The 113126-nt window shown below is 54.3% G+C and carries 115 protein-coding genes, 1 tRNA gene and 2 riboswitches (1 of these 118 running past the window's edge); of the genes, 71 read left to right on the forward strand and 45 right to left on the reverse strand.

Features of this window, described 5'->3' with window-relative positions; genetic code table 11:
- Nucleotides 1–56: 56 nt before the first annotated feature.
- Entirely contained in the window at nt 57–878 is an 822-nt protein-coding gene (locus FD38_RS06860; RefSeq protein ID WP_057732632.1) for an SDR family NAD(P)-dependent oxidoreductase, read from the reverse strand.
- A 249-nt stretch (nt 879–1127) separates the two neighbouring features.
- On the opposite strand from FD38_RS06860, the gene FD38_RS06865 reads away from it, so the two are divergent.
- From FD38_RS06865 to FD38_RS06915, 11 genes are all read left to right on the forward strand, one after another.
- Nucleotides 1128–2849, forward strand: coding sequence for a phosphoenolpyruvate carboxykinase (ATP) (locus tag FD38_RS06865; RefSeq protein ID WP_057732634.1), 1722 nt, complete (start codon nt 1128–1130; stop codon nt 2847–2849).
- A gap of 18 nt (nt 2850–2867) precedes the next feature.
- On the forward strand, nt 2868–3089 hold the full coding sequence (locus FD38_RS06870) for a hypothetical protein (RefSeq protein WP_057732636.1): 222 nt from the start codon (nt 2868–2870) through the stop codon (nt 3087–3089).
- A gap of 244 nt (nt 3090–3333) precedes the next feature.
- Complete coding sequence (locus tag FD38_RS06875; protein WP_057732638.1) at nt 3334–4353, forward strand: aldose epimerase family protein; 1020 nt, start codon at nt 3334–3336, stop codon at nt 4351–4353.
- Between the two features lie 77 nt (nt 4354–4430).
- On the forward strand, nt 4431–6161 hold the full coding sequence (locus tag FD38_RS06880; RefSeq protein WP_057732640.1) for a phospho-sugar mutase: 1731 nt from the start codon (nt 4431–4433) through the stop codon (nt 6159–6161).
- 201 nt (nt 6162–6362) lie between these two features.
- The gene (locus tag FD38_RS06885; RefSeq protein WP_057732642.1) at nt 6363–6602 is read left to right on the forward strand and encodes a hypothetical protein; all 240 of its coding nucleotides are present in this window, start codon (nt 6363–6365) and stop codon (nt 6600–6602) included.
- A gap of 284 nt (nt 6603–6886) precedes the next feature.
- Nucleotides 6887–7126 (forward strand): hypothetical protein, encoded by a 240-nt coding sequence (locus FD38_RS06890; RefSeq protein ID WP_057732644.1) that lies wholly within the window; start codon nt 6887–6889, stop codon nt 7124–7126.
- Nucleotides 7127–7178: 52 nt separating this feature from the next.
- On the forward strand, nt 7179–8612 hold the full coding sequence (locus FD38_RS06895) for a glycoside-pentoside-hexuronide (GPH):cation symporter (protein ID WP_057732646.1): 1434 nt from the start codon (nt 7179–7181) through the stop codon (nt 8610–8612).
- Between the two features lie 150 nt (nt 8613–8762).
- Nucleotides 8763–9932 (forward strand): galactokinase, encoded by a 1170-nt coding sequence (locus tag FD38_RS06900; RefSeq protein WP_057732647.1) that lies wholly within the window; start codon nt 8763–8765, stop codon nt 9930–9932.
- A 414-nt stretch (nt 9933–10346) separates the two neighbouring features.
- Nucleotides 10347–11351 carry a UDP-glucose 4-epimerase GalE gene (galE, locus tag FD38_RS06905; protein ID WP_057732650.1) on the forward strand — a complete coding sequence of 335 codons (1005 nt, stop codon included), beginning with the start codon at nt 10347–10349 and terminating at the stop codon, nt 11349–11351.
- Nucleotides 11351–12814: a UDP-glucose--hexose-1-phosphate uridylyltransferase gene (locus FD38_RS06910; protein WP_057732651.1), complete on the forward strand. Its 1464-nt coding sequence runs from the start codon at nt 11351–11353 to the stop codon at nt 12812–12814. Before galE ends, FD38_RS06910 begins: the two co-directional genes overlap by 1 nt.
- 35 nt (nt 12815–12849) lie before the next feature.
- Nucleotides 12850–13857, forward strand: a complete 1008-nt coding sequence (locus FD38_RS06915) for a LacI family DNA-binding transcriptional regulator (RefSeq protein ID WP_057732653.1) — start codon at nt 12850–12852, stop codon at nt 13855–13857.
- Between the two features lie 381 nt (nt 13858–14238).
- On the opposite strand, the gene FD38_RS06920 is transcribed toward FD38_RS06915, so the two are convergent.
- The 3 genes from FD38_RS06920 to FD38_RS06930 form a co-directional block, all read right to left on the reverse strand.
- Nucleotides 14239–16194 carry a M13 family metallopeptidase gene (locus FD38_RS06920; protein WP_057732654.1) on the reverse strand — a complete coding sequence of 652 codons (1956 nt, stop codon included), beginning with the start codon at nt 16192–16194 and terminating at the stop codon, nt 14239–14241.
- A 159-nt stretch (nt 16195–16353) separates the two neighbouring features.
- Nucleotides 16354–16851, reverse strand: coding sequence for a MarR family transcriptional regulator (locus FD38_RS06925; protein WP_057732656.1), 498 nt, complete (start codon nt 16849–16851; stop codon nt 16354–16356).
- A 221-nt stretch (nt 16852–17072) separates the two neighbouring features.
- Nucleotides 17073–17954, reverse strand: a complete 882-nt coding sequence (locus FD38_RS06930; RefSeq protein ID WP_057732658.1) for a hypothetical protein — start codon at nt 17952–17954, stop codon at nt 17073–17075.
- 218 nt (nt 17955–18172) lie between these two features.
- On the opposite strand from FD38_RS06930, the gene FD38_RS06935 reads away from it, so the two are divergent.
- Nucleotides 18173–18598: a universal stress protein gene (locus FD38_RS06935; RefSeq protein ID WP_057732660.1), complete on the forward strand. Its 426-nt coding sequence runs from the start codon at nt 18173–18175 to the stop codon at nt 18596–18598.
- A 74-nt stretch (nt 18599–18672) separates the two neighbouring features.
- Here the strand turns inward: FD38_RS06935 and FD38_RS13085 are convergent, their stop codons facing one another.
- Nucleotides 18673–18798, reverse strand: a complete 126-nt coding sequence (locus FD38_RS13085; RefSeq protein ID WP_263862334.1) for a hypothetical protein — start codon at nt 18796–18798, stop codon at nt 18673–18675.
- 189 nt (nt 18799–18987) lie between these two features.
- On the opposite strand from FD38_RS13085, the gene FD38_RS06940 reads away from it, so the two are divergent.
- Entirely contained in the window at nt 18988–20103 is a 1116-nt protein-coding gene (locus FD38_RS06940; RefSeq protein WP_057732662.1) for a YibE/F family protein, read from the forward strand.
- Nucleotides 20100–20867: a YibE/F family protein gene (locus FD38_RS06945; protein WP_057732664.1), complete on the forward strand. Its 768-nt coding sequence runs from the start codon at nt 20100–20102 to the stop codon at nt 20865–20867. Before FD38_RS06940 ends, FD38_RS06945 begins: the two co-directional genes overlap by 4 nt.
- A 119-nt stretch (nt 20868–20986) precedes the next feature.
- Here FD38_RS06945 and FD38_RS06950 read toward each other — a convergent pair whose 3' ends face one another.
- Together FD38_RS06950 and FD38_RS06955 are read right to left on the reverse strand one after the other, a co-directional pair.
- Nucleotides 20987–22111, reverse strand: a complete 1125-nt coding sequence (locus FD38_RS06950) for a peptidoglycan recognition protein family protein (protein WP_083485309.1) — start codon at nt 22109–22111, stop codon at nt 20987–20989.
- A gap of 247 nt (nt 22112–22358) precedes the next feature.
- On the reverse strand, nt 22359–22868 hold the full coding sequence (locus FD38_RS06955) for a Fur family transcriptional regulator (RefSeq protein WP_057732665.1): 510 nt from the start codon (nt 22866–22868) through the stop codon (nt 22359–22361).
- A gap of 275 nt (nt 22869–23143) precedes the next feature.
- Between FD38_RS06955 and FD38_RS06960 the strand changes: the two genes are divergently transcribed.
- The 3 genes from FD38_RS06960 to FD38_RS06970 all read left to right on the forward strand — a co-directional run bounded on the left by FD38_RS06960 (nt 23144) and on the right by FD38_RS06970 (nt 26436).
- Entirely contained in the window at nt 23144–23830 is a 687-nt protein-coding gene (locus tag FD38_RS06960) for a VIT1/CCC1 transporter family protein (RefSeq protein ID WP_057732667.1), read from the forward strand.
- Between the two features lie 16 nt (nt 23831–23846).
- A complete protein-coding gene (locus FD38_RS06965) occupies nt 23847–24557 on the forward strand; it encodes a VIT1/CCC1 transporter family protein (protein WP_057732669.1) in 711 nt (236 codons plus the stop codon).
- Between the two features lie 304 nt (nt 24558–24861).
- Complete coding sequence (locus FD38_RS06970; protein ID WP_057732896.1) at nt 24862–26436, forward strand: APC family permease; 1575 nt, start codon at nt 24862–24864, stop codon at nt 26434–26436.
- A 194-nt stretch (nt 26437–26630) separates the two neighbouring features.
- Here the strand turns inward: FD38_RS06970 and FD38_RS06975 are convergent, their stop codons facing one another.
- Both FD38_RS06975 and FD38_RS06980 read right to left on the reverse strand, forming a co-directional pair.
- Complete coding sequence (locus tag FD38_RS06975; RefSeq protein WP_057732671.1) at nt 26631–27068, reverse strand: hypothetical protein; 438 nt, start codon at nt 27066–27068, stop codon at nt 26631–26633.
- A 139-nt stretch (nt 27069–27207) separates the two neighbouring features.
- Nucleotides 27208–27657 (reverse strand): GNAT family N-acetyltransferase, encoded by a 450-nt coding sequence (locus tag FD38_RS06980; RefSeq protein ID WP_057732674.1) that lies wholly within the window; start codon nt 27655–27657, stop codon nt 27208–27210.
- Nucleotides 27658–27868: 211 nt separating this feature from the next.
- On the opposite strand from FD38_RS06980, the gene FD38_RS06985 reads away from it, so the two are divergent.
- Together FD38_RS06985 and FD38_RS06990 are read left to right on the forward strand one after the other, a co-directional pair.
- A complete protein-coding gene (locus tag FD38_RS06985) occupies nt 27869–28909 on the forward strand; it encodes a lactonase family protein (RefSeq protein ID WP_057732676.1) in 1041 nt (346 codons plus the stop codon).
- A 267-nt stretch (nt 28910–29176) separates the two neighbouring features.
- Nucleotides 29177–29380 (forward strand): hypothetical protein, encoded by a 204-nt coding sequence (locus FD38_RS06990; protein WP_057732678.1) that lies wholly within the window; start codon nt 29177–29179, stop codon nt 29378–29380.
- Between the two features lie 44 nt (nt 29381–29424).
- On the opposite strand, the gene FD38_RS06995 is transcribed toward FD38_RS06990, so the two are convergent.
- Genes FD38_RS06995 through FD38_RS07005 form a run of 3 tightly spaced genes read right to left on the reverse strand, consistent with a single transcriptional unit; the run spans nt 29425 to nt 33405 of the window.
- Nucleotides 29425–30345, reverse strand: a complete 921-nt coding sequence (locus tag FD38_RS06995) for a sce7725 family protein (protein WP_057732680.1) — start codon at nt 30343–30345, stop codon at nt 29425–29427.
- Nucleotides 30342–31034, reverse strand: a complete 693-nt coding sequence (locus tag FD38_RS07000; RefSeq protein ID WP_057732682.1) for a hypothetical protein — start codon at nt 31032–31034, stop codon at nt 30342–30344. The genes FD38_RS06995 and FD38_RS07000 overlap by 4 nt, the downstream gene beginning before the upstream one ends.
- Complete coding sequence (locus FD38_RS07005) at nt 31024–33405, reverse strand: ATP-dependent DNA helicase (RefSeq protein ID WP_057732684.1); 2382 nt, start codon at nt 33403–33405, stop codon at nt 31024–31026. Before FD38_RS07005 ends, FD38_RS07000 begins: the two co-directional genes overlap by 11 nt.
- 166 nt (nt 33406–33571) lie before the next feature.
- Here FD38_RS07005 and FD38_RS07010 point away from each other — a divergent pair, with 166 nt between their 5' ends.
- Together FD38_RS07010 and FD38_RS07015 are read left to right on the forward strand one after the other, a co-directional pair.
- Nucleotides 33572–33835: a hypothetical protein gene (locus FD38_RS07010; RefSeq protein ID WP_057732686.1), complete on the forward strand. Its 264-nt coding sequence runs from the start codon at nt 33572–33574 to the stop codon at nt 33833–33835.
- A 59-nt stretch (nt 33836–33894) separates the two neighbouring features.
- The gene (locus FD38_RS07015; protein WP_057732688.1) at nt 33895–34101 is read left to right on the forward strand and encodes a hypothetical protein; all 207 of its coding nucleotides are present in this window, start codon (nt 33895–33897) and stop codon (nt 34099–34101) included.
- 60 nt (nt 34102–34161) lie between these two features.
- On the opposite strand, the gene FD38_RS07020 is transcribed toward FD38_RS07015, so the two are convergent.
- Nucleotides 34162–34512, reverse strand: coding sequence for a hypothetical protein (locus FD38_RS07020; RefSeq protein WP_057732690.1), 351 nt, complete (start codon nt 34510–34512; stop codon nt 34162–34164).
- Nucleotides 34513–34861: 349 nt separating this feature from the next.
- Here FD38_RS07020 and FD38_RS07025 point away from each other — a divergent pair, with 349 nt between their 5' ends.
- The 4 genes from FD38_RS07025 to pstB all read left to right on the forward strand — a co-directional run bounded on the left by FD38_RS07025 (nt 34862) and on the right by pstB (nt 38481).
- Complete coding sequence (locus tag FD38_RS07025) at nt 34862–35755, forward strand: phosphate ABC transporter substrate-binding protein PstS family protein (protein WP_057732692.1); 894 nt, start codon at nt 34862–34864, stop codon at nt 35753–35755.
- A gap of 79 nt (nt 35756–35834) precedes the next feature.
- On the forward strand, nt 35835–36788 hold the full coding sequence (gene pstC, locus FD38_RS07030) for a phosphate ABC transporter permease subunit PstC (protein ID WP_057732693.1): 954 nt from the start codon (nt 35835–35837) through the stop codon (nt 36786–36788).
- The gene (pstA, locus tag FD38_RS07035) at nt 36778–37665 is read left to right on the forward strand and encodes a phosphate ABC transporter permease PstA (RefSeq protein ID WP_057732695.1); all 888 of its coding nucleotides are present in this window, start codon (nt 36778–36780) and stop codon (nt 37663–37665) included. The genes pstC and pstA overlap by 11 nt, the downstream gene beginning before the upstream one ends.
- Before the next feature lie 12 nt (nt 37666–37677).
- Nucleotides 37678–38481 (forward strand): phosphate ABC transporter ATP-binding protein PstB, encoded by an 804-nt coding sequence (gene pstB, locus FD38_RS07040; protein WP_057732698.1) that lies wholly within the window; start codon nt 37678–37680, stop codon nt 38479–38481.
- Nucleotides 38482–38617: 136 nt separating this feature from the next.
- On the opposite strand, the gene FD38_RS07045 is transcribed toward pstB, so the two are convergent.
- From FD38_RS07045 to FD38_RS07060, 4 genes are read right to left on the reverse strand one after another with little or no spacing between them, the layout of a single operon-like run.
- Nucleotides 38618–39688 carry an ABC transporter substrate-binding protein gene (locus FD38_RS07045; protein ID WP_057732700.1) on the reverse strand — a complete coding sequence of 357 codons (1071 nt, stop codon included), beginning with the start codon at nt 39686–39688 and terminating at the stop codon, nt 38618–38620.
- Complete coding sequence (locus FD38_RS07050) at nt 39685–40494, reverse strand: ABC transporter permease (RefSeq protein ID WP_057732701.1); 810 nt, start codon at nt 40492–40494, stop codon at nt 39685–39687. Before FD38_RS07050 ends, FD38_RS07045 begins: the two co-directional genes overlap by 4 nt.
- The gene (locus tag FD38_RS07055) at nt 40491–41300 is read right to left on the reverse strand and encodes an ABC transporter permease (protein WP_057732703.1); all 810 of its coding nucleotides are present in this window, start codon (nt 41298–41300) and stop codon (nt 40491–40493) included. The genes FD38_RS07050 and FD38_RS07055 overlap by 4 nt, the downstream gene beginning before the upstream one ends.
- Complete coding sequence (locus FD38_RS07060; RefSeq protein ID WP_057732705.1) at nt 41287–42393, reverse strand: ABC transporter ATP-binding protein; 1107 nt, start codon at nt 42391–42393, stop codon at nt 41287–41289. The genes FD38_RS07055 and FD38_RS07060 overlap by 14 nt, the downstream gene beginning before the upstream one ends.
- A 342-nt stretch (nt 42394–42735) precedes the next feature.
- Here FD38_RS07060 and FD38_RS07065 point away from each other — a divergent pair, with 342 nt between their 5' ends.
- From FD38_RS07065 to FD38_RS07100, 8 genes are all read left to right on the forward strand, one after another.
- Entirely contained in the window at nt 42736–43236 is a 501-nt protein-coding gene (locus FD38_RS07065) for a GNAT family N-acetyltransferase (protein ID WP_057732708.1), read from the forward strand.
- A 374-nt stretch (nt 43237–43610) separates the two neighbouring features.
- Entirely contained in the window at nt 43611–44201 is a 591-nt protein-coding gene (locus tag FD38_RS07070) for a pentapeptide repeat-containing protein (RefSeq protein WP_057732710.1), read from the forward strand.
- Between the two features lie 81 nt (nt 44202–44282).
- Entirely contained in the window at nt 44283–44645 is a 363-nt protein-coding gene (locus FD38_RS07075) for a hypothetical protein (protein WP_057732711.1), read from the forward strand.
- A gap of 164 nt (nt 44646–44809) precedes the next feature.
- Complete coding sequence (locus FD38_RS07080) at nt 44810–46183, forward strand: DUF2252 domain-containing protein (protein WP_057732714.1); 1374 nt, start codon at nt 44810–44812, stop codon at nt 46181–46183.
- Between the two features lie 135 nt (nt 46184–46318).
- Nucleotides 46319–47143 carry a Crp/Fnr family transcriptional regulator gene (locus FD38_RS07085; protein ID WP_225430771.1) on the forward strand — a complete coding sequence of 275 codons (825 nt, stop codon included), beginning with the start codon at nt 46319–46321 and terminating at the stop codon, nt 47141–47143.
- A gap of 4 nt (nt 47144–47147) precedes the next feature.
- Nucleotides 47148–47882 (forward strand): nucleoside phosphorylase, encoded by a 735-nt coding sequence (locus FD38_RS07090; RefSeq protein WP_057732716.1) that lies wholly within the window; start codon nt 47148–47150, stop codon nt 47880–47882.
- Between the two features lie 2 nt (nt 47883–47884).
- The gene (pnuC, locus tag FD38_RS07095) at nt 47885–48610 is read left to right on the forward strand and encodes a nicotinamide riboside transporter PnuC (RefSeq protein ID WP_057732717.1); all 726 of its coding nucleotides are present in this window, start codon (nt 47885–47887) and stop codon (nt 48608–48610) included.
- A 271-nt stretch (nt 48611–48881) separates the two neighbouring features.
- On the forward strand, nt 48882–50420 hold the full coding sequence (locus tag FD38_RS07100; RefSeq protein ID WP_057732719.1) for an endonuclease MutS2: 1539 nt from the start codon (nt 48882–48884) through the stop codon (nt 50418–50420).
- A gap of 91 nt (nt 50421–50511) precedes the next feature.
- On the opposite strand, the gene FD38_RS07105 is transcribed toward FD38_RS07100, so the two are convergent.
- Nucleotides 50512–51231: a hypothetical protein gene (locus tag FD38_RS07105; RefSeq protein ID WP_057732721.1), complete on the reverse strand. Its 720-nt coding sequence runs from the start codon at nt 51229–51231 to the stop codon at nt 50512–50514.
- A gap of 179 nt (nt 51232–51410) precedes the next feature.
- Here FD38_RS07105 and FD38_RS07110 point away from each other — a divergent pair, with 179 nt between their 5' ends.
- Nucleotides 51411–51683 carry a DUF2628 domain-containing protein gene (locus FD38_RS07110; protein WP_147007819.1) on the forward strand — a complete coding sequence of 91 codons (273 nt, stop codon included), beginning with the start codon at nt 51411–51413 and terminating at the stop codon, nt 51681–51683.
- 61 nt (nt 51684–51744) lie between these two features.
- Here the strand turns inward: FD38_RS07110 and FD38_RS07115 are convergent, their stop codons facing one another.
- The 6 genes from FD38_RS07115 to FD38_RS07140 all read right to left on the reverse strand — a co-directional run bounded on the left by FD38_RS07115 (nt 51745) and on the right by FD38_RS07140 (nt 57288).
- Nucleotides 51745–52776: a hypothetical protein gene (locus FD38_RS07115; protein WP_057732725.1), complete on the reverse strand. Its 1032-nt coding sequence runs from the start codon at nt 52774–52776 to the stop codon at nt 51745–51747.
- Nucleotides 52777–53092: 316 nt separating this feature from the next.
- A tRNA-Ala gene (locus FD38_RS07120) sits at nt 53093–53165 on the reverse strand.
- A gap of 151 nt (nt 53166–53316) precedes the next feature.
- A complete protein-coding gene (locus FD38_RS07125) occupies nt 53317–53688 on the reverse strand; it encodes a hypothetical protein (protein ID WP_057732727.1) in 372 nt (123 codons plus the stop codon).
- Nucleotides 53689–53702: 14 nt separating this feature from the next.
- On the reverse strand, nt 53703–54914 hold the full coding sequence (locus FD38_RS07130; RefSeq protein ID WP_057732729.1) for an ABC transporter permease: 1212 nt from the start codon (nt 54912–54914) through the stop codon (nt 53703–53705).
- On the reverse strand, nt 54907–55803 hold the full coding sequence (locus FD38_RS07135) for an ABC transporter ATP-binding protein (protein ID WP_057732731.1): 897 nt from the start codon (nt 55801–55803) through the stop codon (nt 54907–54909). The genes FD38_RS07130 and FD38_RS07135 overlap by 8 nt, the downstream gene beginning before the upstream one ends.
- A gap of 168 nt (nt 55804–55971) precedes the next feature.
- Nucleotides 55972–57288, reverse strand: a complete 1317-nt coding sequence (locus FD38_RS07140) for a nucleobase:cation symporter-2 family protein (protein WP_057732733.1) — start codon at nt 57286–57288, stop codon at nt 55972–55974.
- A 203-nt stretch (nt 57289–57491) separates the two neighbouring features.
- Nucleotides 57492–57590: riboswitch (purine riboswitch) on the reverse strand.
- 301 nt (nt 57591–57891) lie between these two features.
- On the opposite strand from FD38_RS07140, the gene FD38_RS07145 reads away from it, so the two are divergent.
- From FD38_RS07145 to FD38_RS07160, 5 genes are all read left to right on the forward strand, one after another.
- Nucleotides 57892–58866: an asparaginase gene (locus FD38_RS07145; protein WP_057732735.1), complete on the forward strand. Its 975-nt coding sequence runs from the start codon at nt 57892–57894 to the stop codon at nt 58864–58866.
- An 87-nt stretch (nt 58867–58953) separates the two neighbouring features.
- A complete protein-coding gene (locus FD38_RS07150) occupies nt 58954–60117 on the forward strand; it encodes a hypothetical protein (protein ID WP_057732737.1) in 1164 nt (387 codons plus the stop codon).
- Nucleotides 60118–60135: 18 nt separating this feature from the next.
- Nucleotides 60136–60498: a hypothetical protein gene (locus FD38_RS07155; protein WP_057732739.1), complete on the forward strand. Its 363-nt coding sequence runs from the start codon at nt 60136–60138 to the stop codon at nt 60496–60498.
- Entirely contained in the window at nt 60488–60742 is a 255-nt protein-coding gene (locus tag FD38_RS12780; protein ID WP_147007818.1) for a zinc-ribbon domain-containing protein, read from the forward strand. The genes FD38_RS07155 and FD38_RS12780 overlap by 11 nt, the downstream gene beginning before the upstream one ends.
- A 4-nt stretch (nt 60743–60746) precedes the next feature.
- Complete coding sequence (locus FD38_RS07160) at nt 60747–61274, forward strand: O-acetyl-ADP-ribose deacetylase (protein ID WP_057732741.1); 528 nt, start codon at nt 60747–60749, stop codon at nt 61272–61274.
- Between the two features lie 59 nt (nt 61275–61333).
- Here the strand turns inward: FD38_RS07160 and FD38_RS07165 are convergent, their stop codons facing one another.
- A complete protein-coding gene (locus tag FD38_RS07165) occupies nt 61334–61528 on the reverse strand; it encodes an LBP_cg2779 family protein (protein WP_057732743.1) in 195 nt (64 codons plus the stop codon).
- A gap of 291 nt (nt 61529–61819) precedes the next feature.
- On the opposite strand from FD38_RS07165, the gene FD38_RS12785 reads away from it, so the two are divergent.
- Complete coding sequence (locus tag FD38_RS12785; protein WP_157058827.1) at nt 61820–61993, forward strand: hypothetical protein; 174 nt, start codon at nt 61820–61822, stop codon at nt 61991–61993.
- A 171-nt stretch (nt 61994–62164) separates the two neighbouring features.
- Here FD38_RS12785 and FD38_RS07170 read toward each other — a convergent pair whose 3' ends face one another.
- The 5 genes from FD38_RS07170 to FD38_RS07190 all read right to left on the reverse strand — a co-directional run bounded on the left by FD38_RS07170 (nt 62165) and on the right by FD38_RS07190 (nt 65919).
- Nucleotides 62165–62536, reverse strand: a complete 372-nt coding sequence (locus FD38_RS07170) for a hypothetical protein (protein WP_225430770.1) — start codon at nt 62534–62536, stop codon at nt 62165–62167.
- Between the two features lie 71 nt (nt 62537–62607).
- Nucleotides 62608–63258, reverse strand: a complete 651-nt coding sequence (tenA, locus tag FD38_RS07175; RefSeq protein ID WP_057732747.1) for a thiaminase II — start codon at nt 63256–63258, stop codon at nt 62608–62610.
- A gap of 18 nt (nt 63259–63276) precedes the next feature.
- Nucleotides 63277–63930, reverse strand: a complete 654-nt coding sequence (locus FD38_RS07180) for an energy-coupling factor transporter transmembrane component T family protein (protein WP_057732749.1) — start codon at nt 63928–63930, stop codon at nt 63277–63279.
- Nucleotides 63927–65336 carry an ABC transporter ATP-binding protein gene (locus FD38_RS07185; protein WP_057732751.1) on the reverse strand — a complete coding sequence of 470 codons (1410 nt, stop codon included), beginning with the start codon at nt 65334–65336 and terminating at the stop codon, nt 63927–63929. Before FD38_RS07185 ends, FD38_RS07180 begins: the two co-directional genes overlap by 4 nt.
- A gap of 16 nt (nt 65337–65352) precedes the next feature.
- Nucleotides 65353–65919 carry an ECF transporter S component gene (locus FD38_RS07190; protein WP_057732753.1) on the reverse strand — a complete coding sequence of 189 codons (567 nt, stop codon included), beginning with the start codon at nt 65917–65919 and terminating at the stop codon, nt 65353–65355.
- Nucleotides 65920–65999: 80 nt separating this feature from the next.
- Nucleotides 66000–66091, reverse strand: a riboswitch (TPP riboswitch).
- Between the two features lie 264 nt (nt 66092–66355).
- Here FD38_RS07190 and FD38_RS07195 point away from each other — a divergent pair.
- The 7 genes from FD38_RS07195 (at nt 66356) to FD38_RS07225 (ending at nt 73707) form a co-directional block, all read left to right on the forward strand.
- Nucleotides 66356–67531 (forward strand): D-alanyl-D-alanine carboxypeptidase family protein, encoded by a 1176-nt coding sequence (locus FD38_RS07195; RefSeq protein ID WP_057732755.1) that lies wholly within the window; start codon nt 66356–66358, stop codon nt 67529–67531.
- A 248-nt stretch (nt 67532–67779) separates the two neighbouring features.
- Nucleotides 67780–68949, forward strand: a complete 1170-nt coding sequence (locus FD38_RS07200) for a D-alanyl-D-alanine carboxypeptidase family protein (protein WP_057732757.1) — start codon at nt 67780–67782, stop codon at nt 68947–68949.
- Nucleotides 68950–69097: 148 nt separating this feature from the next.
- Nucleotides 69098–69925, forward strand: a complete 828-nt coding sequence (locus tag FD38_RS07205; RefSeq protein ID WP_057732759.1) for an HAD-IIB family hydrolase — start codon at nt 69098–69100, stop codon at nt 69923–69925.
- Nucleotides 69926–70000: 75 nt separating this feature from the next.
- A complete protein-coding gene (locus tag FD38_RS07210; protein WP_057732761.1) occupies nt 70001–71302 on the forward strand; it encodes a PTS transporter subunit EIIC in 1302 nt (433 codons plus the stop codon).
- The gene (locus FD38_RS07215) at nt 71286–72104 is read left to right on the forward strand and encodes an alpha/beta hydrolase (protein ID WP_057732763.1); all 819 of its coding nucleotides are present in this window, start codon (nt 71286–71288) and stop codon (nt 72102–72104) included. Before FD38_RS07210 ends, FD38_RS07215 begins: the two co-directional genes overlap by 17 nt.
- Before the next feature lie 54 nt (nt 72105–72158).
- Nucleotides 72159–72974, forward strand: coding sequence for a Cof-type HAD-IIB family hydrolase (locus FD38_RS07220; RefSeq protein ID WP_057732765.1), 816 nt, complete (start codon nt 72159–72161; stop codon nt 72972–72974).
- A gap of 79 nt (nt 72975–73053) precedes the next feature.
- Nucleotides 73054–73707: a hypothetical protein gene (locus FD38_RS07225; protein ID WP_225430769.1), complete on the forward strand. Its 654-nt coding sequence runs from the start codon at nt 73054–73056 to the stop codon at nt 73705–73707.
- A gap of 124 nt (nt 73708–73831) precedes the next feature.
- Here the strand turns inward: FD38_RS07225 and FD38_RS07230 are convergent, their stop codons facing one another.
- Nucleotides 73832–74788, reverse strand: a complete 957-nt coding sequence (locus tag FD38_RS07230; RefSeq protein WP_057732769.1) for a nucleoside hydrolase — start codon at nt 74786–74788, stop codon at nt 73832–73834.
- A 191-nt stretch (nt 74789–74979) separates the two neighbouring features.
- Here FD38_RS07230 and FD38_RS07235 point away from each other — a divergent pair, with 191 nt between their 5' ends.
- A complete protein-coding gene (locus FD38_RS07235; protein ID WP_057732771.1) occupies nt 74980–76023 on the forward strand; it encodes a PrsW family intramembrane metalloprotease in 1044 nt (347 codons plus the stop codon).
- Here FD38_RS07235 and FD38_RS07240 read toward each other — a convergent pair.
- Nucleotides 76008–76766: an alpha/beta hydrolase gene (locus tag FD38_RS07240; protein ID WP_057732773.1), complete on the reverse strand. Its 759-nt coding sequence runs from the start codon at nt 76764–76766 to the stop codon at nt 76008–76010. The genes FD38_RS07235 and FD38_RS07240 overlap by 16 nt on opposite strands.
- 47 nt (nt 76767–76813) lie before the next feature.
- Here FD38_RS07240 and FD38_RS07245 point away from each other — a divergent pair, with 47 nt between their 5' ends.
- Nucleotides 76814–77806 carry an NAD(P)/FAD-dependent oxidoreductase gene (locus FD38_RS07245; protein ID WP_057732775.1) on the forward strand — a complete coding sequence of 331 codons (993 nt, stop codon included), beginning with the start codon at nt 76814–76816 and terminating at the stop codon, nt 77804–77806.
- 133 nt (nt 77807–77939) lie between these two features.
- Here FD38_RS07245 and FD38_RS07250 read toward each other — a convergent pair whose 3' ends face one another.
- A complete protein-coding gene (locus FD38_RS07250; RefSeq protein ID WP_057732900.1) occupies nt 77940–80030 on the reverse strand; it encodes an LTA synthase family protein in 2091 nt (696 codons plus the stop codon).
- 346 nt (nt 80031–80376) lie between these two features.
- On the opposite strand from FD38_RS07250, the gene FD38_RS07255 reads away from it, so the two are divergent.
- Together FD38_RS07255 and FD38_RS07260 are read left to right on the forward strand one after the other, a co-directional pair.
- Nucleotides 80377–81036 carry a histidine phosphatase family protein gene (locus FD38_RS07255; protein ID WP_057732777.1) on the forward strand — a complete coding sequence of 220 codons (660 nt, stop codon included), beginning with the start codon at nt 80377–80379 and terminating at the stop codon, nt 81034–81036.
- A 17-nt stretch (nt 81037–81053) separates the two neighbouring features.
- Complete coding sequence (locus FD38_RS07260; protein ID WP_057732779.1) at nt 81054–81494, forward strand: GNAT family N-acetyltransferase; 441 nt, start codon at nt 81054–81056, stop codon at nt 81492–81494.
- A gap of 139 nt (nt 81495–81633) precedes the next feature.
- Here the strand turns inward: FD38_RS07260 and FD38_RS07265 are convergent, their stop codons facing one another.
- A complete protein-coding gene (locus tag FD38_RS07265; RefSeq protein ID WP_057732781.1) occupies nt 81634–82155 on the reverse strand; it encodes a C40 family peptidase in 522 nt (173 codons plus the stop codon).
- Nucleotides 82156–82348: 193 nt separating this feature from the next.
- On the opposite strand from FD38_RS07265, the gene FD38_RS07270 reads away from it, so the two are divergent.
- Nucleotides 82349–82822, forward strand: coding sequence for a MerR family transcriptional regulator (locus FD38_RS07270; RefSeq protein ID WP_057732782.1), 474 nt, complete (start codon nt 82349–82351; stop codon nt 82820–82822).
- Between the two features lie 115 nt (nt 82823–82937).
- On the opposite strand, the gene FD38_RS07275 is transcribed toward FD38_RS07270, so the two are convergent.
- Nucleotides 82938–85742 (reverse strand): MMPL family transporter, encoded by a 2805-nt coding sequence (locus FD38_RS07275; RefSeq protein ID WP_057732784.1) that lies wholly within the window; start codon nt 85740–85742, stop codon nt 82938–82940.
- A gap of 201 nt (nt 85743–85943) precedes the next feature.
- Between FD38_RS07275 and FD38_RS07280 the strand changes: the two genes are divergently transcribed.
- Together FD38_RS07280 and FD38_RS07285 are read left to right on the forward strand one after the other, a co-directional pair.
- Complete coding sequence (locus FD38_RS07280; RefSeq protein WP_057732786.1) at nt 85944–86183, forward strand: hypothetical protein; 240 nt, start codon at nt 85944–85946, stop codon at nt 86181–86183.
- A 12-nt stretch (nt 86184–86195) separates the two neighbouring features.
- Nucleotides 86196–87173 (forward strand): linear amide C-N hydrolase, encoded by a 978-nt coding sequence (locus FD38_RS07285; RefSeq protein WP_057732788.1) that lies wholly within the window; start codon nt 86196–86198, stop codon nt 87171–87173.
- A gap of 101 nt (nt 87174–87274) precedes the next feature.
- Here FD38_RS07285 and FD38_RS07290 read toward each other — a convergent pair whose 3' ends face one another.
- Nucleotides 87275–88261 carry a YdcF family protein gene (locus tag FD38_RS07290; RefSeq protein ID WP_057732790.1) on the reverse strand — a complete coding sequence of 329 codons (987 nt, stop codon included), beginning with the start codon at nt 88259–88261 and terminating at the stop codon, nt 87275–87277.
- Nucleotides 88262–88382: 121 nt separating this feature from the next.
- On the opposite strand from FD38_RS07290, the gene FD38_RS07295 reads away from it, so the two are divergent.
- Nucleotides 88383–89006, forward strand: a complete 624-nt coding sequence (locus FD38_RS07295) for a glycoside hydrolase family 73 protein (protein WP_057732792.1) — start codon at nt 88383–88385, stop codon at nt 89004–89006.
- A 57-nt stretch (nt 89007–89063) separates the two neighbouring features.
- On the opposite strand, the gene FD38_RS07300 is transcribed toward FD38_RS07295, so the two are convergent.
- Nucleotides 89064–90377, reverse strand: coding sequence for a serine hydrolase domain-containing protein (locus FD38_RS07300; protein WP_225430768.1), 1314 nt, complete (start codon nt 90375–90377; stop codon nt 89064–89066).
- 235 nt (nt 90378–90612) lie between these two features.
- On the opposite strand from FD38_RS07300, the gene FD38_RS07305 reads away from it, so the two are divergent.
- Together FD38_RS07305 and FD38_RS07310 are read left to right on the forward strand one after the other, a co-directional pair.
- Nucleotides 90613–91380, forward strand: a complete 768-nt coding sequence (locus tag FD38_RS07305) for a TerC family protein (RefSeq protein ID WP_057732793.1) — start codon at nt 90613–90615, stop codon at nt 91378–91380.
- A 153-nt stretch (nt 91381–91533) separates the two neighbouring features.
- A complete protein-coding gene (locus FD38_RS07310) occupies nt 91534–92400 on the forward strand; it encodes an NAD(P)-dependent oxidoreductase (protein WP_057732795.1) in 867 nt (288 codons plus the stop codon).
- A gap of 361 nt (nt 92401–92761) precedes the next feature.
- On the opposite strand, the gene FD38_RS07315 is transcribed toward FD38_RS07310, so the two are convergent.
- From FD38_RS07315 to trpX, 3 genes are read right to left on the reverse strand one after another with little or no spacing between them, the layout of a single operon-like run.
- The gene (locus tag FD38_RS07315; RefSeq protein ID WP_057732797.1) at nt 92762–93532 is read right to left on the reverse strand and encodes an ABC transporter ATP-binding protein; all 771 of its coding nucleotides are present in this window, start codon (nt 93530–93532) and stop codon (nt 92762–92764) included.
- A complete protein-coding gene (locus tag FD38_RS07320; RefSeq protein WP_057732799.1) occupies nt 93525–94424 on the reverse strand; it encodes an ABC transporter permease in 900 nt (299 codons plus the stop codon). Before FD38_RS07320 ends, FD38_RS07315 begins: the two co-directional genes overlap by 8 nt.
- Nucleotides 94421–95416 carry a tryptophan ABC transporter substrate-binding protein gene (gene trpX, locus FD38_RS07325; protein WP_057732801.1) on the reverse strand — a complete coding sequence of 332 codons (996 nt, stop codon included), beginning with the start codon at nt 95414–95416 and terminating at the stop codon, nt 94421–94423. The genes FD38_RS07320 and trpX overlap by 4 nt, the downstream gene beginning before the upstream one ends.
- Before the next feature lie 471 nt (nt 95417–95887).
- On the opposite strand from trpX, the gene FD38_RS07330 reads away from it, so the two are divergent.
- The gene (locus tag FD38_RS07330) at nt 95888–96769 is read left to right on the forward strand and encodes a DegV family protein (protein WP_057732804.1); all 882 of its coding nucleotides are present in this window, start codon (nt 95888–95890) and stop codon (nt 96767–96769) included.
- 57 nt (nt 96770–96826) lie between these two features.
- Here the strand turns inward: FD38_RS07330 and FD38_RS07335 are convergent, their stop codons facing one another.
- Entirely contained in the window at nt 96827–97522 is a 696-nt protein-coding gene (locus FD38_RS07335) for a CPBP family intramembrane glutamic endopeptidase (RefSeq protein WP_057732806.1), read from the reverse strand.
- Nucleotides 97523–97549: 27 nt separating this feature from the next.
- The gene (locus FD38_RS07340) at nt 97550–97933 is read right to left on the reverse strand and encodes a VOC family protein (RefSeq protein ID WP_057732808.1); all 384 of its coding nucleotides are present in this window, start codon (nt 97931–97933) and stop codon (nt 97550–97552) included.
- Nucleotides 97934–98126: 193 nt separating this feature from the next.
- Between FD38_RS07340 and FD38_RS07345 the strand changes: the two genes are divergently transcribed.
- From FD38_RS07345 to FD38_RS07365, 5 genes are all read left to right on the forward strand, one after another.
- Nucleotides 98127–99680 (forward strand): ABC-F family ATP-binding cassette domain-containing protein, encoded by a 1554-nt coding sequence (locus FD38_RS07345; RefSeq protein ID WP_057732810.1) that lies wholly within the window; start codon nt 98127–98129, stop codon nt 99678–99680.
- 24 nt (nt 99681–99704) lie between these two features.
- Entirely contained in the window at nt 99705–100253 is a 549-nt protein-coding gene (locus FD38_RS07350; protein ID WP_057732812.1) for a L,D-transpeptidase, read from the forward strand.
- 203 nt (nt 100254–100456) lie between these two features.
- A complete protein-coding gene (locus FD38_RS07355; RefSeq protein WP_057732814.1) occupies nt 100457–101065 on the forward strand; it encodes a L,D-transpeptidase in 609 nt (202 codons plus the stop codon).
- A gap of 370 nt (nt 101066–101435) precedes the next feature.
- Complete coding sequence (locus FD38_RS07360; protein WP_371862763.1) at nt 101436–101975, forward strand: L,D-transpeptidase; 540 nt, start codon at nt 101436–101438, stop codon at nt 101973–101975.
- A gap of 135 nt (nt 101976–102110) precedes the next feature.
- Nucleotides 102111–102728, forward strand: a complete 618-nt coding sequence (locus tag FD38_RS07365; RefSeq protein WP_057732819.1) for a sugar O-acetyltransferase — start codon at nt 102111–102113, stop codon at nt 102726–102728.
- Between the two features lie 62 nt (nt 102729–102790).
- Here the strand turns inward: FD38_RS07365 and FD38_RS07370 are convergent, their stop codons facing one another.
- The 3 genes from FD38_RS07370 to FD38_RS07380 form a co-directional block, all read right to left on the reverse strand.
- Nucleotides 102791–103699 (reverse strand): proline-specific peptidase family protein, encoded by a 909-nt coding sequence (locus tag FD38_RS07370; RefSeq protein WP_057732821.1) that lies wholly within the window; start codon nt 103697–103699, stop codon nt 102791–102793.
- 73 nt (nt 103700–103772) lie between these two features.
- Nucleotides 103773–106211, reverse strand: a complete 2439-nt coding sequence (locus FD38_RS07375) for a Xaa-Pro dipeptidyl-peptidase (protein ID WP_057732823.1) — start codon at nt 106209–106211, stop codon at nt 103773–103775.
- Between the two features lie 108 nt (nt 106212–106319).
- Nucleotides 106320–107714 carry an APC family permease gene (locus FD38_RS07380; protein WP_057732825.1) on the reverse strand — a complete coding sequence of 465 codons (1395 nt, stop codon included), beginning with the start codon at nt 107712–107714 and terminating at the stop codon, nt 106320–106322.
- Nucleotides 107715–108015: 301 nt separating this feature from the next.
- Here FD38_RS07380 and FD38_RS07385 point away from each other — a divergent pair, with 301 nt between their 5' ends.
- The 8 genes from FD38_RS07385 to FD38_RS07420 form a co-directional block, all read left to right on the forward strand.
- Nucleotides 108016–108435, forward strand: a complete 420-nt coding sequence (locus FD38_RS07385; RefSeq protein WP_057732827.1) for a bis(5'-nucleosyl)-tetraphosphatase — start codon at nt 108016–108018, stop codon at nt 108433–108435.
- Nucleotides 108432–108992 carry a nucleoside/nucleotide kinase family protein gene (locus tag FD38_RS07390; protein WP_057732829.1) on the forward strand — a complete coding sequence of 187 codons (561 nt, stop codon included), beginning with the start codon at nt 108432–108434 and terminating at the stop codon, nt 108990–108992. Before FD38_RS07385 ends, FD38_RS07390 begins: the two co-directional genes overlap by 4 nt.
- Before the next feature lie 84 nt (nt 108993–109076).
- Entirely contained in the window at nt 109077–109535 is a 459-nt protein-coding gene (locus tag FD38_RS07395; protein WP_057732830.1) for a Fur family transcriptional regulator, read from the forward strand.
- Between the two features lie 74 nt (nt 109536–109609).
- Nucleotides 109610–110161, forward strand: a complete 552-nt coding sequence (locus FD38_RS07400; protein ID WP_057732832.1) for a hypothetical protein — start codon at nt 109610–109612, stop codon at nt 110159–110161.
- 20 nt (nt 110162–110181) lie between these two features.
- Nucleotides 110182–111138: a DUF6681 family protein gene (locus tag FD38_RS07405; RefSeq protein ID WP_057732835.1), complete on the forward strand. Its 957-nt coding sequence runs from the start codon at nt 110182–110184 to the stop codon at nt 111136–111138.
- 287 nt (nt 111139–111425) lie between these two features.
- Nucleotides 111426–112163: an amino acid ABC transporter ATP-binding protein gene (locus FD38_RS07410; RefSeq protein ID WP_057732837.1), complete on the forward strand. Its 738-nt coding sequence runs from the start codon at nt 111426–111428 to the stop codon at nt 112161–112163.
- Nucleotides 112164–112181: 18 nt separating this feature from the next.
- Nucleotides 112182–113018, forward strand: coding sequence for a transporter substrate-binding domain-containing protein (locus tag FD38_RS07415; protein ID WP_057732839.1), 837 nt, complete (start codon nt 112182–112184; stop codon nt 113016–113018).
- A protein-coding gene (locus FD38_RS07420; RefSeq protein WP_057732841.1) for an amino acid ABC transporter permease crosses the window boundary here: on the forward strand, nt 113015–113126 show its 5' portion. The gene runs 527 nt beyond the window's last position; the window shows 112 of its 639 coding nt (coding positions 1–112); it begins with the start codon at nt 113015–113017; its stop codon lies beyond the right edge, outside the window. The genes FD38_RS07415 and FD38_RS07420 overlap by 4 nt, the downstream gene beginning before the upstream one ends.

Genomic DNA, 113126 nt, shown 5'->3' on the forward strand with positions numbered 1-113126 from the left:
GTTTCTGACTGGAACGGAAGCGCTTAATCCTCTAGATTAGTCTTTTAAGACAGAACTTAGTGCGTTTCCGCGAAGCCCCGGCGACCACCGGGCTTGGGAATCTGATTTTGCATCATCACGCTGAAGCCGCCATCGATGGGGAGGGCCGCGGCGTTGACGTAGCTGGAGCGGTCGCTGGCCAGGAATAAGATGGCGTTGGCGATGTCCTGTGTGGTCCCGATGCGCTTGCTGGCGGTCAGTTCCTTACGGCCGTTTTCGACCTGCGGGTCCGCGTAGAAGGCCGCCGACATGGGTGTCTTGACCAGGCAGGGTTCCAGCACGTTGCTGCGGATGCCGAACATGCCCCATTCGGCCGCGACCTGCTTGGACAGCATGTTGACGCCGGCCTTACTGGTGCTGTAGGCGCCACTGTAGGTTTCGGGGATGTCGCTAGCCACCGTGGAGATGTGGACGAAGGTCCCGTGCTTCTGGGCGATCATTAGCTTACCGAATTCGTGAGTCACCAGGTAGTAGCCGTTGAGGTTAACGTCGAGCACCTGTTTCCAGGTCGCGTAGTCGAGGTCCTCTAAGGGGTCAAACTTTAGGATGCCGGCGGTGTTGATCACCACGTCGACCCGGCCGAACGCGGCCTTGACCTGCGCAACGGCTTGTTGCACGCTGGTTTCGTCGGTGACGTCGCAGGTCACCGCGAGTGCTTGGATGGGTTGCGTTTGCTTCAAGTGGGCGACTAACTGGTCCACGGCAGCACTTTGCCGGTCCAAGGCGACCACCGTGGCGTGTTGATCCGCTAAGTCGTCACAAATCTTGGTGCCCATGCCCCCGACTGCGCCGGTGACCACACACACCTTGTCGTTGAGTCCTAACCAATCGGTTGTCATTGTATCATCCTCCTTAAATTGTGTAAGCGTTCACTATCTATGCTAGTCGGGTGGGCGGGAAAGTCCAATAGCAACGGGTAGAGAAATTGATAGGTAGCGTCTATGGGTTGGGTCGATGACCAACCCAACGGGCGGCGACCGGAGAAGGTTAATTTTGCGTTCAGCCCGGTGAAAGGCTTTCATCTGGCGGGGAAATAGGCTAAACTTGTCATAATCAAATGATGAGACAACTATGAGAGGGGTTTTTCTATGTCAGTACCTGCACCGATTGATTTACGGACCTTCTACGCTAACCCGGACCGCAACGTGGCCGTGTTGAACTACAGTGCTCGCTTCTTATCAAGCACCTTTGATTTGATCAACAGTGACGAATTTGCCGCCTTCGTGAAGCTCTTTTTGGACGAACAGCGGGCCTTCATTCCCGATGATGCCGATCCCGAGACCACCTATGACCGGGTGGACCCCGAGACCTACATCGACACCTTAAAGGACGTCTTGACCGATCAACCGCGGGCGTTTGACCATTTCTCGCGTAAAGAGATCCTGGTCAGCATCGAAGACCTCTACTCGTATTACCGGTCATACTTGCGGGTCGCGACCATGACCACCCAACAAAACCACGTGGTCGCTAGCGAATTCATGACCATCGATCAACGCTTCAACGACGTGGTCTTACGCCTGTATCGCACGGTGGAGGAGAAACTCCAGGGCCACGCCAACCACGTTTACCGGCAGACCAACGCGGCCACCAGTGCCTGCGTGTTGTTGCAACAGGTGCAATGGCCCGTGCCGGCCGGCTATGAAGCCTTGACGGATATCCGGTTCATGAACCGCTTGATGTTGCGGCCACCGATGATGCTTCACACCAAGAGCAACAAGCGGAAGGGGCGCTTCACGGCGAGTCACGAAAACCCACTGAAGAACTTCACGGGGACCAAGCAAGACTGGCTGTGCTACCCGGCAAAGATTGGCGAAAGTCTGGCCTACATCTACTTCCACCGCGACTACATGGCATCGGGCTTGGCGTTGGCCAACCTGTTCCAACTGGCCGACCGCAAGGAAGTCTTGAACCAGAAGCCGGACCTGATCTTACTCTTTGGGTCCCCGAGCGCACAGGGAGATGCGGATCCCGAAAACGGGCACTACTTCTACGACGCCGAAAATCAAATCTACGTGGGTCAGGTACCGTACAACGACCAAACGACCTACTTTGGTTACATGAAGAAGATGTGCTTGACTCTGCATAATTTACACCAGATTGCCCAAAAGCGGTTGCCGATTCACGGGTCGATGGTTAAGATTACCTTCGCGAACGGCAAGACCAAGACCGTGGTCTTCTTCGGCGATTCCGGGGCCGGCAAGTCCGAATCCATCGAGGCCCTTCAAAGTGTGGCCGACGAACAAATCGTTAACATCGAGACCATTTTTGACGACATGGGCAGTTTCACCCTTGACCCGGAAAAGGGCATCTACGCGCAAGGGACCGAAACCGGGGCCTTTGTCCGTTTGGACGACCTCAGCAGTGAGGTGGCCTTCAACAACATGGATCGCGGGATCTACATGAACCCCGAACTCTCTAACGCGCGGGTGATTATCCCGGCCAACACTTGGGACCGCGTGGTGGCCCATCACCACATCGACATGTGGGTCTACGCCAACAACTATGACGACGCCGTGGGGGTTCACCGCTTTACGGACCGTGACCAGGCCGAGGAGACCTTCGTGGCCGGCAAACGCCGGGCGTTAGGGACCACCGATGAGGTCGGTATGAGCACCACCTTCTTCGCCAACCCGTTTGGCCCCGTCCAGGAACAGGCCCAGACGCGACCAATCATCGACGCGGTCTTTACCGAACTCTTCAAGGAACAGGTCTACATTGGCGAAATCTACACCCATTTAGGTAACGACAAGTCCCAAGACAAATTAAACGAATCAGCACGTGAACTCTTAGCCGAATTGATGAACAACTAATCCGAGGAGGAGATATCGATGGTGACCCCCGAACAACGCGACCTGATTTTGCACACGTTACTGCAGATTGATGATCCGTACTACCTGAATCAATTTCAAGATGCCAGTAGCGAAGACGAATGGTTCCACATCAACGAACAGTTTATCCAGCAGGACCTTCAGCGGTTCTTCCCGTCTACCATCGACACGCACGACCCCGAGACCTGGCAAATCATCCGGGCCCAACTCAAGCAGTTTTGAGGGCTCGAACCTGGGGCTTCCAGCTCATTGTTATTGAGGCCACTCGGGCATGGGCGCAAGTTACCTAGTCGCAATGATCAGTAATTTATAAAAAGTCCCCGTTCCCGCGATTCGCGGTGAGCGGGGACTTTTTTGCCAGGTAAATTTGCGTAAAATTTTACTTAATCACGAAAAACAATGGTACTCAAACGCCGAGTATTATACAATGTAACCGTATTCTTATAATTTTGGAGGTGCCTGTTTTATGCAAATTACCCAAGAAGTTGCTGGCGAACTTCACCAACAAAAAGTGACTAAGTACGTTTTGACCAATCAACACGGGACCCGCGCGGCGATTCTGACCTGGGCGGCCACCCTGCAAGAATTTAGTGCCTTAGAAGACGGTAAACGGCAACAACTCGCCGTTCACCAGGACAATTTAGCGGCCTACGATAACAATACTTATTGTCTCTGCCAAGCCCTGGGCCGGGTTGCTGGCCGGATCAAGGGTGCGGCCTTTGACATCGACGGGAAGACTTACCAGATTGAAGCCACCGAAGGCAAGAACGCCATCCACGGTGGCCCACACGGCTTTCTGCATATCAACTGGGACGCCACGACCCAAGAAGACGGCGATCGTGCCAGTGTGATTTTGACCCACACGTCGACCCCCCAAGATGATCAGTACCCGGGGAACTTGACCACGACGATTACTTACACGTTGGACGAAAATGACCGGTTGACCATCACGTTTAACGGCCAGAGTGACGCGGCAACGTTGTTCAACCCCACGATTCATGCGTACTTTAACGTAACTGACGATCAACATGATCTGGACCAGCAATGGTTGACCTTGAACGCCGACAAGCGTTTAATTTTAAATGATGAAAAGATTCCGACCGGCGAAAAGGCTGCCGTGGCTGGGACCGGCTACGATTTCCGCCAACCGCGGACCATTAAGGACGGCTTAGCCCAATTAGCGCAAAACGGCGGCGTCGAATACGACGATGCCTTTGAGGTTAAGCCGGGGGATGCGCCAATCGCCACGGTTGGTGACACCACCGGTCACCGCGAAGTTCAAATCTATTCCGACCGGAACGGGGTGGTGGTCTTCACGGCCAACGCCACGGACCCGGCCCGTGCCGACAAGCGGGACTATAACGCCTTGGCGCTGGAAGCTCAAAACTTGCCCGACGCCATTCACCACGAAGACTTCGGGGATATCGTGTTACCAGCTAACCAGTCCGTGACGCACACGATTGCGTACCAATACGTTCGGAAGTAACGGGCGGCTGGTCAGGCGTGCTGGAAACGAGTACGATAGAAACTAACTAAGGTTATCAGCAGAAGGAGAGATTCGATTTGAGTTGGCAAGAAAACTATGCCGTTTGGCAAAAACAACCCACCATGCTACCGGACGTGCGGCGTGAACTAGACGCCATGGCGGGCGACGACCAAGCCCTCGAAGCCGCTTTTAGTGGCCCGATGAGCTTCGGGACCGCCGGCATGCGGGGTGTCATGGGCCCCGGCATCGGGCAAATGAACGTTTATACGGTGCGGCAAGCGACCGAAGGGGTGGCCCGGTATCTGGACACCTTAGACGACGCCACCAAGCAACGCGGGGTCGCCATTAGCTTCGATTCGCGTTACCATTCCACGGAATTCGCCCACGAAGCGGCGCGGGTCTTAGGGGCGCACCAGATCCCCAGCTTCGTGTTCGATGACTTACGGCCAACGCCGGAATTATCCTTTGCCGTGCGGCATCTGCACACGGCCATGGGAATCATGATCACGGCCAGCCACAACCCCAAGCAGTACAACGGGTACAAAATCTACGGCCCCGATGGCGGTCAGATGCCACCCAAGGCTTCGGACATGATCACCAAGTTCGTGCGGTCCGCTAACGACGTGTTCGCCATCCAAGTGGCCGACGAACAAGCGCTGCGCCAGGCGAAACTGATGCACATCATCGGTGAAGACGTTGACCAGCCCTACCTGCAAAACGTCACTAGTGTGACCATCAACCATGACCTGATCAACAAGGTCGGGAAGACCATGAAGTTGATCTACACACCACTGCACGGGACCGGGAAAGTGATCGGCGAACGGGCCTTGCGGAAGGCCGGTTTCGAAAACTTTACCATGGTGCCACAACAAGCGATTGCCGACCCCGAATTTCCGACGGTAGCATTCCCGAACCCCGAATTTCCGGAAGCCTTCGACATGGCCATCGCGTTAGGGAAGCAGGAGGGTGCCGACCTCTTAGTGGCTACCGACCCCGATGCCGACCGGTTGGGTGCCGCCGTGCGGCAACCCAACGGCGAGTACCAACTGTTGACCGGAAACCAGATTGCGTCGATCTTGTTGGCCTACATTTTAAAGGCACGCAAGGCCGCGGGGGATTTGCCGGCTGATGGTCGGGTGGTCAAGTCGATCGTGTCGACCGAATTAGCCACCAAGATTGCGGCGGCTTACGGTGTGGAAATGAAGAACGTGCTGACCGGCTTTAAGTTTATCGCCGAACAGATCCACCAGTACGAAACCAACCACGACCACACCTTCCTGTTTGGGTTCGAAGAAAGTTACGGTTACCTGATCAAGCCATTCGTGCGGGACAAGGACGCCATCCAATCGACGGTCTTGCTGGCCGAAGTGGCGGCGGACTACAAGCAACGGGGGATGACCCTCTACGACGGCATCGAGGAACTCTACGCGACCTACGGCTACTACGCCGAAAAGACCACGTTTGAAGAATTCCAAGGGGTCAACGGGTCCGCACAACGGGCCAAGCTGATGAATGAGTTCCGCGAAAACGCGCCGCACGACTTTGCCGGCACCGGGATCGATGCGGTGGAGGACTTCCAGACCAGCGTGAAGACGGCGGCCGATGGGACCACCACGGCCATCGATCTGCCACAGTCTAACGTCTTGAAGTACTGGTTACACGACGGGACCTGGATCTGCATCCGGCCTTCCGGGACCGAACCTAAGGTCAAGTTCTACATCGGGACCAGCGACCAGACGGCCGACGCGGCCAACCAACGTTTAAGCAAGTACGAACAAGCGTTGAAGGACTACGTGGCTTCGATTTAATTCAGAATTAGGAGCGTTCTCACTGAAAAGGTGAGGACGTTTTTTTATTTTAAAACGGTAGCGGTTACAACATTGTCAAAACTTTCACAAGTTGCTATAATGCATTTTGGATAAACTATTAGTGACCGAAATGGTTATAAAACAAGATAACCTAGCGACCAAATAACCGGAATCGCTGGGGTAAGAAAGCGGGACTTTGTGATGGCAAAAGATAAGATCAAGTTGGATCCAGAGAAGTTTGCGGCGGCGGTACTGGGCGGTAATGCGCAGAAGCCGAACGAAGAAAACAAGTTGTACATCAAACGGCAACTGACCCTGTACTTGGAAGCCACGCTCTTGGCCCAAGACTTTAACGGGTTGGAAGAAACCCGCTTCAGTGATGCTAAGGAACAACAACGCGACGATATCTTAATGAAATTAATCGAACGGCGCTACAATTAAACGCCAGGACGGACCCGTCGGACCCCTTAATTAGGGAAGGCGGGTCTTTTTTTTATGGCCCCAGCCGGTTGCTTTACTAAATTTTTTACTCCAAAAATACAACCGGTTGCAATCCCATAAAAACGCTAATATAACGGATTTTATGTTGACTAGTACACAATGATTAAGGTTGCAACTTTCCGCAAAAGGTCCTACTATAAACAACGTAAAGCGCTTACATTTACTTAAATTTCAGTGATAAACTTTACGACTACTTGTGATGAACGGGAAGAGGGTATTTCAGAATGGCTAACGACAAAATCACGTTAGATCCAGCTGCATTTGCAGCCGCGGTGTTGGGTGGTAACGCACAACGCCCCGACGAAGCCAATAAGTTGTACATCAAGCGGCAATTGACGCTGTACCTGGAAGCAACGTTGCTGGCTCAAGATTTTAACAACCTTGAGGAATCACGGTTCGATATGGCGAAAGCCCAGAAGCGTGACGACGTGTTGTCCAAGATCATTGAACATCGTTACCACTAGGCAGTTCGTTCGTTAACTTAAGTGATTATTTCGAAAGGTGTGAAAAAGAGCCATGAATTTATTTAAGCAGTATGCGTCTTATGCGTTTGGGGCGTTCGGGCACGATGCGTTCTACGCGACGTTAAGTACCTACTTCCCAATCTTCGTTACCAGTGTGTTATTCACCGGCCACGCGAACTCCGCACAAATGATTGGGGCCGTCAGTGCCATGCTGGTGGTCATTCGGTTGGTTGAAATTGCCTTTGACCCAATGATCGGTGGGGTCGTGGATAACACCCGGACCCGTTGGGGCAAGTTCAAGCCTTGGTTACTCGGTGGTGGGCTGGTTAGTTCCATTACCCTGATGATCATCTTCACCAGTATTGGTGGGTTGGCCGATCACAACGACATGTTATACCTGATTATCTTTGGCATCGTGTTTGTTATCTTAGATATTTTTTATTCCTTCAAAGATATTTCGTTGTGGTCCATGTTGCCAGCGTTGAGTGTTGATTCCAAGACCCGGACTAAATTCGGGACGGTTGCTCGTTTCGGTTCCACGTTAGGGGCTCAAGGGGTCATCATCGTGGTTATGCCGTTGGTTTACTTCTTCAGTCAGAAGTTCTCCGGCACGACCGGTCAAACGCAGACCCGTGCCGGTTGGTTAGGATTTGCCGCCGTCATCGCCATCGTTTCCTTCTTAGGGGCCTTGACCGCTGCGTTTGGGACTAAGGAACAAAAGAACTTGATTCGGGAAAACACCGAAAAGACCCGCTTACGCGACGTCTTCAAGGCCATTGGGGAAAACGACCAATTAATGTGGTTGGCATTGTCCTACTTCCTGTTTGCCTTTGGTTACGTCATCACCAACTCCCTGTTGCTCTACTACTTCCGTTACGTCATTGGGAAGCCCGCCGCCTACAGTATGGTCGGGGTCATTACCGCCATCCTAGGGATTATCTCCGTGGTTCTGTTCCCATTCATGGTCAGCCTGATCAAACGGCGTGGGGTTTACGTCGGCGGGATTGCCTTGATGGTCGTCGGTTACTTGATCTTCTTGCTTGCCGGCACGAACGTTACGATGGTCTTGGTCGGGGTTGCGTTCTACTTCTTCCCATACCCAATGATTTTCTTGGCCGCTTTGATGACCATTACCGACAGTGTGGAATATGGTCAGTGGAAGAACGGTACGCGGAACGAATCCGTGACCTTAGCCGTTCGGCCCCTGATCGATAAGTTGGCCGGTGCGTTCGCCAACGGGGTGGTTATGTTAGCCGCTCTGCAATCCGGGATGACCGGGAACGCCAAGCCGTCCGACATTTCGGCTAGTGGCTTGTTACAATTTAAGATGTTCATCTTCTACATTCCAATTATTCTGATTATCTTGGCCGCCATCGTTTACTTTGGCAAGATCAAGTTGTCCGAAAAGCGTCACGCGGAAATCGTCGAAGATTTGGAAAAGAAATTAGAGGCTGAAAAGGCTGCTGGTCAAAAGATCGGGGACTAATCAGTTCGACGGGGTCTCAGGTCTTGGACCGGGGACCCCTTTCTTGAAATGTTGTTGAAAACGCTTTAATTATGTTTGACACCGAGGCTTTTACTGAGTATAGTTAAACTATAGTAAAAGTTTACTAAAATTCTAAAGGAGTTCATCGCCATGGATTATGCCAGCCTTGCATCAGAATACAAAGAAACTTTTAACGCCGAACCACAACGGGTTTTCTTCTCCCCAGGTCGGATCAACCTGATCGGGGAATACACCGACTTCAACGGGGGCCACGTTTTCCCAGCTGCCATCAGCTTGGGAACGTACGGTGCCTTCAGCAAGCGCGATGATCGGAAGGTCCGGATGTTTTCTGCCAACCTACCCAAGGCTGGCACCATTGAATTTTCGTTAGACGACCTGAGCTACAACGAGGCCGACAACTGGACCAAGTACTTTAAGGGCATGTTGTTTGAATTAGCCAAGCAGGGCAAGACCATCGACAAGGGGTTTGACCTGTACGTTCACGGGAACTTACCCGATGGCTCCGGCTTATCGTCCTCGGCTTCCGTAGAAATGTTGATGGCTCAAATCCTCTTGGATGCTTACGGGCAAGACATCTCGCGGGTGGACCTGGTCAAGGCCGGCCAATTAGTCGAAAACGACTACTTAGGCTTAAATACCGGGATCATGGACCAATTCGCGGTCTTCATGGGCAAACAGGACCAGGCCATTTTGCTGGACACCAACACCTTGAAGTACCAATACGCCCCGGTCAAGATGGACGGCTACGTGGTGGTCATTATGAACACCAAGAAGCGTCGGGAACTGACCGACTCCAAGTACAACGAACGGCGGGCCCAATGTGAAGAAGCTTTGCGGCGCCTGCAAACCAAGTTAGACATTCAAACGTTGGGTGACTTGAACGGCGACCAATTCGACGAAAACAGTTACCTGATCAACGACGACATCTTAATCAAGCGGGCACGGCACGCGGTGGTCGAAAACCAACGGACGTTGCGGGCCTTCGATGCCTTACAAAACAACGACCTAAGCACTTTCGGCCACTTGGTCAACGCGTCTCACATTTCGTTACATTACGACTTTGCCGTAACCGGGACGGAACTGGATACGCTGGTTGAAACCGCTTGGCAACAACCAGGGGTCTTGGGTGCCCGGATGACCGGTGCCGGTTTCGGTGGCTGTGCGATTGCCATCGTGAAGGAAAGCAACGTTGACGCCTTTGAAAAGGCGGTTGGTGACACTTACAACGAGAAGATTGGTCACCCGGCCGAATTCTACATCGCCCACTTAGCCGACGGTTCCCACGAACTGACGAAATAGGCGGTAACAAACGATAACGGACGCCTTACCGGTCAGCCCAGATATGGCTGGAACGTAGCCGACACGACTTGAAGCCTCGCTAAAAGCGCGGGGCTTTAAGCTTGGACTGGGTCTAGCCCGAGAAAAATATGGCGAAGACCAACGAGATTATCAGCCATATCCGGACTGATCTCACGGGCATACTGGTTTTACGATTAACGCTAGTGTAGTCGTGAGGGAGGGCCTGGTGGGGCTCAGGGGTGTCGTTTGTGTTGGTCGGGGTTCTTTCCCGACTTACACAAAGGCCGAACTTTGAGACCTGGGTTTAGGGCTTAAAGTCGTGCCCACCCCGTTCCAGCCGCACCAGGACCGACCGGTAGACGGATGAATCATACAAGTTTAAGAACACAAGACAGATTGAGGAGGAAATGCGCAATGACAGTTTTAGTTTTAGGTGGTGCTGGTTACATCGGCTCCCATGCCGTTGATCGATTGGTTGAAAAGGGGTACGACGTGGCCGTCGTGGATAACCTGGTCACGGGACACCGTGCAGCCGTGAACCCTAAGGCACGCTTTTACCAAGGTGACGTGCGGGACCAAGACTTCTTGAACGATGTTTTTGATAAGGAAGACATCGAAGGGGTCATTCACTTTGCCGCCTTTTCCGTGGTACCTGAATCCATGAAGAAGCCGTTGAAGTACTTCGACAACAACACGGCCGGCATGGTTTCCTTACTGGAAGTCATGAACAAACACAACGTTAAGCGCATCGTCTTCTCCTCAACGGCGGCCACTTACGGCGAACCGAAGCAGATCCCCATCAAGGAAACTGATCCGCAAGTGCCAACCAACCCTTACGGTGAAAGCAAGTTAATGATGGAAAAGATCATGAAGTGGTCCGATGAAGCTTACGGCATCAAGTTCGTGGCTTTGCGGTACTTCAACGTGGCGGGGGCCAAGCCAGATGGCAGCATCGGTGAAGATCACCACCCCGAAACCCACTTAGTCCCGATCATCTTGGAAGTCGCTGCGGGTGAACGGAAAGAACTGTCCATCTTCGGGGACGATTACCCAACTAAGGATGGCACCAACGTGCGGGATTACGTCCACGTGGTCGATTTAGCCGACGCCCACATTCTGGCCTTGGAATACCTGAAGGCCGGTCACGACAGCAACGCCTTCAACCTGGGTTCTTCGACCGGTTTCTCCAACAAGGAAATGTTGGAAGCCGCACGGAAGGTCACGGGCAAGGAAATCCCTGCCAAGATGGCCCCACGGCGTGCCGGTGACCCCAGCACCTTGATTGCGGCGAGCGACAAGGCCCGCGACGTCTTGAACTGGCAACCCCAATACGACAACGTGGAAGACATCATCCGGACGGCCTGGAACTGGAAGCAATCCCACCCCGAAGGCTACGCTGACCGGGGGGCGAACGCCTAATGGCTCAAGATACCTTACAGTTATTCTTAGACGACATCGTGGCGTCCCCGTCGCCTTACACGGCATTGGATCGCCAGTACGTAGAAAACCGCATTTACGCATTGATTGGTGACGGTGCGGTCCAAGCGGCCACGGCGGCTAATCCGATTGATTTGGTCACGGCGTTAGTCAACACGGCCATCGAGCACGGTAAAATTAATGACACGCCGAGTGAACGTGAAATTTTAGAAGCTCAACTGATGGACCTGATGACGCCATTGCCATCCGCACTGAACCGCGGTTTCTGGGACCGTTACCAGGAGAGTCCGTCCAAGGCGACCGACTGGTTTTACCAGTTGAGTCGGGCTAACGACTACATCAAGACGCGTAACATTGCGCGTAACGTGGTCTTTGACGCCGACACGCCGGCGGGCACGTTGGAAATCACCATCAACCTGTCGAAACCGGAAAAGGATCCTAAGGCTATTGCGGCCGCGCGGAACCAACCCAAGACGGGGTACCCGTTAGACCAACTTTGCATGACCAACGAAGGCTACTTAGGTCGGTTGGGTTATCCGGCCCGCAGCAATCACCGGATCATCCGGTTGATGCTGGGGGGCGAAATCTGGGGCTTCCAGTATTCGCCGTACGCCTACTTCGCCGAACACGCCATTTTCTTGTCAAAGGTTCACCGGCCGATGAAGGTCGACCAACACGGAATCACCAACTTGTTGGAAATCGTGCGGCAGTTCCCGACCTACTTTGTCGGCAGTAACGCCGACTTACCGATCGTGGGGGGCTCGATGCTGAGCCACGACCACTATCAAGGCGGGAAGCACACCTTCCCAATGATGAAGGCACCGTTGGATCGTGAATTTGACCTGAACGTACCGGGCGTCACAGCCGGGGTCGTTCAGTGGCCGATGACCGACTTACGGTTACGGGGCGCGCACCCCGAAGCTCTGGTCACGGCGGCGGTCAAGATCATGGATAGTTGGAAAGCCTACTCCGACGAAAGCGTCGACGTCCGGGCTTACACCGACGGGACCCGGCACCACACAATCACCCCAATCGCTTACCGCGACGGGGACGACTACGTGCTGGACTTGGTCTTACGGGACAACCAGACGTCCGCCCAGTATCCGGATGGCATTTTCCACCCGCATCAGGACGTGCAACACATTAAAAAGGAAAACATCGGCTTGATCGAAGTCATGGGCCGGGCCATCTTACCCGCACGCCTGAAGACGGAAATGGCCGAGGTCGAAAAGTACCTGATTGGGCAACCCAACCAGATTGCGGCCATGCACCAACCTTGGGCGGACAGCCTGAAGGCCCAGCACGACATCACGCCGGATAACGTGCAAGCAGTGGTTCACCAAGCAATTGGGAACACGTTTGCTCGGGTCCTGGCCGATGCGGGGGTCTTCAAACGCGACGCCAAGGGTCAGGCCGCGTTAGACCAATTTTTAGCACAACTTTAAGCAGACTTTGAACAACGGTTTAGGAGGTGAGAACGATGGCAGCAACGTTAAAGGATATTGCCCAGGCCGTGGGCGTGTCACTGGCGACGGTTTCGCGGGTCTTGAACTACGACCGCACGTTATCGGTCAGTGACCACACCCGCAAGCAGATTTTTGAGGTCGCCGAGAATTTGAACTATTCCAAGCTCAAACGCCGGCCAATCCTGGCCAACAAACAACTGAAGATTGCCGTCGTTCAATGGTATTCCAAGACCAAGGAACTCGACGACCTGTACTATATGTCGATTCGCTTGGGCTTGGAGAAGCGCAGCGAACAACGGCACTTCATCACCATGCGCACCTTTCAAAATGACCTAAGCAAGATTGACGACGACGTGGACGCGATTATCGCCATCGGGAAGTTTAGTCCCCAGCAGGTCCAAGCCCTAGCGGAAATGACCCCGAACTTAGTCTTCGTGGATCAGGACCAACTCGCCAACGGTTACGACAGCGTGGTTACGGACTTTCAGATTGCGGTCCAGCAGGTGGTCGATTACTTTACCCAGCAGGGGCAGACCCGCATCGGGTTACTCCACGGGACGGAATGGACCACCGACGAGCAATCCGAGGTCTTAGACCCGCGGTATCTGGAATTTAAGCGGCTGATGCAGGCGCGTGGACAGTACGACGAGTCGTGCGTGTTCGCGGGGGATTACACCAACCAATCCGGGTACGCGCAGATGACGCACGCGATTGAAACGTTGGGTGACCAGTTGCCCGCGGCGTTCTTCGTGACCAACGATCCGATGGCTGCCGGGGCGTTAAAGGCGCTCCGCGAGGCCGATATTGACGTGCCGCAACGCGTGAGTCTGATTGGGTTCAACGACACCACGATTGCCCGCTACGTCTTCCCCGAACTCAGCACCGTGCACGTTAACACGGAACTGCTGGGTACCACGGCGGTCGACTTGATCGAAAACCGGATTCAGACGGGCCGGACCACCCCGCAACGGGTAACGGTCGGCACGAGTCTGGTCTTACGGGAGAGTACTTTACAGCAATAGAGATTAAACTTAAGGTTCCCTTAGTTGCCGAGGTAGGTAGCTGAGAGAACTTTTTTAATGCATGAATTATAGGTGCAAACAAAAATCACGTCTTGATTTTGACAGTCAAAACGTGATTTTATTTCGGTGAAAGTTATCTGGAAAACGGCCATTAGAGGTAAGTACTTAATGGTAACGGTGAATGGACGATAACTCTGACGTTCAATGTCTAGCCTGGAGGCGAGCAGGGGCTCAGCCAGCGAAATTATTCTTGGGCGGCGTTTTATGCCACCCTAGAATAAGGCCGAGTTTTGAAACTCGCGGGTTTTGCGAGGTTCAAAATCGTGCCCGCAGGCGTTCCAGCCCCTGAGCGCCGGAAGGCGGCCAATTTCATCTTAGTAGTTACCAGATTTTCACCCGGTCCGCCGGCTTCAGGTACATGCCGTCGCCCGGTTGAACGTTGAAGGTGGTGTAGAAGTCGTCGAGGTTCTTGACCTGCACATCGGCCCGCAGCTTGGCCGGGGCGTGAACGTCGATCGACAGCAGAAGCTGCATATACTCCGTCGTAGCCTTCATCCGCCAGACGTTGGCCCAGTTAATAAAGAAAGCTCGTAAATCGACGTCAGCGGCCGATTTGGCGGCTTCTAGGGCACAGCTCAGTCCGCCGGCGTCGGCGATGTTTTCGGAAACGGTCAGTTTACCGTTGACCTTCTGACCGGCAAAGTCGATGCCGTCGAATTCCTTGATCATGGCCTGCGAGAGGTCCTTAAAGTGGGCCAGGTCCGCGTCGGTCCACCAGTTGTTCAGGTTCCCGAATTCGTCGAACTGGGCACCGTTGTTATCGAAGGCGTGGGAAATTTCGTGCGCCATGACGGCCCCGATACCGCCGTAGTTGGTACTGCTGGACTGTTCTAGGCTGTAGAACGGCTTTTGCAAGATGGCGGCGGGGAAGACGATTTCGTTGTTCGACGGGGAGTAGTAGGCGTTGACCGTGTTGGCGCTCATGTCCCACTTCTCGCGGTCGACGGGGTGGCCCCAGTGGCCGAAGTGTTCGGCCAAGGCGATTTCGTCGAAGGCTTGTGCGTTGTCAAAGAGGGACTTGGTGGTGTCGACCTTGAACTTGGCGTAGAGTGGGTCGATCTTGTCCGGGTAGCCAACTTTGATGGTCAACTTCTGGAGCTTGACCACGGCCTTCTTACGGGTGGCTTCACTGAGCCAGTCGTTGGCGGCCAACCGGTTTTGGTAAACGCCGGCCATCTTCAAGACCATTTTACGGACGTCGGCCTTGGCGGCTTCACCGAAGTACTTGCGGCCGTAGTAGTCACCGACGACCTGACTGAAGTATCCACTAGCCAGGTAGTAAGCAGCCTTTTCTTGAGAACGGGCCTGCTTTTGGCCGGACAAGGCCCGGCCGTAGGTGCCACCGACTTGGCGGAAGTCCTCGGTCAGGGTGCCACTAGCGCCCAATACCGTCTTGACCAGAATCCAGCTCTTTACGAGGGGGAAGTTGGCAGGGGTTAAGAGATCGCCAATGGCGTCGAAGTAGGTTGGTTGCGGAAGAATGGCCTGGTCCGGCGTAGCGCCTAGAAGGGCGGTGACGGCACTGGTCAGGTCTAATGCATCGGTCTTGGCGGCCACGTCGGCCAGCGGGAACGGGTTGTAGTCCTTCACGTAGTCGGCCGCTTCTTCGGACGACTTCACGTGTGGCGCAATCAACGCGTCGAATTGTTTAGTCTGGTCGACCAGTTTGGCGGCGTCATCTTCACTGTAGCCCACCATGGTCAGTAACTTGGTAGCCATCTGAGTGTAGATTGGCAGTAATTGCTTGGCCGCCGGATTATCCTTGGCGTAGTAAGTCTTGTCGGGCAGAATCAGGTTCGGGGCGTCGACGTACAGCGCGTAGTTGCTGGTGTCCTTCATGTCGGGGTCGACGCTTAGCGTGATGGGCGTGGGGATGCCTTCCCGGTAGAAGTCGACCAACGCGGCGTTTAAATCGGCGAAGTTCTGTAACGCTTCGATCTTGGCCAAATAGGGCTTAAGCGGTGCGGCACCGGCTTGTTCGCGGCCCGCAAAGTCGCGCGTTAAGGTGTAGAATTTCTTGAATTCGGCCATTTCGGGATTGGCGGGCGTTAATTTACCCGCTAAGAGGTCGTCAAAGTCGGCCATCAAGGTGTGTTCGATGTTGTCGACTAGGTCCATGAAGCCCCCGGTCGAGGCGTGGTCGGCGGGGATGGTGGCCTGTTCGGCCCACTTGCCATTGACGGCATCGTAGAGGTCTTGGTTGAGCAGGGACTCGTCAACCGGAAAAGTCGTTGCGGAACCACCGGGTTGGCCGGCAGCAAAATGAGTGGTGTGCATACGAAAATCCTCCTTAAATATTGTCATTAGTCACAGGTTAACCCACTTAGCGGGGAAAGGAAACTATTTTATCATCTGTTTCTCATTTTTCAGGAGGGCCAACAAAAAAGGAGTCTGAGGCGCACCCCACACTCCTAATTCTGAACGGAATTCAGCTGGTTAATCTTCCGCTTGCCGCCGGGTCCGCGTCACGGGCCGATGGAACTTGGGCCGGTTACGTTCCCAAATGGCGACGTTGGCTTGATAGCGGGTGAAGAAATCGTTAATGGTTTCTGGCGCTAAGTCGGATGGTAACTGGTTCCAAGTCCGCGCACTTTGTAAGAAGACCTGGTGAATATCGTCTTCCACCCGGGTCCCCTTAGGCGTTAACCGCAGGTACTTGACCCGCCGGTCGTCCATCTTAGCTTCCTGTTCGACGTAGCCGTCTAACAGCAGGGCCCGTAATTTCCGAGCTGCGGCGGAACGCGTAGTCCGGGTGTCATCCGCAAGCTCACTTAGCGTAATGTTGCGTTGTTCATGAATTTGTTTTAACAGTAAATATTGTTCGAAACTTAATGAGTATTGCCCCGTGATCTGCTCAGCGGCGTTGATCAGGACGCAGAAAATCTCCCGATATTGCCGTAAGAAGGTCTCAAATACTCTCTCCTCGCTTTGCATGCTTGACTCCCCCTAGATAGAAACAAATTTTTGCTGGCTTAGTTGCGACGCGCTGACACCATGAGCGCTGGTCTCCGCTATCACAGCTTACCGTCATTATGCGGCACTATCGATGGGGATGAAAATGATTACACTTTATTGCGCCGGGTTAAGACAACTCAGCTTTCCATCTAGTCAAAAATACGCTAGCGGGGATTAACCGTTAGCGTAAGGAATTGGATTTACTTAGTCATATAAATGTAGAGATGGTCCGCCGAAAAGCCGGTGTTGAACCGGATACCGTTGGAGTGGATGGTCTTGGTGTTAGTGGAACTACTGTTGAACTTGGCGTCCTTTAAGACCTTCTCAAACTTGTTGATCACGTACTTCGGCTTGGCCTTTAACGTGGCCCCCAGTAAGGCGAAGGTGGTTCCAAACTGCTTCTGACCACGCTTGGTCTTCATTTGCGCCGTAGGGGTGATCAACGCGAGTCCCATCAGCTGACCGTCCTGCACGTTGGCGCGGACCGTGGCGGCTTTGGTGGTCACCAAGTTCTGCATGCCGTCCTTAACGGTGGTGGGCAGTAGGTCGTCTTTAGCTTGTCGTTTAGCGGTAGCCAGCTTAGCTTGTAACTGTTGGGCCGCGGCCTGTTGTTGCTTGGCGGCTGCCGCGGCGGCCGTTGGGTCAGTCTTGGCCAGGGCCGCTAACTTTTGCTTGGTCTGAGCCTGGGTCTGCTGGGCCGTCTGGAGTTGCTTTTGCACCTTAGTGGGTAGGTAGCTGGCAATGACCATCTGGTTGTAGCTCGCCGCAAACTTTTTGTAGTTGCCTAAGGCTTTAGTGGCTTTGACCGTGACGGTCTTGTGGGTGCCGTTAGCGCTGAGTTTGACCGTTTGGTCGTGCGGCGCCGCGGGGACCTGGAAGAAGTAGGTTCCGGCCGCGACCTTGACGGATTGTTGGGCACCGTCTTCAATTTGGTAGGTCACGTGTTTGGCTTTAGCGTCGCCTTTGACCACCGCGGTGAGGGCCGTGGGATGGTAGGTGGACTGCTTGGTGGTGAGGGTGTTGGAGCAGCCGGCCAGGGTCAAAGTCATTAACCCCAGGGCGCTCACGAGAAGTTTTTTCATAATGATTACATACGCCATCCTTTGAATGAGTAAAGTACTTGCTACATCTTACCACAAGTCGCTCAATCCCGCGCGGGGGAATGACTTTCCAGCCCGCGTCTTCATTAAAAATTTGATGAAAAAGGGACGTAGAGGCTTTCATCACCGGCTATTCACTGGTATGATAAAGATGTTGAAAGCGATACCACTAAGGTGGATTTTGGAAAGGACGGGATAAGATGTATGAACGGATTTTAGTACCCATGGATGGCAGTAAAAATGCCCACGCAGCACTAGTGGAGGCCATTAAGTTGGCGCAAAAACTCGGTTCCAAGCTGTTCATCGTCTCCGTCGCCAGTGATCAGACCTACGCGCATTATGGGGCAGAATTTGGGAGTGAAATTGTCACTCATTTCAAGGACGCGGCGACGAAGTTTTTGGACAGTGCGGTGCAGGAAGTGGAAGACGCCGGGGTACCGGTCGAAACCAGTTTCAAGGTGGGCCTGCCTAAGCCAACGATTGCCACCACGTTGCCCCAGGAACTCAACACCAATTTGACGGTGATCGGCCGTTCCGGGGTCCACGGCTTAGGCCGGGCCATCATGGGCTCGACCACGGCTTACGTGGTACGCAACTCGGAGACCAGTGTGTTGGTGGTTGATTAGGTTACACAATTAAAGATTAAACAAAAAAACGCACCGACCAATTGGTCAGTGCGTTTTTTCAGTAATTGGCGAGATTACTTGTTCTTGATTTCGCCCTTCAACCAACGTTGAAGATTAGCGATTTCGTCGCGCCGCTTCAGGTCCTTCTTACGGTTAACCTTCCGACGGCCTTGTACGCCATTTGGATGTGCTTTTCTCATTGTAAAAACCCTCGCTTAATTAAAATAACAATCGGCTACTATTCTACTGGTTTTCTTCCGAAATTGCAAGGTCAACTGGGAATTTTGCGGGACCCCTTCGATTTGGTTAAGTTTTGAGCGGGGAACCGGTGGGTCTGGGGGAAAGTGGTATATTGAAAATTGAAAGTCTAAGAGAGAGGAACGGTTAGTGTGCAATCATTTAAGCAAACGTCCAAAGTGACCTGGTGGGTCTGGCTCGCCGTCTTACTGGTCGGCGGCCTCTTGCTCTGGGGAACTGCGCATGATGCGGTGCTCTATCACGATCCCATCATGCAGGTGACCGCGGTACGCCAACACCAGACCACCAAGGAGACCGACGATTTTCAAAACGTCGACTATCAGACGCAACAGACCTTAACGGGGCACCTACTAAATACGAAAAATCGGGGCCACCAGCTTAAGGTGACCAACAGCTATTCGGCGTCGGGGGCCATGGATCAACGCTACCACGTGGGCAGTCAACTCTTCGTGGTGTTGCACCACCACGGGGGGCAACTCAGCGCGACGGTCAAGGACCGGAAACGCGATACGCCACTAGTCTTCATGCTCTGGCTGGTCGTGGGGTTATTACTACTACTAATGCAATTCAGCGGGCTGATGGCCTTTCTCAGCGTGGCCGCCAACGGGGTGCTGTTCTTGCTGGCGATTCTGTTAAACGGGTCGACGCAGGGGGCCCAGGTCCTATGGATCTTCGGTAGCCTGGCCGTGGTGTTTGCGGCGGTGACTCTGTGGCTGGTTTTAGGCCGGACGCGGCAGATGGTCATCACGCTAGCGACCACGTTAGGCGGGACTCTGTGCGCCATTCTAGTGGCGCTCGTGGTCTTTCACGTCACCCACGAAAAGGGCATGTTCTACGAATCCATGCAGTACGTCACCCAGCTACCCCGGCCGCTATTTCTGGCCGAAACCCTGTTAGGGTCGTTGGGGGCGGTGATGGATGAATCGACCGACATCATCTCATCGTTGTTCGCGTTGAAACGGGAACGGCCGGAGATTACGCCGCGGCAGATCTTTAAGTCCGGCCGGCAGATTGGTAGTACCATCATGGGGCCACTGATCAACGTCCTGTTCTTTATCTTCGTGGCCGATACCTTCCCGATGGCGTTACTGTACCTAAAAAATGGCAACAGTTGGGGCTACACCTTCTCGATGAACATGTCGATGGGGGTCGTCCAAAGCCTGATCAGTGGGATTGGCATCGTGCTGGCCGTACCGTTGGCCAGCTACCTGGCGAGTCGTTGGTTGCCTAAGGAGGTGGCCGCATGAGTACGATTACCGTATTGGGACTGATTTTACTCCTGCTAATGGTCTTGGTTGGCGGTAAGGCGGGGGCCCAATCGTTTCTGGCGTTGCTCCTGAACTTCGGCCTGTTATTCCTAGCCATCGTCCTGGTGGCCTTTCACTTCTCTCCGTTGATTGTGACCTTAGTGGTCGGGCTGATGGTGTTAGCGTTGACCATCTTCATGAGCAGTGGCGACGATTTGTCGAGTACCGTGGCGTTTATCGCCTCGGCCATTGTCTTGGTGGTGCTGGTCCTGTTGATCGTGCCGGTCGAGCAGTGGGCCATGGTCCAGGGCTTTGGCCCGGAAGACAGCGAGGACCTGGAAGGCTTGTCGGTCTTGGTCGGCATCAATTTCGTCAAGGTCACCACGGCCACGGCCATCCTGAGTACGCTCGGGGCGATTGCCGAGGCCGCCATGGCGATTGCGGCGGGGTTAAGTGAGATTCTCGAGCAACACCCACAGGTCGGCTTAAAAGCGCTGTTTGGCGACGGTATCAGTGTCGGTAAGCAAATCATCGGGACCACGTTTAATACGCTGTTTTTCGGCTTTTTTGGCGGTTTCCTGGCGTTATTCATCTGGTTCACCGGCGTACACTATTCGTTTGGTGAGATTTTCAACGATAAGATCTTCGTATCGGAGATTTTGATGATCCTGTTCGCCATGTTGAGTGTCCTGCTGACGGTGCCCATCACCACCTGGGTCATGACCAGAGCGGCGGCTGGTCAGCGGAAGCGCGCGGCGAAGTAGGCCTGGCGTTTTCGGGAACAGATAACACTTTTAAATTTTTAAGTCCACTCAAAAACGAGCGGCGACAATCCCGTAGGACTGTCGCCGCTCGTTTGAGGTTTGAAACGTGAATTTAAACTTTAGTTGCTGGCACTCACACTGCTAGTACTGGTACTGGCTGCGTTAACGTCGCTGGAACTCGTCGCATCCGTGGCAGCCGACGAACTGTCGGAACTGCTCGTGGCGCTGGATGAGTCTGAGCTACTGGTGGCACTCGCCGTGGTGGCGGTGGTCGTTGACGTGTTCACGTCTTGGACGTTGGTTAAGGTCTTCGCGTAAACCCAGTAACGCTTGCTACTGTTCTTGGAAGGCCGAATCCGGTACCAAGTCGACCCGGAAGTCTTCTTACCGGTCATGTCGATATAGTAGGTCTTACCAACCTTTGGCGTAATCGTCGACCACTTCAGGCGCTTCGTGTTCTTGTTAGCGTTCTTGACGTGGTTGTAAAGGTAGTACTTACTGTAGGAACTACTCAACTTGGCTTGTTGGTTCACGGACTTGTAAGTGACCTTGTCCAACTTAGTGTGTGATGAGGTTCCCATGGCGTTGTAGTACTTCTTGACCATCTTGTAGAAAGCGGCCATGGTGTACTTCTGGCCAAAGTACTTCTTCCCAGCCGAAGCGTAGTAACCGACCGGATCGGTATGCGTCGACCCACCTAAGTGCTTAGCCACGGACCCGTGGGACCAAACCGTCCCTTTACCGTCGTAAGCGGCATCGTTAGGCTTCAGCTTGTATTCCTTTAACAGGTAAGCCGTGTACCAGGCCGCGTTAGCGATTTCGTGGGCGAAAGCGGACTTACTGTGAACTTCGATCTGTTCGAATTGAACGAACCGAGCGTTCCCCGGATAGCCGACTCCCCAGGACAGGTAGTTGGTGTTGGCGATGTTGATGATGTGTGAAGCATCAACGAAACTGTGCACGAACGCGTTGTTATAGTTCCGCTTCATGTAAGCAATTTCGTTATAGATCGTTGAAGACGGGTTGGCCGTTTCGTGAACCACGACACCTTCCGGCTTACCGACACCGTGACGATACTTGTACTTAGGAAAGCCGCTCCAAATGCTCTTGGTGACCTTCGCTGGCTTGTAATTGTGACTTTCAATATAACTGTTGACCTTCGAACTGGCATCAGCCGAGAGCGTTCCGCCAAAGAGGCCGGCGAATCCGACAGCGGCTACTGCTGTAAGGAGAACTTTAGACATTTTCACCCGAATCATCCCTCAAATCTTTCATTATCTTATTTGTTAACAACCGTCTTTACAGTTGCATCGATGTGATTTCGTACCTTACTATATCGGTAAATACCGCTCACGGCAACCGGTTAGCCAGGACTGGGATTTAATATTACGCTTCTAATATCAATAACCACGGGCTTTGTTTCGGGTGTTTTCAAATAGATTAAAACTGCACGACGCCTGTAACCTCACTGTAACATCAGAAGAAACCGGTTTAATCGGCCGTCGGCGCCGGCGCGGCACCCTGAGCCCACTGTTTTCTGGCGGGATCGATATGCAACTTTTGTTGGCATTCCGGGCATAACCCGTAAACTTCCACGTGATTGCTGGTGACCAGGTAGCCGGTTTGTTCGCTGGCTTCGCGGTTGAGTTGTTGTTCCAGCTGGGCGAAGTCGGGCGCAAAGACGTCGGTGATCTTGCCACAATTTTCGCAAATCACGTGGTAGTGGGGCTGCCCGTAGAAGTCGTAACGAACGCCGCCGTTATCGTTGGGTAGTTCGATCACAATACCAAGGTCCACTAAGAGGTTTAACGTGTTATAAATCGTGGCCATACTAAGATTAGGTTGTTCCGCCGCTAATGCGGTGTAGATGGTTTCAACGGCCGGGTGGTTGTGATGGTTGACCAGGTAAGTCAAGATCACGCGGCGCTGGGGCGTGACCCGAATATGATGATCCTTTAAGGTCTTTAACGCTTGCGCTAAAAGTTGGTTAGGTTGGGCCATGGGAATCCCTCCTTATAATTAGTCTTATCTGACTCTATTAAACCACATTTTGACCAGACTTCCAGTTTTCCGTTTTAATTTAGAATAATTCGTAGTTACGACCATTTTTGGTTGGCAGATGATTTACTTTTCCGGGATTCGTGCTAGAATAGAATTGTTGTTAGATAAGAACGATTCTAAAATAGATAAAATTTTAACCGTACCAAACTTTTGAGTTCAATTCGTGCTATGATAAAAGTACTGCGGTTGTAAAACCATGTAGGGGGTTAGGAATAATGGAATCAAAGAAGAAGCCAGCAACTTTAGCGCAACGGATCAACGTTTTACGGGCCAGCGTGATGGGAGCCAACGATGGGATCTTATCCGTGGCGGGGATCGTTATTGGGGTGGCCGGTGCCGCGACCAGTAGTTTTGCCATCTTTATTTCGGGGATCGCCGGTATGATTGCCGGAACGGTCTCGATGGCCATGGGGGAGTACGTCTCGGTCAACACGCAAAAGGATGCGCAACGTAAGGCCATTGAAACCCAAACGGTGGCGCTCGATGACGACTACGACGGCGAATTTAACTTCATCAAGAATAAGTACGTCGCGAGCGGTATCAAACCGGAACTCGCCGACCAAGCGGCTCACGAGATGATGAGTAAAGATCCGGTTAAAGCCACGGTGCGTGAACGCTTTGGCTTCAACGTTGGGGAATATACCAACCCGTTTTCGGCGGCGATTGCTTCGATGATTTCGTTTCCCACGGGCTCCATCTTGCCGTTGCTGTCCATTAGCCTGCTGCCCAAGAGCTTACGTATCTGGGGTACGTTCGTGGCGGTGATCATCGCCTTATCGATCACCGGTTACGTGGCGGCGATTCTGGGAAACGCCGACCGACGCAACGGGACTATCCGTAACGTGGTCGCGGGAATCATCACCATGTTAGTGACGTACTTTATCGGTCGGTTATTCGCATAAGAGGGAGCGTTAAACAATGGTAGCAAATGATACGTTGCGTTTAAAGAAGAGTAAGAAGCAACACCAAACCATGGACGAAAAACTGAACACGTTGCGGGCCGGGGTCCTGGGTTCGAACGACGGTATCCTAACGGTCGTGGGGGTCCTGTTCAGTGTGGCCGCAGCGACCACCAATCAGTTCACGATTTTTATCGCCGGTCTGTCCGACCTGATTGCCTGTGCCTTTTCGATGGCGTCCGGGGAATACGCCTCCGTCAGCACGCAAAAGGATACCGAACGGGCGGCGGTCGCCAAGGAAGCCGAATTATTAAAGACTAACTTTGACGACGAACTGGCGACGGTCCAGAAATTCTACGAGGACCGGGGTGTTACGCCGGAAACGTCTTTGGCCATCGCCAAGGATTTGATGAGTAAGAACGCCCTGGAGACCATCGTCGAAGTGAAGTACGACATCAAGTTGGGTCACTACATGAATCCCTGGGATGCGGCCTTCTCTTCACTGTTCTCCGCGTCGGCTGGTGGGGTTTTCCCGCTGGTCGCGATGACCTTCTTACCGGTGGCTTGGCAGTGGCCGGGAACCATCATCGCCGTGATCTTATCCGTGGCGTTGACGGGTTTTCTGAGTGCCAAGTTGGGGCATGGCCTGGTCAAGACGGCGATTGTCCGCAACATCGTGGTCGGGATTATTACCATGTTCATTCACTACTACGTCGGGCAACTCTTCTAAGAAATTTCTAAGCCATTTGCCAGACAGGTAGTGTACAATAGCCAAATAATCCCGCGACGGGAATTAGGGACTGTTTAGAAATTTAAACGAGGACTGTCGTTGTTAGATGCGATGCTAGTGGAGGATAAAACTGGTTGTCCGCGGACAATCACGATTCCCCAAGCTTGCAAACGTTACACTGGTGAGTTAACCGGAAGAAAATCACCATTGCCAGTGTGAGCTGACGGGCCTGGAAGCGCCAATTCTAAGCTACTCTTACTGACCGTCGCGGTTGAAAGTGAGGAAATTTGGCTTGAAGCGTAAAATGAGTTTGTTTTCATTAGTCATGCTAACGCTCAGCGCCATCATTGGGTCGGGCTGGTTGTTTGGGGCCGGAATGGCCGCCCAAATTGCCGGGCCGGCCGCTATTTTGTCCTGGATTTTAGGGGCCGTCGTGATTGGCCTGATTGCGTTAAATTATATCGAATTAGGAACCATGTTTCCCACCAGTGGCGGGATGAGTCAGTATGCGTCCTTCTCCCACGGGCCGTTATTGGGCTTCGTGGCTGGGTGGGCTAACTGGTTATCACTATTAACCATTATTCCCATTGAGGCCGTGGCGGCCGTTCAGTACATGAGTTCGTGGCCCTGGTCTTGGGCCAACTGGACCCGGGGCTTTCTGCACGCCGGTAACGTGACCAATCTGGGCTTGGTGATCGTGTTTCTCTTCATCCTAGCCTTCACGCTACTGAACTTCTGGTCGGTCAAGCTACTGACGCGGTTTACCAGCTTCATCTCGATTTTTAAGCTGGGGGTCCCGACGTTGACGATTCTGGTGCTGGTTCTGACCGGTTTTGAACCGCAAAACTTTGCGGCTAAGGCGGGCTTCATGCCGGGCGGCAGTGCGTCGATCTTTGCGGCGACGACCGCGGCGGGAATCATCTTCTCGTACAACGCCTTTCAGACCACCATTAATATGGGCAACGAAATCGAACACCCGGAACGTAACATCTTCTGGGGCATCGTCATTGCCTTTGGTATCAGTACCGTCATCTACACGTTGCTGCAGGTGGCCTTCATCGGTGCCGTACCCGCTAGTGCGTTGACGCACGGCTGGTCCGGAGTCAACTTCGAGTCGCCGTTTGCCGATATCGCCATCTTATTGAACTTAAACTGGTTATCGACCTTACTGTACTTAGACGCGTTCGTATCGCCGTTCGGGACCGGGGTGTCGTTCGTGGCGACCACCAGTCGGGCGCTGGCGGCGATGACCGGGACCAAGCACATGCCGACCAAGTTGGGGGAAGTCAACCGCAAGTACCAGACGCCCCGGCGAGCCATGATCGTTAACCTGGTGCTGGGTGTGGTATTGGTCGCGGGTTTTCGGAACTGGAGTGCCTTATCCAACGTGATTTCCACGTCCACGTTGATCGCTTATCTGACCGGGCCGGTGACGGTGACGAGTCTGCGGCGGCAAGCTCCGGACTTCACCCGACCGTTTCGGCTACGTCACCTGAAATGGTGGGCGCCGTTGGCTTACGGGTTGGCCAGTCTCGCGATTTACTGGGCCAAGTGGCCGACCACGGTCGAGGTCTTCGGGGTAATCGCGTTGGGGCTGGTGTTCTACGTGTATTACGAGGTGCGGCGGCCGCAAGGGTGGCCCCAATTACGGGCTAGCCTGCGTGGGGGACGCTGGTTGTTAGCCGAAATGATTTGGCTAACGCTGATGTCGCTAATCGGCAGTCACCAGTTCGGTGGCGCCGGTTGGTTGCCCTATCCACTAGACTTTGTCGGGGTCGTACTGGGCAGCTGGGCGTGCTACGCGCTGGGCGTTCACGATGCCTACCGCAGCGAGTCTCTGGACGTGGCGGCCGAATTGAACCAACGAGTGACCGAATAGCAGACTAAAAAGGCTGGGATAAAAGTCCCAGCCTTTCTTGTGTCTCCGAATATTTTGGTGTTGAAACGTGCGCCAAAGGGCAGCTGGTTCCGCTTAACCCCGTAAGTCAAATAATCCAAGTTCAGGATTATTTGACTTACGACGTTAATGCTCACCAGCTAACCGCCCTTTGTCCCACTCTCTTGGTGTGCTCACTATTTTTGATAGAACCAGCCCATAGCGTGCTTGGGCGACCACTTGATGTGCTGACCGTCTAAGAAGCCTTCTTGAATTTTCAGGCGTTTTTGCTGAGCCTTGGGACTGTAAATGGCCTTGATGTAGAGGACGCCGCTCGATAAGTAGTGGCCCTTTAAGTAATAGGTATGGGCGTTGATTTTGCGGTACGAGACCTTACTCAGGTGATCGGCCACGGTGGGAGGATTGAGCTGCAACGTCAGTTTGGTGGCGGTGAACTTGAGATTAGGTTTCTGACCCAGTGCATCTTTTTTATGCATCGCGTAAGTGCCGCGTAAGACCTTGGGGGTCCCCGCGTGCCACTTGGCGGCCTGCGCGGTCGTGGTCGTCATGGCGGTTCCCAAGACCCAGGTCCCCAGTGCCACGATCGTTAATCCTAAGAGTCGACTTTTTAACATGACAGATTCCTCCCATATTGGCTGTGTGTGACTGGCCAGTTCATTGGTTAAATTAACTGGTGAATTCGGTTTCAGTATACCACAGCTAACCGGGTGATGCGGGGGTGGGGGCCGATGATTTCGGCCGTGAATGGGCCCACTAGTGCTTGGACCACCGCCAATTTTGTTGGGCGTCCTGTTCGAAGCCGGCGGCGGCCACGACGGCATCGTCTAAGTTTTGGGAATCTTTGAGGGTGAGGACGGTGAGTTGGAGTTCTTCGCGGGCAAAGTTCACCAGCCGGTCGACGATCTCCTGCTGTTCGCTGGCCGGCAACGTTTGCCCGCTCAGGTAGGCTTGTCCCTTGTGCGCGGGCAAGTCGACGGTGTGAAAGCCGCCCCAACCCACGAGTTTGTGGGTGGCACGACGTTCGATACCCCAAGTCAGAGCGTTACGACTCATGGTCTGGTGCATGTTGGTGTTGATCCATTCGGCCGTTTCTGCCAGGTCTTGGTCGGTGATGGCCGCGACCTGCTTGAGGCGAAATTGGGTCAACCAGTCGAAACGAAACTTAGGGGTAAGCAGCGGGTGGTAGCCTTCAAAGCTAGACATAAAATTGGAATCCTTTCTGTGCTAAAAGTGAAATGGGCGAGAAACTAAAGTGAGTGAGTTAAGGGATTAGCTTATCGCTCAATTAGTCGCGCCGTTAAATTAGTTTCATTGTACCGGTTATTGGCGGCGACCACCAGTGACTTAATCGTTTTTGTTTTCGGAGCTGTGCTATACTGAAAGGGGATACAGATAAGTTGAAAGGGGTAACAGTATGACCGAAGAGTTTTACATTGGGACTTATACCAAGCGCATCAGCCGTGGGATTTATCAGGTGAGCGTCGACAAGGACGCCGCCAAATTGACGGATTGCGAATGGTTGGCATCAGCCGGTAGCCCAACTTATATTGCGAAATCAAAAGCACAACGTTTGTACGTCATTAACAAAAAAGAGACCGATGGCCAAACGGAGGGCGGCTTGATTATCTACGATATGTCAGATAAGAAGCCCCGGGCCATCCAACAGGTCTTGAATCCAGGGTCGTCACCCGCTTACGTTTCCGTGGATGAAGACCGGCAGTTGGTCTACACCGCCAACTACCATACGGGTAAGGTCACGGTTTACAAGATCGCCACGGACGGGTCCTTGACTCAAGCCGATGAGATCACCGATACCGATCCCGTAGGTCCAGCGCCGGAACAGGCGGACGGCCCTCACCCACACTACGCTAACTTGACGCCGGACGGGCGCTTGGTCGTGTGCGATTTAGGGACCGACCGGGTCTACCTCTACGACGTTGCCGACGACGGAAAGTTAAGTGCCGTCAGTCACGTGGACTTACCAGCGGGTTACGGCCCACGGCACATCGTGTTCGACGCCCCGAAGAGTGTCGCTTATCTGGTCGGTGAACTGAGCAGTAACGTGGCGACGCTGACTTACGACGAACAGGCCGGCAAGTTGACCGTCAAGCAAATCACTCACGTCATTCCGGACGACTGGACGGCCCACAACGGGTCCGCCGCTATTCGGTTGAGTAGCGATGGCCGTTTCGTGTACGTTTCGAACCGGGGGAACAACTCGATCACGGTCTTGAAGACCGCCGATGATGGCACCCTGACCGAGATTCAACGGATCGCCACGGAAGGCGATTTCCCGCGGGACTTCAACTGGACGGCCGACGAAAGCTTAGTTTTGGTCGTGCACCAAAAGTCCGACAACGCCAGTCTCTTCAAGCGTGACGCGGAAACCGGGAAATTAACGCTCGCCCAAAAGGACTTCATGGTTCCCGAAGGCGTCAGCGTCTTACCCGCTTAATCAGGTTGATTTAAAGATTACTAATCAAAACAGAGGGACTTTGCGAGAATATTCGTGGAGTCCCTCTGTTTTTTGCAGTTAAACTGCGAATGCTAGGCCAGTTAGATAGTTAATAGACTATATTGTACGTCAACGATTGGTCAAAATAACCAACCGGAAAGAATTCAGGTATATTTATCGTGAAGGGGAAGGATGGTGCGTTGAAACCATCGTTTGGGGGCGACAACTCACCGAGGACAGTCGATCATGAAATTGGGGGTAATCACGATGTTTGCATTTCTAGGGTCATGGCTATCAGTGTTTCTGACGTTTTTAGCGATTTTCTTTTTCGTTTACGGTGTGGTTACGTTCTGCTACCAACGGTGGGATAACCACAAGAAGCGCAGTGCCAAACGGAAGTTGCAGGCTTGGGCGAAACCAACGGGGGTCCAGTACTGGACGGTCACCAAGCTCGAACCGAATAAACATTAAACGAAAGGTCTCACGCTACGATTGCGTGAGACCTTTTTGGTGGGCTAATCCACCGGATAGTTTTGTCGGAGAAAGACCGCCATCAACTGTAAATGGTGCTCCAGACTCAAGCGTTTGACCACGCCCAAGCCCGGAAAATGGTGCTGGTCGTGGTAGGCGGCCAATTGTCGAGCCGCCGGGGTCTGCGTGGCCGCGGGTTGGTCGGGGAGCCAGGCCGCTAATTTGGCTACGGCCTGGAAGAATTTTTCCTTGGGGTGCTTATAGTCGTCGCGGTCGTCCGATACGAACCGGTGAATCCGGAGTTGGTCGCCGGCAAAGTAGGTCAGGTGAAGCGTCACGGCGCGGGCCGGATACCCGTGCTCGCTGTAGTGACCGCCGCCGATGGTGTAGTCACTAAAGCCCTGGTCGTGGGTCGCGGCAACGCGTTGCCAATCGTCACTGAAGAAGCCATCGGTTAGGTTGGCGTAGGTCTGTTCACGGTCGGGAAACCACGCGTGGTCGAACAGGCTGACGGTCGGCCGGGTTACCAGCTGCCGAATGCGGGCTTCGGGGGGGACCAGCAGATAGGTGGGCAAGTCAAGCCACCCGGCGGCCTGAGCGGCGACCAGTTCGTCGTATTGACGGGCGATTAGGAGGGTGCGGTGTCCCTTTTGCGGCGTCAGGGCTTCCGGTGTGGTGGTGGGCCCCAGAACGTGGCCCAAGATGAGGTTCGGGTTGTCTTGCCAAGGGGACCAATCGTGGAGCTTTTGTTGGGTCAACGCGTAGTCACTGACCGTGGGATTGGTCACGATGACCAGTGGTTGGTCGTGCTCGACGAAGGCGGCCACGGTTTGCGGGAGGGCCTTGATGTCGCGGACCGGTTCGATGATGGGGATGAGGTTAGGGGGCAAGATGTGTTGCTGGGCAATGGCTTTTAAGGCCTGTAGGTCGAATTGGCGCCCGCGAAAATACGGAAAGTAGATCATGAGTGCGACTCCTTTAGGCGTTGTTGGAGCTGATAGACCTCGAGGTTCAGCGCGTCGACCTCCGTTTGAAGCGCGGTCACGGCGGTCTCTTCGGTGTCGGCGACAAATTGGTCGTAGAAATTGTGGTCGGGATTGTAAACGTCGTAATGCTGATGGCGCTTCTTCAGTTCCTGGTAGAGTCGCTCGGTGCTGTACTGTTTCAGGCCGGTCGCCATTTGCTTGGCCTTGAATACCTCGCGGCCCTGCGAGGCAATGAAGCGGCTTTGCAGTTCGGTGGCGGGCACCTGGAGCTCCTGGTGCCGTGGCGGCCGGGCGACCGTCAAGTAGCCCGGGGTGACCGGGGGTTCGCTGGCCGTGGCCAGGAGTTTTGCGTCAAACGGGCGGTAGATCAAGACCCCGATACCGGCGGGAATCTCGCCTGCCACGGCCTGATAGAGCTTCAACGGTAACACGAAGTAGTTATAGTGGCCCACGAACGATAATTTAGCGCTGGAATGAAAATCACTCTTGGTGACCTTGAGTTCGTAGCAGCGCCATTCCACGGTATGGTCCGGGAGTTCTTGGTAGCTGAGGGTGTCGACGATGCCTTGGTCGTTTGGCATGGTCACCTCTTCGACCGCGGTGGCACCGGCCTCGCGGCAATAGTAATACAACGTTTGTTCCAGGGCTAACGTTAGTTTAGTTTTCATGCTGCGGGGCCTCCTGAGTCCAAAAGTGGGCGATGGCCGGTCCCAATTGTTCGGGCCGGTAGAGTCGTTGGTAATGTTGCCAGTGCTGCGGGTAAAGCTGGGTGTATCGGGACGTGGTGAAGCGCTGATCCATCAGTAAGATCACCCCGACGTCCTGGGCCCCCCGAATCAGGCGCCCGGCTGCCTGAAAGACGTTATTGAGACCGGGCAACTGGTAGGCGAAGGCGAAGCCGGGTTGCCCCTGCTGATCGAAGTAGTCGCGAATCAGGTCGTTTTCGGGACTGATACCCGGTAGACCGACGCTCACGACGCCTACACCAATCAGCCGGCCGCCTTTCAGGTCGATGCCTTCGGAGAAGATGCCGCCCAGAAGCGCGAAACCGACTAACGTCTGGTCCGGGTCGGCGGTGAAGGCGTCGAGAAAGGCTTGGCGCGCGGTCTCGGTCATCTGGGCCTCCTGGCTGATGGTGTGGACCTTGGGGTAGGCCATCTCGAAAGCCTGGCGCACGGTCAAGAGGTAGCTGTAAGAGGGCAGAAAAATCAGATAGTTGCCGGTACGACCGTCCACCAGCGTCTTGATCGCCAATAAAATATTGGCGAGGTTGGCCTGGCGTTGCTTGTAGGTGGTTTGGATGTAGTTGGTGATCAAAATTTGTTGGTGTTCCGGGGGAAAGGGCGATTCCAAGCGGTAAGCGAGACTATCGTCACCGCCCCCCAGCACGGTCTGGTAGTAGCTTAGCGGCGAGAGGGTCGCCGAGAACAGCACGGCCCCGTGACCTAGCGCCAGGCTGTCGGCTAGAAAGGCACTGGGGTCGAGGCAGAGTTGTTTGAGCGTGATGGCATCGTCTTCGAGGGTCAGGCGCATCCGGTAGGTGTCGTCGTAGTACTCGCCGATGCGCTGGTAGCTGATGGCCGTGAAGTAAAAGTCGAGAATCGCCTGAGTAAAGGGCGTTTGCGGTTGGTCGGCCAGCCAGTCGTGGATGGTTTCGATCAGGCGGCCCAGCTCGTGGTTAAAGGCCTCGGGCGGTGTCAAGAAGGTGGTATCGGTCTGTCCGCTCTGGCGGAGGGGGGCGGCAACGTCGGTGAAGGTGTCGCGCAGGTCGCGCAACCGGCGGCGGAGTTTACGGGAGGCCTGCGGGAGGTCCTCGCTTTGGTCTAACAGGCGGTCCAGGGGCCGGCTACTGATAGCCGCCGAGTACATGTCGCGGGACCGGTCAACCAGGTTGTGGGCTTCGTCGATCAGGAAGAAGTTGTCCGGGTCGGTGGTGGCGAAGAAGCGTTGCAGGTGAACCTGCGGGTCGAAGAGGTAGTTATAGTCGCCAATCACCACGTCACAAAAAAGACTGGCATCCAGTTGAAATTCAAACGGATCCAGGGTGTGTTTGCGCGCGTAGGTTTCGATCACGTCGCGGGTGAGTTGGTCGTGATGTTGAATTAAGTCGAGGAGTGCCGGCTTCAACCGATCATAGTAACCCAACATGAACGGGTTGTTTTCGGGCAACAGGTCGGCTTCTTCGGGGAACTGAATCTTGTCCTTGGCGGTCAGGGTGATGCTCTTGAGTTTTAGTCCCTGACCGGCCATCAGCGTGATGGCTTCTTCGGCCACGCGGCGGGTACTTTGCTTGGCGGTCAGGTAGAAGATGCGTTGAATCACGCCTTCGCCGATGGCCTTGATGGTGGGAAACAACGTTGAGATGGTCTTCCCGGTCCCGGTGGGGGCTTCGGCAAAGAGGCGTTTGCGACTGAGGACGGTTTTGTAGACGGCTACGGCTAGTTCGCGTTGACCGGGGTGGTACTGACCAAAGGGAAAGTCCAGCGCCTGAATCGTGGGGTCCCGGCGCTGCCGAAGATCGTCGCGGAAGGTCAACCAGGTCTCGTATTCGTCGATGACTTGTTGGAAAAAGGTTTTCGCGGTATCCCGGTCGATGGTCTGATCGGTCTGGGTGACCTGATCCGTGCTGGTCTGGTAGTAGGTCAACGTTAACGTCAAACTGGTCAGCGTTGGAAGTTTGCAGAATAACATGTGGGCGTACAGCTTGACCTGGGCCCAGTACAGGGTCAGGGTGTTGGCGCTTAGCTGGTCGAAATCCGTGTCCGACGTTTTGATTTCTTCGATTTTAGCCGTGGTGGCCTCGTCGGTCGTTAACGTGACCCCGTCGGCGCGGCCGTGGAGGAGGTAGTCGTGGCCCGCTAGCGTCAAGGGCAGGTCTAGATAGTATTCTTTTTGGTAGTCGGTCCCGCGTTGCTTTTGCAGGCGCCGGTGAATCTGGGCGCCCAGTAAGGCGGTATTTTGACTGTTCGACGTGGTGCCCAGGTCGCCGGTTCGTAAGGTGAACTCGACCAGGTCGCGGACCCCGAGTTTGATTGGCATGGTGACGTCCTCCGTTTCTGGGCCTAATCATACCATATTTTCTGAGTGGTTTGAACGCACGTTCGCGAGGCGGATTTCTGGGGGAGTCGGTTAATTGTGAAAAAATTATAAAAGAAACTTGGCATTCTTTATGTAATCGCTTACAATTAAAGCAGAGGTGATCAGAATGAAGACGATTGGACTTCCCTTATATGCAGAGATTCCGAATGTTGATGAGACGCCAGCCTTGCAGAAAATTTGCCAACACTATACCGGACACGCCACGATTCGGGTCCGGGACCTAGAAATCGATCCCCACGAACAACCCGAGGTGGCGCAACTGGGCCAGCACGGGGGTGAATTTATTCAGATCATTGCGGATGGTCCTGACGAAGGGTTACTGGCCGCCGCCATCCATCAGCAATTAGCCAAAGATAAGTATTGTTATTAACGCTGGCCCCTTGACGCGTTCCGTCGCTTTCGCTAAGCTCGAAAGTGGAGGCGATGGGGATGAACGAAAAACAAATTCAACGACTTTGTCAGGTCGTGGGACCCAAGTATGGGTTGAACCTGACCCACGAAGGGTTAGTCATCACCAGCGTGAACGGTGAGCCCACGAGCTTTGATGCCAGCCAGTACATGCCCGACCAGTTTATTGATTTTTTGACCAAGATTATCGGCACGAAAATGAAGGCTGATTTGTGGGACTGGCAATAGCCATTATTAATAGGAAAAAATAGCGATCCGCGATAAAATTTCGCGGATCGCTATTTTTAGTTAGGCTTCTTCCCAACGGTCAAAGTCTTGGGCGTGATTGCCCAGGTAGACGATGGCTTCTTGGGTCAGAGCAGCACTTTCTTGTTTCATAGCGTCGGTTTCCTTAACGGCGTTGACGTCTTCTTCGTCCCACAGAAAGCCGGTGGCGATTTCTTCGTACTTGGTGCGGCGGCCTATTCCGTTATCCTTGAACAACTCGTCCAGACCCGTTAAGTCGGGTTGCCCGGCCTTTGCCACTTGTTGCGCTAAATTGGGCTGCCGACCTAATTTAACGGCGGCATAGTCCATGAGAAAGTCGTTCATATCAACGATAATGTCGTGACGCGCTTTTTTTTCATTTTTCTTTGCCACTTCAGATCACCTCTTAGGTCAATTCTAGCCATTTTGGTGAAGAGACGCAATTGTTCTGGCGGGTTACGCGGGGTCACCGAAGCAAGCGGGGAACTATCCGACCGAATGGGGTGGTCCTGACTGGTCGCTTGGCCGCTAAATAGTTGCTTTGGTGGACCGCTAACCCTTGATATAAAAGGATTTATAGCAAGCCGCCCAACATTTACTCAAAATTTACACGATTGCGACAATTACTATATATTAGTCGCTTAGAATGGGTTTTGTAAGTTAAGGGGAGGCGTCACAGAGTTCGTTGCCTAACTTACGAAGTTGACGTATCGACTATATTAAAAGACATGGAGTGACAGGGATGAATAAAGGAACAAAGTTAGCAATGGGATTTGCCACAATTACCTTATTATTAGCAGGTTGTGGGAAAGCCACCAGTTCAACTAGCAGTAGCAAGTCTAGTAGTGCAGAACTTTCTGGTAAGGTAACCGCAGTGGGCTCGACGGCGCTACAACCCTTAGCAGCTAAGGCTGGCGCTAACTTTACGTCAAAGCACAGTAAGGTTAACTTGACGGTTCAAGGCGGCGGTTCGGGGACCGGGCTGAGCCAAGTTCAATCTGGTGCGGTTTCGCTTGGGGATTCTGATATCTTCGCCGAAGAAAAGAAGGGAATTGACGCTAGCAAGTTGACCGACCACAAGGTAGCCGTTGTCGGCATGGGTCCGGTCGTCAACAAGGACGCTGGCGTGAAGAACCTGAAGATGTCGCAATTGAAGCAAATCTTTACGGGTAAGATTACCAACTGGAAGATGGTCGGTGGTAAGGACCAAAAGATCGTGATCATCAACCGGGCCCAAGGTTCCGGTACCCGAGCAACCTTTGAAAATGCTGTTTTGAAGGGCGCAACGGCAGTGAAGTCCCAAGAACAAGACTCCAACGGTGCGGTTCAAAAGATCGTGGCCACGACGCCAGGGGCCGTGAGTTACTTAGCCTTCTCTTACTACACCAACAAGTTACAAGCCGTTTCGGTGGACAATGTCGCCCCAACGGACAACAACGTTGAAAACAACAAGTGGAAGATCTGGTCCTACGAACACATGTACACCAAGGGCACGCCTAACGCAACCACGGCTGCTTTCCTGAAGTACATGACGTCCAAGGACGTGCAAAACAGCTTAGTTAAGGATATGGGTTACATTAGCATTCATGATATGCAAGTGACGAAGGATGCTAAGGGCGTTGTGACGTCTAAGTAATCCGGATTTAAGGTGAATGTTTGGGTGAAGGTGCGCGGTTATGCGGCACCTTCACCTTTTTTAAGGGGGAAGTTAGCTCATGGAGCAAACAAGTTCAGGTTTCAAACAGGAAGACACCCAGCCGAAAGATTGGGCGCAACAGTTGCACCATGCCACTCGGGCTACTCGGGAGGACTGGTTCGGTCGGGGCATCAGCTACCTGTGTATTGGGGTAATCATCTTAGTGGTGGCCTCGATGCTGTGGTTCATTACCTCAAAAGGGATTGCGACGTTTACGCAAAACCACGTTAACATCGGGCAATTCTTGACCGGGACCAACTGGGCACCGGATCAAGGCAAAACGGGAGCGTTACCCATGATTGTCGGATCGTTTGCGGTGACCTTTGCCGCGGCCCTGGTGGCCACCCCGTTTGCGGTGGGGACGGCCATCTTCATGACCGAAATTGCCCCAAAGCGGGGGCGCAAGGTGCTACAACCCGTGATTGAACTACTGGTCGGAATTCCGTCCGTGGTCTACGGGTTCATCGGACTGGCCGTGGTGGTACCGTTCATGCGGCACCTGGTCGGTGGTTCCGGGTTCGGGATCATCTCGGCAACCTTCGTGCTGTTTGTGATGGTGTTACCTACGATCACCACGATGACGGTCGATAGCTTGCGGGCCGTCCCACGGTTCTACAAGGAAGCCTCACTGGCCTTGGGGGCGACGCGTTGGCAGACCGTTTCGCGGGTGATTCTTCGGGCGGCGACGCCAGGTATCTTGACCGCCATTATTTTCGGGATGGCCCGGGCTTTTGGGGAAGCCTTAGCCGTCCAAATGGTGATTGGGAACGCGGCCGTAATGCCGAAAAACTTGATTTCGCCGGCTTCGACGCTGACCAGTCAGCTGACGACGGGGATTGGGGACACGATTGATGGGACCTTGCCCAACAACGCCCTGTGGTCATTAGCTTTAATTCTGTTATTAATGTCATTGTTCTTTAACGCCTTAGTGCGGGTCATTGCCAAGAGGGGGCAACTTAGCCATGAACGCTAAACGGAAAGACTTATTGGCGACGATTATCATCGACGCCATCGTTGCAACGGTGGTCGGCATTTTGGTTTTCTTGCTGGCCTACATCCTGATTTCGGGGTTACCCCACGTGAGCTGGTCATTTCTGACCGGGTCCGCCGACTCCTTTAGTGGGGCCGGGGGCATTGGGGTCCAACTTTTCAATTCGTTTTATTTGTTGATTCTGACCATGCTGATCTCAATTCCCATTTCGCTGGGAGCCGGGATCTACTTGGCCGAATACGCCAAGGATAACTGGCGCACGCGGTTGATTCGTTCCGCCATCGAAGTCCTCAGTTCGCTACCTTCCGTGGTGGTCGGTCTGTTCGGCTTCCTGCTATTCGTGGTGAAGTTTAAGATTGGGTTCTCGGTGATTTCCGGGGCCATTGCCTTGACGTTCTTTAACCTGCCATTATTGACCAGAAACATCGAAGAGTCCCTGAGTGCGGTGCCCCGCAGTCAACGGGAAGCCGGGCTCTCGTTAGGCTTGTCGAAATGGAAAACGGAAATTGGCATTATTTTACCAGTCGCCTTACCTGGCATCGTCACCGGGGTCGTCTTAAGTGCCGGGCGGGTCTTCGGGGAAGCCGCCGCGCTGATTTACACCGCGGGTCAAAGTGCGCCCGTGACCAACTTTGCGGACTGGAACCCGATGGATGCGGCCAGTCCGTTGAACCCCCTGCGACCGGCCGAAACGCTGGCCGTGCACATCTGGAAAGTCAACACGGAAGGGCTGGCCTCGAATGCGGCGCAGCTTTCCGCGGCGGCTTCGGCGGTCTTGATTATTGCCGTGCTGTTGTTCAACCTGTTCGCCCGGGTCCTGGGGAATTACCTCTACCGGCGCGTTACGGCTAGCAAGTAAGGGGGCTCGCTCATGTTAAAAGATTATTCCTTTGACCAAACGGCCGTGCAGACGTTCGATGATCACGTCGCACTGGCCTTAAAAACCGAAGATCTACAAGTTTACTACGGCAGTAACCACGCCATGCACGATGCCAACCTGGCGTTTCCTAAGAACCAGATCACTGCGCTGATTGGGGCGTCGGGGTCCGGGAAATCGACCTATTTACGGTCGTTGAACCGGATGAACGACACCATCGCCACCGTGACTGGTAAGATCTGGTATCACGGGGTTGACATCAATCAGCCGGACGTCAACATTTACGAGATTCGGCGCCACATCGGCATGGTGTTCCAACGGCCGAATCCGTTCGCTAAGTCGATTCGCGAAAACATCATTTACGCGTTGCGGGCCACCGGCATCAAGGATAAAAAGGTGCTTAACCAACGCGTGGAACAAAGTCTCAAGGGGGCAGCGTTGTGGGACGAGGTCAAGGACACCCTGGATAAGAGTGCCTTGGCGCTATCCGGTGGGCAGCAACAACGGCTGTGCATCGCCCGGTCGATTGCCATGGAACCGGACGTCCTGTTACTGGACGAGCCCTGCAGTGCCCTGGACCCGATTTCCACGGTCAAGGTCGAAGAGACCTTACTGGAACTGCAGAAGAAATACACGATTATCATCGTGACGCACAACATGCAGCAGGCGGCTCGGATCAGTAGTCAGTGTGCCTTCTTCCATCTGGGCCACGTGATGGAATACGCCCCGACCGCTACCATGTTCAGCACGCCCAAGATTCAAGTCACCCAGGACTATGTGTCGGGTAGTTTTGGTTAAGTTAACGGTGGTTGGCGCATTAAACAAGAGTGCGCCAAATGTTCGGAGATGAAGAGCCTGAAACTTTTGTCCCAGATGCATTAAAGGCCCCCAGGCCGCAGGAGATTTCCTGCTGGTCCGGGGGCCTTTTTAGCGGTTAATGGTGCATCTTAAATTCTAAGTAGCGGTCGTTATACGTTTGGACCACGCGCGGTGCCAAATTACGGTAGACCTGCAAGTGGCGTAGTGTTTTGTCGTCCGGGTAGAATTGGCGGTCGTTGCGAACCCTGGCCGGCAGCAGGGCCTTAGCCTTGGCGTTCGGCGTCGCGTAACCGATGTACTCGGCGTTTTGCGCCGCATTTTGGGGGCGACTCATGAAGTTGAGAAAGGCGTAAATCGCTTGGTAGTGTTGGGCGGTCTTGGGAATCACCAGGTTGTCGAACCACAGGTTACTGCCCTCGCTGGGAACCACGTAATGCAAGTGCTTGTTTTGGGCGAGCATTTCGGCGGCTTCCCCGGACCAGTCCACCGCCACGGCGGCCTCGTCTTGGCTCATGTACATCTTGATCTCGTCGGCCACCACGGCCTTGACGTTAGGACTTAACTGGTCCAGCCGCTTGGTGGCGGCGAGGAGCGTCTGCGGGTTGGTGGTGTTCATCGAATGCCCCTGTTCGACCAGGGCCATCCCCAAGATATCGCGGGCTGAATCGATCAGCATCAGTTGGTCGCGGTACTTGGGTGACCAGAGTTGCGACCAGTGGGTCAACGTCCCGGGCTTGACGAACCGGTCGTTGTACACGATACCCAGCGTCCCCCAGAAGTAGGGGAGCGAGTACCGGTTTCCCCGGTCGAACGACTGGTTCAAAAAGCGCGAATCGTAGTTCTGCATCCCGGTCAACCGGCTGTGATCCAGGGGTTGAAGCAGGTGGGCGGCCTTGAGCTTGCTGACCATGTATTCGCTGGGCACTGCCAGGTCGTAATGGGTGCCGCCCTGCTTGAGCTTGGTGTACATGGCCTCGTTGCTGTCGAAGGTTTCGACGTTGACGTGGTAACCGGTCTCGGTTTGAAATTTTTTGAGCAGAGCCGGATCGAGATAGTCTCCCCAGTTATAGAGGTTCAGCACCTTACCACTGGCGGCGCCGCTGGATTTCTGGAGTTGGGTACTGGCGTAAGCTAATCCGCCACAGACCAGAAGCAGCAGGGCTACCAGACTAATCAAACGTTTCATTGGGGCACCTCCCGGTTATGCTGTTTACGTGCACGACGTTTGCGACTATTCTGCTGCAGCAGGTAGTAACCGCCGACCAGCAGCAGGGAGAACAGCAACATCACGCCGGACAACGCGTTGATTTCCAAGTTGATGCCTTGGCGGGCCCGCGAGTAGATTTCCACGGACAGGGTGGAGAAGCCGTTCCCGGTGACGAAGAAGGTCACGGCGAAGTCGTCTAACGAGTAGGTCAGGGCCATGAAGAAGCCAGCCAGGATTCCCGGCGTGATGAACGGCAGGATGATCTTGGTCAGTAGCTGGTGGGTGGTGGCGCCCAGGTCCTCGGCGGCACTCAGTAGGCTGGGAGACATTTCGCGTAACCGGGGTAGGACCATCAGCACCACGATGGGAATCTCAAAGGCGATGTGACTCAGTAATACCGAGCCAAAACCCAGGGGCATTTTCAGGGTGGTGAAGAAAATCAGAAAGCTGGCCCCGATGATGACGTCGGGGGACACCATCAAGATGTTGTTGAGGTTGAGCAACACGTCGCGGGTGACCCGTTTGGACGTTCGCTGAATGCTCAGAGCCCCCAGGGTACCAATGGCCGTGGCAATCAACGCCGAAAGTAAAGCCACCAGTAGGGTGTCGGCCACGATGGCCAGCATCCGCGGATCGGCGAATAGGTCGCGGTAGTGTTGCCAGGTGAAGCCGTGATAGTTGGTCATGGTGTCGCCCTGGCTAAAGGAATACACGATCAAGTAAATGATGGGCACGTAGAGGATGACGAAGACCAGAATCAGGTACAGCCGAGAAAGTTTTTTCATTTCGCCGCCCCCTTAGTGTGGTCGGTGGTTAGCTGCATCACGATGATCATGGCCACGATGAGGACCACGCCAATCGTCGAGCCCATTCCCCAGTTCATGGTGGTCAGGAAATGTTCCTCGATGGCGGTCCCCAAGGTGATCACCTTGTTGCCCCCAATCAGGCGGGTCAACATGAAGAGGGAGAGCGAGGGGATGAAAACGGCCTGGATACCGGCTTTGACGCCTGGTAACGTCAACGGAAAAATCACGTGACGGAAGGTCTGCCAGTGAGTGGCGCCCAGGTCGCGACTGGCGTTGACCAGGGCCGGGTTCAGGTCGTCGAGCGCGTTATAGATTGGCAGAATCATGAACGGAATCTGGATGTAGGTTGCCACAAAGATGAAGCTGGCGTTGGTGAATAGCAACTGGTGCGGCCCCACGCCGATGAAGCGCAGAAAGGTGTTGGCCAACCCGTCCTGACTAAAGAGACCAATGAACGCGTAGGCCTTCAATAAAATGTTGATCCAGGTCGGCAGAATCACCAGGAGTAACCAGAGTTGACGGTGCTTCAGCTGGTGTAGCACATAGGCGGTCGGGTAGCTGATCAGTCCGGTGAACAGGGTAATCAAGAACGCGTACCACACGGAGTTGAGCGTCATCTTGAGGTACACCCCGGATTGGAAATAGTCGGCGTAGTTGGCGAACGTGAATTGGTGGTCCAGGTTAAAGAAGGATTGGTAAACGATCAAGGCGACGGGCGCGATGACGAACAGGCCCAACCACAGGCCGTAAGGGACGAAGTAGCCCCAGAAATTACGCTTGGTCATGGTTTTCCGTCCCTTCGTAGGTTTCAAGGCGGGCGTCGAACTCGGCTTCCTTCTCGTGCAGCCGCATCACGTGCAGGTCGTCGGCCTGGAAGGTCAGGCCGACCCGCGCGCCGTCTTGGGCGGGGCGGACCGAGTGAATCAGCCAGTCGTGGCCGCGGTCGTCGGTAGCACTGATTTCGTAATAGTCCCCCCGGAAGAGTTGGGTGTCGATGGTCACGCGTAACTTGGCGTGGGCCAGGTCGGTTAAGGTGAGGTCCTCGGGCCGCAAGACGATTTCGATGGGTTCGTGGTCGGGGATCCCGGCGTCGACACAGTCGAATTCGTGACCGTCGAAGCTGACCCGATAGTCGGCGACCATCTTACCGGGTAAAATGTTACTTTCCCCGATAAAGTCGGCGACAAAGTGGTTGATCGGTTCGTCGTAGATGTCGACGGGCGAGCCACTTTGCAGGACTTCACCGTGGTTCATCACGAAGATCTCGTCGCTCATAGCGAGGGCCTCTTCTTGATCGTGGGTCACGAATAAAAAGGTGATGCCCAGGCGTTGCTGCAGGTCGCGTAACTCGTATTGCATGGCCCGCCGTAGCTTGGCGTCGAGTGCCGAAAGGGGTTCGTCGAGGAGCAGTACCTGGGGTTGCATCACGATGGCCCGGGCGATGGCGATGCGCTGTTGTTGGCCCCCAGATAACGCGGTGATGTCGCGGGACCCGAAGTCGCTGAGTTGGACCATTTTAAGGGCTTGGGCGACCCGGTCGGCGATTTCGTCGGCGGGGAGCTTTTTTAAGGTCAGTCCGAAGGCCACGTTTTCGGCCACGGTCATGTTGGGAAACAGTGCATAGTCTTGGAAGACCGTGTTGACGTTGCGGCGGTTGGCCGGCAAGTCGTTGATCCGTTTGCCGGCGAATAAGACGTCCCCGGACGTGACCTGGTTGAAGCCCCCGATGGTACGTAAAATGGTGGTTTTACCGCACCCGGAAGGTCCCAGTAACGTGTAGAACTGACCCGATTCGAGGGTCAGGTTGATGTTTTTTAAAATCGTTTGCGCCCCGTACTTTTGGGTGACGTGGCGGAGTTCAATAATGGGTTGGCTCATTTAAGCAACCTCCTTTGAAAGGTCCGCTACCGGTGAGGTTAATCCCGGTGGCTCACCTGATTATAGCGGGTTTGGTCCTAAATGAAAATACGCAAATGGGCAAAGCGTCAATTTCTGAAAAATTCTGAAAAGGGAGCTGCGGTTCACCCAGACGTGTAACCTGAGCCAAGGGGTTGGGGCCTAGGTGTCCGTAAGCATGGGCGTGTGCGGGTCACCTGACGACTGGCAACTGAGATGTGAGGTTTGCGAGCCGTTAGTGCGGCCGGGTGCCACGGCGGTGTGACGTGGCGTAACGACTGACGGTGGCCTATAATTAAGCCCCAAAAGGAAGTGTCGGACACTATGACCATCAAGTTTCGCTTAGCGACCCCCGCGGATCTCCCCCGCATCGTGGCCATCTATAATGAAAGTATTCCCGGACGGTTAGCCACCGCCGATTTGACGCCCGTGAGTGTGGCGGACCGGCAGGCGTGGTTTGCCGCGTTTGACCCGGCTAGCCGGCCCATCTGGGTATTCACGCAAGACGCGACCGTTGCCGGGTGGGTCAGCCTAGAATCGTTTTACGGACGCCCCGCGTATTACCAAACGGCCGAGATCAGTCTTTACATCGCCAACGCCTATCACCACCAGGGCCTGGGACAACAGGCGTTAGACTTTGTGTTTGGTCAGCTGGAACCCTTGGGGCTGAAGACCATCGTGGCCTACATCTTTCATCACAATCAGCCCAGCCAGGGTCTCTTCCGCAAGAACGGCTTCACCACCTGGGGGCACCTGCCCGACGTGGCCGTGATGGACGGGCAGTTACGGAGCCTGGATATTTTAGGGCGCCGGTTTCGGGACTAATCGTGTGCGTTAAAAGCCAACAGCGGACCACTCAACGGCCCGCTGTTTTGGTGGACGCAGATTTAACCGGCAGGCGCACTGTCGGCCGCCCCAACTCACGCAATTGTTGGCCACGTTGGACCAGATTTAAACGTTACGGGTAGCGGTGTCTGCGGGGAACCGATTCGCGGCCCCCAAAGCCCGGTCTGACGGGAATTTCTAAAACTTTCATGAGAATTTAGCCGGTTAACGGTGGCTCAGGCGCATTCTGCGGCGTTTTCGAGTCAACCGCACACGTCCGAGGTCACTCGGGCGGCTGGCAACGCTGAGAAGACTCTCAGACAAGTCGCGGGGCGAACGGGTATACTCGTCTTAATCGATAGGAGATGATCAGGATGATAGCCCACCAAACCTTAACTGCCGCGCAACTCGAGCCTTACGAGACCTATAGTGAGTGTACGATCGCGGCGACCAGCCTCCCCGGTAAAGTCAGCGACGTGACCCTCGACAACTGCACCCTGACGGGGATTTGGAGCCAAAGCGAGTGGCTCGATTGTACCTTTCAGAATTTGAACCTGGCCAATCAGGACTGGAACCAAGCGGTCCTCTACCGTTGTCATTTTCAGGGCTGTAACCTCTTGGGAACCAACTTCAGTAATGGCGTCTGGAAGACCGTTCGGTTGACCGACTGCCGCGCGGATTACGCCAACTGGAGTGGAGCGCAGCTGACGGCCTGTGCCGCCCAGACCACGAGCTTGCGCGAAGCCTACTTTCGGGACGTGACCTTTAAACGGGGATTCGTGGCCACCCAGTGCGACCTCGACCAAGCCAGTTTTTGGGAAAGTCCGTTAGCCGGCGTAGACTTAGCCGCCAGTACCTTTGAGCAACTCGAGGTGACTCCCGAGGCGAAATACCTGCGTGGACTGGTCCTGAACGCCTTTCAGGCCGCCACGGTGTTGAGCTTGTTCGGTGTTCGGCTTAAGTAGGTGTTGCTCCCGGTCACCCGGCGGTCCCTGCGCGTATAATGACCCCTGCCAAACGGAAATGGAGACAGGGGGGCACCAATTATGGAAATCGGACCAATCTCGGAATGGGTCGCGGCGATTGCCGAAATTTTAGCGGTCGTGGTGGCGCTGTTTCTGCCGTACTACACGGCCTATAAGGCCAAAAAACACCAGCAACGGAACCTCCGGCTGGTGTTACAAAAGCTAGTCCAAGCGGCGGTGGCCGATGAACCGGACAGCGTCAAGACCTTAGACATTTTCTTGAAGATCTCGTTTCTGGGAAACAGTGACCCGGCCAACGACAATCTCTTGTTGGTGGGTAACCAGGTCCTAGCGCTGTTGAAGGACTCAGCCATCAGTGATTCGGTCAAGCAAGACCGAATCAACGACCTGTTGGGGCAGGTGCAGTTAAGCTTAGAAAATTAGTTGATTGGATAGTCTTAGACTGGATCATCTCGATAATAGAGGTGGTCCAGTTTTTTTAGTGGGTACTGATGAAAGGGCGTTAAACCAAGTGGTGAGTCCTTTTTCGGTGCGTTCTTTAGTCACTGCGGTAAAATAAAAAGTAACGAACATTGGGAGGTGGCGTCATGACGCCAGCAAAATTTAGTACTGGTAAGGTGCAGGTCAACAAAACCGTCGCGGAGCTCCGTGAGATGGGCAAGGCGGCGCGCAATCAGGTGCCGTTCGAACGCCTCGGGGAATTTACCCCCACGGGACGCGATAGTCGGGTCATGATGGATCGGGTGCGTCAACTGTTGATTCCGGAACTCTTACCGGAACGGACACAACGCATGGGGGCCTCGGCGTTTTCCTTTTTCCGGGGGACCGCCGAATTGATGGAAGCCGACCTGGCGCAACAGCCCAACTCGGGCATTCTGACGTTTACCTGTGGTGACGCGCATATCGGGAACTTTGGGTTCTACGCGTCACCGGAACGCCGTTTGTTGTTTGACCTGAACGACTTCGACGAAGCGGGGATCAATCCCTGGGAGTGGGATTTGAAACGCCTGCTGGTCAGCGTCTTGTTAGCGGCGCAGGCTAACGGCGTCAAGGACAAGAAGATTCGCGATTTCCTGCCGGCGGTGGTGGCCAGTTACCGCAAGAGCATCAAGCAGATGTTCGAGCTGAACACGCTGAACCGGTTCTATCCCGCTAATGACGTGGAAAAGATCATTCAGGCCAGTGCGTTGGACGAGGATAGTTCCAAACTGCTGATGAACCTGATCAACCACGCTAATAAGCACGACTCCGAACAAGTCGTCCGCAAATTCACCACGCTGGACGTTCGGGGTGGCCTGTGTTTCCGGGAAAACGCGCCGCGGACCACGCACGTCGACGATGACTTTACCACCCACGTGGCGGACTACTTCGCGGCTTACCGTCAGACGTTGCGCCCGGACGTGAACCTATTGTTGTCGCAGTACCACATCACCGACGTGGTCCGGCACAGCGTCGGGGTCGGGAGTTTCGGGTCGCGCTGTTACCTGATTCTGTTGACCAGTATCGACGGCTCGCACCTGGTCTTACAAGTCAAAGAAGCCTTGCCGACGCGGCGCCGTGGGAGCCAACAGGGAACTCACATCACGGCCGAGTTCGAACAAACCGAAGGCCAACGGATCGTGGATTCCCAGAAGATTCTCCAGTCGGCGTCCGACGTTTTCTTGGGGTACTTCGCCGGCAACGAGCGGAGCTTCTACGTGCGACAGTTCCGGGACATGAAGGAATCGGTGGACCTCACGCAACTCGATTGGGACCAATTCCGGACCTACGCCAACACCTGCGCTTGGACGCTGGCCATGGCGCACGCGGCCAGTCCTACGGCGGGGATGATTCGTGGCTACGTGGGCAACAACGGTAAGACCTTCGACAATCAGCTGGCGACGTTTGCTTGGCTGTACGCCGACCAGGTCCAAACCGATTATCAAGAATTTTGTGAGTACCGGCTGGGGGCGACAGCCTAGTTGGTAAACGGCTCTCGAAAAATCGTGATGATTTTGCGGGGGCCGTTTTTAGCGAAAATTAAAGCGAAAGCGTTCTTTATATTTGGTAGTCTGGTAATAAGCTAACAAGAGATAATTGGGATTTTGTCATTGATTTTGACTGCTATTTCAGGAAAAATAATGGTTTGGGACAAATGTCCTCAATTAAAATCAGTTTTGAACAAAAATTATAGTAAACGGTTACATTTGGTAGACATATTTCATATTAAATTTGACATTTTTTCTTTATTCTATAGTCATAGAGAGGTTGAACTCATCGTGCTTGCAAGCGTTTACGAAACAATCCAATCTAATTCAAAAGTGTATCAACTGGTTAAAACAGCGCCTTTGGAAATTCTCGAGAAGATGACCGTTAAGCGATATGACACTCAGGAGTTTAAATTGGCTCAGGGAAGTCAGTATCCGAATACCTATATTCTCGTAGCTGGCGAGGTCAAAGTTTATCTGGCTGCCGAAACGGGAAAGTCCGTGGTTTTGGACATTTATCAACCAGGAATGTTTATTGGGGAACAGGAAGCGATTGTGGCACAACCCTATAGTGCGTCCATCGTCAATATTTCTCCCGTGACCCTTTTACAGATTTCCAATGCGGATTTTCGGGAATGGACGATGCGGGATCATCGGTTTGCTAATTCCTTAATTTATAACTTATCGGAACAAATCTATCATTTAACCAAACGCACGGAACGGTATAGCCTTTACTCAACCCGGCAACAAATCGGATTTTGCCTACTAACGGATTTAACGGACCAAACGTATATTACCCGTGAACAGGTGACTTACCGGGTGGATACCTCCTTACGTAACGTTAATCGAGTTTTGAAGCAACTTGCAGAACTAGAGATTATCGAAATCAATAAGGGAAGGATTCGGCTTATCAATCGGCAAAAATTACAGCAACTGATTAGAATCGAGGACTAATAATATGACAGAAGAACAACAACCCCATACGCAATTAACTACGGCTATTGATACGGACAGTGCCATTATTGTCGGTGATCCTGCGCGTGTCGATAAGGCCGCTCAACTGATGACAGACGTTCAAGATTGGGCCTATAATCGTGAATACAAATCCATTATAGGCAATTATGCAGGTAAGCGAATTTTGGTAATGTCCACAGGAATCGGAGCGCCATCTACGGGGATTGGTGTTGAAGAATTACATAACGTGAACGTGAAACGGGCAATTCGGGTCGGTTCTGCTGGTGCTATGCAGACCGGAATTAACTTTGGGGACCTTATTATTGGGGAGGGCGTTGTACGAGACGATGGCTTGTCTCGACAATACGTCCCTGAAATTTATCCGGCAGTTCCTGCATTTAACTTAATGGCCTTGGCACACAAGTATGCGCCCCAAGCAGTCTATGGCATCATTCGTTCACATGATGGTTTCTATATGGATAACAACGCCGAAACGGAAGCCTTTTGGTCAACCAAAGGAATTGTTGGCGGTGATATGGAGTCGGGGGCACTTATGACGATTGGACGACAACGTCATATGGAGACCCTCTCAATTCTCAATAATGTGGTCTTATACGAGGGCGATTTAGCTGCTGGCGTGAATGACCTGGTTAACGGGGAATCCGCAATGGCTGCTGGCGAAAAGGCATCCCTTAAATTAGCGTTAGACATTCTTAGTGATCCAAGCTTGGAGGCGTAATCATGGATGTAAAGAAACAACATGGTTGGTGGTTTAATCAATTATTTACGAATTGGAAACCCTTTGAAGTGACCTACGTCACCATTTTGGTTTTAATTCAAGTCGGCGTTTATTTCTTAGCACCCGATAGTTGGATTGGGATGGTTTCGGGAGTTGCCGGAACGCTTTGCCTGGTTTACGGAATGAAGGGACGGAAAATCTCCTTTGTTTTTGGGATTGTGCAGTGTCTAGCGATGACCTATGTCGCGTGGATCAGCCACGCCTACGGGTCTTTTGCGATGGACATCTTCTACGTAATTTCGCAACCCATCGGCTGGTTCATGTGGGGGCACGATGAAGCGACCCACACGTTTAAAACCAATACACGCCGCTGGTTGTTTGTTGGGGCGTTCGTTGCTTGGCTGATTGGTTGGTGGGTCTTGTCCATGCTCCACGGGCAATTACCGTACTTTGATTCAATCAACTTCGTGGTCAGCATCATCGCTCAAGTCCTGTACATCTGCAAGTACCAAGAAAATTGGTCATTGTGGATTGTGGTCAACAGTGCCAATATTCTTTACTGGGGGATCCTTTCGGTTCAAATTATGATTGGGGCCACCTCAATCGGGACCTTGGGGGCTAACTTGTCACAAGTTGCTTTGCAAGCTGCTTTACTGTTTAATTCGTTTTACGCAACGAAGGTATGGGCCAGTGGTGAAGCTGATAATGAAGGGGGCGCCGGGAAATAAGACCGGATTCGTTGGGCTTATTTTAAGCGTTTATCATCGGAAAATTAGGAAGGGAGTCTGCCGTTTATGCGGTCAGGCTCCCTTTTAGTAGGAATTAATTTAAGAACCCGGGGTTTGAATCACCGCCAGGAACATGCTATTCTGGGACTATTCGAGTCAAAAGGAGTGACGTTAATGAGTGCGGTCAACGGTCTGACGCCGTCCCAACTGAACTAGGGCGCGACAATGGACAGACTTCGTTCTCCATTGTCGGGTACCATCAAGGAGAACTATGAATAAAACAATTGAAGAAACACTACAACTAGATACGATTTTAGACGCGGCCGCGCAGCTGACCCACAGCGATTACGCCGCCGACCAACTCCGGCAAACGCCGGTCCAGACCAACCTTAGCGCGGTCCGGCGCGAACTGGCATTGACCCACGAGGCCCACCAGCTGTTGAGTCAAGACGTGATGCTGACGTTCTTTGACCTGGACCAACTCACGGTGATCCACACCAAGTTGGACCAGGGACGCTTGTTGACGGTCGACCAATTGAAGGCCGTTTTGGCGGCGTTGGTCAACTGGCAACGGCTCAGCATCGTTTTGCGCCAACACACCACCGAGATTCCGCAACTGATGGCGTTATTGGCCAAGCAGCCGCCACTGACCGGCCTTCGCGACCGGTTAGACGATGTGCTGGACCTTAACGGGATTCGCGACGATGCGACCCCCGAATTGGCCCAACTGCGTAAGGATAAGGACAAGCAGTCCCGTCAGATTCAACAACAGCTCAGCCAGTTCACGGCCAAGCACTCCCACGAGATGCAGGGCAAGCAGCTGATTCGTCGCGACGGCCACTACTGCGTGCAGCTGAAGGCGACCTACAAGCACAAATTCAAGGGGACGGTCATGGGCCAATCGGCCACCGGTTCCACGGTCTATTTCGAACCGGGAACGGTTACCAAGACCGGTCTGGCCCTCGCCGCCACGTTAGGCGCAGAAGATGCTGAGGTGTACCAGATCTTGGCCACCATGACCGGCGATATCGAGGAACACTGGGCGGACCTGGAAAAGCAGATCGACTTATTGAGTCAACTCGACCAGATCTTCGCCCGGGGGCAGTACGGCCTGGAACATCAGGCTATCTTGCCGAAGCTAAACGGGCAACAGGCGCTGCACATCGTCAATGGGCGCCACCCGTTATTGGGTGAAAAGGCAGTCCCGTTGAACGTGACGCTGACGGCCGACCAAAGTCTGATGATCACCGGGGCCAATTCCGGTGGGAAGACGGTGGTACTGAAAACCATCGCGTTATTCTCGATGATGGTCAAGCTGGGGCTGGAGATTCCGGCCGACGAGGGCACCAACCTGGCCGTCTTTGACCAAGTCATGATCGACATCGGGGACCAACAGAACATGGCGGCTCAGCTGAGTACCTTCTCGGGGGAAATGACCACGCTGGTGAATATCACCAACGATTTGCGGCCTAACGCGCTGATTTTGCTCGACGAAATCGGCAGTGGGACCGACCCGGAAGAGGGAACGGCGCTGGGCATCGCCATCATCCAGTACCTCATCGACCAAGGTGCCAAGCTGGTGGTCACGACCCACTACACGGGCATCAAGAACTACGCGGTGGCCCAACCCCATTTTGTGACCGGGGCGATGGCCTTCGACCGGCAAACGTTGCGGCCGGAATACCGCCTGTTGCTGAATCAGGTTGGGGCCAGTGAAGCCATGTGGTTGGCCGAACGGATCGGGTTGAAGCCGGAAATTCTGGCGTTAGCCAAGGAACAACTAAAAGATAAGCGTCATGAAGACCTGTAATTAAAAAGACTGGCCGCTTTCCCGGATGGGAGAGCGGCCAGTCTTTTGACCAGCAGCAATCTAAGTGTGAAACTGGGGGGTGCTAATGGATTTAACCGAGCGAAGAAATGGCATCACCCAGGGCATCAAAGAGGTTATTAGAAGCCTCGTAAGCATCCTGGTCATTTGAGGAATTCATCGCATCGACGTAACTGCCATAAATGGCAGCTAGTTTAGAATTTGTGATGGAATTGAAGCGGCCTTGGAAGTGTTTGTAGAATTTACCAGCGGCGGCATGATCGGCAGTTGTATCGTTGTTGATACTTGACCAAGAAACGATGTTACTGAGCCCGTTGTAGGCTTGTTGTGGGGTGATATCCGAAAAATCACCGAGTAAGTCGTTTTGAGAGTCTTGGGACATTGTCCGCACAATGCTCAGAACTGCCTTGATATCCTTCTTTTGTTGTGCGTAGGAACGTTTCTTTTGCAGGTTACCACGCCAAGCCCAGCCCTTAACAGAACCGGACTTGTTCTTGACATAGTAATAGACGGCTTTTTTACCATTGGCCTTTTTGATGTTAGCCGACTTGTATGTATAGAGAGTTGTTTTAAGCAGGTGCCGACTACTAGTTGCCTTCTTGGTCAACTTGGCATTCTTGTACAGATAACCGCCGTTGATGTTATAGGCCTGCTTCTTAATGGCCGTTGTCTTTAATACCTTAGCGGCTCGTACTTTAGCTTGAGCGGTTGTCGGTTGATTGTTGGCCAAAATACCCAGGCCCACCGACGTGGTGAGTAAAGTGGTTGCCAGTAAAACACGAGATTTTTGCATAACTAATTTACCCTCCAAATGTTTGATTATAGTTATTGTTGCACAAAAAACAGGTTTATTAAACGTTAAATTAACATTTTGAATAAGATAATTTAAGAATAATGGGAGTGAAGGGTAATTTAAAACTCATTCGCAAGGTTGGGCGAGTTAAACTAAAGGCAAAGGGAGTGAGCACGGTGATGGTCAAGATGCGTCAGCCCCAGACCGTGGAGGTGAAGCAATGTAAAATGGGCGTGAGTTGGACCGCTCTATTTTTCGGTTGCCTGGTCCCGCTGATTCGCCGCGACTGGCCGTGGGGTATCAGTATGTTGGTAACGCAAGTGGTGTTGTTGCCTCGGAGTCTGGTGGCGGGATTGATGGTCAACGTGGTGATGTTTAGTTTCTATAATAAATATTATCTACAGGCTCTCAAGAACAAAGGGTACGTGCTTGTGAAATCAACCATGAAGTAGGACTAAGTGAGCTTGAGGTCGAATAAAAGGTCACCCGGTGGGGGTGACCTTTTTGAAATATCTATTGTAGTCCCTGAATATAGGTCTTAGCTTTTTGTTCATCGAATGCAGATTGCCCATCCTGACTACCCTGTAGGGAATAGGCGTAAGCTTCCGCAATGTTACCAAGGTTGGCATAGAATTGTTTGCTACCGACGTTGACCGTGATGCGGAAGGTTCCAGCGTCACCATTGGTATTATCGTAGGCTTGGAAAACGTGTCCCAGTGACATCTTGAGTTGGTACATCTTTTTCCCAGCTATGTTAACTTTCTTGGTGCCGAAACCCTTCAATGGTTTTGCTAGGTAGTAGGTGTAAACGGATTTGCCTCGGGTAAACTTTTTGATTTTAATCGATTGCGAAATTTTCGTATAATTTGGCGTTCCCGCTTTAGTGGCGTAGTTGTGATAGTAATTGAGATAATTGTCTGCCGTGACCGTTACAAAGCCATTGTTGTTTTTATCTTGATCAAAATAGGATTGCGCGTTTTTCTGGTAAAGGTCTGGCAAGTTAGAGTAGGCACCGTAAGCAAACGCTGTCTTGGAAGTGTGCTTGGTTAAAAATGCGGTTTGCGCTGCCTGGCTTAGCTTGGTCATCGACACTGCCGATTGCCATTTAGAGCCAATGGTGCGGAAAACCTTTTTCTGATTTTTCTTGGATAGCGTCGTTGTCTTAACGTTGGCAACGCCCCAGGTATTTATGTTACCAACGACCACTGAGTGTTTACCCAGCGTAACGCCATGAGTTCGGTTCTGATTGCCAACGGTTAACTTATTGCCGATTGTAAACACATCGGGCTCAAAGGGCTGAACCACGCGACTACTCATATTATGGCGAGTTAACTTGGTCAGGTTGCGAATCCCCACCTTGTCAAATTCACGGTCGATTTTTTGACTGGTTTTAGTCGTCTTTTGGTCAAGCTTGGCATAACTAGCCAACCGGGTCTTTTGACTCTTACTCATGGCGCTTGCCGTTGTCCCCGCGGTAAGGCCAATTCCTGCTACTACCCCAATCAGCATGAGAGCAGCGGCGTAGTTGTGTGTTAACTTTTTCATGTAGTTACCCCCTAAGATATGTATGGTACACAAGTAGTGTAACGCTGCTGAGCGTAAATTAAAAACCATCCCCTGAATAGGAAAGATGGTTAGCTGTTGAGGTGTAGGGGAGAGTATCTATGAAAAAAACAAAAACTGCTAGCCGTTAAGCTAACAGTTAAAACTCCTACCATCGCTGATTGTTTTATTATTGTGTGAATGCCATATTTAACGCCATTTAATGTTACGAGACGGCATTTAGTCATTATGTGCTAAACCAGAAACGCCGTCATATCAGCGCCTTGAAACAGGTACTTTAGTCCCGAATACACAAAAATGGATCCTACCGGATTTGAACCGACGACCTCCTGCATGCGAAGCAGGCGCTCTCCCAACTGAGCTAAGGACCCAAAAAACTTACGTGTTTAATTATAGCACTTTCCACCAAAAAGTTAATCGGGAATCTTAATTTTAGGCAAACGCTTTCCGGTTAATGACCAGTGAAAACACAAACCGACCGCCCAACCGGGAATGTTTCCCCGTCGGACGGTCGGTTTAAGTCTAGTGACGGCTACTGCGGTGCGTGCCGCTGCCGTGATCCTTGACCACGTGGCGCTTGAACTTAGGGCCGGTGGCGTCGGGAACAAATTTGAAATGCCGCAGGCGACCGGCGTACGGCTGGCCGCTATAACGAATCTGAATCCAGCCCTGCATTGCGCGAGCCATGCCTTGCGCGGCGGCGACCAAATCGTCGCGGTGTTCGGCGCGCGCGGCGTCCTGGAGATCACCGGTCAGACGGTCGATCAACTTGCGGTGATAGTCCAGGAGTTCCTGGGTGAATGGGGCGTTACGGTAACTGTTAAACAGTTTTTGGATTTCGGTCAGGGCGTCCGTCACGTTTGACGGTTGGTAATAACGTTCTTTTTCCGCCATATCAAGACTCCTTTCTAATGACGTTGGAAGAGATGTTGCCAGACGCTGTGACTATCGGTCTGCAACATCAGGTGTTGGTATTTGCGGCCGATGTATCCGGCCAGCGCGGCCACCGTCAAGAGCGCTAACCCCAGCGAGAGCCATTGTGTGCCCAGACTGACGGTGCCGTTGATGATGCGCATCGGCATGAAGTACGACGACAGAAACGGGACGTAGGACATGATTTTGACCGGTAGGGCATCCAGGTTGTTCTGGAAGGGGAAGGTGGCGAAGAAGCCGACCATCCCCAGCATGACCACCGGTTGAGCGGCCTTGGAGGCGTCCTCGGCCTTGGCGACCACGGCCCCACTGTAGGCGGCGACCAGGGTGAACAGCACCACGCCGACTAAGAGGTACAGCAGGTTGAGGTTCAAGAGGTTGTGCAGGATCGCCGTGACCAGGGTGTGGTACTGGGTCCACATCGCGTGTAAATGCGGGCGACTCAGCGCCCAACTGTAGATGGCCCAGCCACCCAGGAGATAAATGGCAATCTGGGTCAGAATTACCAATAAAATCCCGCAAATTTTACCCACGAAGTAACTGACCGCGGTGGTGCTGGAGAAGATGATTTCCATGATCTTGGTGCCCTTATCGGAGGCGATTTCCTGGGCGGTGATCGAGGCGTAGGTCACCAGGATGATGTAGATCATGGTGACAATCAGCCAAAACGAAATGGTCTTAGCTAGGTTAGCTGTCCCGGTGCTGGCCGCGATGTGCTGGGTCAGCTTGGGCGTACGTTGGAGCAGCCGTTGCTGTTTAGCCGTCAGCTTGGCTTGTTGATAATTGGTGACCTGCTGGGTCTGGGCCAGGTAGTTTTGGACCTGGGCCTTGAGTCCCTTGCCCAGGGCTTTCGGCCCGTGGTAGTCGGCGCGCAGTTGGTGGTCGGTCTGGCGCAAAACCAGGTAGCCGGCCAGATGGTTTTGGTGCAAAGCTTTTTTAGCGGCGGTCACCGTGGTGATCTGTTTATCGATATTCGAGGGGTTCTCAGCGATAAAGTTTTGCCGGAGCGCCGGCGTCTCGGCGATGACCGCGATGTTTTGGCTGCTGGCGTTACTGCGACTGCTGACGTAGGTGATGCCCACGGTCAGCCCCAGCATCAGAAACGGGCCTAAGACCATGAAGAAGAAACTCCAGGACTTGACCTGACGCAGGTAGGTCTCGCAGGTGACAATCCAGGTTTTAAGCATGGTCTTCACCCACCTTCAAGCGGAAAATCTCATCGAGTGTCGGCGGTTGTTGGCTGAACTCCTCGATGTAGTGGCCCTGGGTCAGTTCTTGGAAAATGGCGGGACCGGCCTGCGCAGTGGTCAGGTGCAGACGGTATTGTCCCGGTTGCCGGACCGTGACGCTGGCCACGCCGGGCAGGGCGGCCAAGCGGTCGGTCGACCAGTCGGTGGTCACGAACAGCTCGGTCTTGCCGAACTGGTTGCGGACGTCCTGTAAGGTGCCATGGAGGACCACGTTACCGGTGCGCAGCATCACCAGCTGGTCGCAAAGTTCCGTGACGTTTTCCATGTCGTGACTGGAGAAGATGATGGCCGCGCCGCGTTGTTTGGCGTCGAGGATGGCGCGTTTCAACAGGTCGGCGTTGACCGGGTCCAGGCCACTAAAGGGTTCGTCGAGGATCAGCAGGTCGGGACGGTGAATCAGGGTGCAGATCAACTGGACCTTCTGCTGGTTCCCCTTGGACAACGCGCCAATCTTACTCTTGCGCGTGCCCTTGACGGCAAAGCGCGCCAGCCAATCGTCGATTTGAGGGCGAATGTCGCGGGCCTTTTGCCCCTTCAAGCGGGCCAGGTAGACGATTTGTTGTTCGATGGTCAGCTTGGTCATCAGGCTGCGTTCCTCGGGGAGGTAGCCGATGTGGTTGAAGTCTTGGGGGGTGAAGGCGTGCCCCTGCCAGGTGATCTGGCCGTCATAGGTGATGAAGTTCAGGATACTGTGAAAGGTGGTCGATTTGCCGGCCCCGTTTTGCCCAATCAGGCCGAGGATCTGCCCGTTGGCCACGTCGAAACTGACGTCGTTTAGCGCCAGAACGTCGTCGAAGCGTTTACGAATGTGTTGAATACTTAACATGGCGGAACTCCCTTGATTTAGAAGTTGAACGCGGCGAACACGCGCCGCCGTTCAGTGAGGGGAAGCCGGGCAAGACGCCGCGACTCGTAGTCCTATTATACGTGAGTTGGGGAACAGAAAAAAGCCGTTAGCCAGCAAGGTTTGGCTAACGACTTCCGTAAGTGATGGTTAGTGTTTAGGTTGGGCGTCGCTATTGACCTGCGCTTGGGCGGGGTGTGGCAGACGACTCGGCCGCATGTTGAAGATGACGTTTAAGATGACCGCGGAGAAACTCCCGATGACTACCCCGTTGTTGACGATGATCTGAATGGCTTGGGGCAGGTCTTGGAAGATTTGGGGATAGACGGTTACGCCCAACCCCAAGCCGATGGAAATCGCGGAGACCAGCAGGTTGTTGTTATCCTTGAAGTCCACCTGTTGGAGCATCCGGATCCCCTGGACCCCGACCATGCCGAACATCACGATCATGGCACCACCCAAGACGGGGGCGGGGATGACCGTGGCCAACGCGCCGACTTTGGGCAACAGGCCTAAAAGTAGCAGGAAGGCCGCCGAGAAGTAGATGGGCTTGCGGGTCTTAACGCCGGAAAGTTGGACGACCCCGACGTTTTCGGAGAAGGTCGAATACGGGAAGGTGTTGAACAGGCCCCCCAAGATCACGGCAACCCCTTCGGCGCGGTAACCGCGCTTGAGGTCGGCCTCTTCAATCTTGCGACCGGTGATTTCGCCTAAAGCGAAGAACACCCCGGTGGACTCGACCATGGTGGTCAGCGAGACCAGAATCATGGTCAGAATCGATGACCATTCGAACTTGGGCGTCCCGAAGTAGAAGAATTGGGGCAGGTGGAACCAACTGGCCTGACCCACGGGGCTTAAGGAGACCATGCCCAGCCAACTCGCCACGACGGTTCCCAGTAAAATGCCTAACAGGATGGATAAGGACTTAAGAAAGCCCTTCGCGAAGGCGTTCAGACCTAAGATCACGGCGATGGTGAAGAACCCCACGGCTAAGAATTTCAAGTCGCCGAAGTTCTTTGCGGTCACGTCGCCACCCCCGAGGTCTTGGAAACCCACGGGAATCAGGGTGAAGCCGATAATGGTGATCAACGACCCGGTCACCACGGGCGGGAAGAGGTGCTTGATCTTCGAGAACCACCCGGCGCTCAGGAACACGAAGATTCCAGCCCCGATGATGGCCCCGTACATGGTCCCGATGCCGTAGCTTTTCCCGATGGCGGTCAGAGGCGTCACGGCTTGAACCGCACACCCCAGGACCACAGGGAGCGCAATCCCGGTCAACCGGGTGCGCTTGAGTTGTAGGAGAGTGGCAATCCCACACATGAAGATGTCCGCGCTGATCAGGTAAGCCATCTGAATAGCGTTGAAGTGTAACGCACCCCCGATGAGCAGGGGAACCAGGACGTCACCGGAATACATAGCTAATAAGTGCTGAAACCCGAGAATGGCGGCTTGCCACGTGGACAAAGATTGACCTTTGTTCGGGTTTTGAGACGAATGGGGTGTTCGTGCTGGTGTTGCGGACTTTGCGGATTGCAAAAAAGCTTCCTCCTTACGGTAATTGTCTACTGATCAGGCGGGGGCTTTAATGAAAACAAAAAAGACCCTCTTTGCAAAAAGAGCGTCTTGAAAACTCTGCCGATGAACTCTTTTCATCGGCAAAAAGAGTTCGGGGGCCTCAATTTGCTTATAGTCTAGAATTTACGGTTCTAGGTAGAAACTCGCCAACCTTATCATGGCATTATATAGGCAATTACGATTATAGTTTGTTTGGAATACTGCTTACTTTAGCACGAAAAAATGAAAAACACAACGGCATTTTCACTTTTTTATCTTCCGCCAGAGGGCACGAAAACTGTCGCCGAACCACTTTAAGAGGGGCCCCCAGTCGGCCAGGCCCCCGGAAGAACTGTATTTCTTAGGGTGAACAACGGGACCAGGACGATAATAATCATTCGACTTTTTTGGATCTTGAGCCATCGGTGTCAACTCCCTTCACGTCTATCCTTAAATTTTAACGCAAATGGGGTACAATATGGGTACTCATTTAAGCGAGAAGGGAAGAATATCATGAAAAAGATTTTAGCCATTCACACCGGGGGCACAATTTCGATGTCGCAAAACGACCAGGGGGAAATCGTGCCTAACGCCCAGAATCCCATCGCCCAACAGGCCACTATTCTGGACGGGAAGGTGCAACTGATCACCGACGAACTCTTCAACCTGCCGTCGCCCCACGTGACGCCGGTCCAGATGCTAGCCATCAAGCAGCGCATCGTGCGGGCCATTGCGGCGGGCATCGACGGCGTGGTGATCACTCACGGAACCGACACCCTAGAAGAAACGGCCTATTTTTTGGACCTGACGTTACCGGACACCATCCCGGTGGTGGTGACCGGCGCCATGCGGTCGTCCAACGAAGTGGGGTCCGACGGCCTACATAACTTCCAGTCGGCCATCCAGGTCGCGGCGGCGGACGTGTCGCGGGGCAAGGGCGTCATGGTGGTTATGAACGACGAAATCCACACGGCGCGCTACGTGACCAAGACCCACACCACCAACGTAGCCACGTTTCGGACGCCGACCTTTGGCCCGATTGGCTTGGTGGTCAAGGATCACCCGACCTACTTCCAGCAACTGATTCGCCAAGAGTTCTGCGACATTGACCACGTGGTCGACCACGTGTATCTGCTTAAGGCCTTTGCGGGGATGGACGGGACGTTCTTCGACGCGTTAAACAACGATCAAACGGCCGGCCTAGTCATCGAAGGCCTGGGGGCGGGGAACTTACCCCCGCAAACGTTACCGGCCGTCCAACGCCTCTTAGACCGGCAGATTCCCATCGTGTTGGTCTCACGGTGCTACAACGGGGTCGCCGAAGACATCTACGACTATCAAGGCGGTGGCATCGAATTACGCAAGATGGGGTTGATGCTGTGCCAAGGCCTGAACGGGCAAAAGGCCCGGATCAAGTTACTGGTCGGGCTAAGCGCCGGACTACCCAACGATGCCTTACGGGAATTCTTGAAGACGGCGGTTTCTTAACCGGGTCGGCGTGGCCCTTGGCGAGCTATTTAGGACCATATATGGTAGAATTTTTAAAATGGTAAAAATATAGAAGGGGGCCGTTCAATGAATTCCATTGTTGATGATTTAAACCGGGCACTCGCCCAACGGCTCTTGGTCAACGTGTACCAAACCAACCAGGACGTCGTGTACACGGGATACGTGACCACGGTCGGGAAAACCGGCATGATTTTAGCGACCTACGACGATTACGGGCTGTCCGACGGGGCGGTATTTTTAGCCCTAGACGTGATCGACGAGGTCGAATTCTCCAGCAACGACCTGGATAACATGGCCTTTCGGATGCAGACCGCTCAAGAGGAACGGTTCGTGCAGGCCGGGGGCTTGACCATGCGGTTCGACGGTCAACGCGACCTACGCCGCCAGATCCTCAGCCACGCCTGGGTGGACCACCTGGTCGTGATGCTGGTCTTGGCTAACGACCAACGCTTCTACGAGGGCCTGGTGACCCACGTGGGGAGCGAGACCGTGACCGTGCAGATCTTAAATAAATTTGATTATACGGACCAACCGCGACGGGAACTGAATCCCGATGACATCGAAGTCATCGAGTTTCAGGGTCAAGAATTGTCCTTACAGAGTTTAGCGGCGCCGCGCTTACAGCAACTCACGCACGTGGACCCCGAGGTCATCACGGCGGCAGACCAGATGCGCGAAACACTTGCTCGCCTGGTCGACCAGGATGCCTTGGTGGCTTTGGTTCCCGAACACGACCGCGAACTGTTCTTCGTGGGGCGGGTCAATACCTTGACGCGTAACGCCGTGATTCTCAGTCTGGTGGACATGACCGGGCAGTTCGGCGGGTACACGGTGATGCGGCTCAGCGAGTTGCACGCGGTCCTGTTGCAGTCCGATTATCTCCAAACCATGCGCTTATTTACGTTATTAAACCGGGCCAACCGGCACCAAATCCAGCCGGTCCTAAACGACGAACGGCTCTTTGACGCCACGGTCGATCAATTTAGCGCCCGGCTGACCCAGGCCGCGGCGTTTCACACCGTGATTCGCTTGAAGTTACACGACGGCAACAGCCTGCTGGGTTATCCCAGTCAGGTGGGCGCCAAACGCTTTATTTTCCACCAAGTCGACGAGGGGCAACTCGACCAAGTCGGCAAGATCTATCAGGTCGCAGACGTTGACGAACTGGCCTTTGGCTACCTCGACGCCTATTTGACCGAACGTCAGTTGAAGGTTGAGGGGGATTTATAACCTAAAGGGGTGACGGAGATGCACTGGAAGACCTGGCCGCGTTGGTTGCGGGATACCTGTTCCGTGGTCGGCGCCATGTCGCTACTGTTGATTGGGTACGATCTGTTTGTCGCGACCAAGGTGGTGTGGTGGCAGGTGCCGCTGCAGATCCTGGTGGCGTTTATTGCCGTGGGCCTGTGGAGCTTCTATAGCTACCGTAGTCAGGCCAAACGGCGGGCGGCCGAGCACCAAAAGGCCTTAGCCGCACAACAACGGGCGGAACGGTTGGCCGAGCAACGACAAGCCGCTGCTCAGCAGGCCGCCGAGACACAGCGGCGCAACCGCCAGCGTAACCAGCATCAGCAGCAACGTTCACCGGAAAGGGACCAACATGACAGCTAACTTACGATTTTGTCCGCACTGTGGCGCGCCCGTGACGGCGCAAGACCAGACGTGTCCGCAGTGTCATACGGATTTACGGCCGTTTCGCGCGACCGCCACGGCGCCGGCAACTTCCCAGAAGTTGAACCTGAACGCCTTGTACGCGAACCCGTATAAAGAAGGCATGAAACGACTCAAGCAACGGGATGGGGCGCCTACAGCGAAGAAAACGCATCACTGGTGGTGGCCCTGGTCAAAGGAGTGACGACATGGCGCAGTTTAAGGTGATTCAAGGCGATATTACGCACAGCCACGTGGACGCCATTGTTAACGCGGCCAACACCACCCTGTTAGGGGGCGGTGGGGTCGACGGGGCGATCCATCGCGCGGCGGGACCGGAACTTTTTGCGGCCTGCGTGCCCTTAAACGGGTGTGCGACTGGCGAAGCCAAGATCACGCCGGGGTTTCGGCTACCGGCCCAGTGGGTGATCCATACACCGGGTCCGGTCTGGCACGGGGGGACGCGCGGGGAGGCCCAATTGTTGGCCAACTCGTACCGGCACAGCCTGGACCTGGCCGCGCAACGGGGCTGTCACAGCGTGGACTTCCCGTCGATCAGTACGGGGGTCTATGGCTACCCGTTAGACGCGGCGGCGCAGGTGGCGACCCGGACGATTGCGACCTGGTTGACCGCCCACCCGGACGTGACGGTGCGCCTGGTGGCCTTTGACGATCGCACGGCGCAGGCCTATCAACGGGCTTGGGCCACACAAACCGCCCCGAATGATGAAAATTAAACTAAAAAAACGAGCCCGGTGAAGGTAACTTCATCCGGACTCGTTTCTGTTATGGCGTCTTAGTGGGGTTTCTTGGCGATTAAACTTTGAAGCGCGCTTTGTTCGTCACTATTGGGTTGCAGTTCACCGGTTTTGATGGCGTGAAATTTCTCGACCGTCAGGCGGGAACCATAGGCCATCTCGCCGTCGGTTTTATCGTATTTCTTTTGGTAGGCGATGATTGCTTCAGCCAGACTACTTAATTCTTGACTCATTCATAATCCCTCCAAATGATAATCCTACTTGCTGCTCACCCTTCATTATACTAAAGTTTGGTAAAAGGGGCGCAATAAGTCCTTCCAAACGGTAAAAGTTTTGATTTTGACTTGATGATTGCGGTAAAATTGCGTAAACTAAAAAACAATATGACAATTCCCCGTTAACGCGCAGTCTTAAAACTGTTAGCGAATTTTCGATGTTCTGTCACGGTTTTGTGATGTTCGGCGGTTAAGCTAGGCTCTAGTTTTTAATTTCCGACCCGACACAAGACTTAATGAGGTGGCAACATGAATTTACAACGGGTAATTACCGGCCTGGGAATCGCCATTGTGATGCTGGCCGTTGTCAGCGGTCTGTCATGGTTTATGATGGGCAAGGGCTTCACCCCACAATCGCAAATACATTCCCGGCCCAACCACCCGCCGTACGCGCGGGTCACGCCGCAGTCACCTGCGGACTAATCTGGAACCGGGACACCGGTAGGGTTTTCTTTAAATATCGGTAATCATAATGATTACATGACTACAGTCTTTTGTAGTTTATCAAGCAGGGAAGCAGGTCAACTTCGGTTGGCCTGTTTTCTTTTGTATCAAAAAACCGTGACCCGTAAGTCACGGTTTTGGAAATTAACGTTAGAATTGCGGCCAGTTGGTGTGGTTTTGGCGCACGTCGCGCCGCAGACCGAAGCAAAAAATCAGAAAGACCGCCACCGCAATGGCGAGTAAGATGGTCCACAGCCAGGCTTGGGTGTGAATGAACACGAAGTAGCCCACGCCCAGGGTGCTGAGGGCAATCAGGCTTAACCGTAGGCCCAGCGACCGGTCGTGAAGAAACGCCACGGCGAGGGCCAGAACCACGGCACCGCCGAACATGTCGTCGCCGCTCACCACCGTGCCGGGACGGGTAATCAGGGCGTAGCCTTCAATGACTACCCCTAAAATCAAGGCCAAGAACCCAAATAATTCTAAGAATGATAATTGCCGTAAGTTTTTCAACGGACTCACCACTTTCTCTATCGGTGTAAGTCCATTATAGGGCAAGCCGACTAACTTGAGAAACGGAACGCCCCGTGAGGTCAGAGTTGCCACGTTTCGTGGTCTAACGCCATCTGCCAGAAGTGGCATTCGTACCAGCTACTCTTCTGAAAGGCGGCCAACAGCGCCGACGTATTTTCCGGCGTGGCGACCCGATTAGTTAACGCGAGTTGGGCGGTCATCGCGTCGGTATAGTCGTTAGCGGTGTAGGTATCGATCCAGGTCTGGTAGATGGGCACGGGCGACCCGGTCCGGGCCAACTCCGCGCCGATTTCGGCGTACAGCCAGTAACACGGTAACAGACCAGCAATGGCCCCGGGCGTCCCGGCCGTGACCAACATCCGGTACAAGTGACTGGTGTAGGCGTAATTCGTAGGCGCCACCGGGGTTGCCGCGATTTCGGCCGGGGTGATATCGAGTTCTCGGTAGAACGTCTGGCGATTAGCGACCTCGCCGTCTTCAAGACTCTGTGCGCCGGCCCGCAGTTGCGCAGCCGCCGCGGCATCGGTGGTTTGTTGGGCGGCCAGTTCGTGGACCTTAGCAAATGCTTGCAGATAATAATGATCTTGAATCAAATAGTACCGAAACGTACTCAGGGGTAAGGTTCCAGCCTGGAGCGCCTGAATGAACGGGTGGTGCTTGGAGGCGTTCCAGCTAGCTAACGTGGCGGTATGGGCGTCATCGGTAAACATCAAAAAGCTCCTTTCGAGTTAGGGCAGGCCTAAGCAAAGGCCAACTTGGACTAATGCTAAGCTACCAACGAAGTAGACCCAGTCGCGGGAGCGCAGGGGGATGGTCAGCGCGTAAGTTCGCGGGGCCCCTTCCACGTAACCGTGCGAGGTCATGGCGTCGGCCAATTGCTCGGACCAGGTCATGGCGGTCAAAATGACCTTAAAGTACAGTTGCGGCGACCAGACGTGGAGCACCTGGCCCCGCATTAATGCGGCGGCGCGCACGGTGGCCACCTCCGCGCGAATCTTGGGAAACAGGTTAAAAGCGGCAAGAAAGCCGTAAGCAAATTTCGACGGTAGCTTCGCGTTTTGTTCCAGCGAGCGGGTGAGGTCTAAGGGCGCCGTTGTTTGGGTGAAGGTCGCCCCCAGGTAGACGTACACGAACATCCGGGTAAACAGGACGATCAAGAAATGGGGGCTGGCGTTTCCCCGGAGCATCAACGACCAGACTAGGGCACTGGCGAAGAAAAGCGGGACGGCCGTCAACCACAGGAGCGTGCGCAACCGGATGTGGGCCAGTAACAGGATGACTAGACCCACAACAATCAGGGCAACGTTGACCGTCCAGACCTGGGTGAACGAGACCTCCAACGCAATTAAGACGATGACGGTTAGTTTTAAGGTAGGATTCACGGTGTCGCCTCCTGATAAACAAATTGTTGGTGGGTCAACGCCAGGTGATAGTCCACGTAGTCGTTGAGGCCACCGAGTTGGTGACTGATCATCACCAGCGTTAAGTGCAGGTCCCGTTGGGTGGTGGTCAGGAGTTTCAAGGCCGCTTGAACGGATTGCAGGTCGAGTCCTTTCAGGGGTTCGTCGAGCAGGAGAACGTCGGGGGCCATGATCAGCATGCACAGAAGTTGGAGCTTTTTCTGTTGACCACTGCTGAGGGAATAAATGATCTGTTGGTCGCGGCCGGCTAAGTTCAATTGCTCGAGGGCCGTTTGAATCCGGTCGGGCGTGAAGTAAGTCGCGTTGCCGTACTTTTGGGACAGGGCCAACTCTTCGGCGACCGTGACGTTGAGAAATTGGGCCGTGGCGGCTTGAAACATCAGGCTGACGTGACGAGCGTAAGTTCGCCGGCGTAACCGTTGGATGTCTTGCCCCTGATAGGCTAAGGTTCCTTGATAAGCCCCTAACCGGACTAATGCCCGGAAGAAGGTCGACTTGCCACTGCCGTTCGGTCCCGTGATCAGGGTCAGCTTGTGGGCCAAGAGTTTTAAGTCTTGGGGCCGAACCAGTACCCGGTCGTTACGCGTGAGACCAAATTGTTGCCCCTGCAGGCAGGCTTCGGCGGTTGCGGTGGGCCGCTGGACGTGGGTCAGCCGCAGGCGTTCCGGGGTAAAAGCCGCTAAACGTTCTTGCGTGGCGGTTGCCGAAAGGGTGGTCAGTTGCCCGGCGTGGAGCACCGTTAAATGGTCGACCCACTGCGCGTAGCCACTAAGATCGTGGTCGGCTAAGATGATGGTCTTCCCCTGCTGGTGGCAAAGCTGGACCAACCGTGTGAGTAACGTTTGACGGGTGGCGGGGTCAATGCTGGCGAAGGGTTCGTCGAGTAAGATCACATCGCTATCCATGGCCACGATGATGGCTAAAGCGACCTTTTGCTGTTCGCCGCCGGATAGCTGCATCAAGGACCGATCGCGCAGAGCGGTGATTCCCACGAAGTCTAGGGCCGCCGTGATTTTAGCGGCCATGTCGGCGGGAGCGACCTGCTGATTTTCCAGCGCAAAGCGCAACTCGTTGGTCACGGTGTCCATGGTAAATTGCGTGCTAGGCTCCTGAAAGAGAAGCGCCACGGTTCGGGAACGTTGGGTGGCTGGCTGGTCGGTGAGGGCTTGCCCGTCGAAGGTCAGCTGGGCGTCGGCTGGCAGCGGGGTGAGGCCCGCGATGAAGCGTAACAGCGTGGTTTTGCCACTCCCGGACGGCCCGGTGAGTAGGGAAAAACGACCGCCGGGAAAGGTGGCCGTGAGATCCCGTAAGACGGGGGCTTGGTGTGCCGGGGCATAAGTTAAGTTTTGAATGGTGACGGTCGCCAAATAGGTTCCTCCAGTACTAAGCGTTTGCGCGTGGGGACAAGACGTGAGCGCGGCTCAACAGGTTGGTGATGAGCTTGGTCAGGACGCCCCCGAAAACAAAGACGGAAATAAAGCGGGTGATGAGTAGGACCATCATAAATCCGAATTGGTACTTGTTGTACCCACTGCGGAAGAAGTCCCACCCGAAGGTGACTAACGTGGTGGTCAGGGCGCTGAGCACCAGGGTCAACCAGTTATAACGTTTGTAGCCGGTGAGTACGAACCCTAATTCGGACCCGACCCCTTGGACGATCCCGGAAATCAGGGTTGCGGCGCCCCACATGCCCCCGAGAAACATTTCCACTACGGACCCCAAGAGTTCGCCTAACGTGGCGGCACCGGGGATGCGAATGACGAATCCCGCTAGCGGACCGGCCATGCACCAGAGGCCTAACAGTAAATCGTTAGCCATGGGTTGCAGGCCGAACGGGGCTAAAGCCGCGCCTAAAACGGTATAGAGCGGACCGGTCACCCAGAAAATGACCCCCATAAAAATTGCCAGAATCGTGACTAAAATAATATCTTTAACGTGCCAACGTGCCATAAAATTGTCTCCTCCTCAATTTTTGCCGCTGGGCTACCCCGAACGTGAAAAGCCCCCACTAAGTTGATAGTGGGGGCCAATTGCTTGATAAGTCACCGTCCCTTCGCTGGAATTGTCCAGAGCAGGTTCAATGGGTTTGATCTCAGCCGTACGGGCACCCCAGTCGGATTTAAATTACTCTTAGCGTAACCATTCTCCCGGTAAAATGCAACCGCTAACGGGGGACAATCGTAACCAAGGATTTAGCTGTTGAGGGCCGGAACGGTCCTGATGAAAAACAGTGCCACCCGCCAAACGGTCCGGACCAATTAACGACTTGGGTGCCCGTTGCCTCGAGTGGTAAACTGATAAATGGTCGAATAATTCGGTATTTTGGTTAATTAGCCAATGGATTAGTCACCCAAAATTTAGACTATTCAAAGAAGGATCTCGAATCATGCAAAGTTGGCAGTTGAAGTTAGTTGGTTATGGCGCGGTCTTAGTCGCCGGCGGGGGCTTTGGTTTGGGCCTGGGGCGACCGTTGCCCGCTCAGGCCGCGGCGTACCGGACGGTGGCCACGCAGAAGATCGCCAAGCACGCCTATCACCGCAAGGGACAGCACGGGGCGGTCTACAATCGGGCCCACACCAAACGAGTCGCCAGTTTACGGGCTTACCCGCACACGACCTGGTACGCGACCCAGAAGGCCACGCTCCGGCACGGGCACGCTAAAGGGGTTTATCTGTACGTGGCCAACGCCAGTCGTTCCGTGAAGGGGTGGGTCTGGCACGGTTACCTGAAGCGCGGCAAGGCAGCCTTTCATCTGAAGTACGCGAAGGGCGCCGTGGCCCTAGATGCTAATACCGGGAAAGTGGTCTGGGCGAAAAACGCTAACCACGCGCGGCCGATTGCCTCGACCAGCAAGATTATGACGCTCTACTTAACGCTCAAAAAAGTTCACAGCAAGTCGGGGAGTTGGCACAGTATCGTGAAGACCAATAGTCGGGGCCTGATTGCCATGGGAAAGAATTCCTCGGTCGGGGGCTTTCGGTTCAAGGCGCACCATAAATACACGGTCAAGGAACTCTACTACGCCGCTTATCTGGATTCTTCGAACAACGCGGCCATCGCGCTGGGCAAGTGGGTCGCCGGCAGTAACGCTAAATTCATCCGGCAGATGAACGCCCAGGCCAGGGCTTGGCATCTCGGTCACGCCAAGTACGTGTCGGCCTCGGGACTGGAAAATAGTGACCTGCGGCGGTACGGCTATGCGTACGGCACGGCTAACGCCAACGAGGTTTCACCCAAGGACCTGGCTATCGTGGCCCGGCACCTGATCACCAAGTACCCGCGGGTCGTCGTGGACGGCAAAATCGGGGCCAAGACCGTCAACGGTCAGCTTTGCTACAACTACAACAATCTGCTTCCGGGACGGAAATACTACCGCGCCTCGCTGAACGTGGACGGTCTGAAGACCGGGTACACGCCGCTAGCGGGCTACTGCTTCGTGGGCACGGCCGTGCGGCACGATAAGCACCGGGTCATCACGGTGGTCCTGCACGACGAGAACGAATTTACCGAAACGCGGTCGTTGATGACTCACGCGTTTGCCGCGAAGGAAATGAATTATTAAGATTTGCCGCAAAAGCGAATTAGTCACTGGATTAATCAGCCTATGCGTGAACGGGACGTCGACCAACTGGCCGCGCCCCGTTTGTTTTGAGGGAAGGTTAGCTGAACGAACCAAATGCCGCCAAGGGGTGGATTACAGGGAGATTACGCGCACGACAGGGGGATTACAAAGCCTCGGCAGGCGTGTTGTTTTCGCGAGGAACGTGCTAAATTGGAAATAACTTATCAAAACCAGAAGGGACTCATGACATGACAGTTCGTAACTTAAAGTTCGGGGCCTTGGCGTTCGTCGCCACGCTGACCCTGGGCGTCGGCTTGACCCATCCCCAGACCGCACAGGCGGCCACCTACACCACGGTCTCGTCGAAAACCCTCACCAAGACGGTTTACCACAAGAAGAGCACTAGCGGCGCACTCTACACGCAAGGCCATTCCCGGAAAGTTGCCGCCCTCAAGACCTACCCGAATACCACCTGGTACGCCACTAAGCAGGCCACGTGGAAACACGGCAATTCGAAGGGCATTTATTTGTACGTCAGCAACAAGGCCGGTTCCGTGAAGGGCTGGATCTGGCACGGCTACCTGACCAAGGGGACCGCGCCGTTTGGGTTGAAGTACGCGAAGGGCGCCGTGGCGATGGACGCCAGCACCGGGAAGGTCGTCTGGTCCAAGGCGGCTAACACGGCGCGGCCAATCGCCTCGGTCTCGAAGATCATGACCCTCTACTTGACGCTGCAGAAGGTCAACAGCTCGTCGGGGAGTTGGAACGACGTGGTCGACACCAGCAGTAAGGGCTTGATCGCCATGGGGAACGATTCCGCGTGCGGGGGCTTTAAGTTTAAGACCGGCCACAAGTACACGGTCAAGGACCTCTACTACGCCGCCTACCTGGATTCGTCCAACAACGCCGCCATCGCGTTGGGCAAGTGGGTCGCCGGCAGTAACGCCAAATTCATCCAGAAGATGAACGCCCAGGCCAAGAGCTGGGGCTTGACGCACACCAGTTTCGTGTCGGCGTCCGGGTTGGAAAATAGCGACTTGAAGACCTTCGGGTACAACTACGGGTCCGCTAACGCCAACGAAGTGTCCCCTAAAGACGTGGCGACGATTTCCCGGCACCTGATCAACGATTATCCACGGGTGGTCACCGACGGGAAAATCGGCTCCAAGAGTGTCGATGGTCAGTCGTTGTATAACTACAACAACCTCTTATCCGGTCGGAAGTACTACCAAGCCTCGCTGAACGTCGACGGCTTGAAGACCGGGTATACGCCACTAGCGGGCTACTGCTTCGTGGGGACCGGTCAGAAGAGCGGGAAGCACCGGGTGATTACGGTGGTCCTGCACGATGAAAATGAATTCACGGAAACGCGGTCATTAATGAATCACGCGTATAAATCCAGCAGCATGACTAGCTAATTTGATTTATAAGATAGGGACCTTCGCGCACTCACTGGCGAAGGTCCCTTTTTTGACGTTGACCGGGGCAAGGGTTAGTCGTTGCGTCCCTGAGGAGAAATCGGTATGCTGAAAGTACTTTCATGGACGCTTAGGGGGATTGAAAATCATGTTACCACGACTCATTGCAACCGACTTAGACGGCACCTTTTTAGATCCGCAGGGGGCCTACGATCACGCGCGCTTAGACCGGACGTTGCGGGCCTTGGCCCGGCACGGCAGTCACTTCGTGGTGGCGACCGGCGACCCGCTGGACCACGTGCAGGACTTGTTCGGTGGGCTACAAGAAGCGGCGGCGCTGACCTACGTGGTCGAAGACGGGGCGCTGACGGCTACGGGACAAGGAACGGTTTTACAGACCCGGCCGATTCCGGTGAACCTGGTGCACGCGGCGGTGACCTGGATTCAAACGGCCCCCAGTTTTGCGGGGAATTTTCTGATCAGCTGCGGGGTGACCCGGGCCTACACGGAATTACCGGCGGCCGGGAAGCGGTTCGCGGCGTCCCGGGCGTTTTATCCTAGCCTGACGCACGTGGCGGACCTGACCCGGGTGAATGCGCCCATCCTGAAATTGGACGTGACCTGGCATCATCTGGACGTTCAACCCCAGGTTGCGGCCTTTAACCGGCATTTTGCGGGCCAACTGGTCGCGACCAGTAGCGGCTTGGGTGGGCTGAACGTGTCGTTACCGGGCGTCAGCAAGGCCACGGCCGTGCAAGTCTTAGCCCAAGACTGGCACCTGTCGCGTACCCAGGTGGCGGCCTTCGGGGATTCCGGCAACGACCTTGCCTTGTTACGGTGGGCCGGTCAGAGCATTGCCGTGGCCAACGCGGCCCCCGAGGTCTTAGCCGTAACGACGACCCACACCCCCCAGACGAACGCGGCACCGGTCGTGCTGGACCAGATTGACGCGTGGCTGGCGGCGTTTGAGGAGTGACCACCCTAACCGATCGCCGTGGGGGCGATTCACCCGACTGACGGGTTACAATCGATAGCGATGGGGGTGCGGTGCATGGCAGAACAAGTGAGTCGACTCGGCCAGTGGGTCATTGCGGGAGAACTGCGCTGGCGCAAGTTGCGACAGGTCCGCGTGGTGCTGACGGCGCTACGGGTGATTTTTCCGTTGGTGCTGATTGGGACCTTGGCCGATCTGGTGAACCGGAGTTGGTTAACGCCCACGGGTTACTATTATCAGACGTTACACGTGACCACCTGGCTCTTGCGTCGGACCCGCTTACAACAGGGCATTTTATTGATTCAAACGGGCGCCCTGGGGTTGGCTGTGTTGGGGGTGGCGTTTGCCGTGAGCTACCTCTTGGTGGCCGGTGTGACGCGGCGAACCAGTGACCGGTTGATGGGCGGGGGACTAGCCGTCCTAGCCCTGGAATTTTTAAACGTGACCCCGGCCACCTTACGCGCGGGCCGGCCCCTCGAGTGGGCGGCAATGAATTTAGGCCTGCCGGGGCTAGCCCTAGGCATCGTGGTCGGACTATTGGTCGGCAACCTTTATCGCTGGGGCGTTCGGCGCTGGCACCATCCCAGTGATGCGCTGATTCGGCCGCTCACGTTGGGCACCTTAGGTGTGCTGTTGACGGCGTTCGTGAGCTTATTATGGCTGATGCGGGGCCCTGTGGACACCACTTTCGGGCCGGCCGCCTGGTTGCGCTCGACGTTGACCGGTGCGAGTGACTGGCCCGCGCTTTTAGGCGTGAGTGTGCTGAATGGTGGGGTCGCCTGGTTAGGGAGCTTGAGCCCACTGCCGAGTACCCCGCAACAGGCTGCGATGGCCGCCCAGAATCTGGCGACGGTCTTAGACACAGGTAGCTGGCACTTGCCCCACCCGCTGACGGGCCAAACCATCTTGCAGGCCTACGCTAACATGGGTGGGCCGGGGATGACCCTGGGCTTACTGTTGGCCATCTTTTGCGTGACCCACAACGCCACACAACGGCACGTTGGGTGGCTGAGCGTGCTGCCCGTGCTAGGCAACTTTAACGCACCTCTCTTGGTGGGCTTACCGGTGGTGTTAAGTCCGGTGTTCCTGTTGCCGTTCTTGTTAGCTCCAGCGGTCTGCTTATCGTTAAGCAGCCTCTGCCTAGCGTTGCACTGGGTTCCCGCCTCGGCCTACGCGTTTGCCGTGGGGACGCCCGGTCCGCTGATCAGCTATCTGGGGACCGGCGGCGCTTGGTCGGCGCTGGGATTAGCCGTGGTTAATCTCGGGTTGAGTACGGCCATTTATTACCCCTTCGTGAAGTGGGCGGCTATGGCCGATCGACAGCTGTCTGAGGAGGCGACCAATGATGCGATGGGTTAAACGTTATCGGGGGTTAGGCGTGATTTTGGCGGTAATCCTGTTACTCAGCGTTCCCGGTCTGTTCTGGCGATCGGAGCAGACCCGGGCCGCGCGGGCTAACTACCGGAGCGCCATGGCCCCGGTGATTCTGGTGCCGGGGTCGAGCGCCACGCAGAACCGGTTCAACCAGCTGGTCAAGGAACTGAATACCCAGACCAAGACCCAGCACAGCCTCTTACGTGTCGAGGTCAAAACCAACAATCAATTGGTCTATAGCGGGGCGATTCGGCGGGGCGACCGGCAACCGTTTATCGTCATCGGGTTTCAGAACCGAGCCGACGGGTTGACGAACATTCGCAAGCAAGCGGCCTGGTTTGCCGTGGCGTTTCAGGCCCTCCAAAAGACCTATCATTTTAACCACTTCTCGGCCATGGGGCACTCGAACGGGGGACTGGTGTTGACGTTGTTCATGGAAAACGCGATGGCGAAGACCGGGGCCCACGCCGACCGGTTGATGACCATCGCCTCGCCGTTCAACCTTGAGGAAGCCGACCCCAAGGTGGATACGCCGATGTTCACCCAATTGGTGGCCGGCCGCCAGCATCTTTCTAAAGACCTGGTCGTCTATTCGTTAGCCGGCAGCCAGTCGTATACCGGCGACGGTATCGTTCCGTTTGACAGTGTTGATCGGGGTAAATACATCTTTCAAAAACAGGTCAAGAGCTTCACGCAGATCACCGTGAGTGGGGCCAACGCCAATCACGCTAATTTGCCGGAAAACCAACAGATCGTCCGTCTGATTCGCCAGGATCTTTTGGACTAGAGGTTCACTTTTAAAATCGTAACGAGTAGACTGAGGTTAACTGGAGGTTAGACCATGATCAAGATGATTGCGCTCGATTTAGACGAGACGTTACTGAATACCGATAAGACGATTAGCGAGAAAAACGTTGCCACCCTACAACGCCTGCATCAGGCGGGCATGAAGGTGGTCTTGTGCACCGGCCGGCCGATCAATGCCATCTGGGGCTACATTAAGCAGTTAGGCTTAACGACCCCGGCCGACTTTACGATCACCTTTAACGGGGCTCTGGTGGTGAACAACGTCACCCGGGAAACCCTGGCCCAGAGCGGATTGAAGCACCGCGATTTTGAACTGTTACACGTATTTGCGGCGGCTAATGGTTATCCGTTAGACATTCTGGACTTCGAACAGGTTTACCCGATTGCCGACTTGACCCCATCCGTGTACCAGCAGATGTTAAAAGCCCCGATGGCCTTTACCCCGACGGACTTTGCCAACTTGCCGGACCACCTCTACAGTAAGGCAGTCATGGCCACGGACGCCGCGGTCTTAGACCAGGTCGTAACCAACTTGACGCCAGACTTGAAGCAGCAGTACCACGTGGTGCGGTCCCAACCGAAGATCTTGGAATTCTTGGCGGCCGACATGGATAAGGCCGTGGGCTTGGGCCAGTTATTGACCCACTTCGGCTGGAACTTTAGCAACCTGATGGCCTTCGGGGATGCCGAAAACGATTTGGGCATGATCAAGGCCGCCGGCGACGGGGTCGCGATGTTGAACGGGCAGCCCGAGGTCAAGGCGGCGGCGAACCATCAAACGCCAACGGCCAATAATGACGCCGGAGTGGCCGCTTATCTGCAACAGGTTTTTGAAGACGCTATCAATTAGTGAAACGCCTTAACTGACAAGTGGGGTCGAATGTGGCACACTAAATGAAACAGCTAAGAAACTTAAGGAGGAAATTGTGATGCGTTTATGGGCGAAGGTCAGCATGACCGTGTTGGTTGCGGGAACCATGGGGGGCGTGTTAACGCCGAGCGTGGCGAGTGCGAAGTCCACGACCAAATTTGTTAACCGAGATCTGCAAAGTTACTACAAGAGTGCTAAGGCCAAGAGTGCCTTTCATTTTGCCACGATTCAATCCACGACGAACAGTAAAAAAGCGGCCACGATGCTGGTCATGGGGGACTTTGGGAGCGACCCCAGCGTGAAATACGGGGCACTGACATCGTTGAAAATGAGCAAGAACAACAAGGTCTTAACCACCAAGTACCGGATATTAAACTTCAAGCAGTCGGGGGATAAAACCACCACGTCGCTATCCAAGAAGACCTACACCTTCAAGTTGACCAAGAAGTCGACGAATAAATTCAGCGCTAAGCTGACGGGGACCAAGGCCAACCGGCGTTTAGGGACCAGTGGGAAGACCTACACGTACACGCGAACCAAGACCAGTCCGGCCAAGGCTTACGCCACGAAGTACGTTCAACCAACGATGTATCAGAAGTACCTGAAGGCGTTTGATTCGATCGACGCCACGCAGGCTCAAAAGGAACAGGTGGCCACCAAGTACGCTAACGATGCGGTGACGACCATGGTGAAGAACTTTAACGTTAAATAGACGCGTGGTTTTAATTCCGGGCTCGAGTAAGTCCGTAAATCGAAAATCAGCCAACAAAAAATCCAGCGGGTCCGCGAAGACCGACTGGATTTTTTCGATTTAAGCCGCAACTAAGCAGACTTAATTAGTTTTGCTTGAAGAGGTTGGTTAAGTAGTCCATGAACGTCTTTAAGTAACGGTCCGTGTCGACTTGGACGGAAACCTTGACGTTCGTTGGTTCGTTCAACCGGTTATCGTCACCGATGGTCCGACCGTAATCTTCCTTACCATACTTGACCAGCATGTTTAGGTCCAAGGTTTGGACGAAGGATGGGTCTAAGGCCACCCCAACGGCTAATGGGTCGTGTAAGGCACAGCCACCCAAGTTGTCGTTGAATTGACGGTAGGCTTCGATGTAGTAGTCGACGATGTCGGCAAACTTTTCACCAGACTTAGTGCCCAGGTCACGCCATTGTTGGGTTTCCTTGCGGGTCAATAAGGTCCGTAAGGTGACGTCCAGGCCAACCATCGTGGAGTGCAATGGGCTGGTCAAAACGGCGTTAGCGGCTTCGGCATCCTGGTTGATGTTGGCTTCGGCAACGAAGGTCACGTTACCGGGAACGGTCAAGGCACCGCCCATGAAGGTCACGTTACCAATTTCCGTGGCGATTTCTGGGGCCTTCTTCAAAGCCGCAGCCAGGTTGGTCATGGGACCAGTGGGTACTAAGGTCAAATCTTTACCGTATTGGTGCACTGCGTCGATCAAGAAGTCCACTGCGGATTCTTTTTCGATGGGCCGCTTCGGGTCGGGTAGGTCGACTTGGCCAATCCCGTTTTCCCCGTGAATGTTGGCACTGACCTGCATCCGGTCGAAGTGGTCACTCGTGGAAGAATGACTTTCCCCCACGTAGACGGGAATATCGGTGTGACCCAATAATTCCAAAATCTTTAAGGCGTTTTTGGCACCGTCTTCAACGTAGACGTTCCCGTAAGAACCCATAATCCCGATTAAATCAACATCCGGGGCCCCCAAGGCGTAGGCGATGGCTAAGGAGTCATCGATCCCAGTATCTAGGTCCAAAATCATTTTACGTTTTGCCATAATTGTGTATCCCCTCTGTAATCCATAGTTGGCTATGCGCCTAACTTAACTATAATGTAACGGGTTACATTCCGCAACCCTCGCCGGCATTTGTTGAAGGCGAGCAGACTTCACGGTAAGATAGGTGGGGACGATTTTTGACCGCAGTTCGGCCTTAGGACCGGCCGCGGTTGCGCAAAGGAGGAGCGCTCTTGGCGAATAAAGAAACGGTCAAGCCGATTAAACGGCGGTTCCATTATCATAATCATCTGTTAGACGACGCCACGAAAGAAATGAACGAGTGGACCGGTGAAAATAAGGTGGTAGAAATCCATCTGTTCGCCATGTTTTCGGAGGTTTTCAAGGCCCATGACCGCGACGATGCCGAATCCCTGTTTATCGTGGGGACGCGTAACACCACGCCGTCGCTCGAGGCGGTCTCCGTGACCCCAGTCAAGCCCTGGTTATTTTCCCGGGTGTTTGCCGTTTTAGGGAGTAGCTTTGTCCTGTTGGCCATTCTTTTTTTGGTCTTTCGGAGCAATAACGCGGTACCGGGGATGATCTTCATCGGGTCGTTGACCGTGCCGTTCTCGTTACTGATCATGTTTTTTGAAATGAACGTGTTTCAAAATCTCTCGGTCTACCAGCTCTTAACGATTTTTCTGGTGGGCGGCATCCTGTCGTTGGTGGCGACCATGATCCTGTATTCCCTGATTCCATCGGGGAACGGGACTTCCTGGGAATCGGCGCTGATCGTGGGATTTATCGAAGAGACGGCCAAAATGTTGGTGATTGCCTTTTTCATCAACCGGTTCCACCTCAACTACATCTTTAACGGCTTGTTGGTCGGGGCGGCCATCGGGGCGGGATTTGCGGTCTTTGAGACGGCGGGTTACACCGGCCAGTACGGTCTGGTCACGTTACTGATGCGTAGTTGGCAAGCCATCGGGACCCACACCATCTGGTCAGCAATCATGGGCGCGGCAATTATTTTAGCTAAAGACCGCCATCAACCCGTGACGGGGAGTAACATGGTAGCCCCGAAGTTCTTACGCTTCTACCTGTTAGCTATCCTGCTACACGCGGCGTGGGACTGGAACGCGCCGTTCGCGGTGTTGGACATGCTCTACTTGCAACAGTGGGTCCTGATCGCCATTGGCTGGTTAGCGATTTATATCTTGGTCAACGCCGGCTTACGGGAGGCCCGGACCCTTCAGGGGCAACGCATCTTAAAGGCGACTCAGTTGGGCCGGTAGAGAAAAGTAGCGATTTCCCGGTCGACCGGGCCACTTTCGTGTAAGAGCGAGTGTTCGACCTGCCAGAGGTGACCGTGCATGATTTTAAAGTGGTAGCTGGCCACGTGGCCGCGCACGAGCGAGTCGAGCCGGCGGGCGTCACTTAACGGCACCTCACCGTCGTTGGAGACCGCATCGATCATACCGGCAAGGTTCAAGACCCGCAATTGCGGGTACTGCTGCGTTAACGGGGCAATTCCCGGAAAGTCGGCGCCGATGCACACCAGGTGAGTGACGGTCACGGGCGCCGGGTGCGCAAGGTTCAGGTAGGCCAGGGCGATGGTTCCGCCGGACGAATGACCCACGAAATTCACGTGGGTGATGTGGTAGCGGGTGGCCAGGTCGTTGAGGACGCCGACCAATTGGCGGGCTTCCCGTTGGGGGTGCGTATTATCCGCGAATAAGACGGGGACAACGGGATTATCGGCCCGCACCGCTCGAAGTTGTTCCCAGCTGACGTGCCCGTTGGTCGCCACGTGGGCGGTCAGACTGTGAGTGGCGACGTGCGGTTGACTGAGCGTCAGGGTCATACTGCGCAAAGACAGCCAGTTCCCACCGTCACCGGGTAGCAGTAAAGTTGCCGTTCTGGTCTGTTCCCCGCGAAACTGGTGTAGGGCCCGGTGGTGGGTCGCCCACGCGCCCGTGAGGCCGAAGATGATCACTAGACTGATACCAATGCTGATCCAATAAGCCCGATGGCGCATACCCAGACTTCCTTTCAACTTAAATTTAAAAATATGGAGTGATGAAGATGACTGAAACGTACGATATCACAATTATTGGGGGCGGCCCCGTGGGGATGTTTGCCGCCTTTTATGCGGGGATGCGTAACGCCAAGACCCAATTGGTGGAAAGCCTCGCCGACTTAGGGGGGCAGGTCAACGCCCTGTATCCCGAGAAGACGATTCTTGACGTGGCCGGGTATCCGGCGATTCAGGGTCGGGACCTGATTGCGGCCCAGCGCCAACAGTTGGCCCAATTTCCCCTGACGATTCAAACGGGCGCCCCGGTCACTAACCTGCAACGGACCGCCGACGGGTTTACCGTGACGACGCCCAAGGGCATCACTCACAGTAAAACCGTGATCGTGGCGGTGGGTAACGGGGCCTTTGCGCCGCGACCGCTCAACGTACCCAACGTCGATGGGTTTGTGGCGCGCGGTCAGGTCAGCTACAGTGTGCCGGATAAGGAACAGTTCCGGGGTCAACGGGTCCTGGTGGCCGGCGGGGGCGACTCGGCCATCGACCAGGCCCTGATGCTGGAATCGGTGGCCGACTCGGTCACGCTACTGCACCGACGTAACACCTTTCGTGGCTTAGAGCACATGGTCGACGTTTTGCACCAGTCGAGTGTGACGGTGAAGACGCCGTACCTGATTCGCGAACTGGCCGCTACGGCCGATGGGGCGGTGGACGTGACCATCAAGACGGTCGGCGCCGATACGGAAGAACATGTCATCGTGGATCGGCTATTGATTAGTTACGGTTTCACGTCTGACTACCACGTCATCGAGGGCTGGGACCTAGCCTTTGAGCGGGACCGCCGGTTGATTGCGGTGGATTCGACCATGGCGACCAGCGTTCCCGGCGTCTTTGCGATTGGCGACGGGGCCACGTACACCGGGAAGCAACCGTTGATTGCTACGGGATACGGTGAAGCGCCGATTGCGGTCCACCAGATTATGACGGACTATTTCCCAGACAAGCGCGGTCCGGTTCACAGCACGTCGTTGCGAGAAGGCTAACGGGGTAGTCATTTAGAGACTATCTTAAAATAACTATCTCGGAAACATTCTGCCTATACAATTTAATTATAGAACCAAAAACACCATCCCGGTACTGGAGAACTCTCCAGAATTGGGATGGTGTTTTGCGTGATTACTTACCGCTGGTATCGTCTTGGTTGGTAATCTTGATCCGGTTCGAATCGGTTTCCTTGTGGTTCAGTTCTGGTGCGTCGGTGCTGTACCACTTCTGCGTGGATTTATCACCGTTGCGCGAGAAGAGACTGGTGGACTTCAAGCCCAGTTTGTCTTCGATCTTTTCGGCTTTTTCTAACCCGTCGGCGTAGTTGTAGTCGTTCGGGTCAACGGCCGTAAAGCCCTTCGGGTGGTAGAAACGCAGCAGGTTCTTTTGGTTCAACGAGTCCGAATAGCTCAGGGCTTCGTTGACGTGTTTTTGCATCTTCTCGATGGCCGCCTTTTGCTTGCCGGTCGGGTGGAGTTCCTCGCCGGTCTTATTGCTATAGATGGTGCCATCGACGGACGTGTAGTCGGGACTCTCCCAATCCCGGTTCCGGAAGGCCACGACCTGGTTGTGCTCCTTGGAGAACAGGTCGGTTCCGAACTGCAAGTACTTCTTGGAACTGATCCCCATCAGGTGAAGCAGGGTCGGCAGTACGTCGATTTCACCGCCATACTGGTGTTCCACCTTACCGTGGGTGTAGCCCGGCATGTTGAACATCAACGGTACTCGCTGGAGTTGGGCGTTATCGTAATCGTCCCAGTCGTCGGGGTTGACGCCCAAGACCTTGGCTAAGGCCTTGTTCGACGAATTGGAGATACCGTAGTGGTCCCCGTAAAGCATGATGATCGAATTCTTGGCCAGCCCCGATTTCTTGAGGTAGTGGTAGAATTCCTTGACGGATTGATCCAGGTAGTGAGCGGTCTTGAAGTAGTTATCGACCGTCTTATCGCCGGTGTTAGGCGTCTTAAAGCTGGAATCTTCGCTGTCTAGGGTGTACGGGAAGTGGTTGGTCACGGTCAGATACTTCACGTAAAACGGTTGTTGCAGGTGTTGCAGGTATTTGACGGAGTCGTTAAACAATAACTTATCCTTTAACCCGTAGCCCAGCGACTTATCCCCGGAGGTGTCGTAGTAACTGGCATCGAAGAAGTACTGGTAACCCAGGTTCTTATAGGTGTTACTGCGGTTCCAGAAGCTGGCCACGTTACCGTGGAAGACCGCCGTGGTGTAGCCGGATTGGTCAAAGATGGCGGGCGCCGCCTGGAAGGTGTTGTCGTTCCCTAGTTGCGTAAATAGTGAGCCTTGCGACAGCCCAAAAGTCCCGGTCTCCAACATGGTTTCGGCATCGGAAGTTTTCCCTTGGCCGACCTCGTGGAAGAAGTTGTCGAAACTGTAGGTTGATTTACTGTTGTAGAGTTTATTGAGAAACGGCGTGACTTCCTGACCGTTCACTTTACGGTTCAACAGGAATTGCTGGAAACTTTCCAGGTGAATGACGATGACGTTCTTGCCCTTGGCGACCCCGTAGAGTTTCTTATTCGGGGCGGCGTAGTTTTGGTGCACGAACTTTAGAATGCCGTCTAACTCGGATTTCTTGGCGTGTGAGCGGACTTCGCTGGTGTGTTGGGTCTTGATGCCGTCATAGACGGTAAAGGCGTCTAGCCCCAGGTATTTGACCACGTAGGTCCGATCGAAGGTCCGCGTTAAGAGTTGCGGCCGGTCCATTTCGCCGAGCGTCAGGTTACCGGCGAACAGCAACATGGACAGGGAGGTCACGGCCAGCCCCACGCGTTTGTTGACGGGCCGCGGGTCGATGTAGATGCGCCGGGTGGCCATTAAGACTAAGACCACGACCAAATCTAGCCAGTAGAGGACGTCGTGGGGTGAGGTGAGGGCCAGCGAACTGCCGGACAGGCCTTGATCGACTTTGGAGTAGCCCAGCATGGTACTCACGGTCATGAAATCGGTGAATTCTCGGAAGTAGATCACGTTGATGTAGAGGAGTAACGTGTTGAGAATGTCGATTAAGAATAAAAAGGGATAGAAAAAACGAGCACGTTTAAAATACAGTGCGAGCCCGAAGAGTAGGAGCGTCGTCGCCAGTGGATTCAACAGGAGGATCATAAATTGAAAGGGATCACTGAGGTTTAAGTTGAAGTCGACAAAGTAGGCGACGAGGGTCTTTAGCCAAAACAGGATGACCAGAAGGGCCACAAAGCCCATCCGGGTTCCGGTTCGGGCCCAAATCTTTTTGAAACGTTCCACGATAATTGCTCCTTCGTATCAGGATAATAATGGGCCGAGATGGACTCGGAATCTGACTAGGCGCCGGGGCCGGACAATTGCCCGAACAATCCTGACGGAATAGTAGCCTTATTCTACCATAATTTGCCCCCTGAACTGGCAAACTACGGGGAACCATTTTCCCTATCCTAGCAAAGAACCCCCGGTCCGGCCCAGTTCCGGGGGGAAGTTTAGGAAAACTTTAAGTCAACCACCAAAATGTAACCGCTTTGGCGGGGTTATTTGGTACACTAGAGGTAGTTCAGACGAAAGGTGTGAAGACGTTATGGATAAAGGAATCACGCTGTACGTGGTGCGGCACGGCCAAACCTATTTCAACATTTATAACAAATTGCAGGGTTGGAGCAATTCCCCGTTGACCGAGGCGGGACTGGCCGATGCCCGGCAAGCCGGCCAACGGCTCAAGGACGTCAAGTTTGCGGCGGCCTATTGTAGTGATACGACCCGGGCCGAACAAACGGCGCAGACCATCATCGCGGCTAACGCGTCGGCGCCCAAGCTCACCACGGCGCCGTTCTTTAGAGAAGAGTTCTACGGTTATTACGAAGGCACCGATATGGCCCAGGCCTGGTACGTTGCCGGGGCGCCACACGGGGTGCCGACGTTTAAGGCCATCGAAGCCAAGTATTCGATTGGAAAGGCTAAGGACTTCCTGAAGGCCGCCGACCCGTTCCATCAAGCCGAAGATAACGCGGAGTATTGGCAACGGGTGGACCAGGGATTTGACCTGATTCGCCACAATCCCGCGCTGCACGACGGCGATAACGTCTTACTGATTAGTCACGGCAACACGTTACTGAGCTTAATGGAACGTTACGGCCAGGGCAAGTACGACCTCAGTGTCCGGCCCGCTAACGGGAGCTTAACCAAATTACACTTAACCGACCAGAATATTCAGGTCCTGAGTTACAATCAAAAAGATTAGGAAACGGAGCTGACAGTATGGAATGTCGTATGGCTTGGGGGACGCAGAATCCCTGTTATCAGGACGCCGTTGGGATTCGACGGCAAGTGTTTATTGACGAGCAGGGGATTGACCCCCACGACGAACTCGACGGGACCGACGAAGATAAGATGCATTACGTGGGTTACGTGAACGACCAACCCGTGACCACAGCCCGCATCGACATGCTGGCCGGTAACCGGGTCAAAATCCAGCGGGTGGCCACCGTGGCGTCCGCGCGGCATCGGGGCTATGCCGGCACGTTGATCAAGCAGATCATTGCCGACGCACGGCGCTCGGACGTCGCCCGGATCGAACTGGACGCGCAGTTGACCGCGTTAGCCTTTTATCAGGAATTAGGGTTCGTCGCGATCGGTGAGCCGTTCGAAGAGGCGGGAATCCAGCACAAAACCATGCGTTACCAAGTCACTAACGCTTAATATAGGACAGACGAGCGGGGACCGACCGAATTGGTGGGTCCCCGTTTTTGGTCACAAAAAAACGTTGCCGCTAGCCATCTGCTAGCGCGCAACGTTTTGAGGTTTTACCGATCTATTTATTCATGAGAAAGTCATCGGTTTAGTTATTGCTGGACGTGGTTACACGGGCGTAACCTACCGCGTGCCACCATGGGGCGTGAACGGCTTCGCGAACCACACCACGGTTTTGGGCATCGATCATCTTGCCCTTACCAATGTACATCCCAACGTGGGAGATGGAGTACTTACTACCACCGAAGAAGACCAAGTCACCCTTCTTGATGTTCGCGTACTTCACGTGCTTGTAAGCGTTGAATTGCGCTTGGGCGGTCCGGGGCAGGGTCACGTTAGCACCCTTGCGGTAGATGTAGCTGGTAAAACCGGAGCAATCGAAGACGTTGGGGCCAACGGCACCGTAGACGTATGAGGCCCCTAAGTGAGCCTTAGCGACCTTGTAAACGGCCTTGAACGTCGTGTTCTTCTTAGCGGCGGGAACAGTTGTCTCTGTAGTGGTATCAGTTGTTGCATCGGTACTATCAGCGGCGGCTGTCGTGGTGGCCAACGTCACGGCCCCCGAAACAACTAATGCGATTGTCGCAATACTTTTAACTAATTTTTTCATCCTAACATCACAACTCCTCATGAATTTACAAGTTCAAGGTTACCAGTCTAATATGACAATTTTGTAACAAGTGAGTTGCAATGCCGTTAAATGTCTTAAACAAAACATTACTTTCTAAGGGGATAACTTGCGATTGGCGGGCAAACCTTGGTAAACTACATCTTGATAAAAACAGTTCAGCCAGAGGGAGGCAATGGACGTGGCAGAATTTACAGATGAAATGCGACACGTATTTGACGTACACCGGTTGGTCTTTCGAATTGGGGAGTTGGCCAGCATGACCGGGGTGTCGCCACGTCAGCTACGGTATTGGGAAAAGAAGGGGCTGATCAAGTCCCGGGAACGTGAAGGCGAGCAGGCGCGGGTCTACACGTTTGGTACGTTTGTAAAGGTTTCGATGATCAAATATTTCTTGGATAACGGGTATACGTTGACCGCGGCGAGTCAGAAGGCTGCGGCCCGCAATTCGAGTGCCAAGGTGCTCCACCGGTTTATTTCAACGGGATTACAGGGCTTTGCCGAAATTGATGGTCAAATGGCCATCAATTTGGGGCCCTTCGACGACCAGCAAACGTTGATGGCCACGTTACCCGAGGACGGGGCGGTGGCGTACCGGTTACTGCCCAACGCCGAAGCGCAAAAGTTAACGCAAGCGTCACCAGAATAGGATGAGCGTTAGCGGCCAGGTTGGGGAATGGCCGGTAGCTTGAAGCCATAAAAAGACGGGACCACGCATTTTTTCTGCGTGGTCCCGTCTTTTGGCATGTTGATTGAAACGTTATTTATTTTTGATCGTCGGTTGACTGATCGTCAGTGGCATCGGCGTCGGTGTGGTGTCGCCGCCAAGAACGCCGTGAAGGCCGTCCCGTAGCTTTGCGCGTTGGCCAGTGGAACTGATAAGGCTTTTGCGCGGGGATGATCACGGAAAGCTTACCGAAGGACGAGGCCATTAACGGTAACGTGATGTTGAAGATGATCGCCGTCAAAATGGTAATCAGCGTGACCGCCGTTAAGACCTGAGATTCGGCCGCTAACAACCCGAGGACCCCGGCAATGACGATGAACAGTGAATGCCGCATGGTCTGGCCGACTTCGTGAATGCCCGGAAGTAACCAATCCAGTAATGGGGCCTCGTTTAACCGGTAGCTCAACGCTAGCTGGGTCAGTTCGACCACGGCGAGGACCGTCAGTGGTACGAAGGCCAGTAACGGTACTTGCCAGTTGAACTGACTGTTCCCGGTCAACCATTGCATGATCAGGTGGGTCAGTTGGTAACTTGCCGCCGCGGAAGCCAGGAAGGTTAAGAACCAGTAGCTAGTTTGTAACAGCGACCGGCTGAAGATGACCAGCAGGAGCAACGTGATACCGAAGACTAACAGCAAGACGCGTGGTAAGTCGTGTTGGAACTGTTCCTGTAACGTCGAGGTGACGACCGGTTGGCCGGAGAAGGTCAACGTGGCATCCTTCAAAGAAGTGCCCCGCAACTGGCTCGTGGCCACTTGCTTAAGTGACTGCAGCGTCTTGGTCGTGGTCTTGGCGTTCGGTTCTCGCTTCAACGTGATGGTCAGGTACGTGGTCTTGACCTTGGCGTCGGTGAAGTTGACCAGGGATTGTTGGAAATCACCGCTGGCCAGTTGCGTAGGCGTCAGGTACAGCGACTTCGCGGCTTCGGAGTTTTGCAAGCCGCCCAGGTAAGTGTAAACCTGGTTGATGGACTTGTTTAACTTCTGAACCTGCTTACGCGTTTGTCCCAAGCTGGAGTTGACCGCCTTGATGGATTCTTGGTAGGTGCTCAGGTTGGATTGAACGGTGCTGACGTCACTGCTGGTAGCCCCAACGGCTGCGGCTAAGTTCGTCAGCGTGGTCGACGCCGTGTTCAATTCGGTATTGATCCGGTTCAGTTGACGAATGTAACGCCGGGCAGCCTTCGAGGAGCTACTGCTAGTCGAGGTATTGCTCTGGACGGATGACAAGGCCGACTGGAGCCGACTACTTTGACTGACTAACTTGTCGGTCTTGGTGGACAGCTTGTTGAGGCGCTTGACCTCAGCCTTCAAATCCTTTTGCTTCAAGCCGTTTTGGTCGGCCTTGATGGCGTTGCGGATGGACTGGAGTTGACCCATGGCCCCGGATAAACTAGTGGTGACCCCGTTTAATTGCCGGGAGACGTAGTACTGGGTCACGGGTTGACCGCCGGGTTGGGTGACGGACGTGACCGCCGCAACACCGGGTTGAGCCCGTAATTTCTTGGTTAAATTATCGAGCTGGTAAAGTTGATCTTGATTATCCAGGCGCTGCTTGTTCTGCAGGTACAGCGTGACTGGCGTGGCTTTTCCTTGACCAAAGTGGGCACTGAGGACGCGTGCCCCTTGCACGGCTTGGTTATTCGGAATATCTTGTGCGTTGTTGTAATTCAGGTGGGCTTGCGTGCCACCAAACAGACCGACCCCGGCAAAGTAGAGGACCACGATGACCGCAATCCAAGGTTGCCAGAGACCGAAGCGGGCCAGTTGCCGCCACAGCTTGTGGTCGGCCAATTGGGGCCGCGTCTTTTTCGGCCAGAAGAGGCTGTTCCCGAGCATTCCAGCAAAGACCGGAATCAGGGTGACGCTGGCCACCCCGGTGATGGCAAAACCAACGCCGAGAATGCCAAGGGCCCGAATGCTGGAAAACTTGAAGAGCATCAGGCTACCGAAGGCCAACGTCAAGCTCAGGGTACTGATCAAAATCCGGTAGCCCAGGTTGTGAATGACTTGAGTGGTCGCGGCCTGGCTGTCCGTCCCCTCGTCGACCAGGTTACGCAGGTCCCTAAAGAACCAGAAGCTGGTCAGCAGGGTAAACAGGCTGATCCCCAATAGCAGGAAGATCGGCGTGTATTCGGAGTACGCGAAGTTCCAGTGATAGGCTAGGTTCGTTGCGAGACTAAGGGTGGAAATATAGCTAATGAGAATGGCCAAGAAAGTGATGATTGGCGCAATAATTGACGCGAATAAAATCCCCATCGCAACTAAGGCAATTAGTAAGGTCATCAAAATGACGATCAGCGTAAACGAGGCAATGTGTTCGTTGGCCGCGTCGCTGACGATTTCGGGACTAGTCACGTAGGTTTCTAAGCCCGCCGTGCCAATCTCGTTTTTCAACTGCTTGGCAATGTCGCGAACGGGTTCCTGGTTATGACTAACGGACAGTTGCACGATTTCCGTGGATTGGTCCTTGGACAATAACTGTGGTCGACTCGTCGGGGTATTGGTCATGGTCGTGATCTTTTGAATCCCGTAGTAAGTCGACTTTTTCTGTAATGCCGACGTGGTCTTGTTGATCGCGGCTAACTGTTTATTGGTCAGTTTCCCCGCGGGGTTGTTAAAGACCGCATTGACCGTGTAGGTGCCGTCAAGGTTACGCCCCCAATGGTTCCGTACTTGACTGGCCTTAACGGGTTGACTCGTATTCGCCAATTGTGGTTGACCATCGTATTGGATGATCGTGTTGACATTTGGTAAGGTCACAATGGCCGCAAAGACCACAACTAACCAGAATACGAGTGCAAAAATTCGGTTATGATGAAGCTTTCTAATCCGTTCTTGCATATGTAATCTGAGTCCTCTCTGAGTAATTAGTTTCCCGCCGTGCAAGCAGGGTGCAATTCATGCTTAATTCTACCATATCTAGCCCCATCCGAAAGGGATAGGTTTTGATTTAGAAAAAGTTAAGGAAGTCATTTGATTGACTTCCCGCTAAAAGCCGGTAAAGTAGGAGTACTTACGAACTAAAAGAAAGTAGATGATTTTATGGCCAAACGCCATCATGCTTACACCAGTCCCTTTGCGGCACTGATGGGGGCCGACCGGTTCGACTTTGCGACCCAGCTGGCGCAACAAACGGGCCTGGACCCCAGTCAGGTTTTGTTTGCTTACTTACAAATCACGGCCAGTGTGGCGGGAGCGGGACTATCCGGGGACACGGCCCGGCAACGGGCCATCGACCAGCAGTTCCAACGATTTCTGAATGATGCTCAGGCCGCGGACTAGAGGAGGCGGACTATGTGTACCAGTATTTTGCAGATTGCTAAGGACGGGAGCCATATTTTAGCCCGGACCATGGATTGGCACGTGATGCGCAGTATGCCGCTCTTCGTGCCCCGCGGCTATCGGTGGCAAAGCCTCTTTGACAACCAGCCCCACGTCACCAAGTACGCGTTGATCGGCGGGGGTGGTCCCCACGACCACGAGATCGACGTGTCCGATGGCGTCAACGAGCGCGGGCTCAGCGTCCAGAAATTGACCTTCGCGAACGGGTCACGGTTGGTGGACACGCCGACCCCGGACCACGTCCATTTGGCGCCGTTTGAATTTTCGTTCTACTTATTAAGTTGCTACGGCTCGATCGCCGAAATTGAAGCCCACTTGCCCGAAATTCAACTGATGAGTGGGCGACTCGCGGCCAACGCCATCGGCGACAGTGAGCTTCATTTTGCGGTGGTCGACCGAACGGGCCGGACCGTGGTGATCGAACCCACCCACTTTCCCATGCGCATCCGGGAAAATCCGCTGGGCGTGGTCACCAACAGTAAAGACTTCGAGTTACAACTGGAGCGCTTGGGGCAGTACGTCAACTACACCGATGACTTTGTTGCCGGGACGGTCCCGGTGAACACGCCGCGGGTGACGACCGGCCGGTTCTCGGGTAAACCGGTGCCCAGTGGCTCCTACACGCCGGGGGGCCGATTCGTGCGCGCCGCCTATTACAAGGAACGTGCCGACCTGCCCGCCGACGAAGCCGCCGGCGTCATTAGTGCTTGGCACCTGTTGGACAGCGTCACGGTCCCCAAGAGTCACCACTACCGCCCGACGTACTCGGTTTATCGTGCGGCGACCTGTAGCGAATCGTTGACCTATTATTTTCAACCTTACAACCGGTTAGACGTGGTACGGTTACGGTTAACCCGGGAAATGTTGTCCTGGACGACGCCAAAATTTTACCCGATAAAAAATGAATTCACTGTGACAGATTTGAACTAACCGCAACCTAAAATCGGCAATTATTCCTGACGCGGGAATAGTTGCCGATTTTGAATTTAGTCGGGTAAGCTGACCCGGAAGACTTGCTAACTTGACGGTTTTTAAATCAATAACCAGAGTCCGTTGATGACCACCAACGTGACCAGAACGCCCCGGTGTAAACGGGGGTGGAGCATGAGGATGGCGAGAAATTCGCGGGCCCAGGCCATGGGCAGGTAGGCCCACCGCGTCGGGGCGGGCACCCCGGGACACCGGATCCCCAGGTGGTGCGCCAGAATCTGCGTCCGAAAGAGGTGGTAGCTACTGGTGATCAGGACCACCCGGCCGCCCTGTTGGGGTAATTTGACCCAGAGACGCTGGCTGTTGAACAGGTTGGTCAGGGTGTTGGTCGCCGCCGTTTCTTGAACGATTTTATCGGCGGGAAAGCCGTGAGTCTGCAGGTAGGCTGCCATGGCGGCCGCTTCGCTGACGGTCTCGTCCGGTCCCTGGCCGCCCGTGACCAGCAAGGTGACCGGAGACGACTGCCGTTTGGCGAGGGCCAAGGCGGTGTCGAGCCGCGCGCCCAGGATGCGGCCGACCTGATCCCCGTTGACCAGTCCGGCGCCCAAAACGACCAGCGTATCGGCGTGCCGGGCCCGGTGAAGGCTGGCCCGGCAATAGCCCACTAGGCTGGCGGCGTAGAGAACGCCCAGGTAGAGGCTAAAGACGGGAATAAACGTTAGCCAGGGCCACAGGGTATCGCTGAAATGGCCGGTCAAAACGGCCCAGGTCCAGCCGCCCCCCAGGATCATCCAGCTGCCGATACCGAGCCGTAAGCCCCAAGTGAGGCGTTCGCGTTTACGCAAGACGCGGTGTGGGACCAGGAGAATCAGAGCCAACGTGCCCAACCCGCTGACCGCAATCAGGGCCACGACCGCCCAACCAATGATGGCCAAGCCGTGGGCCCAGGCGTGCTGGGAAAAACTAGCAATCAAGATAATTAGGCCGCCACTTAAACTGGTAATGACGGCGCTAAACAGGCCGTGGGGTTGCCAGAAGGTCATGAGGGCGGTCAAACACAGGAGAAAAAAGATTAAACTCAGTAGCACGGGGGAAGCCTCCTTTCGGAAAAAAGATTAAGTTTTGTTGTGGCCTGCGGCAAAGTCGTTTCCCCGGACGGTAAAGGTGGTTATAATAGGACCAATTATAACGGAAATTGGGGGGACGCGGGTGCCAAAACGACGTCGAAGAAGTCATCAGCGAAATAGCCATCCCGCCTTTGCGACCTGGATCTTTGTCATGGTCCTGCTGGTCGTAGGGGGTGGCTTACTGGTGCGCAGTAAATTAAAGACAGAAATTGAATCGGGATTTGTCACCCAAACCACGAGTAGTTCGTCGTCGAATGAGACCGCCGCTCAGCAGCAATTTATCAAGAAGATGGCGGCGCCGGCGGTCCGGGTCTACCAGCAAAATGGTCAGGTCCTGCCGAGTATCGTGATTGCGCAGGCCATCTTGGAGTCTAGCTGGGGGACCTCCCAACTGTTCTTGCAGGCCAACAACCCGTTTGGGGTCAAGGGGGCCTATCAGGGCAGTAGTAAGGAATTTTGGACCACCGAATACGTAAATAATAAGCGCGTGAAGGTCAAGGCCGCTTTTCGGAACTACCCGAACCTGACGGATGCCATTTTGGATCACGACGCGCTGTTAAAACAAAACTATTTTAAGGGAACCGTGACGGATTATCAAACGGCCGCTAAGTTGTTACAAACCAACGGCTACGCGACGGATCCGGATTATGCCAAGAAGTTGACCAACGTCATCGCCACGTATAATTTGAACCAGTACGACACTTAATTTAAAAAAAGGAGGCAGCCTTCGCTCAGATCAGCGAGGACTGTCTCCTTTTTAACGCTAATTTTCGTTATAGTTTTCGGCGAGACTGTATAACGTCTGTGCCAAGGAATTAATTGATTTGGTAGGACTTTGGTTGGCGAAGAGAATCGCGCCGTACTTGTTTCCCTCGGTCCCGTACAATACGGTATCGTAACCGGCACCGGTCAGGGAACCCCGGATGCGTTTCATGCCACCGCTATAGTGGTACATGCCGCCATCGTAGGTGTACTTCTGGTTGTTGGCCAGGTCGTTGTACTGGCTCTTGGTCAGGACCTTACCGTTACGCAGGCCGCGTTGGAAGGTCGCGTAATCTTCCGGCGTGGAGTAATAGTTACCGGCGCCCAATAGCGACGACATCAGGTCTTGCGAGACGTTAGCGCTCTGGTAATCTTGACCGTTGGCGTAACGATAACCGCTAGCGGCGAGTTGCGAGGTCGGTAATTGGTCCCAAGCGTAGGTGTTTTGGAGACCTAATGGCTTGATGATTCGGCTTTGCACCAAGTCTTCATAACTCTGGCCGGTCACCTTCGAGGCGATGGCGGCAAGCAGGGCGTAGTTGGCGTTAGTGTAGTTAAAGCTGGACTTCCCGGTTGAATTCAATTGTTGCAAGGTGTAGTTGATTTGAGCCGCTTGCGTGGTGAGCAAAGACCCCGGCGTACTTTCGGCCATGTTGATTCCGGAACGGTGGTCGAGCAACTGTCGAATCGTGATGTTCTGGCTGTACTTGACGCTAGGATAGAATTTGCTCAGCTTATCGGTCATCGACAGCTTGTTGCTACTGGTCAGCTGTTCGATGATGGCCCCCGTCATCACCTTCTGCAGTGACGCGATGGGGTAAAGGGTGTTGGCGGCATTGGCCGTCTGGCTAGACGCATCGGCGTACCCCACGCTGACGTGACTGGCGTTAGTCGAGTAATTGTTAAATAAAATGGCCCGGCCCTTAAAGTGGGCGTTGGTCAGCAAAGCCTGCGCGTTGCTGGTCCGGCTGAACTTCTGTAAGGCCCGCTGGTCGACCCAGCCGATGGTCTTGCCGTACCAGGAAAACTTGGCGAACGTAACGCCGTTAGATAACTTGGCCGTCTGGCTGACCCGCACGAACCGATGTTGCCAGTTCTTCCCGCTGGCGTCGCGCGTCGTGGCCGACCGGCGCGTCTTGTAGGGACCGTAATAATAAATCCCATCGTTACGCTTGGGTTGCCCCACGAACCGGGCGTTGTAGTCCGTGTTCTGGGTGTTCGTAATTGTCAAATAGCTACTGGCGTGGGCCCCACCCACGGGCAGTAGGCCGCCCGCAAAGATTGCGGAAGCGGCGATTAACATGAGTTTTTTCACAATAACCATCCATTCCCCTTTGATTGGTAGTATACGTTCATGGTAACGCGCTTTAGTTGCGAATTAATAACAAGACGATGGCGTTTCGGTAACATTTTCAACGTTTTAAATTATGAAGGACACAGGTTACTTAACCAACGAGCGCGCGAGCGGTTAAAAAATTTGGCGGGTTAGTCGCCAGGGAGCCCGTCGGTATGGTAAAATGGCCCCAACAAAAAAGGAGCTGAAGCATGCGGTGTTACATTTTTTAAGTCAGTTATACGGGCCATTTTTTGACCCGCAGAACTGGGCAACTGTGATTACAACGGGAAACGATTGGCTGATTATTTTTTCATTAGTTCTGATCGAGTGTCTGTTGTCCGTCGATAACGCGGTGGTTTTGGCCGCCCAAACGCAATCGTTACCGACGCAGGAATTGCGCGAGAAATCGCTGTTTTACGGAATTTGGGGAGCCTATATTTTTCGGTTCATTATCATTGGGTTGGGGACCTATTTGATTCATTTCTGGGAGATCAAGGTCTTAGGGTCACTGTATCTGGCTTATCTGGTCTTTCAATTCTTTACCCGGACCCGTGTGAAACATACGCGTAAATTGGTCACAGACAAGAAACACCGGGTGTTTTCGCTGTTCTGGTCCGTCGTGATTCAGATCGAATTAATGGACATCGTGTTCTCCGTGGACTCGGTCCTGGCTTCGTTGGCCATTTCGAGCAACCCGGTCATCGTCTTGATTGGGGGGATGATCGGAATCCTGGCCATGCGGGGGGTCGCCGAGATCATCATGAAGTTGATGCAACGGATTCCCGAACTGGAACCGATGGCCTACATTTTGATCGGCATCATCGCGGTGAAGCTGTTCCTGTCGATTCCGGCCATCGATATCGAGATTCCGGCCGTGGTGTTTGGCCTGATCGTGGTGGGAGCCATCATTGTGACGCTCTTGATTCACGTGATTCGGCAACGGCGGAGGGCTCAGAAACCTTCCGAACCTAAAAAAGATTAATCCCTAAGGGTGTGTCGTGCTTCGCGCGGGGCACCCTTTTGTGCGGGGGCGTCACGGTGGTCGGGCGCAATGACCCAGCGACTCGCGTTACTGACCCTCTAATGGAAGTTTCGTGGTACGATAGGGCTAATCACAACCAAGGGGGTTAGTGACATGCAAATTGGTTTTATCGGTACCGGCGTGATGGGTACCGGCATCATTCAGAATCTGTTGAAGGCGGGGCACCAGGTCGTGGTTTACAATCGAACCAAGGCTCACGCGCAGACCGTCCTTACGGCGGGGGCGACCTGGGCGGACTCACCGCAGGCCGTGGCGGCTCAGTCCACGGTGATCATTACCATGGTTGGGTTTCCACAGGATGTGCAGGACGTCTATTCCCGCACGGACGGCATCTTTGCTGGCGCCCGGCCGGGCAGTACGGTGATCGACATGACCACCAGTACACCGGCGTTAGCCGTGGAGTTGACTAAGACGGCCCATGAATTGAAGTTAAAGGCCCTCGATGCCCCAGTTTCCGGGGGTGACGTGGGGGCGAAAAACGCCACGCTGACCGTCATGGTCGGGGGTGATCAGGAGGCCTACCAGGCCATGAAGCCGCTCTTTGACCAGATTGGTCAACGCGTGAATTACTTCGGGACCGCCGGAAAGGGCCAACACACCAAGATGGCTAACCAAATTATGATTGCGGGGACCATGACCGGCCTGACTGAGATGTTGGTTTACGCGAAGGCGGCCGGTCTGGACCTACCCCAGGTCTTAGCCACGTTAAGTAGTGGTGGGGCCGATAACTGGAGCATGGAAAACTACGTCCCACGCATCTTAAAGAACGATTACACGCCAGGCTTCTTTGCCAAGCATTTTCTCAAGGATTTGCGGATTGCCTTACGGGAAGCTGACCGGATGCACTTAGACCTACCGGCGACCCAGCAGGCCAAACAGCTCTACGAGACCATGGTCGACGACTGCGGTCTGGGCGATGACGGGACGCAGGGCTTGATTAAGATTTATGAAGACAAGTAACGGGTAACTTAACTAATCTGTCTAAAAAGACTAATTTGAAGTATTCAGCGCTTCCAGGCCAGTCAGAAACGGGCTGGAACGGAGTGGGTACGGCTTCAAGCCCGAAAATCAGGTCTTGAAGACCGACCTTTGTCTAGGCCGGCAAAGCACACCGGCCAACACAAATTTCACTCCTGAGCCCATTTCTGACTGGCCCTCCAGCTCACATAAGTTATAACAATAATTAAACTGGGTTCTTTTCGGCAAGGGTAATGGGTGATCAGTTAAATCAGTGATTGAGTTTTAAGACAGGCCCTAGCTAAATAAAGGGACGCCCCGAATTTCGTGGGGCGTCCCTTTATTTGTAGATGATGCGTCATTCCTATTCGATTTCCGCAAAGAAACTGTAGAGTTTCTCGGTGGTCAGCGCGGCCTTTTCGGCTCCCGCCACGTCAAAGGTGATTTGGCCGTGGTGGAGGACAATCAGCCGGTTGCCGTAAGTCAGGGCATCTTCGAGGTGGTGGGTGATCATCAGACAGGTCAGGTTTTGGTCCTGTACCCGTTCGTTGGTCAGGTGCATTAGGTCCTGACTAGTTTGCGGGTCCAACGCGGCGGTGTGTTCGTCTAGTAACAACAGTTCCGGCCGCTTTAAGGTCGCCATCAAAAAGCTCAGGGCCTGACGTTGGCCCCCGGACAGGTTCCCCGTAGCGGTGGTTAGGCGTTGGTCCAAGCCGTTGTGCATGGTGGCCGTGATCTCCTTAAAGTGGGCCAGTTGTTTGTTGAGCCGTCGCGGCATGAGGCCGCGGCGTTGCCCGCGCCGTTCGGCCAGCAAGAGGTTCTCGGCCACGGTCATCCGTGGGGCGGTCCCCAACTTGGGGTCCTGGAAGACCCGGCTGAGAAAACGGGTCCGTTTTTCTACGGAATCGTGGGCGATGTCGCGGCCGTTCAGCAGGATCTGACCGCTATCGATCGTTAGGTCGCCCCCGATGGCGTTGAACAGGGTAGATTTCCCGGCCCCGTTCGAGCCCAATACCGTGATGAAGTCGCCGGCGTTGATGGTCAGGTTGAGGTGGTCTAAGATTTTGATTTCTTCGGGCGTGTGGCGGTTGACCTTGAGCACCACGTCCTTGAGTTGTAATAATGGTTTAGTCATTAGTATCTAACCCCCGTTTCAAGATGTGCTTGAAGTTGAAGGCCTGCTTGAAGACCGGCAGCATCATGCACAGCGCCAGGACGATGGCGGATAACAGGTTCAAGTCGTTGGCGTTGAACCCGAGCTTCAGCACGATCAGTAGGACGAACCGGTAGAGGATACTCCCCAAGGTCACGGCGACTAACCGTTGATTGAGGGTCAGGTCCCCAAACGCGACTTCCCCGATGATGATGGAGGCCAGGGCGATGACGATGATCCCAATCCCCATGTTGACGTCGGCGTAGCCGTTGTTTTGGGCAACCAGGGCACCGCCGAAGGCAATCAGCCCGTTGGAGACCATCAGTCCCATGATCTTCATGTTGTCGGTGTTGATACCCAAAGAACGGGCCATGGTCTGGTTATCCCCGGTCGCGATGAACCCTTGGCCCAGCTGGGTTTGAAGGAAGTAGATCACGATGCCCGTGACCACGACCATCACCAGCGTGCCCAGAAAGACGCTGTCGAAGTATTGCGGTAGGCCTTCCAGAAAGTGGTTCTTAAAGAGCGTGGCTTTCCCTAACAGGGAGACGTTGGCCCGGCCCATGATCCGCAGGTTAACGGAGTAGCAGGCGGTCATGACTAAGATCCCGGCTAACAGGATGGGAATGTGGCCCTTGGTGTAGAGTAGTCCGGTGATCAAGCCGGCCAGGCTCCCCACGATAAAGGCTAATAACGTCGCAACGATCGGCGACATGCCGTTACTAATGGCGGCGACACAGGTGGCCGCGCCTAACGGGAAGGTGCCTTCGACCGTCATGTCGGCAAAATCGAGAATTCTAAAGGTGAGGAACAAGCCCACCCCGAGGACGGCCCACAGCAGGCCTTGTCCGATTGCAGATACCATTAAACTCATTTAAAGACCTCCCCGTGTTGTTGGGCTTCCTTGACGACGTCACTGGGGAGCGTGATCCCCAGTTTCTTAGCGGCGGCTAAATTGATGGTCATTTCCCCGCGGCGTTCAAAGTGAATCGGCGTGGTGGCCGGGTTCTTGCCCCGCAGGATGGCGGCGGTCATCTTTCCGGTTTCTACCCCCAGCTTGTACTGGTTGATACTAAGCGTGGCGAGCCCCCCGGCCTTGACCATGGTGTCGACGGCAGGGAACACGGGCACTTTCTTGGCGTTAGCCGTGGCGACCAACGTTTGCATGGCACTGGCCACGGTGTTGTCGGTCGGCACGTAGACCGCGTCGACTTGGGAGACCATCTGCTGGGCGACCTGGTTCAGGTCGTTGGTGTTGGCGATGGAGTAGGCCTTCAGCTTGACGTTGGCCTGCTTACAAATGGCCGCGAATTGGTGGTACTGGGCCGTGGCCGAATCGTCGGATGAGGTGTAGATGATGCCCAGCGTCTTCATATTCGGCATGATCTTTTGGATCAATTTCAATTGGGCCTTCAGAGGCGCTTGATCGGAGACCCCGGTGACGTTGGTGCCCGGCCGGGTGTTACTCTTGACCAGGTCGGCACCCTTGGGGTCGGTGATGGCCCCTAAGACCACCGGCGTGGTGCTCGAGGCGTTGGCTAACGCTTGGGCGGCCGGCGTGGCAATCCCAATCATGACGTTTGCGTGTTCGTTGACGAACCGCGCGCTCATGGTCTTTAGGTTGCTCTGATCGTTTTGCGCGTTTTGAAAATCAATCTTGATGTTCTTGTTGACGTGGTAGCCTTCCTCGGCTAACCCGTGAATGATGCCCTTGTGAATGGCATCGAGTGCCGGGTGGGAGAGGAGCTGTAAGATCCCCACGGTCGGCGTGCCCGTCTTTTGGGCGTTTTGCTGGCGGTTTTCCTTAACGAAGGCAAATCCCAGGAAAATCAATATAATGGCAATTAATCCGTATAACCGTTTCATCCTTCTCAACCTCGCTTTATGAAAGTTGGCTTTTTCCGACTAAAAAAGGGCACCCAGCCGCAGCGGGTACCCCAAAAACTAGTGGGCCGCTGGCGGATAACTCATCCGTGCAGACCCTTTCCATCAGAAAGTTAGCCGGCGCAGATGCGAAGAGCACTCTGTGAGCTCAAGTCGCATCTACAGTGATGACGACTTGATTACCGGCTTTGCCAACGTCCATTTAAGTTCTGAGTAGACATTTGCATGTAACTTTCCTTCTTTCCGTATTCTGAATAAATTTAGTGTACGGCATTGCCCCGCACACGTCAACTCCCTTTTAGCGGTTTTCTCGCAATCAATTTTCGCCGGGCTCACGGTGAAAAACGGCTGGTGCTCAAGCGGGGGCATGGTATACTAAACCATAACTAACTTTGAGACTGACTCGCGGTGCGTGCTTGCCGCGAGACCACCGAAAGCAAGGGAGATGCCGTCGTGAAGATTGCAATTGTGACGGATACGTCGGCGGGGATTACGCCCCAGGAGGCCGCAATCAGGGGGATTACCCTGTTAGCGGCGCCCATTATGTTTGGCAACCGCCAGTATCACGAATATCAAGATTTAAGTCCGGCCGACTATTACCGGTTATTGCGCTTAAGTAAGCCGCGCAAAATGGTGCCGACCGCGCCGCAGATTTCGATGCAAACGGTCCATGCGACCTGCGACCAATTGGCCCATCAGGGCGTGACGGACGTGATCGTCATTGGCCCCACCAGTGGGCTATCCGGGTTCATGACCACGCTAGGGGCCTACGTCGAAAACATCAAGAGCGTCAAGGTCTGGCCCTGGGATTCACGGGCTATCCTGACGGGGATGGGCGACCAGGTGCGCTTAGCGGCGGCTTTGGTCGAACAACGGGTGCCGGTCGCCACGATTTTGGACCGGTTGGCTACGCTACGGGCGACGGCCCATACCGGGTTCGTGGTCGATTCCATCAAGCCGTTGTTACATACGGGAGAAATCAATCCGGGACACGGCCCGGGCAATGCGCCGTTACTAGCGGGTAAGCCGTTACTGGTCTTTGAGGATTCTGGCAAGATTCGGTTTGCCGGAAGTACCCTCCGGTTGAAGAGTGCGCTGGGGGACCTTTTGGATCTCATGGCCCCCGATTTGAATCAAAGTACCGCCCTCAAGGCCACGATTCTCAATGCCGACCAGCCGGAAACGACGGAACAGTGGTTAATGGCGGCCCACGACCGGTTCCCACAAGTCACGTTTGACGCGGCGCTGATCGGCCCCAGCTTCGGGGTCCACGTGGGCGACGGCGCCATGGGCTTGGCCTGGGCGCGCGATTACCGAGAATTGGTGACACGATAACGTTAATTGAGCTAAAAACCGCACCGACTCCAGCCGAGTCAGTGCGGTTTCTTTTGTCTACAGTAAGGATAATGCGTTGTTCATAAAGTGTAACGCGATGTCGTACCGCACGTCGCGGAAGTGGAGGTAGGCGAAACCGAGGACCCAGCCCAAAGCCGAGTACATCAATAGCGTCCACGAGAAGCCACCCACGTGCATGTAACCGAAAATCAACCCGGAGACCAGTACGCCTAGAACGTTGAGCCAACGGTTGTTCTTGCGGAAGAAGTAGTTGAGGAAAATCCCCCGAAAGATCAGTTCCTCAATCACTGGGGCAAAGAAGACCGTGTAGGCCAGGTTCCAAAACGGCAACTGCTGAACTTGTTGGTTAATGGCGGTTTGGTTAGCGGGGCTGCTCAACACGTGCGCCCCAATCAGGACGCTCCACAGCATCTGAATCCCGTACATGAGTAAGAATAGCGCAATCAGTTGCCCGAACCGTTGAAAGGTCAGCGGTGTCCGCCCAAAGTGCCGCGGATTGTCGTAATCCAGTTGCTTTTGGTAGCGCCAACTGATAAATGCTAGGAGTCCCGCTGAATAGATTAGCATGATGCCAATCATCCGGGTGGCCGCGGCGGGTTGGGTGCTGGCTAAGTTGGTAGCCGTGGTTAAAATCAGCGAGTCTGCTAAATAAATGATGATAAACCCGACCCAGTACCCACACCGGCCGAGCCAGTCAAAGAGGGCCATGATGCCCCGAGGTGCCTTTTGCATGTGTCTGCTTCCCCCTTATGCTTGGGTTTAGTGATCGTATTTGCCGATTTCAATCAAATTTTCGTCCGGGTCGCGCACGTAGACCGAGGTCATGGGACCCTGAGCGCCCATCTTGGGCAGCGGGCCGTCGATGATTTCGACCGCGTAGTTGGTCAGATGAGAAAGGATGTTAGCTAAGGGGTCGGTGGCGATGATGGCGAAGTCCGCCGCGCCGACCGTGGGGTGCTTGGCCACCGGTAAGTGGGGGTCGCTGGCAACCTGGAAGTTGATTTTTTGTTTGCCCAGCTTGACGCCGCGGCGACCATCGTCGAATTCTACGATGGGGAGGTCAAAAACCTCGTGGTACCAGCGTACGGAGCGCTCGATGTCGCTAACGGTCAGGGTAATGTGGTCAATGTCACGAATATTCATTTAAAGTGTCAGTCCTTAGTGAAGCAAATTTTCATCATTATAGCATAGTTCCCCGGCGACCCCCTAGGGAGGTGTTGTTGACGCTGGGGCGGGTTTCGTGTTAAGTTATGACGTATTAATGTAGAAAAACGGCCTTGACGTTGTCGGGGCTTTTTTGTGCGAACGCATAAGAGCAGAAGGGAAGGATTTAACCGTGCCACTATTAGAAGTTGATGACCTGAGCATGAGTTTCGCGGACAAGCAATTGTACGCCGATGCCAGCTTTCAACTGAACAAGGGTGAACATATGGGCGTCGTGGGTCAAAACGGGGTCGGTAAGTCCACGCTAATCAAGATTATTACGGGCCAGGAGCTCCCCGTGACGGGGTCCGTTAAATGGCAAAACAAGGCGCGGGTCGGTTACTTGGACCAGTACGCGGACATTCCGGAGGGGATGACGCTGATTGAGTTTTTGCATACGGCTTACGCGGACTTGTACGAAATGAACGACCGGATGACCGCGTTGTACACGGAATACGCCGAAAAAATGGACGATAAATTACTCGAACGGGCGGGCCGCCTGCAAGAGCAACTCGACGCGCGGAACTTCTACGACGTCGAAACCGAAATCGAACGGGTCATCTCCGGGTTAGGCCTAGACGACATTGGCCGCGATCACGAAGTTGCCAAGATGTCCGGGGGGCAACGGTCCAAGATCATCCTGGCCAAGTTGCTGCTGGAAAACAACGACGTTATCCTGTTGGACGAACCGACCAACTACCTGGACGTGACGCACATCGCCTGGTTGGAAGACTACCTGAACGGCTTTGACGGGGCGGCGTTGATCGTGTCTCACGATTACGACTTCCTGCAAAACGTCACCAATTGTATCATTAACGTGGCGTTTGGCCGGATCACTAAGTACCGGGGGAACTTCAAGCAGGCCATGCGGCAACGTGAGGAACGCGAGAAGGCCCAACAACGGGAATTTGATAAGCAACAGGTCGTGATCGAAAAGGCCGAACGCTTTATTCGCAAGAACAAGGCCGGGTCCAAGTCGACCATGGCGAAGTCCAGAGAAAAGATGCTGAACCGGATGGACCGGGTCGATCCGCCGTCGACCAACATTCAGGCGCACTTTGATTTTCCGTATCAGGATACGGGGTCGCAAAACGCCTTAGTGGTCGACCAACTTTCCGTGGGGTACGACCGGCCGCTGTTAAAGCCGGTGACCTTCTCGGTGACCACCAATCAGAAGGTGGGCTTGACCGGGTTCAACGGGGTCGGGAAATCGACGCTGATCAAGTCCATCTTAGGCCTCATCAAGGCCAAGGGTGGAGAAGCGCACTTCTCCCCGTCGGCCAAGATCAGCTACTTTAGTCAGGACTTAGTCTGGGATAACGACCACCAAACGCCGTTACAGATCATCCAGGCCAAGTACGAAAAATTGCCCCAAAAGGCGATTCGGACCAAGCTTTCCAAGTGTGGGTTGGACTCGGCCAACGCGATGAAGCCCATCGGGGAACTCTCCGGGGGAGAACAGACCAAGGTCAAGCTCGCGATGATGGAATTTGAGCCCGCGAACTTCCTGATCATGGACGAACCGACGAACCATTTGGACGATGAGACCAAGCAAGCCCTTAAGAATGCAATCGGGTCCTTCCCGGGCAACGCCATCATCGTCAGCCATGAGGCCAGCTTCTATACCGGCCTGGTCGACAAGATTTTAAACGTAGAAAAGCTGAGTTTAAAGAATTCCGCCAATTAACTTTGGGACGTGGGGGACGTCACCATGCGTAATTTCCGTAAATTTCTGATCATCGTGGGGCTGCTGCTGGTTGCGGGCTGGGGGCTTAATCAGGCGTTGGCCTGGTTCAAGATTGGCGTGGCCCAACCGGCCATCGATTGGCGCGCGCCCTCCGAGACCAAGGCCTACCCCGACCTCGCGGCGCACCCCAACGCCTGGCTGGACGTTAATACCAGCCGGCAGCGGGTCTACGTCAAAGCCGGTCGCCGCACACTGTACACCATGTACTGTTCGACCGGGACGGGGGATAACGCCACCCCGACCGGGACCTTCCACATTCAAGCGGAACGGGGGAAGATTTTTTACAACCCGACGTCCGGCGAGGGGGCCCGGTACTGGGTCTCCTGGAAAGATCACGGGGTGTACCTCTTTCACAGTGTGCCAATCAACAAAAATGGTGACTATATTACCCAAGAAGCCGAACAACTCGGCAAGACGGCCGCGTCGCACGGGTGTGTGCGATTGTCCGTGGCCGATGCTCGGTGGGTCTACCAACACGTGCCGTACGGGATGCGGGTAGTCATTCATGCTTAACAAGGGTGTCATTTTGAACAACAATGTTCGGAATGACGCCTTTTTTGAACGGCCAGCTGGTCAACATTTGGCGCGAGTGCCTAAAAAATGAAGTTAACGATTTGGTCAAATTAAGATTACGATTTAGTCAAATAGCTTCCTTTTTTCAGAAAAAACGGTTATGGTAAGCAGTACAATGAAAAAATTATAAAGGATGAAATTCGATGAAGCACTTTAGAAAATTGCTCTTGGTGGTGCTAGTCGTCCTCGTCGCCGGCTGGGGACTGAACCACCTTTTTCAGCGCTTATCCGCGACCTCGACGCCGCGAACCAGTCAATCCGCTAAAAAATCAACGACCAATACGACTACGCAAGCCGAGGCTAAGACCATCGACTGGCGGAAACCGTCCGAAAGTAAAGCCTACCCGAACTTAAAGAAACACCCTAACGCTTGGTTAGACGTCAATACCACCCGGCAACGGGTCTACGTCAAGGATGGACAACGGGTCCTCTACACGATGTACTGCTCGACCGGGACGGGCAAGAAGAACGGAACGCCGACCGGGACTTACCACATCCAGAGCGAACGGGGAACCTTCTTCTACAATCAAAGTTCCGGTGAAGGTGCGCGTTACTGGGTCTCCTGGAAGGACCATGGCATCTACCTCTTCCACAGTGTGCCGACCGACCAAGACGGCCACTACATTAAGAAGGAAGCCGAAGAATTGGGTAAATCCGCCGCATCCCACGGATGTGTCCGGTTGTCCGTGGCCGATGCCAAGTGGGTCTACGAGACCGTTCCTTACGGCATGAAAGTGGTTATTCACAGTTAAAACTGCAAGAGTGTGACAAAAGGCGGTTAGCTGGCGAGCATTAACGTCGTAGGGCGGATAATCCTGAACCTGGATTATCCGCCCTACGGGGTTAAGCACAACCAGCTGCCTTTAGGCGCACGTTTCGGCACCGTTCAGTCGGTGTTACCAAAAGAGTCCTGCCGACTGGCGGGGCTTTTTTGGTTTGGTTCTCACAAATAGCTAAGATTGGGGGACGGGATGGCCCAGATTGGTGGTAGCTACTGTTCGACGCTGTGGTATGATGAATAGCTGACAAAGTGTTGCCGCTAAGTTATTTGGCAGCAAAACAAAGGAGCGACCTATTTTGCGGAATCATCAGTTAATCGGCGGGCTGATTTTGGGCTTGATCATTGCCGGAAGCGTGGCGTGGGGCGGCAATCCAGCGCCCGTCATCGCTAAGGCCCCCGCCAAAGCCACGACCGTTAAGGCTAAGCCGGTTATTAATTGGCGCAAGCCATCACAAGCCAAGCCTTATCCGAATTTGAAACATTACCGTCACGCTTGGCTTTACGTCAGCACCAAGCGCCAACGGGTCTACGTTTACAACCATAAGGGGGCCCACCAGAAGGTCCTCTACACCATGTACTGCTCGACGGGAACCAAGAAGTCCCCGACGCCCAAGGGAACCTACCACATTCAAGCGCAACGGGGATATTCGTTCTATAACGCGGCGTCCGGTGAAGGGGCCCGTTATTGGGTCTCCTGGAAGGATCATGGCGTCTACTTATTCCATAGCGTGCCGGTTAATCGGCGGGGCCACTACGTGAAAGCAGAAGCCGCTAAATTGGGTCGCAAGCCCGCTTCGCACGGGTGTGTGCGCCTCTCCATCGCCGACGCACAGTGGGTCTACCACCACGTTCCATACGGGATGCGCGTTGAAATTCACTAATTGAAAGTTAATGGCGACCAGTTAACGGGATCCGTGCTTTTAGGCACGGATCCTTTAGTTTTTTAAGGCAACCAACTGCATTTTGGGGTACACTAGGCTGTAAGCGGTTTAGTTTAACGTAAAGGGGTTTTCAGAATGGTTAAAAAGATCAGCGCCGAAATCTTACAGCAGAGCGCACATAAAGATATTTTTCAAAAGGTGGCCGACGGGGACTGGTACCAATACGTCCACGAACCCAAGATGCAGGCGATCGTGAAGCGCAGTGCCCAGACGGTCCAACACATCAACGACGTGGCCAAGACCGACATTCCCGGGGCTAACCAATTGATTAAAGCGTTTTTGCCCAACCTGGGAAAGGACGTCGAACTGTACTGTCCCATTGTCAGCATCGAACACCCTAAGCAACTAACGATTGGGGAGGGCAGTTTCATCAACGCCCGGCTCCAGGTCCTGAGTGCGGGCAAGGTCACGATTGGCAAATATTGTTTTATCGGGCCCAACTGCCAACTCTTCACGCCCAACCATCCCACGGACGATTGGCAACTTCGCGCCCAGGGCTGGGAGTACGATTCACCCATCACGATTGGTGACTACTGCTGGTTCGGCGGGTCGGTGATCGTCTTACCCGGCGTGACGATTGGCCGCAACGTGGTGGTCGGCGCGGGCTCCGTGGTGACCCACGACCTACCGGACAACGTGATTGCGGCCGGTAATCCGGCCCAGGTCATCCGGCCGGTGCGCAATCCGAAATAATCCAGAACAACGAAAAACGCTTAGCGGCCAGGAAGGTCACTAAGCGTTTTTTGACGCGCAATTTAATCGTTGAAGTTATCGTTTTCCACGTCACGAATGAACGTTGCCAAGTGGTCGTAGTAGACCGGCGCGTTATCAATCATGTGGTGGTGGCCACCTTCGGGCGTCGTGGCCCACCGGGCGTGGGGGATGGTTTCGGCCATCCGCTTACCCGTGGCCAGTGGCATGGTTTCGTGTTCCCCGAAGGTCACTAACGTGGGAACTTGGTCGTTCTTGAGTTGGTCGCGAACGTCCCATTCCTTGAGCTTCCCGGTGATAACGAATTCGTTATCGCCCTGGAAGGCCCCGTAAACGTCGGTCGCCGTAGTGTCGATCAGGTGGGAGATGGCGGCCGGTTGTTTCCGGTCGACGTAGCCCTTGTTCAAGATGTCGACTAAGCCTTGGTACTTGGCATCGTCGTAGTTTCCGTTGGCTTCGACCTGCTTCATGTAAGCCAGTTGGTCGGCCGTCATGATCTTTTCGCGGATCTTGTTGACGTTGACCACGTATTCGTCGATGTTATCGACCATTGAGGAAATGATGGCCCCCTTGAGGTGTTGGCCGTACTTTAAGGAGTACATTTGAACCAGCGCGCCACCCCAGGATTGACCGATCAGGTAGAAGTGGTCGATGCCCAGCTTTTGCCGAACTTCTTCGACTTCATCCAAGAAGTAGTCGTAGGTCAGTAACTTTTGGTTTTCCGGCTTGCTGTAGTCGGGTTGATCGGAGTACCAGGAGCCCAATTGGTCGTACATGTGGACTTGGACGTTCAGCCCTTGCTTGGCGAGTTGCTTGGCGGTGTCTTCCCAGTATTCGTGGTTACCACCGGGGCCCCCGTGTAAGGCCAGCAAATGAATATCGCCGGTTCCCTGGGTGTTGGTCCAGAGGTGGTAGCCGTTGTCGAGCGTGATGATGGTGGTTCCTTGTTTCATAATCAAATTCCCCCGATGCTTAAAGTTTTAATGATGTCTAGTTTATCATGATTTTAATTAAAGACCCAATTTTCTAATCCGCTAACGTGGGGACGGTCAAGGTGGCCGTATCGAGCTGGATGGAATATTGTAGGTCCTGGTTGCCGCGCACCGTCATACCAAAGTCGGTGGCGTAGATGACCAACCCGAGCTGATGGCCGGCCAATAACCGGTGGTGGGTGGGTTGTAACGGCACACTCAGGTCGTAGAAGACGTTGGGTTTCAACTCGTCGACCTGGTAGGTGTTGGTCCGGTTTTGCAGGTTGCGGTGGCCCTTGGTGATCAGGTGCCAGGGCGTGACGGGGCCCAGCTGAAATTCTCGCAGGCTGTCTTCACGCCAGTGGTAGCCCAAGTCTAAGGCCTGACGTAGGGGCGTTGGGTTGGCTTTGAGGCGTTTGGCGTCGCCATAGTCCACCAATTGGAAACTCAACATCCCCACGGGTTGATTGACGGCCACGCGCAGGTTAACGGTGGGTTTGCCGTCGAGCACCAGGTCATGCTCTAAGCCGGCCGACTTGAAAATCAAACGGTGGTTGGCCATGGCGTTGTGTTTATCGCCTAACAGGTCGGCCTGCCAGTCGTCGATGTGGTGGGTGTAGTGTTCAAACTGTTTAACGGGCAACTGGTCGCTAAAGCTGATGGCCCCGGTTCCCGGCGTAGCCACGGGCGCGTCGATCAGTTCGCCTTCGCGTAGGGTAAAGCGGCGTTGTGGGTTAGTCGGGGCGTCCCAGTCGTCGAAGGCTTGCCAGCGTTCCGGTTGCGTGTTGTCCTGGATGATCACGTTGGGCAAGAGCGTGTCGGCCTGGTTGTCCACGCCCAGGAGCTCGTGGGTCAACCAGAGATTGACGATGTCGGTGTAGTCGATGGACCGAAAGGCGTTGATGTAAATGTGTTGGCCCTGATGCAGGATCAACTTCTTGGTGACGGGTAAGTCGCGGACCGCGTTCCATAAATTATTCACGTTGCGGGGTTTGACGTTCCAGTCGTTGAGACCGTGGACCAACAGGAGGTCGGCCTTGATGTCTTGGGCGTGTTTCAGGTAGTTACGGGCGTCCCAGAAACGGTTGTAGTTCCCGGTGGTCCGGTCTTGGTCGTGGGTGATCTGGGCCAACGCGGCCTGCCATTTGCCCTGAAGCTTGTGGTAGGCGCCGGCCTGTTGTTGGCGACTGAAGACCTCTTCGGCCAAGACGTCGGCGTCTTCACCGGGGAAGCCCCCCGGTGCGATCACTAGCCCACCGTCGCGGTAGTAGTCGTACCAACTGGAAATGGCGGCTTCACTGATGACGGTCTTTAAGCCCTGAACCCCGGTAGTGGCGGCGGCCGTCGACAGGGTCCCCAGGTAGGAGCGCCCGGTCATGGCAATGGCTTGGTTGGACCACCACGCGGCAATCGCCGTCGTGGCCGCGCGGGTCGTGAAGGCCGTGCGGTTACCGGCCAGCCACTCGATCACGGCGGTGGTCGAAATGGTTTCGTCGGGGTCCCCGGTGGTCCGTAACCCGTCGGAGTCCTTGGTCCCGATTCCGGCGGCGTAGGCCACGGCAAACCCGCGGGCCAAGAAGTAATCGTTCAGCGTGTAGGATTGCTCGCGCGCGAAGTGTTCTTCGGCGGTGCGCGTCGTCGCCGTCACGGGCCGTGGGGCGGGAACCGCGGAGGGCGTCTCCGGTGCGGTCACGTCGGCTAACGTCCGCTGTACGGGTTGCTTGGGGGTCAACGGCACATTGACGTTATGGGTCAGTGCCTCGCCCTCGGCGTCGTTGGTGCCCTGGTTGTAGGGACTCGACGTGAAGAGTACGGGGACCTTAAGTCCGTCGGCGGTTTCGGCCGGGCGTAAGACCTCGACCTTTAACAGGTCACGTTGCCCGTCGTGATCGGTGTCCTGAGAACTTTCCACGTAAACCACGTCGCGCAACAGCTCGCTGGTGTCGAAGACCGCTTGGGCCTTACCATTAAAGAGGAGCGGCTTGGTAACGCTGGCGTCGTGGTAGAACGGTACGAAATAGCCGTGGGTGGTCAGTTGGTCCAAGAACGTCTGCCCGGTCTTGGTGTGGGTAGCCAGCAGCAGGTACCAGGCCTGTTTGAGTTCGGCCAGGGTGAAGTCGGCCCCGGCATGGGAACTGACGGGGAGTTGGATCTTAGTCATGGCGGCTAACGGATCGGTCAAGTCGAAGTCGCGACCGACCGCAAAGTTCAACCGTTGGAGCGCTAAGTTGTAAAAGACCGTGACCGGCACGTTATCGTGAGTGGCCAGGAAAGTCGCCGCGTCGGTATCGGGCGTTGCTAGCAAGTCAGCCAACTGGGCCTCGACACTACTGGCAGCCGGAAACTCGGGCCAACTCTTGGCGTAAAAGGCCTTGAGGAGCGCGCTGGGCGTGGTGAGGGCTTCCGTGGTGTCGTCTAAGAAACGAATTTGGTGCAATTCGTCTAGCGCCTGTGTCGGCGTGGTGGGACGAATCGCAAATTGATGATTACGCATAAAATCGCCTACCTTAACCTAAAAGTGTTTGTGTGACTAGTTTATAACAATGATGGTTGTTCCACGCAGGTGGATGGTGGGTTTTGTCGGTGAGTAGCCGTTCAGAGCTTACGCTTGGTCGTTGAGCCGACTGTGGCGTAAGCCGTAAGTCAGGTAGATCACCAGTCCCAAGGCAAACCAGATGGTGGACGCAATCCACGTTTCGGCGGGCAACTGCAGCATCATGTAGAAGCACAGGAGTCCCGAAATAATTGGCAATACCGGGTAGAAGGGTACCTTGAAGCCCGTGTTTTTCGGCATTTCTGGCAGGTGTCGTAAGCGAATGATGCCGAAGGACACGAACAGAAAGGCGACCAAAGTCCCGATGTTGACCAGGTTGGTCAGTTGATCCAGGGGCACGAAGCCTCCCAGAATGGCGATGACCACCGTGACCACGGCCAGACTGTGCTTGGGCGTTCCCGTTTGGCTGTCGATCTTCCCCAAGAACTTGGGTAACAGCCCGTCACGGCCGACCGAGTAAATCAGACGCGACGAACTGTAGATCATGGTGACCATCATGGTGAACATACCGGCCAGTGCCCCTAACGAGATGATCCCGGAAGTCCAGTTCTGGTGGACCAGGGTCAACGCAAAGGCCACGGGGTCGGCCACGTTTAACTTGGTGTAGGTGACCATCCCGGTCAAGACGATGGCCACTAACATGTAGAGAACGGTGGCAACGACCAGCGTCCCGATGATCCCGATGGGCATGTTCCGCCGGGGATTCTTAACTTCGGCCGCCGAAGAGGAGACCACGTCAAACCCTAAGTAAGCGAAGAAAACGGTCGCGGCTCCGCGGCGAATCCCGGCGGCCCCGAACGGTGCGAAGGGGTGCCAGTTCTCGGGCCGAACGTAAAACGCGCCGACCACGACGAATAAAATAATAATGGCAATTTTGACGATGACGATGGCGTTGTTGATCCGCATGGATTCGCGCATCCCCCGATTCAACAGCCAACTGATGAAGAAGACCACCAGGATGGCGACCAGGTTGCCGTAGGTGCCGTGCGCTGGATCGAAGGGTCCGGCGATGGCCGTGGGGATGGTCAGGTGAAAGCCGGCCACGAACGATTTGAAGTAGGCCCCAAAGGCGTTGGCCACGGCGGCCACGGCTAAGACGTATTCGAGAATCAACGCCCAGCCTAAGACCCAACCGATGATTTCGCCGAAGACCAGGTTCCCGTAGGAGTAGGCCGATCCGGCAACGGGCAGCACGGAGGCAAATTCCGCGTAACACATGGCGGCGGTGGAACAGACGATGGCGGCCAGAAGGAAGGAAAGCACGATTCCGGGACCGCTGTACTGCGCGGCGATGGTCCCGGGGAGAATGAAGATCCCGGTCCCGATGACCGCACCAATCCCTAAGGACATGAGATCCTTAGCGGACATGGTTTTGGCAAAATGTTTGTCGCTGCTGAGATAACTATCGAGTTTCTCGCGGCGGAAGAGACGTGAAATAGCCATAAAAGGCCCCCTTGAAATAGTTGATATCTTGGCTAAGTGTACCCTAGAATTAAATTAAAAGTCAATGAGAGTTCGGCCGGTCAACGGCGAAAATTCGGCTTTTTGCCCGTCTCATTTTTGAAAACCGAGCGGGAAGGCTATTCGGGTGCTGCGGATTCCGTTATAATAAGGGTTTGCCATAGTGAATCGGTCCCGCGAAACCAAACCGTTGACGGAACCCACCACGCAGAATTAGCCTTAAACTAAATAAACAGCGGGTCGTACCCGCAAATGAGCCAAAATAATCAAGGAGGTCGGTTTAATGATTACCGAAAATGCCAGTGGAGCGGTCGTTTACCAAATCAAGGACGGCCAACCCCAATACCTACTACTAAAGAGTGCCACCAGTGACTTCTGGGGCTTTCCTAAGGGACACGTGGAAGGGGCCGAGACGGACCTCGAAACGGCGCACCGGGAGATTCAAGAAGAGACCCAACTGGACGTGACCGTGGATCCCGAATTTCACGTGGTCCTCGACTACGATATGCAGAATGGTCACCATAAGCACGTGGTCTTGTATACCGCTAAGGTGGCTAACGACGTCACGATTACCCGGCAGAAGGTCGAAATTAGTGACTTCGGGTGGTTCCCGTACAGCGAAGCGCGGGCAACGCTCAGCTATGCTAATCTCCAGGGCGCTCTCGATCAGGCCCACGCTTACTTAACGGCGGGTGCCCTATGACGCCAAAAGTCTTAGTGATCACCGGCGCCACGGGGACGGGGAAGACCACGGTCCAGCGCTATCTGGCGCAAAACTACCCGGTTACCCGGATTGTCACCCACACCACCCGCCCCCCACGTGCCGGGGAGGTCAACGGCCGTGACTACTATTTCGAAACCGATGAGTCGTTCGCGCGCAACCACTATCTCGAATCCGTGGTCTACGCGGGCTACCACTACGGCTCCTCGCGGGAGGGCATCGCCGAGGGATTCAAACGCGCCCCGTTTCCGGCCATCGTGTTGGATACCAAAGGGGCCATCACCTACGCGCAAACCCTGGGGGACCAAGCCGTGGTGATTTTCCTAACGGTCAGCGACACGGGCCAACTTCAGGGCCGCTTATCGGCGCGGGGGGATAACGCCACCATGTTGAAGCAACGGTTGGCCAGTCCGGAGTACCGGCGGGATCTGACCATGCCGTTAGCCTTACGTGGTCGGGCCATCGAGCTGAACAACGATCATTGGCAACAAACGCAACTGAAACTCGACGATTTGATGGCCCGGTTGACCGCCGAATAGGCGCGGTGGGCCGGCAGTTGCGTTTCTTAGGAAGTATGCTAAACTAACAGGGAATTCGGACTAATTATAAGGAGGCCGTCCATCATGGCAGAATCATTGACCGCCGCTGTGGCGATTTTAAAAAAGAACAAGTTAAAGCTCACCAAACAACGGCACGCGCTCTTATCGTTCCTACTGACCAATCAGGGTCACTACACGGACGTCGTGAACGTCGACGCCTATATGCGGACCGAATTTCCGGGGATGAGTCACAACACGGTTTACCGCAACCTCAAGGAATTTGAAGAGGTCGGCATCGTGGAACAAAACACGGAACAGGAACGGGCGCGAGTGAAGTACCAGTGTGATTTTCACCACCAGCATCACCACCACTTCATCTGCCAGAACTGTGGCAAGGTCACGGAACTGCAGATGTGCCCGCTAGACTTCTTCACCGACCAGCTTCCCGGTTGTGACGTGACGGGGCATAGCTTTGAGCTGTACGGGCTGTGCGCCGAATGCAAGGCTGCGGGCGTGACGGAAGCGACCTTAGTCAAAAATTAAAGGAATTTTGAGAAAGTTTTCACCTAACCATGAGATAATGGGCTCAACGAGTTAGGCATAAGGAGGAATCAGACATGGCGTACCGCACACCACCGTTTATCACGCCATTCGCAATTTTATCGATGGCATTGGCACTCGGGGCCACCAACGTGGTGACCAACAGCGTGACGAAGACCAACGAAGGCGCTAGTCGCGTGTCCACGACCAGTTCATCGTTATCGGGACAGTTCTCGGATAGTTCCGATAAGAAGAAGCCGAGTGACGATAGTAGTAAAAAGGATAAGAGCTCGGATTCTTCTGACAGTAGCAGTAAGGACAAGGCCTCTTCTGCCGATAGTTCCTCGACGGATACGCAAAGTTCATCGGCGGATAACACGTCGGAATCCGGGGATGACACCACTACGACTACGGGCAACACCAGTACGGGTGGGACCACCACGTCCAAGAAGAAGTCGTCGAGTTCCACCACGACCACGGGGAACACCAACAGCACCATGGACGACGATACCACAACGGGCAACGACACCACGTCGGATACCACGGGAACGACCGGTACCACGACCAATAACGCCACGACGACGCAAGGAACCACCGATGATGGTGGGACCACGGACGGTGGCAATTAAGCCAGAAAGGGGGACCGAAGATGTTAAGCTTTCTTGATATGGTGAACCATTACTTGGGGTACGTGAACGTCAGCGTTAAGCTCAAAAACCGGATCTATACGGTACTGGGCCTGCTGGGGGACTTCTACCTCTTTTACATCGCGGTGCGCTATCTGCAAAACGGCCATCCATTCTGGGGTCTATTGATCTTACTGGTGGCCATCATCTTGCTGTACTTCGCATTTTTGAACGGGGTCTACTACTTTACCAAAAAGAAGGCGCCGTTTGATATTTCGCCCAAGATCGAAAAATTATTGGGGACGAAGCCTAAAGACGCCGAAGCGACCCAACCGCGGCGCAATAGTCTCGGCCGTAACATTCCGGCGAACGGCTATTTCGACGAGAAGAAGATTCTTCCCGGCAAACTGATGGCGACCCCGGTACAGCAACAAAACGTCCAAAACCTGGCGACCCAACTTCAGCAAAACCGGCTCTTGCGGCTGGACTACTCTGGCTTGGGCGACCGGGAAATCATGGAACAGGTGCAAAAGGACGGCAAGCCGGTTTACGCTTCCGGTCCCGGCGTACTGATTCCGTACTTCGAAATGCAAAATGAAGATAACCACCTGGTGGTCTACGCGGGCTTGAACCAAGCCGACAAGCAGCCCGTGGGGACGGTCAGCACGGTGGGCCTACAAAACGTGAACGACGTACGCGACCAATTCAAGCTGTACCTGGCCAACGCAACGCTGGTCGGCGGACCGTTCAAGGTCGTTGGGCGGACCACGTTGATTGAACAGGACAACGACTTCGCGGTCGCCGTGCAACTGGCGTACAAGCACCAAGCGGAAGACCAACCCACCACGACTGCGCGAACCGGTCAAACCCCGGCCACGACCACGACCCGGCGCCAACGGTACGACCAACAGGCCACGTCATCAGCAGCGTCTACTACGGATGACGAACCCATGACGCGGCGGTCACGCTACCACCATTAAATTGAATCGTTTGACTTAAAGTTCTGGCTGCGGCCAGAACTTTTTTTGACCAGTCATCACCGGGCAAAAACGGTTGGTAGGTAACTCTTTTGAGGGGATAACGACTTTGGCAAGGACGGGGCGAACGAGGTAATGTTTTTGACCGGCCTATTCTTTTGGTTTAAACTTTAATTTAGACCCTGCAAATGTTCAAAAATTTGAGGAGCAGTAGGTACCACAATAACCTTAGTGGTGGGGCTACGGACCAACCGTCCGGAGCCCCAACCTATTCTAGTGGAGGGAAAAATATGTCAATGATTGAATTCCACAACGTGGAGAAGTATTACGGCGACTTTCACGCGTTGCATAATATCAACTTAACCATCGAGGCCGGTGAGACCGTCGTGCTGATCGGGCCATCCGGTTCCGGAAAGTCGACACTGATTCGTTCGGTGAACGGGTTGGAACGGATTCGTGAGGGTAAGCTGATCGTTAACGGCCAAGACCTCGCCAACCCGAAGACCGATATCAACCGGATTCGCAAGAACGTGGGGATGGTGTTCCAACACTTTAACCTGTACGCCAATAAGACGATTCTGGAAAACATCATGTTGGCGCCTCGAATCGTGCTACACCGCGACGAGGAAGAAAACAAGAAGGTCGCGATGGAAATGCTCGACCGGGTGGGTCTGGCCGACCAAGCCCCTAAGATGCCCGCGCAATTATCCGGGGGGCAGCAGCAACGAATCGCCATTGCGCGGTCGTTAGCCATGAAACCCAAGTGTCTGTTGTTTGACGAACCTACCAGTGCGCTGGATCCGGAAATGGTCGACGATGTCTTGAACATCATGAAGACCATCGCCCGAGACTCCAGTATGACGTCGCTAGTCGTGACCCACGAAATGGGCTTCGCACGCGAAGTGGCCAACCGGGTGATTTTCATGGCCGATGGGCGGATCCTCGAAGACGATTCCAAGGACCAATTCTTTAACGGTGAACCGACCAACGAACGGGCCCGTCAATTCTTAAGCAAGATTTTGCATTAATCAGGGAGGGACACGCTTATGAAAAAATTAATGCGGCGCCTGGGCCTGGTTGTTGCTCTGCTGGCCCTCACCGTGGTCGTCAGTTCTTGTGGGTCCAAACCGTTGTCATCCCGGAACGTGTTAAAGGTTGATCAACAGTCCAAGACCATTACCTGGGGGGTCAAGGCCGATACGCGGCTGTTTGGGCTACTCGATACTAAGGACGGCAAGATCAAGGGGTTTGAAATCGACCTTGCCAAGGCCATCACGAAACAAATGCTGGGTTCTAAGGGGAAGGCTAAATTCATTCAGGTGACGAGTTCGACGCGGATGCCAATGTTGAAAAACGGGAACATCGACGCGATTATTGCCACCATGACCAATACGCCGGAACGGCGCAAACAGGTCGCATTTAGCAATACTTACTTCTACGCCGGCCAGTCGTTACTGGTCAAAAAGGGCAGTAGGATTAAAAACGTTAAGGATCTTAATCAACAAAAGGGCACGGTCCTGGGGGTCGTGGGTTCGGACTCCGTGGAAAACGTGGCTAAAGTCGCACCAAACGCCAAGGTCTTACAATTGACCGACTACGCCCAGGCCATGACGGCCCTGAAATCGGGACAAGGTCAGGCGCTGACCACCGATAACGGGATTCTTTACGGGATGTCCGTTCAAAATCCGGACTACGTGGTCACCGGCGGCACGTTCGTTTCCGAACCGTACGGGATTGCCGTGGACAAGACCCAAACGCCGTTCCGCCAAGGCATCAACCAGGCGATTGCGGAGTTGCGGGCTAACGGCCAATACCAGAAGATCCTGCACAAGTGGTTCCACAACGTCAAAGGCTTTGATTACGAGGAGGCGGCTCAAGAATGATTCATATTTTTCAAGCTTACGGTGGCACCCTCCTTTACGGGTTGGGCCAAACGCTGTTATGTAGTGTGATTGCACTGATCTTTAGTTTGATTATTGGGACCTTCTTCG

Source organism: Levilactobacillus zymae DSM 19395, assembly GCF_001434115.1.
GTDB classification, from domain to species: Bacteria; Bacillota; Bacilli; order Lactobacillales; family Lactobacillaceae; genus Levilactobacillus; species Levilactobacillus zymae.

What these genes read in the sequence shown, in the direction of transcription:
- FD38_RS07195 (WP_057732755.1), top strand. Translation starts at nt 66,356, where the DNA reads ATGCAAAGTTGGCAGTTGAAGTTAGTTGGTTATGGCGCGGTCTTAGTC.
- FD38_RS07410 (WP_057732837.1), top strand. Translation starts at nt 111,426, where the DNA reads ATGTCAATGATTGAATTCCACAACGTGGAGAAGTATTACGGCGACTTT.
- FD38_RS07130 (WP_057732729.1), bottom strand. Translation starts at nt 54,914, where the DNA reads ATGCTTAAAACCTGGATTGTCACCTGCGAGACCTACCTGCGTCAGGTC.
- pstC (WP_057732693.1), top strand. Translation starts at nt 35,835, where the DNA reads ATGGAGCAAACAAGTTCAGGTTTCAAACAGGAAGACACCCAGCCGAAA.
- FD38_RS07240 (WP_057732773.1), bottom strand. Translation starts at nt 76,766, where the DNA reads ATGCGCCATCGGGCTTATTGGATCAGCATTGGTATCAGTCTAGTGATC.
- FD38_RS07225 (WP_225430769.1), top strand. Translation starts at nt 73,054, where the DNA reads ATGCGTTTATGGGCGAAGGTCAGCATGACCGTGTTGGTTGCGGGAACC.
- FD38_RS06935 (WP_057732660.1), top strand. Translation starts at nt 18,173, where the DNA reads ATGTATGAACGGATTTTAGTACCCATGGATGGCAGTAAAAATGCCCAC.
- FD38_RS07115 (WP_057732725.1), bottom strand. Translation starts at nt 52,776, where the DNA reads ATGAAAAAGTTAACACACAACTACGCCGCTGCTCTCATGCTGATTGGG.
- galE (WP_057732650.1), top strand. Translation starts at nt 10,347, where the DNA reads ATGACAGTTTTAGTTTTAGGTGGTGCTGGTTACATCGGCTCCCATGCC.
- FD38_RS07340 (WP_057732808.1), bottom strand. Translation starts at nt 97,933, where the DNA reads ATGAATATTCGTGACATTGACCACATTACCCTGACCGTTAGCGACATC.
- FD38_RS06970 (WP_057732896.1), top strand. Translation starts at nt 24,862, where the DNA reads ATGAGTTTGTTTTCATTAGTCATGCTAACGCTCAGCGCCATCATTGGG.
- FD38_RS07215 (WP_057732763.1), top strand. Translation starts at nt 71,286, where the DNA reads ATGATGCGATGGGTTAAACGTTATCGGGGGTTAGGCGTGATTTTGGCG.
- FD38_RS07275 (WP_057732784.1), bottom strand. Translation starts at nt 85,742, where the DNA reads ATGCAAGAACGGATTAGAAAGCTTCATCATAACCGAATTTTTGCACTC.
- FD38_RS06930 (WP_057732658.1), bottom strand. Translation starts at nt 17,954, where the DNA reads ATGAAAAAACTTCTCGTGAGCGCCCTGGGGTTAATGACTTTGACCCTG.
- FD38_RS06870 (WP_057732636.1), top strand. Translation starts at nt 2,868, where the DNA reads ATGGTGACCCCCGAACAACGCGACCTGATTTTGCACACGTTACTGCAG.
- FD38_RS06955 (WP_057732665.1), bottom strand. Translation starts at nt 22,868, where the DNA reads ATGGCCCAACCTAACCAACTTTTAGCGCAAGCGTTAAAGACCTTAAAG.
- FD38_RS07065 (WP_057732708.1), top strand. Translation starts at nt 42,736, where the DNA reads ATGACCATCAAGTTTCGCTTAGCGACCCCCGCGGATCTCCCCCGCATC.
- tenA (WP_057732747.1), bottom strand. Translation starts at nt 63,258, where the DNA reads ATGTTTACCGATGACGCCCATACCGCCACGTTAGCTAGCTGGAACGCC.
- FD38_RS07370 (WP_057732821.1), bottom strand. Translation starts at nt 103,699, where the DNA reads ATGAAACAAGGAACCACCATCATCACGCTCGACAACGGCTACCACCTC.
- FD38_RS06990 (WP_057732678.1), top strand. Translation starts at nt 29,177, where the DNA reads ATGTTTGCATTTCTAGGGTCATGGCTATCAGTGTTTCTGACGTTTTTA.
- pstB (WP_057732698.1), top strand. Translation starts at nt 37,678, where the DNA reads ATGTTAAAAGATTATTCCTTTGACCAAACGGCCGTGCAGACGTTCGAT.
- FD38_RS06895 (WP_057732646.1), top strand. Translation starts at nt 7,179, where the DNA reads ATGAATTTATTTAAGCAGTATGCGTCTTATGCGTTTGGGGCGTTCGGG.
- FD38_RS07220 (WP_057732765.1), top strand. Translation starts at nt 72,159, where the DNA reads ATGATCAAGATGATTGCGCTCGATTTAGACGAGACGTTACTGAATACC.
- FD38_RS07070 (WP_057732710.1), top strand. Translation starts at nt 43,611, where the DNA reads ATGATAGCCCACCAAACCTTAACTGCCGCGCAACTCGAGCCTTACGAG.
- trpX (WP_057732801.1), bottom strand. Translation starts at nt 95,416, where the DNA reads ATGAAACGGTTATACGGATTAATTGCCATTATATTGATTTTCCTGGGA.
- FD38_RS07060 (WP_057732705.1), bottom strand. Translation starts at nt 42,393, where the DNA reads ATGAGCCAACCCATTATTGAACTCCGCCACGTCACCCAAAAGTACGGG.
- FD38_RS07400 (WP_057732832.1), top strand. Translation starts at nt 109,610, where the DNA reads ATGGCGTACCGCACACCACCGTTTATCACGCCATTCGCAATTTTATCG.
- FD38_RS06950 (WP_083485309.1), bottom strand. Translation starts at nt 22,111, where the DNA reads ATGTCTAAAGTTCTCCTTACAGCAGTAGCCGCTGTCGGATTCGCCGGC.
- FD38_RS06985 (WP_057732676.1), top strand. Translation starts at nt 27,869, where the DNA reads ATGACCGAAGAGTTTTACATTGGGACTTATACCAAGCGCATCAGCCGT.
- FD38_RS06975 (WP_057732671.1), bottom strand. Translation starts at nt 27,068, where the DNA reads ATGTTAAAAAGTCGACTCTTAGGATTAACGATCGTGGCACTGGGGACC.
- FD38_RS07200 (WP_057732757.1), top strand. Translation starts at nt 67,780, where the DNA reads ATGACAGTTCGTAACTTAAAGTTCGGGGCCTTGGCGTTCGTCGCCACG.
- FD38_RS07155 (WP_057732739.1), top strand. Translation starts at nt 60,136, where the DNA reads ATGCACTGGAAGACCTGGCCGCGTTGGTTGCGGGATACCTGTTCCGTG.
- FD38_RS12780 (WP_147007818.1), top strand. Translation starts at nt 60,488, where the DNA reads ATGACAGCTAACTTACGATTTTGTCCGCACTGTGGCGCGCCCGTGACG.
- FD38_RS07280 (WP_057732786.1), top strand. Translation starts at nt 85,944, where the DNA reads ATGGCCAAACGCCATCATGCTTACACCAGTCCCTTTGCGGCACTGATG.
- FD38_RS06875 (WP_057732638.1), top strand. Translation starts at nt 3,334, where the DNA reads ATGCAAATTACCCAAGAAGTTGCTGGCGAACTTCACCAACAAAAAGTG.
- FD38_RS07260 (WP_057732779.1), top strand. Translation starts at nt 81,054, where the DNA reads ATGGAATGTCGTATGGCTTGGGGGACGCAGAATCCCTGTTATCAGGAC.
- FD38_RS07375 (WP_057732823.1), bottom strand. Translation starts at nt 106,211, where the DNA reads ATGCGTAATCATCAATTTGCGATTCGTCCCACCACGCCGACACAGGCG.
- FD38_RS07415 (WP_057732839.1), top strand. Translation starts at nt 112,182, where the DNA reads ATGAAAAAATTAATGCGGCGCCTGGGCCTGGTTGTTGCTCTGCTGGCC.
- FD38_RS07015 (WP_057732688.1), top strand. Translation starts at nt 33,895, where the DNA reads ATGAACGAAAAACAAATTCAACGACTTTGTCAGGTCGTGGGACCCAAG.
- FD38_RS07320 (WP_057732799.1), bottom strand. Translation starts at nt 94,424, where the DNA reads ATGAGTTTAATGGTATCTGCAATCGGACAAGGCCTGCTGTGGGCCGTC.
- FD38_RS07315 (WP_057732797.1), bottom strand. Translation starts at nt 93,532, where the DNA reads ATGACTAAACCATTATTACAACTCAAGGACGTGGTGCTCAAGGTCAAC.
- FD38_RS07100 (WP_057732719.1), top strand. Translation starts at nt 48,882, where the DNA reads ATGAATAAAACAATTGAAGAAACACTACAACTAGATACGATTTTAGAC.
- FD38_RS07000 (WP_057732682.1), bottom strand. Translation starts at nt 31,034, where the DNA reads ATGAAAACTAAACTAACGTTAGCCCTGGAACAAACGTTGTATTACTAT.
- FD38_RS07355 (WP_057732814.1), top strand. Translation starts at nt 100,457, where the DNA reads ATGAAGCACTTTAGAAAATTGCTCTTGGTGGTGCTAGTCGTCCTCGTC.
- FD38_RS07045 (WP_057732700.1), bottom strand. Translation starts at nt 39,688, where the DNA reads ATGAAACGTTTGATTAGTCTGGTAGCCCTGCTGCTTCTGGTCTGTGGC.
- FD38_RS07150 (WP_057732737.1), top strand. Translation starts at nt 58,954, where the DNA reads ATGAATTCCATTGTTGATGATTTAAACCGGGCACTCGCCCAACGGCTC.
- FD38_RS07385 (WP_057732827.1), top strand. Translation starts at nt 108,016, where the DNA reads ATGATTACCGAAAATGCCAGTGGAGCGGTCGTTTACCAAATCAAGGAC.
- FD38_RS07010 (WP_057732686.1), top strand. Translation starts at nt 33,572, where the DNA reads ATGAAGACGATTGGACTTCCCTTATATGCAGAGATTCCGAATGTTGAT.
- FD38_RS06980 (WP_057732674.1), bottom strand. Translation starts at nt 27,657, where the DNA reads ATGTCTAGCTTTGAAGGCTACCACCCGCTGCTTACCCCTAAGTTTCGT.
- FD38_RS07285 (WP_057732788.1), top strand. Translation starts at nt 86,196, where the DNA reads ATGTGTACCAGTATTTTGCAGATTGCTAAGGACGGGAGCCATATTTTA.
- FD38_RS07405 (WP_057732835.1), top strand. Translation starts at nt 110,182, where the DNA reads ATGTTAAGCTTTCTTGATATGGTGAACCATTACTTGGGGTACGTGAAC.
- FD38_RS06860 (WP_057732632.1), bottom strand. Translation starts at nt 878, where the DNA reads ATGACAACCGATTGGTTAGGACTCAACGACAAGGTGTGTGTGGTCACC.
- FD38_RS07350 (WP_057732812.1), top strand. Translation starts at nt 99,705, where the DNA reads ATGCGTAATTTCCGTAAATTTCTGATCATCGTGGGGCTGCTGCTGGTT.
- FD38_RS07250 (WP_057732900.1), bottom strand. Translation starts at nt 80,030, where the DNA reads ATGGGCTTTGTGGCCCTTCTGGTCATCCTGTTTTGGCTAAAGACCCTC.
- FD38_RS07080 (WP_057732714.1), top strand. Translation starts at nt 44,810, where the DNA reads ATGACGCCAGCAAAATTTAGTACTGGTAAGGTGCAGGTCAACAAAACC.
- FD38_RS06890 (WP_057732644.1), top strand. Translation starts at nt 6,887, where the DNA reads ATGGCTAACGACAAAATCACGTTAGATCCAGCTGCATTTGCAGCCGCG.
- FD38_RS07395 (WP_057732830.1), top strand. Translation starts at nt 109,077, where the DNA reads ATGGCAGAATCATTGACCGCCGCTGTGGCGATTTTAAAAAAGAACAAG.
- FD38_RS06865 (WP_057732634.1), top strand. Translation starts at nt 1,128, where the DNA reads ATGTCAGTACCTGCACCGATTGATTTACGGACCTTCTACGCTAACCCG.
- FD38_RS07125 (WP_057732727.1), bottom strand. Translation starts at nt 53,688, where the DNA reads ATGGCGGAAAAAGAACGTTATTACCAACCGTCAAACGTGACGGACGCC.
- FD38_RS07205 (WP_057732759.1), top strand. Translation starts at nt 69,098, where the DNA reads ATGTTACCACGACTCATTGCAACCGACTTAGACGGCACCTTTTTAGAT.
- FD38_RS07005 (WP_057732684.1), bottom strand. Translation starts at nt 33,405, where the DNA reads ATGCCAATCAAACTCGGGGTCCGCGACCTGGTCGAGTTCACCTTACGA.
- FD38_RS07135 (WP_057732731.1), bottom strand. Translation starts at nt 55,803, where the DNA reads ATGTTAAGTATTCAACACATTCGTAAACGCTTCGACGACGTTCTGGCG.
- FD38_RS07160 (WP_057732741.1), top strand. Translation starts at nt 60,747, where the DNA reads ATGGCGCAGTTTAAGGTGATTCAAGGCGATATTACGCACAGCCACGTG.
- FD38_RS07050 (WP_057732701.1), bottom strand. Translation starts at nt 40,494, where the DNA reads ATGAAAAAACTTTCTCGGCTGTACCTGATTCTGGTCTTCGTCATCCTC.
- FD38_RS06965 (WP_057732669.1), top strand. Translation starts at nt 23,847, where the DNA reads ATGGTAGCAAATGATACGTTGCGTTTAAAGAAGAGTAAGAAGCAACAC.
- FD38_RS07090 (WP_057732716.1), top strand. Translation starts at nt 47,148, where the DNA reads ATGACAGAAGAACAACAACCCCATACGCAATTAACTACGGCTATTGAT.
- FD38_RS06885 (WP_057732642.1), top strand. Translation starts at nt 6,363, where the DNA reads ATGGCAAAAGATAAGATCAAGTTGGATCCAGAGAAGTTTGCGGCGGCG.
- FD38_RS06910 (WP_057732651.1), top strand. Translation starts at nt 11,351, where the DNA reads ATGGCTCAAGATACCTTACAGTTATTCTTAGACGACATCGTGGCGTCC.
- FD38_RS06915 (WP_057732653.1), top strand. Translation starts at nt 12,850, where the DNA reads ATGGCAGCAACGTTAAAGGATATTGCCCAGGCCGTGGGCGTGTCACTG.
- FD38_RS07145 (WP_057732735.1), top strand. Translation starts at nt 57,892, where the DNA reads ATGAAAAAGATTTTAGCCATTCACACCGGGGGCACAATTTCGATGTCG.
- FD38_RS06945 (WP_057732664.1), top strand. Translation starts at nt 20,100, where the DNA reads ATGAGTACGATTACCGTATTGGGACTGATTTTACTCCTGCTAATGGTC.
- FD38_RS07210 (WP_057732761.1), top strand. Translation starts at nt 70,001, where the DNA reads ATGGCAGAACAAGTGAGTCGACTCGGCCAGTGGGTCATTGCGGGAGAA.
- FD38_RS07230 (WP_057732769.1), bottom strand. Translation starts at nt 74,788, where the DNA reads ATGGCAAAACGTAAAATGATTTTGGACCTAGATACTGGGATCGATGAC.
- FD38_RS13085 (WP_263862334.1), bottom strand. Translation starts at nt 18,798, where the DNA reads ATGAGAAAAGCACATCCAAATGGCGTACAAGGCCGTCGGAAGGTTAAC.
- FD38_RS12785 (WP_157058827.1), top strand. Translation starts at nt 61,820, where the DNA reads ATGAATTTACAACGGGTAATTACCGGCCTGGGAATCGCCATTGTGATG.
- FD38_RS07165 (WP_057732743.1), bottom strand. Translation starts at nt 61,528, where the DNA reads ATGAGTCAAGAATTAAGTAGTCTGGCTGAAGCAATCATCGCCTACCAA.
- FD38_RS07310 (WP_057732795.1), top strand. Translation starts at nt 91,534, where the DNA reads ATGCAAATTGGTTTTATCGGTACCGGCGTGATGGGTACCGGCATCATT.
- FD38_RS06920 (WP_057732654.1), bottom strand. Translation starts at nt 16,194, where the DNA reads ATGCACACCACTCATTTTGCTGCCGGCCAACCCGGTGGTTCCGCAACG.
- pnuC (WP_057732717.1), top strand. Translation starts at nt 47,885, where the DNA reads ATGGATGTAAAGAAACAACATGGTTGGTGGTTTAATCAATTATTTACG.
- FD38_RS07380 (WP_057732825.1), bottom strand. Translation starts at nt 107,714, where the DNA reads ATGGCTATTTCACGTCTCTTCCGCCGCGAGAAACTCGATAGTTATCTC.
- pstA (WP_057732695.1), top strand. Translation starts at nt 36,778, where the DNA reads ATGAACGCTAAACGGAAAGACTTATTGGCGACGATTATCATCGACGCC.
- FD38_RS07110 (WP_147007819.1), top strand. Translation starts at nt 51,411, where the DNA reads ATGGTCAAGATGCGTCAGCCCCAGACCGTGGAGGTGAAGCAATGTAAA.
- FD38_RS07255 (WP_057732777.1), top strand. Translation starts at nt 80,377, where the DNA reads ATGGATAAAGGAATCACGCTGTACGTGGTGCGGCACGGCCAAACCTAT.
- FD38_RS07245 (WP_057732775.1), top strand. Translation starts at nt 76,814, where the DNA reads ATGACTGAAACGTACGATATCACAATTATTGGGGGCGGCCCCGTGGGG.
- FD38_RS06900 (WP_057732647.1), top strand. Translation starts at nt 8,763, where the DNA reads ATGGATTATGCCAGCCTTGCATCAGAATACAAAGAAACTTTTAACGCC.
- FD38_RS07265 (WP_057732781.1), bottom strand. Translation starts at nt 82,155, where the DNA reads ATGAAAAAATTAGTTAAAAGTATTGCGACAATCGCATTAGTTGTTTCG.
- FD38_RS07105 (WP_057732721.1), bottom strand. Translation starts at nt 51,231, where the DNA reads ATGCAAAAATCTCGTGTTTTACTGGCAACCACTTTACTCACCACGTCG.
- FD38_RS07390 (WP_057732829.1), top strand. Translation starts at nt 108,432, where the DNA reads ATGACGCCAAAAGTCTTAGTGATCACCGGCGCCACGGGGACGGGGAAG.
- FD38_RS07025 (WP_057732692.1), top strand. Translation starts at nt 34,862, where the DNA reads ATGAATAAAGGAACAAAGTTAGCAATGGGATTTGCCACAATTACCTTA.
- FD38_RS07190 (WP_057732753.1), bottom strand. Translation starts at nt 65,919, where the DNA reads ATGGCACGTTGGCACGTTAAAGATATTATTTTAGTCACGATTCTGGCA.
- FD38_RS06925 (WP_057732656.1), bottom strand. Translation starts at nt 16,851, where the DNA reads ATGCAAAGCGAGGAGAGAGTATTTGAGACCTTCTTACGGCAATATCGG.
- FD38_RS07270 (WP_057732782.1), top strand. Translation starts at nt 82,349, where the DNA reads ATGGACGTGGCAGAATTTACAGATGAAATGCGACACGTATTTGACGTA.
- FD38_RS06995 (WP_057732680.1), bottom strand. Translation starts at nt 30,345, where the DNA reads ATGATCTACTTTCCGTATTTTCGCGGGCGCCAATTCGACCTACAGGCC.
- FD38_RS07075 (WP_057732711.1), top strand. Translation starts at nt 44,283, where the DNA reads ATGGAAATCGGACCAATCTCGGAATGGGTCGCGGCGATTGCCGAAATT.
- FD38_RS07335 (WP_057732806.1), bottom strand. Translation starts at nt 97,522, where the DNA reads ATGCAAAAGGCACCTCGGGGCATCATGGCCCTCTTTGACTGGCTCGGC.
- FD38_RS07365 (WP_057732819.1), top strand. Translation starts at nt 102,111, where the DNA reads ATGGTTAAAAAGATCAGCGCCGAAATCTTACAGCAGAGCGCACATAAA.
- FD38_RS07055 (WP_057732703.1), bottom strand. Translation starts at nt 41,300, where the DNA reads ATGACCAAGCGTAATTTCTGGGGCTACTTCGTCCCTTACGGCCTGTGG.
- FD38_RS06960 (WP_057732667.1), top strand. Translation starts at nt 23,144, where the DNA reads ATGGAATCAAAGAAGAAGCCAGCAACTTTAGCGCAACGGATCAACGTT.